We start from the raw sequence: 82,057 nt of genomic DNA on the forward strand, positions 1-82,057 counted from the left end.
TCTTTCCGTTGCGGCTCTGATCGAGGAGCGGCGGGAGGTAGCCGATCTCGAGCTCGAGCCCCGCGGCGACCAGCAGGTCGGCATGCGACAGCTTCAGGATGAACGACGGCTTGGCATCGACGAAGTGCGGGTCCTGGTATCCCTTCACGAGGGCGAACGTTTCGATGCGGTTTCCGCCCACGGCGTCGGCCAGGGAGGCAAGATCCTGAAGAGTCGTGACGACCTTCAACGCGGCGAAGGCCGATGTGCCAGGGATTCCAGCGAGAGCGAAGACGAGACCGGCGAGTACGAGCCTTGTTGGTTTCATCGATTGGACCTCAGAACGGATGGGCGCCATGGGCGCCGATGGCGAATTGAAGCTGAAGGAGCACCTCGTTGGCCGTCTCTCCGTCGGCGTACTCGCGCCGGCGAAGCTCGCCCCGGAGCTGGGAGAACTCGCTGGGCCAGAAGGTGAGAAGGACGGCCTTGCCGCGGTCGGTCTGCGCGGCGTCGTCGGCGTGCCCGGCCGCCTCGATGCGCGCCCCGGTGAACCAGCGCTTCGCGAGCTGGTACTCGCCGGAGAGGAACCAGCCGTCGGCCGTCTGGTCGCCGAGCGGATCCTCGCGGCGGCTGCGGATGAACTCGCCCCGGAACGAGGCGGAGCGGTACGTCGCCGTGCGCAGCGGTTTCCAGCGCAGCGTGGCGTCCACGCCCTCGAGACGCGTCTTCGAGCCCGCTGCCAGGCCGTTCGGTCCCTGACCGTACGAGAGACCGACCTCCAGGTTCGTCGCTTCGCTCAGATCCCCGAAGACGCGGTAGTGGCCGTTGTAGGCCAGGTCCCCCCTCTGGGGCGCCGCGAACAGCTCACCCGAATCACCGCGCAGGACCTGGACCGTCGCCTCGGAGAAGACATCGCCCAGCGGCAGGAGAAACGCGCCGGAGACACCGGTGCCGATCCAACCCTCCTCGCCGCCGAGAAGATTCACGATGGGCAGGGGCTCGTCGGGCCAGGGAAGGACGTGGAGGTGCAGAGGGTTGATCTTCCCGAAGGCGGTTCGCATCCGCCCGACCTTCGCGAGCGCTCCCCCCGGGAGTGACGTGAACGTGACGAACCCCTCCTCCACACCGACCCCCTCTTCGCCGAAAGACAGGAAGAAGTCGGCGCGGGCGTACGGGTCCACGACCGCCTGGAAGGAGACCTCGGACTCGCGCAGGCTCGAGCTCGGCAGGTTCTCGGTGCCGTTGCTCCCGCCGACCCCGAGGTAATTGCCGATCACGGAGACGCTCGGATTGAAGTAGTTGGACGTCTGGGATGACACGGCGGCGGGCGCGGGTGCAAGGATCGGCCCGGGTGGCGGTGCTGTCGGCTGCACGGGCGCGGGGCCCGCGCCCACCTGGTCCCGCAACGCCCGGATCTGGTTCTTCAAGTCTTCGATCTCCCGCCGCAGCGCCTCGATCTCCTCCTGCGTGGTGGAGGCCGGCATCACAGCCTGGGCAACCGGCGCCGCCGTGGGCTGCGCCCCCTGCTCCTCCGCCAAGACGGTGGCCGCCGGAAGGCCGACCGCCATAAGGACCGCCACCGCTCTGCATGACACTCTTGGTCTCATGATTCCTCCGCTGAAGCAAGGTCGCTCGATGTCCACGCGGTCGGCCCATCCGGTTCCGGGATGGGTGGCTCCAGCCCGGGACGGTATGCCGCACCGCGACGACTTCAGACGATTGGGGACCCCGGGGGGGCGCGGAGAGGGCTGAGGTAGCGCGCGGACTTGCAGAGCGGCGAATCGGGTGGGAGTACGGCGATCAGGGTCGGTGCTTCCGCCGGGCGGCCGATACTGCCGGAAACCTGGGCCACCCCGGGGGAGGTGAGCGCCTTGCAGGTGGCGCAGTCGCGCTGCGTCGCGTGATGCGGCGCCGCGACATGGAGCATGGAGAGGGCCAGGAGCGCCAGGAGGATCGCGGCGCACCACCGGGTCAAGCCCGCCCGAAACGAAGGCTGCATCTCCAGGTCCTTATTCAGAGGGGGAAGAATCGTACTGTACGATCCGGTGATTGTCAAAGAGGGGCGATCGGGATGACGAAGGGTGCCCCCGTCACCGGGTCGCGCTCGATTCGCGCCTCCGTCTCGTAGACCTCGCGGAGGAGGCGCGGGGTCAGGACTGTCTCCGGCGGTCCGTCGGCCGCCAGGTGCCCGTCGTCCAGGACCATGAGGCGCGAGCCATAGCGCGCCGCCAGGTTCAGGTCGTGGCTCGTGGTGACGACCGTGAGGCCCTTGTCCCGGTTCAGCCGCGCCAGGATCTCGTAGATCTGCAGACGGTGCCTCAGGTCGAGGAATGCGGTCGGCTCGTCCATCAGCACGACGCGCGGCTGCTGGGCCAGGGCGCGGGCGATGAGGGCGCGCTGTCTTTCGCCGCTCGACAGCTCCTGCAGCCGCTTCTCCTCCCGGCCGGCCAGATCCATCTCGTGCAGTGCGGCTCGTGCCGCCGCGAAGTCCTCGGGCCGCTCAAGACTGAAGGGACCGAGGTGCGGCGCGCGACCCATGAGAGCGATCTCCAGCACCGTGAAGTCGAACAGCATCCGGCTCTCCTGGAACACCACCGCCATCTGTCGCGCCCGCTCGCGGGGGGGGATCGATCGCACGGGACGCCCGTCCAGGCTCACCTCCCCCGCCTGCGGCGCGACGACACCGCTCAGGAGCATCAGGAGCGTGGTTTTTCCGGAGCCGTTCGGTCCGATGATCCCGGCGAATTCCCCCCGGGACACGGAAAGGGACAATCCTCGGAACAGGGGCGCCGGCGCGCTCGCGTGCGTGAAAACGAGCCCGTGCGCGGCCAGGATCGCGTCACTCAAAGTACCCTCCTCCCGCCCGCCGGCGGTACAGCCAGAGGAAGAACGGTCCGCCGCACAGGGCCGTGACCACGCCGACCGGGATCTCGGTCGGCGCCATCACGGTGCGCGCCACGGTGTCGGCCACGATGAGGAAGATGGCGCCGGTGACCGCCGAGGCGGGTACGAGGAGCCTGTGGTCCGGGCCGAACAGGAGGCGGGCCGCGTGCGGCACGATCAGACCGACGAAGCCGATCGGCCCGGCCACCGACACGACGGCGGCGGTGACGAGGGAGGCCAGCACGACGGTGACGATGCGCGTCCTCTCGACCGTGACCCCGAGCGATCGCGCCGCCTCCTCTCCCGCGGAGAGCAGGTTCAGGTCCCTGCCGTACAGGGCCAGGCCGACGATTCCCGCGACCAGGACGACGGACAGCCACAGGAGGAGCCCGTACTCCTCGATCGGGATCGTCCCGATCATCCAGAGCCGCACGCCGTGCAGCCGCGAGAACTCGACGACCGTCTCGATCAGAAGGATCAGCGCCAGGTAGACGGTATTCATGATGACGCCGATGAGCAGCATCGGGTAGGAGACGATCCGGCCGCGGGCGCTCGACAGGAGAAACAGGATCGCCACGGTGGCGATCGCCCCGAGGAAGGCGGCCGTCTCGCGCACCGGCAGGACGGGCGCCAGGGCGGGCAGGCCGAGGGCGGTCGCCGCGAAGGCCCCGAGAGCGGCACCGCCCGAGACCCCGAGGATGTAGGGGTCCGCGAGGGGGTTGCGCAGGACCGCCTGGAAGACCGCGCCGGCCGCGCCGAGCGCCGCCCCGGCGAGAGCCGCCATCAGGATGCGCGGCAGACGGACGCGCAGGATCATCGCGCGCGCGGTCTCCTGGTCCGCCTCGTGCCGCAGGAGATCGAGGAGGGTGTACCGGCTGCTTCCGAGACTGGAGCAGACCGCCGCCGACAGGGCGAAGGCCAAGAGGAGCAGGACGATCGACAACGACAGGCGCCTCGACGTGAGGGGCGCCATCAGGAGCCGAGATCGGAGCGGATTTTCAGGAGCCGCATCACGTCCCGGCGGCTCAGGATCCCGACGATGCGACCGTCGGCGACGACCGGCAGGCGGCCCACGTCGTCGCGCACCATCGCCTCGAGGGCCGCGGTGCATTGGTCGTCGGGTCCGAGCGGGCGCAGGCGCGCCGCCGGGGTCATGATCTGCCGGACCGGCGTGCGCACCCACTCGTCCCGCGGGACGCTCTTGAGCTGGTCCAGGGACACCATCCCCGCGAACTGTTCCCCCGTGACGACCGGAAAACTGCCGCGGGGGTGACGGAAGAAGTAGTCGCGCGCCAGCTCGTCCAGGCTGGCGTGCTCGGGGACCGCGATCACCGGCTGCGTCATGATCTGCCGGACGCGGCAGCCGGAGAGCGTGTCCCGCATGAGGAGGGACTCGTACGAGGCCGAGGCCGCCTGGTTGAGGAAGATCCCGATGACCATGAACCAGAGCCCTCCGAGATTTCCGCCCTTGACCAGCTCGATCAGTCCCAGGCCCATGAGCCCGAATCCGACCACCGACCCGGCGCGCCCCGCCTTGCGGGTCGCCGAGAGCAGGTTGCCGCTGCGCGCCCACAGCCAGGCGCGCAGGAGGCGGCCGCCGTCGAGCGGGAAGCCGGGAAGGAGGTTGAACAGCCCGAGAACGAGGTTCAGCGCCGACAGATACACCACCAGCTGCCGACCGCCCGGGACGATCGACGGGAGCCCCGACAGCAGAATCGCGTAGAAGACGAAGGCCAGCGCGAAACTGGTCAGGGGCCCGGCGGCGGCGATGCGCACCTCCGACCTCGGGTCGGGCGGCTCCGACGCCATCTCCGACACGCCGCCGAACAGGAAGAGTCGTATGCGCGGAACGGAGACCCCGGCGCGCTGGGCGACGAGGGCGTGCGACAGCTCGTGGACCAGCACCGAGCCGAACAGGAGAAGAGCGGCGGCGACGCCGAGGACCCAGGCGGCACGCCCCTCGATGGGCGGCCGGGCCTGGGGAAAGTAGCCGGTGGCCAGGCTCCAGACGAGCAGAAAGAAGATGATGAGCCAGCTCGGATCGATCATGATCCTGATGCCGGCGATTCTCATCACGTTGAAGCCGCGCATGGGGCCAGTCTAACCCAACGGAAGTCAGGAGAGGGCGTAGCGCTCTAGCAGAGGGTGGAACAGGTGATAACGACGGCTCCCGGCGAGATTGCGCCGGATCGATGCGACGGTGCGCGGGACGTAGTCGAGGTATTCGCACCGGCCCCGGGCGGCGGCCATGTAGCCGAAGGTGCCGAGGTCCTTGATGTTGCGCTGCAGGGCCATGAGGTCGAAATCGCGGCGGAATTCGTCGTCCGGAATGTCGAGAGAGCGGCCGAGATGGTCGATCATCCCGTCCACCAGGGTCTCTTCGAGATCGAGCGATGAGTCGCGCAACAGGGAGGCGGAATCGTAGGTGTAGGGTCCCATGCGGGCGTCCTGGAAATCGATGACGTGCAGCCGACCGCGATGGACCATGAGATTGCGCGACTGGAAGTCCCTGTGGCAGTACACGCGCGGCAGCCGGTCGCACGCCGAGGCCAGATCGGCGTAGAAGGCTCGCAACACCCTCTCGTCATCCGGTCCCGGGGTCATCTTTCTCTGGCCGATGATGTAGTGGCGGTGGAAGTGATCGAGCTCGAACAGGAAGCGGTCGCAGTCGAGTGCGCATGTCGCGGCGAAATCGTCCGGTCGGAGCGCGGCCTGCCCCTTTCTGTGGAGGAGGACGATGAGGTCGCAGGCCTCACGGTAGAGCCGTTCGGCCTCCCCGGAACGCCCCCGACGCCGCCCCGGATCGAGAAGATGCTTCTGCAGGGTGACGTCCCCGAGGTCCTCGGTCAGCACGAGCCCCAGGGACGGGTCGGATCCGAGTATGCGAGGAACGGGTGCTCCAATCGACGCGAGCACCCTGTGATTGCTGAACAGGGGTCCGGCCGGGTTCAAGGGCTCGGGATGGACGATCAGGACGGCGGTCTTCTTCCCGGACGAAACGCGAAAAAACCGCCTGGTGGAGGCGTCTCCGACGATCTCCGCCACCCTGAGCGGGGAGCCGAGGGACTTCTTGAGGAAGGCCAGGGCGGCAGGGGCGATCAGGGCAGGAGCCTGGCCTGTCGCACCCTTCACAAGTTGATCATCCAGCAGCCGCCCAGCCGCTCCATTCTCTGCTTCTTTCCCTGGTATCCCTCGGCCCGCAGGAAGATCTTGTTGGTCAGGCTGACGCCGGCGGGCACGAAGACCCCGGAGGTGACGATGCACTCCGACAGCCGGGATCCATCTCCGACCCGGGCCCCGTCCCAGACCAGGGTCGAGCGTACGGAGCACCCCTTGCCGATCGTCGCCTGCCGGCCGATGATGACTCCCCCCAGGAGGGAGCTCTCCGGGCCGATGCTCGCTCCGCGGGCGAGGAAAGCCGGCGGCTCGATGGCCACCTCCTTCGGGAGGGGGACCCGGTCCAGGTAGACCCCCTCCGAGACCTGGATCGCCGCGAGACCGGGGTCCTTGATGCCACTCAGGAGAGCGAGCGATCCCTCGAGATAGAGACGCGGGTTCCCCAGCTCCTTCCAGAAACCGGTGTGGACGAAACCCTTGATGACCCTCCCGGCGGTGATCAGCCGGGGATAGATATCGCTGTTGATCTCGGATTTCCCGGACGGGATCGCGGCGAAGATGTCCGGTTCAAGAACATGGATGCCTGCGAAGAAATACCTGCCGGTGCCCGGATCCGATGAGCCGGATGGATTCCCGGCGATTCGAACGATCCGGTCGCGCTCGTCCATCTCGACCGTGCTGTAGCCGGACTTCGGGTCCTGCGGTATGAGCACCATGGTCGCCAGCGCAGCCGACTCGCGGTGCTTCTTCAGGGCCGCGGAGAGGTCACAGTCGCCGATGCTGTCGCTGTTGATCATGAAGAAGGGGGCCGACTCCTTGAGGAAGGTCTCGGCCTTCTTCAGGCCGCCCGCCGTGCCGAGGATGACGGGCTCGTCGGAGTAATGGACCTTGACTCCATACTTCTTCCCGTCGCCGACCAGCCCCCTGATCGACTCGGGATGGTAGTGGAGGTTGATCATGGCTTCCTCGACACCGTGACGCGCCAGGTGCTCGAGGACATGGGCGATCATCGGACGATTGATCAATGGAAGGGAGGGCTTGGCACGTTCTTCGGTCAGGGGCCACATGCGCTCCCCCATGCCCGCTGCCAGTATCATCGCCTTCATGATGTTATTTCACCATAAGTCGGCGGCTCGACATTTTCTGAAAGCCGCGCGGGGCGGGCCTGTGGAAAATCAGGGTATGGAAAATTGACCTGATCAGAGTGGGGGTTTTCTTGAGATAAAGACAAGAAATCACCGCGAATAATGGCCACGGATCGTGATCAAATCATTGATCGCCCTGATCAAGATGCCTCGAACACCATGTCCTTCAGCGGCAGACCGCGCGACTTCAGATATTCCTGGTACAGGGCCAGGTAACTCTTCACGATGTAATCCGTTGCTTTATACCCAAGCCTAACGGCGACCTCGTCGATCAGGGGTTTTGCCCCCTCGAGCTCCAGGAAAACCCCGATAGGAGTCTCATCGATCGTGATGATGAGACCCGAGTACTGGTAGACGGCGCGATATTTCTGATAGCGGAACAACGGCCGCATGCCGAGGCGGGAAAGGATCATCGCCACCGTCTCACCCGACGAGATGACGACCTCCATCTCATCGCGCACCTTGGCCCCTCCTTCGACACGCGGGGCCTCCTTGTAGGTGAGGGTCGATTCGCGTTTCAGGATGCGCACGCGCAGCATCGACTGGTTCATCTTGAGAGAGAAGTTGGGAAAGTCGTAGAGCTGGTTGTCCTCGAGCTCGCGCGGGTGGACCTCCTTCGCCCCGATCTGCTTCAGGAGAGCCGGGACCTTCGCCGGATCCTCGACCCGCAGCTTGATCTCGACCTCGGTCTTCTTCATCGATGACCGTCCTCCTCGCCGCCCGTGTACCTTATCATAGGCATCCGTATGGGAAAGACCACCAAGGCGACCCTGGTGTTCCTGGTCCTGTTCATCGGGATCGTGGTCTACCTCAGCACGCGCGTCGCCCACCACGAATGCCGGGTCTGCGTCACCTTCAACGGCCAGACCCTCTGCCGCACAGCCGCCTCGGGTACGGACAAGGCGGCGATCGAGAGCGCCGTGACCAGCGCCTGCAGCGGCCTGGCCTCGGGGATGACCGAGTCGATCAAGTGCGAGAACACCCGGCCCGACAGCGTCGAGTGCGCGGAGCGCTGAGGGAGACGGAAAACGACCCAGGAGCGTAATCTCCCTTCTCAATCCTTGTCGTTAGGTTCGCGAAGAACAGTGTGCATCTATGCTGCAGCTGTTCTGATGTGGGCGCTCACTGCTGCTCGATGTGTCGACGTCAAATTAGAGACTGGGACGATGGTCGGGGCGAAGGCCTCCGCGGAGGAAGCGGTTAGGTTGTACCACCAGAGATTCAACGAGGAGAGATTTTCGGACATATTCGATAGTTCGGATGCTGCGTTTCGTACCGCCGCTTCCAGAGCCGATACGATCAATCGAATGAAAGAAGACCGGGTCCGCCTCGGAAGAATCGTGGAGACGGAAGTCGTTGGGGCGTCCTGCATACCCTTCCAGATTAGGTTGGTGATACATTCGAAGTATGAGAGATCCAATTTCACGGAGTTCTTCCTGTTTCGAATCAGGGGAGCGCGGGCGGACCTTCTGCGCTATGAACGGACCGAGGGTCTGATAATTCCAAGCTCGGATTCTTTACAAAAGTGTCCGTAACCGTTGTGAACGAGCACCCTGATCAAGTCTCCGCGGCCGAGATCGAGATGGTCCTCGTGGACCAAGTCCGCGACACGAGGTTCGAGGATCAGCAAGCCAGTGAGGCCCGCGCCCTAGCGGCCCCGATCTGGGAGGTGCTCCTCGTGCTCGAGAAGGAGAGGATCCTAAAACTCCTGGTCGAGCGGATCGAATACGACGGCAGGACGCTTGCGGTCAGGGTTCGGGTCCCGGCGCTCGTTGGCGAGGTCAGGAAGGCGTCATGAGCAGTTCGATCCAGACCGTGACCTACGAGCTTCGCAGATCCGACCTGTCTCAATCCCCCCCTCAAGGGCGCGGCTGGGTACTTCGGCAATGGAGACGCCGTGGAGCCTGAGACGTGGATGGAGCCGGACGGTCTGGGGCTGCTCGACGATCGTATGTTCGTGGCGCGCGCCGTCGGTCGGTCCATGGAGCCCGCCATCCACGACCGAGACTTCGTCGTGTTCCGGAGCAACCCGGTCGGGACGCGCCAGAACAAGATCGTGCTCGCGCAGTACCGGAGGCCGGCTGACCCCGAGACTGGAGGATCCTTCTCGGTGAAGAAGTACTCGTCGGGGAAGCGGCCCGATCCAGAGACGGACTGGCGCCACACCCGAATCATGTTGTCGCCGCTCAACCGCGAGTACCAACCGATCGTGATTCCGGGGAATCAGGCGGAGCATTTCCAGATCCTCGCAGAGCTTGTGGCCGTGCTCGGAAGATAGGAGACGACCACTGGTGAGCTTCGACCTGCCCAGCGCCATTTTGGACTCGACCACGGCGCAGCGGGTGGCGCGCGCGGCGACGTGTCGATCTACGACCTCCAGCTCCGAAGGACGCCCGGGAGCAGCGATCGGCGGCCCGGTGGGGGCTCGTCATGGAAGGAGTGCATCCTAGGTGACGTTTCCCGGTCGAGCGGACGAGATCGCGCTCCATGAGCGTGTTCTGGCCGGAGATCCCGTCGCCCCTGTCGATGTCTTCAAGGCTTGGATGGATCCGCTCGTGAATGCCCTGCGGGCGGATCTTCGTTGTTCAGACGACGAGGCCTACGACAGCGGCATCGATGCCGTGCTTGCGTATCTGGAGGAGCCCGGGAAGTACGATCGAGGCAAAGGTCGGCTGAGCAGCTATGTGATGGACATCGCAAAGAAAAGAGCCATAGATCGGCTGCGGACTCGCACGGCCGCCGAGCGCCGCGATGACGGGTATGCCGCAGCTGTCGACCTTCGCACGATGAATCCGAAGGATGTTCTAGAAGCGGAGGTCGAGGCGAGGGAGCTATGGCAGAAGGTCGAAAATGCAGTTCCAGACGAGCGCGACCGGCGGATGCTCAAGCTCATCCTCGAGGGCGAGCGCTCGACGGACGCCTTCGCCGAGGCGCTCGAACTGGGCGTCCTTTCGCCGCTCGCTCAGCGCCGTTTGGTCAAGCAGCATCGCGACCGGCTGATGAAGGTGCTCGAGCGCCTGGGAACGAGGTTGGGCCATGACGAAGACGCCTAGCTGGCTCGACCACGCGGCGCGCCACAGCAGCGAGCGCCCCTGGACGTTGGGAGCGGTGCTGGAAGAGTACAGCCGCGTGGAAGGTGTGACGCGCGCGGAGACCGCCTCGTTCCTCGGTTGTGACGTCGATTCACTCGCCTGGCTTTCGCTCTGTCGAAAGCCTGCACCCGATCAGTTTTTGGAGGACGTCTCGCGGATCGCCGAGCGATTTCAGATCGATGGGCTCAAGCTCGCGCAGCTCATTCGGCGCGTCGATGCCATCGTCGTCCTGCGCCGGACGACCACGGCAGAGGAGGAGACGTTGCTCCTTGCAGCGCGCGACCGCGACGAGGAGACGGAAGAGTGAGCCGCAACTGGCTAGACGAAGCCCTTCGGGCGGCTGGGCTTCGATCCGAATCCAGCTTCCCGCGGGATCTGATGGCCGACGTTGTGATGCAGCTGCCGGTGTCCATCGTCCCGCTGGCTGGCCTGTCGGCGCACGCTGTTCGTCGGTGGCTCGGGCAGCGCGGCATTCAGCACGAGGTCAACGACACGGACCGAGCCCTTCACGGATGCCTTGTTGCAAGAGCCGGCCAAGGGATCTTGTTCATTAACGCTGGCGACGAGGAGTCGGAGCGCAGGTTCACTCTCGCTCACGAGATCGCCCACTTCATCCTCGATCACCTTCTTCCACGCCTGAAAGTGCTCAAGGTCTTCGGCAACCACATCCGACCCGTACTCGATGGTGAGCGCCCCCCAACACGCGAGGAGATGCTCTCCGCTGTGCTCGATCGGGTGCGACTGGGCGTCCAAGTCCACCTGATGAGCCGGGGAGCCGATGGTGCTGTCTGCGCATGGGATGTCGAAGAGAGCGAGCAGCGCGCAGACCGTTTGGCGCTTGAGCTGCTGGCACCCGCGCATGCCGCAACAGCAGGTCTACGCCGCGTGATCGGCGAGACTGCGGAGCCGGCAGTGCAGCAGAAGCGCGCCGCTCAGAACCTGAGCGAGCGCTTCGGCCTTCCCGCCGACGTGGCCGACTCGTATGTACGACTCCTTCTCGATAGGCGGCGACGGCAGCCGTCCCTCAGTGAGGAGATCTTCGGGGGGAGAAAGTAGGCATGGCGGACCGGCACCCAGAGCCCAGCACGATTGGCGAGCGCGCGCAGGCACGCCCGGTTGCGCCCGCATTGGATGATGAGGAGCTCGAAGAACTCCTCGGCGACCAGGAGTACGAAACGGCGTTCGGCGAGGACCTTGAGCGGACCCTCGACGTTGATACCTGGGCTACTGGGCTCGACTGGGAAGGCGCGGTCGCCCGTCTCAAAACCGAGATCCGATCCGCCGTCGAGCGAGAAGATGCCCTACGGCGGCTCGTTCGCGATGAGCTCCTCCCCCGTATTGGCCAAGCGGCCAATGCGCCACCTGAGGCGGGCGTGTATCGGACAACGGCGGAGGAGATTGCGAAGGTACACGAGGGGCTTCTGTTTCCAGGTCGCGTCGAGGCGGTCGATGGGACCTCCGCGACCCACGAGACGCTGCCCCTTGGCATCACGCAGATTGGGGTCGCCATAGTCAGCTACGGGGGTGTCTCCGCCACCTTCGCGCAGCGCGTTTTCAGGAAAGAGATCGCTGGCAAGGCCGCAGACCCCGTGAAGACCGCGATGGAGATCATCGATCGACGCGACGGGCGAGCCGGCGTCGGACAGCCCGACGGGATGTCAGAGCTCGCTCGGCGTGGCATCATGACCTACGCTGAGCGCAAGATCCTCATCGACAAGGCCAGTGCTGAGTGGCGACTCGGCCACGGGGCTCCGATCCCGTACGAGCTGCTCACCGGGTCCGGAAGCATGCGGCTGCTCCAGGCCTCGCTCGCGGTCGTGGCCCGCCTGATCGAGCACGAGCGGTTCGTGTTCGTGCCGAGTGCCCCCGGAGAGCGAGGGCTGCTCACTCTGGGGAATGCGCTGGCGGCCGGCGAGTTCGCGATCCTGGGCACGATCGAACGAAGGATCGAAGCGGTCGTCGAACGAGGTCACTACGCCACCAAGAAGCACGACTACAAGGGCGAGGCGATGAGATTCGTGCGGCAGTATGGCCCCGAGGTTCTGTACGGCCTGTACTGCGCCTCGGAGCAATCACCCCCCTACTTGTTCTACGCCCATCGAAAGCACATCCACATGGCCGCGCGGATCGCCATCGCGGACAGCATCCTGCGCCCCGCGCGCGGCTTCCCGATGCTGATCGATGTTGCGGATGCCACGTGCAAGAGCGCATTTGGGGCGGCTGGCTTCGTCGGGCTGATTCACGATGCGTACAGCCAAGCAGGCGTACCGTTGAAGTACTTCGGCGAGCGTGACACGCGTCGGTAAGGGAGGAACATCGAGATGGAAACCAGGAACACCGATGGAGCCGAAGCCGTGAAGCCGGGAGCTGCCGATTTTCTGAAGCCGGCTCCCCCGGACGTACTCGCCGAGCTCGACGAGGTCGCTGCCGTCGGGCGTGCACGGCTTGCTTCGCTGGATCCGGAACTCGCGGACGCCGTGGGGTTCACGCACTTCGACACCTCGTCGAGCGAGGACAATCTCCTCACGGTGCTCTTGACCCGTGACGACCTAAACCGCCTCGCGTCCCAGACGCTCGTGCGGATCAAGTCGCGCGATGACAAGCGCTCCTACTTGGGGGTGGTCGTGAGAGGTCCGTTCTCGGAGCCCGATGCTGTGGCGCCCAACTCGACCATGGCCGTGGGCGTCATCGTGCAGGGCAAGAAGGTTCAGTACACGTTCGACTACCACGGGCGCGCCGAGGTGGAGATCCTCGGCGAGGAGAGCGGAGACAACCTCGTGCCGCCACGTTACCGGCCGCGGCCGAAGAGTCCCGTCTACGTCATCGACGAGGAGGAGAGCGCTCGCATCCTCGGGGTGGGCGGCGACCTCTGCCTCGGGCAGGTCGTCGGCTACCAGAGCATGGAGGCGAGGATCCCGTCGAAGGAGAAGTCGGTGCTACCGCGCCACACGGCCGTCATCGGCACGACGGGCGGCGGTAAATCGACGACGGTCGCGTCGCTCATCCACCGTGCGCAGGAGAGCGAGATCGCGACCGTCGTGTTCGACGTGGAGGGCGAGTACACGCACATTGACGAGCCGACCGACCACGCCCCAATGCTCGACGCGCTCAGGGGACGTGGGCTCAAGCCGCAGGGTGTGCGCGAGCTGCACATCCTCCACCTGACGGGGCGTGAGACTACGAACCCCACGCACAAGAACCGTCACCCGTTCGCCTTGAAGTTCTCAAGCCTCTCGCCGTACGCGATCGCTGAGATCTTGGAGATGTCCGACGCCCAGCAGGAGCGATTCCTGCGCGCCTACGACGTGACAAAACTACTCCTCGGTGACTTCCGCATCTTCCCGTCGAGCGATGCCGAGGCCCGCGAGGCCCTCGAGGTGGACGAGCTGACGACAGGCTACCCTCGGATGACCATCCATCACATCCTCGACGTGGTGAGCGCATATATCCATAGCCTCAGTGACGGGGGCAAGGCCGAGGCGAAGGGCGAATCAAAGGGGGGCGGCCCACGTCGGAGCGGCTCGGCCATGGAGGCCCTCGGCGCTGAGAGCGAGGAAGATGCCACGGCGGCCAGCAGCCTCCAGCTCTTCAGCGAGTTCAAGACGAATCCGTCGAAGGTGCGCCAGCGAGTCGCCGTGCAGCCCAGCAAGAGCGAGATCAGCTGGAAGGCCCTGGCGGGCAAACTCCACCGGTTACGGCGGCTGGGCATCTTCGACGCCCGCAACGTCGCCGGCGTTGAATACGCCGCGATGCTGACGTCCGGACGCGTGTCTGTGATCGACCTCTCGGACACAGACTCCCCGCAGCTCAACAACCTCGTGATCGCGGACATTCTGCGCGGTCTCCAGGATGCGCAGGAGGAGCGCTACAAGAAGGCGGCCGCGGCCGGGACACGCGTCGTGCCGACGCTGATCATCATCGAGGAGGCGCACGAGTTCCTATCGGCCAACCGAATCGCGCAGATGCCCGTGCTCTTCCAGCAGGTGGCCAGGATCGCCAAGCGTGGTCGCAAACGGTGGCTCGGCTTGGTCTTCGTCACGCAGCTGCCGCAGCACCTGCCCAACGAGGTGCTCGGCCTGGTCAACAACTTCATCATCCACAAGATCACCGACAGCATGGTCATCAGCCGCATGCAGAGGACGGTCGGGAGCATTGATCAGAGCCTCTGGAACCGGGTCCCTCGCCTCGCACCGGGGCAGGCGCTCGTCTCTTTCGCGAGCTTCGCGCGCCCGCTCATGGTCGCGATCGACCCCGCGCCGTGCAAGCGTCTGCTGGTGGAGTAGGTAGTGGACGCCGCTCTCAACACCAAGACCGCGTTTGTCGACCTTCCTGACCTTCCTTTCATCAGCGCAGGGAAGGAGACCGGCAAGATCCAGGTCCGCATCAGCTATCGCATTATCGAGCTCTTCTCGGAGGGCCTTTACTCCAGCCCGAATAAGGCAGTCGAGGAGCTCGTCTCGAATGCCTTCGACGCCGGCGCGACGAAAGTCCACGTGATTCTTTCCCCCGACCGTACCGTTCCTGACGCCGTTATCGCAGTGATCGATGACGGTACGGGAATGCAGCCCGACGACCTGCGCCGGCACTGGCTGATCGGCGTGAGCAACAAGCGGGAGCTCAAGAAGCCACCCAAAGGGCGAAAGCAGATCGGCAAGTTCGGGATCGGGAAGCTCGCGACCTTCGTGCTCTCGAGCCACCTGACCCACGTCTGTAAGGTCGATGGGAAGTTCTTCGCGACAACGATGAACTACTCACAGATCCCTCAGGGGCAGGGCAGAGGAATCCACGCCGAGGACATCGTCGAGTTGCCGCTGCGCGAGCTCACCGATGCGGAAGCGAAGGCGGCGCTGTCGCCGATCATCCAGGGCTCGAAGCTCGGCTACCGAGCTATCAAGCTTTTCGGCAAGGGGGCCGCGCCGACGTGGACCGTCGCCATCATGTCGGGCCTGAAGGACATGGCGCGAGAGATCAAAAAGGGCCGCCTGTCGTGGGTGCTCCGAACAGCGATGCCGCTCCGCGACGATTTCAAGCTGTACCTCGACGGCGACGAGCAGGCGCCGTCGAAGGCGGCGACACCCCCACTCAAGAAGTGGGTCCTCGGGAAGGATCTCAAGAGTTTACCCAAGCCCGCCCCAGAGGACCTCGAGGTCACGGTCGCCAAGAAGGTCCCACCCGAGCAGCACTACGGCCTCACGCACCCAAAGCTCGGTCGCATAACGGGATACGCGGAGGTTTACGAGGGGCTTCTCACTGAAGGCAAGTCGTCCGAGATCGATCGCAGCCACGGCTACTTCGTCTACGTCTGCGGAAGGCTCATCAACCTCGGCGACGAGCTATTCGGCATGGAAGCGCTGCGGCACGGGACGTTCGCGCGCTTCCGGATGGTCGTCCACATCGACAGACTGGACGATGAGCTCCGCTCGTCACGAGAGGCCCTCCGCGAAGGAACGCTCGTTAACGTCGCTCGGAACATTCTCCACGCGGTGTTCAACCATGCCCGGAAGTGGCTCGAGGAACACGACGCCAAGCAGGCGCCAGGCAGGCGCGCCACGGGGCAGATTGCCGATAGCCCGTGGAGTCTCACGCGTCGCCCCCTCATTGGGCTTCTCGCCGCGGCACTCGAGGGGAAGGTCGCGCCCCGCTACCTCAGGTATCCCACCAACCTCGGCAAGCCAGCGAGGCAGAAGCTGCTCGAGGTGCTTCAGCAACGAGCCGAGAGCGACGAAGGCCTCGTTCTCAAGACGGAGCTGGCGGAACTGTCTCAGGATCAGGGGTTCGCCGTCCTCGACATCGAAAGTGGGACACTCCAGATCAACACCTTGCATCCGTTCGTTGCCGCGCACCGGGAAGATTATGAACGCGGGAGAGAGACTCTGGGCTTGCTCGCGATGGCAGAGGTCCTCACCGAAGCTCATCTCCACGAAGTTGGCGTCGGACCAAGCATAGTGGCCGAGGTCATGAGCCGGCGTGATGAAATGCTCAGGCATTTCGCGCGATCTATGAAGCGCACTGCTTACATCGTCGCGCAGGCCGTCGAAGATGCCAGCACTGACGAGAACAAGCTCGAAGAAGAACTCGTCGCGGCGTTTGACAGCATTGGCTTCAATGCCGTGCGCATAGGTGGAAACGGGAAGCCCGATGGCAAGGCCGAGGCACCACTGGGTGCGGGAGGCGGCGGCAAGGAACGACGCTACGCGGTTTCCCTCGAAGCCAAGAGCAAGGAGATGCTCGGGAAGAAGGTGTCCGCAAAGACCGTGGGCGTTTCGACGGTGGCGCTTCACCGGGACGAGTACGGCTGCGACCACGCCATAGTTGTCGGTCCAGACTTTCCGACTGGCGAAGGCGAAGGCGCTTCGCTTGTGAAACAGCTGAAGGCGGACAGAGCGAAGACCGGCAAGACGATCACCGTCGTCAAGACCGTAGACCTGGCCCGTCTCGTTCGCCTCGTGCCTGTCAAAGGCGTTGGCCTCGACCGGCTTCGGGATCTCTTCCAGAACTGCGCAACCCCAGAAGAGGCCAAGAAGTGGATCGACGGCCTGCTGGCCGAAAAACCGAGCAAGCCGCCGTACAACGCGATTCTCGACACGATTTGGGCTCTCCAAGACGACGTTCCCGCGGAGGCCGTCGAATTCGCCGCCGTCACCACCGCCCTACGGAAGGACAAGCAGATCGAGATCAAGAAGGCGGAACTCATCGATCTCTGCAGGGCCATGTCTAGGATGAACCCCCACGTGGTAGTTCGCGACAATACGGTGGAGCTGACTCAACGCCCAGACCGCATCCTGGAGGCGGCCGGTGCCGTGCTTCGCCAGTTTCCTGAAGAGGAGCAGAAGAGCACCATCTTCAAGGCGGTCAAGAAATGACGCTTCTACGGCTTGACGAGATCGAGAAGAACTTCGGTCCGCAGCCTGTTCTGAAGCATTCGCCCCGAGCCGCGCGAGGATGGCGGCGGCAGGTACCTGCGGTTGGGAGGAAGCTTTCTGCGGCGCTGCCGCGCGATCTCAAAGCCATGACGCTCGCCAAGGCAGGTCAACGCGCCCGAGTTGCGAACGTACACGCCCCGCATCGTGCAGTCGCCCACGACCAAAACTGCACGCCCGCCTCGTACGAGAACCCGGCGCAACTCGCCCATCATCTTGTCCATGTCGGCCACGTATCGCCCCAGCAACTTCTTCTGACGGAGAGAAAGACGATCGAGATCGCCCATGCGGCCCATCGCTCGGTTGATCATAGTGTCTTCAATATCGGCACCCGCAGAGACCTCGGTTCCGATGTTCGCGGCCCTGACCCGGCGAAGGGCACCTACCGCGTGTCCCATCCACACGAGCGAGAACTTGTGACCACGAAGGTAGTCGATGGCGTTGAGGTAAGGCGGGGACGAGACCACAACATCGATCGTTGAAGCCTCCAGTGGAAGGCTCCGCGCGTCAGCCATTTTTACAATCGCGCGCGAGCCGACTTTTTCGACCGCGTTGAACGGCGTGGCGGCAAGTACAACTCGCACAGCCCGCAAGAAGTGGTCGAGGGGGCGGATGACGCTCTTGCCCAAAACCTTGTGCGGGCGGCTGTGCGCCACATCGAGCGCTAGAGAGGCACCGGCCTGCTTCGTGATGATCATCCGCGAGAACGCGCACCAGAGAACGTCCCGGAGCGGTTTGGTCGGGACGTCGGAGATCGCTTGTGCGAGAGCGGCGAGCTGGCGGCGGTTGGTCTCGTCGAACCAGTACCGGACGAACGCGCGAGTCTCTTCGTCGGCGCCGGCGGGATATGCATCCCGAAGCGACAGGCGGGGTGCCCGCTGCTTTGCGACGTCGTGCGCTCGCTCAGCCATGCGGAGGGTCGATGACTCGTTCGTGTCCCCGCACCAGACCCGAGCCAGCAGAACCGCGAGGGGATCTGTGTCGAAGCCGATCGATTCGTGCCCGAGAGTTCGGGCGACCACGAGGGTAGTACCCGACCCAGCCATCGGGTCGAGAACGCGAAGGGGTCGGCCGCTCGACCGGCGGAGTTCGTTCCAGGGGATGGATGCTGCCATCCTCGCGGGGAAGGGATGAATCGGGCGGGGGATCATTCCTCTGGTCTGCATCTGCACCTTTTCCTGGCCACGGAATCAAGCGCGCAGAGCAACGGGCCCTACCGTGAAATCAAGCGCCGTCCGAGATCCAAGTTGATAAGACGGTTAGATGAGCGCTTGAACGCTTATCCCGAAGGTCTTCGCGACGCTCGCCAACTGCTCATCGTCTTCAAGGTTGACCGTGTCGCCCTTCAGTGCCTTGCAGAGAAACCGTTCTGGCATCAGGAGGTCAGCGGCGAACTGATTAGCCTGCATTTCTTTGAGATCAGTCCCCTCGGCCTCAGCGCGCCCCGGCCAGAGAGCGCTGGTCGAGGTGCGTGCGGTTGCGGCCGGCCCCCTTGGCGCGGTAGAGGGCGTCGTCGGCGGCCTTGACCAGATCCTCGGGACGCTGGATCCGGTCGTTCAGGGGGAAGGTCGCGACGCCGGCCGAGACGGTGATCCGGATGATCGGCTCGGGGGCGTCGGCGCCGTGGAAGCGGTCCGCCTCGGTGACGCGACGGATCCGCTCGGCGAGACGCTGGCCATGCACCGCGGTCGTCTGGGGGAGGAGGGCGACGAACTCCTCCCCCCCGTAGCGGGCGATGATGTCGGTCTCGCGCGACGAGCGCACCATGATCTCGCCGAACCCCTTCAGGACGCGATCCCCCGCCGGGTGGCCGAAACGGTCGTTGACCTCCTTGAAATGGTCGATGTCGAACACCGCCAGGGTCAATCGGTTTGCGTAGCGCCTCGCCCGCTTGAACTCATCCGTCAGCCGCTCCATGAAGTGGCGGTAGTTGTAGAGGCCGGTCTTCTCGTCGAACTGGATGAGGTGGGCCATGCGCTCGTTGGCCCGCCTGAGCTCGTCGTTGGCCTGCTCCAGGGCGCGGAACACCTCGCGCTTCTTCAGCATCGTGCGGACGCGGGTCTCGACCTCCTCGTACTGGAACGGCTTCATGATGAGGTCGTCGGCGCCCGTGTCGTCGAAGATGGCGGAGCGGCGGGTGTCCTCGCGGCCGGTGAGGACGATGACGGGGACGGTGGGGTCCCCCCTCTTCAATTCGCGCGCCACGCTCAGGCCGTCGACTTCGGGCATCACCTTGTCGACGAGGACGAGATCGGGCGGGTCCTGGCGGGCGATGTCGAGCGCCTCGCGGCCGTCACGCGCGCAGCGCACGTAGTAGTCCTGGGCCGACAGCCACTCGCGCAGCAGGCCGAGGTTGTCTTCCCTGTCGTCCGCGATCAGGATCTTGTAGTGATTGCCGTCACCCATGTCAGTCCATCTGCTTCCTCAGGAACGTGGGCACGTCGAGCTCGTCCTGAAGCGACGCGTAGCCGGTGACCGCCCCCGCGTCGGCTGTGCGGGCGGTCGCCTGCGGGACGGGCGGGCGCCTGAGGAAGGTCGGCGAGTCGAGATCGCGCCCCGGGCGCGCCTGGGCGTCGGTCGCCATGGGGCGCGGGGAGTAGCCGCGCTGCGCCGCGGCCGTCGCCGCCGCGACCTGGACCTCGGCGGCCTGGCGGCCGTCGCGGTTGAAGCCGGTGGCGATCACGGTGATCTTCACTTCGTCGGTCATCGCCTTGTCGATCACCGTCCCGAAGATGATGTTCGCCTCGGGGTCGGCGGTGCGCTGCACCAGGCTCGAGGCCTCGGCCACCTCGTGCAGGGTCATGTCGGTGCCGCCGGTGATGTTGATCAGGATGCCGCGTGCGCCGTCGATGGTCGCGTCTTCGAGAAGCGGCGACGAGATGGCGCGCTGCGCCGCCTCGATGGCGCGGTTCGGTCCGGAGGCCACGCCGGTCCCCATGAGCGCCATCCCCATGCCGCTCATGATCGTCTTGACGTCGGCGAAGTCGAGGTTGATCTCGCCCGGGATGGTGATGAGGTCGGAGATCCCCTGCACCGCCTGGCGCAGGACGTCGTCGGCGAACAGGAACGCGGCGCCGAGCGGCATCGCCTTGTCGACCGAGTTCAGGAGCTTCTCGTTCGGGATGCAGATGACGGTGTCGACCGCCTCCTGCAGCTCGTGCAGCCCCTGGTCCGCCTGGTCGCGGCGCTTCTTCCCCTCGAAGCCGAACGGCTTGGTGACGACGGCGACCACGAGCGCCCCCAGCTCCGAGGACAGGCTGGCGATGATCGGGACGGCGCCGGTGCCGGTGCCGCCGCCCAGGCCCGAGGTGATGAACACCATGTCGGCCCCCTGCATCGCCTCGATGATCTTCTCCGAGTCCTCGAGAGCCGCCTGGCGCCCGATGTCGGGGTTGCTGCCGGCCCCCAGCCCCTTGGTGAGCTTGGCGCCGATCTGGATCTTCAGCGGGGCGCGCGAGCCCTTCAGCGCCTGGCAGTCGGTGTTGGCGACCATGAACTCCACCCCCTGCAGGTTGGTGGAGATCATGCGGTTGACGGCGTTGCTGCCGCCTCCGCCCACTCCGATTACCTTGATGTTGGCTCCGACGGCCTTGTTCTCGTCGAAGGACAGCCTCAACGCGGCCTTCGAGTGCTTGTCGTCCATCAGGATCATGCGGGTCTCCTCTAAAAGAGTTCGCTCAGCCAGCCTCTCACCATGTCGCCCATGCGGGAGAGGACGAAGGGATGGTGCAGTTTCTGCGGGACGCTCTGGCGCCGCCGCGCGCCGTACAGGGTCAGTCCGACCACCGTGCTGTGCTGCGGCGTCGCGACGGTGTCGGAGATGCCGCCGAGACCGGACGGCGAGCCGCGCCGCACCGGCACGTTCAGGCAGCGCTCGGCCATCTCCTGGATCCCCTCCAGCATCGAGCCCCCACCCGTCAGGACGACACCGGCGTGGATCGAGCGGTCGAAGTTGCTGCGCGCGAACTCCTCGGCGATGAGCGCGAAGATCTCCTCGACGCGCGGCTGGATGATCTCGCACAGGAGAGTGCGCGACAGCACGCGCGGCTTGCGGCCGCCGACGATCGGCACCTCGATCGTGTCCTCGTCCCCGACCAGAGAGGCGAGGGCGCAGCCCCGGTTCTTCTTGAGCCTCTCGGCCTCGGGGATCGGGGTGCGCAGGCCCACCGCGATGTCGTTGGTGACGTGCTCGCCGCCCGTCGGCAGCGCGGCGATGTGGCGGATGGCGCCGCGCTCGAAGATCACCAGATCGCTGGTGCCGGCGCCGATGTCGATGAGCGCCACCCCCATCTCCTTCTCGTCGGGGGTCAGCACGGCATCGGCCGCGGCGAGCTGCTCGAGCACGACCTCTTCAACTTCGACGCCGGCGCGGTTGACGCTGTTGACCAGGTTCTGCGCGGCGGTGACCGAGGCGGTCACGATGTGCACGTTCGCCTGCAGCTTGGAGCCGGTCATGCCGGCCGGGTCGTGGATGCCGTCCTGGTCGTCGACCATGAACTCCTGCGGCAACACGTGGAAGATCTCGCGCTCGGGCGGGATGTTCACGGCGCGCGCGGCGGCCAGGACGCGCTGCACGTCGTCGCGCGTGACCTCGTGGTCCCGTCCGGAGATGGCGACGACTCCGCGGCTGTTCAGCCCGCGGACGTGCGCCCCGGCGACGCCGACGAAGGCCCGGTCCACGGAGCAGCCGGCCATGAGCTCCGCCTCCTCCACCGCCTGCTTGATCGAAGAGACGCAGGCGTCGAGGTTCACCACGACCCCCTTGCGCATTCCGCGCGAGGGGGCCGAGCCGAAGCCGACGATGTCGATGGCGCCCGCGTCCCGGGGCTCGGCGATCAGGACGCAGACCTTGGTCTGGCCGATGTCCAGTCCCACGAGGTGGGTGCTGGGTCGTGGCATGTCAGTCTCCCTTCACGGCGACACGAGGTCGGAACGCGATGCGGTCCCGGAACCTCAGATCGACGTACGCGCCGTCGCCGAAGTCCGTGGCGAGGTAGTCGCGCAGCGTCAGATAGCGGTCGAGATTCGCTCCAAAATCGCTCGGATTGAGGCGCACCGACGGCCCCCCCTGGTTCAGCCGCAGCTCCAGGCGGTCGTCGCGCGACAGGTCGATCTCCGAGATGTTCTTCGCCAGGTCCCGCTGGTTCTCCTGCAGCCAGGCGACGAGCCGGACACCGCGCTGCATCTGCGCGCGCGCGCGGGCGGCGTTCCGGTCGTCCAGACCGACGAGAATCGGCCAGGAGTAGTCCTTCGTCTGGCCGCCGAAGGGATCGATGGCGACCCCCTCGTCGTCCACCAGCCACACCCGGTCGCGCAGCAGGGCGAGCCCTCCCGGCGCGCGCTCCTCGATGGCGCAGAAAATACCGTCGGGCAGGACGCGCTTGACGACGGCCCGCTTCACCCAGCGCCGCGCCTCGAGGTCCCGCCCCAGCCGCGCCGGATCCAGCCGGAACAGGTTCCGGCCCATGGCCCGCGACAGCGATCGGCGCAGCTCCCCCTCCGGCGCGTAGCGCGTCTCGGAGAACTCGATCCGCCGGAGCCGGAAGCGCTGGGAGTGGGTCAGGTAGTGCCGAGCGCCGTACGCCGACCCGCCGAGGAGCGCCGTGCCGAGGACCAGGGCCGTGAGGACGGCTCCGCCAAGGCCGCGGCGGCGCTTGCGGAGAGCGCCGCTCCGGTCGCGTCGGAGGATGCGCAGCGGCTCGGTGTCGGCGCCGGCGCGCGTCGCGTCGATCGATCCCGTGGCGGGACGAAGGCGCTTCATCTCCAGACGATCACCTCCGTCTCGAGCGTGATGCCGGTCTTCTTGCTCACTTCGTCGCGCACCCTGTCGATGAGGAGGAGGACGTCCCGGAACGTGGCCCCGCCCCGGTTGACGATGAAGTTGGCGTGCACGTCCGAGACGACGGCACGGCCGACGGCCGTCCCCTTCAGGCCGCTCTGGTCGATGAGACGCCCGGCGTGCCCCTCCTCCGGGTTCTTGAAGATGCAGCCGGCGTTCTTCGCACCGGTCGGCTGGGTCGACACACGGTGGTCGTGGTAGGCGCGCATCCGCTCGCGCACGCGCGCCGGGTCGTCGGGGAGGAGATGCAGGGTCGCGGCGGCGATGAAGCGGTCGCCGACTCCCGGGCTGCGGCGGTAGGCGAACGTTCCCGCTCCGGCCGCCAGCTCTTCGATACGCCCCTGGCGGGTGATCGCCGTGAGCGAGGCCACGGCGTTGCCGAACATCCCCTCGTGCCAGCCGGCGTTCATGCGCACGCAGCCGCCGACGCTCCCGGGGATCCCCTCGGCGAACTCGATCCCGGACAGACCGGCAGCGGCCGCCCGCTTGACCAGGCGCGGCACCGGGTAGCCGGCGCCCGCCAGGACCTTGTCACCCTCGATGCCCGGCTCCTCCTGGAGCGACTCCGACGAGATCACCACGAACGACGGCCCCTCGTCCGCCACCAGGAGGTTCGAGCCGGCGCCCAGGAAATCGAACGGCACCCCGGCCTGGAACAGACGCTCCATCACGGGCGCCAGCTCCTCCGGCCGGGCCGGCGCCAGCAGGAGAGGCGCCTCGCCGCCGACTCCGAGCGACGTGCGTGTCCTGAGCGGCACGTCGCGCAGCACGCGCACGGGCGACTCCCTGAGGATCGCCTCCGCCTCCGTCATCCAGTGCTTCACGGCCGTCATCGGCATCGTTCCCGGGCCTGCGCTCATCACTTCCGCAAGTGCCTGACGAACTCCTCGCCGGCCTTGTAGACGCTGCCGGCGCCCATCGTGATCACCATGTCCCCCTCGCGCGCGCGCTCCTTGAGCCAGTCCGGCACATCCTTCAGGCTCTTCACGAGCGTCACGTCCTTGTGGCCGTGGGTCTTGATCGCCTGCGCCACCGCCTCGACCGTGACGCCGGGGATCGGAGCCTCGCCGGCCGGGTAGATGTCGCACACCGCCAGGACGTCGGCGTCGTAGAAGGCGCGCGCGAACTCGTTCAGGAGCGCCTGCACGCGCGTGAAGCGGTGCGGCTGGAACACGACCACGGTGCGCCGGCCGAACCCCTTCTTGGCGGCCGCGAGGGTCGCCAGGATCTCCGAGGGGTGGTGCCCGTAGTCGTCGATGACCATGATCCCGCCGTGCTCCCCCTTCAGCTGGAAGCGGCGGTCGGCGCCGCTGAAGCGCGAGAGCTCGGCGGCAATCGTCTCGAACGGCACCTCGAGGTCGAGACCGCAGGCGATCGCCGCCAGCGAGTTGGCGATGCTGTGGCGCCCCGGCACGCGCAGCGTGATCCCCCCGATCTTCTTCCCCTGCAGCAGCACCGTGTACGCCGCCTTGAATCCCTGGAGCTCGATGTCGGACGCCGACAGGTCGGCCTGCGCCGTGAACCCGTAGGTCACGACGCGCCGCGACAGGCGGGGCAGGATCTCCTGCACGCGCGTGTCGTCGAGGCAGACGACGCCGACGCCGTAGAACGGCACCTTGTTCAGGAAATCGGCGAAGGCGGTCTGCAGACGCGACAGGTCGCCGTAATGGTCGAGGTGCTCGGCGTCGATGTTGGTCACCACGGCGATGGTCGGCGTGAGGCGCAGGAACGACCCGTCGCTCTCGTCCGCCTCGGCGACCAGCAGGTCGCCGCGCCCGAGCTTGGCGTTGCTGCCGAGGACGTTGAGCCGCCCGCCGATGATGATCGTCGGGTCGAGGCCGGCGCCCGACAGCACCTGCGCCACCATCGACGTGGTCGTGGTCTTGCCGTGCGAGCCGGCGATGGCGATGCCGTACTTGATCCGCATCAGCTCGGCCAGCATCTCGGCGCGCGGGATCACCGGGATCTGCCTGCGGCGCGCCTCCAGCACCTCCGGGTTGTCAGGTTTCACGGCCGAGGAGATGACGACGACGTCCGCGTCCCCGACGTTCAAGGCCGCGTGACCGCGGGTGATCCGGCCGCCCAGGGCCCTCAGCCCTTTGACCGTGGCCCCTTCCTCGAGGTCGCTCCCCGTCACCTGGTAGCCGAGGTTGATCAGGACCTCGGCGATGCCGCTCATGCCGATCCCTCCGATCCCGACGAAATGGATGCGGCGCGTCTTGCGGAGCATCACCATGCCTGCATCTCCGCGACCATGTCCACAATCCGGACGGCGGCGTCGGGGCGCGCCAGGAGAAGGGCCGAGCGCTCCATCGCGGACACCCGCCCCGGGTCGGAGCGCAGCCGCAGCAGGGCCTGCGCCAGCGCCTCACCGGTGAGGGACGACTCCTCCATCAGAAGCGACGCGCCCGCCTCCGCGAACTTGCGCGCGTTGTAGCGCTGGTGGTCGTGGGCCGAGGTGGGCAGGGGAACGAGGATCGACGCCTTCCCGCAGACGGCGATCTCCGACACGCTGCCGGCCCCGGCGCGCGCGAGCACGAGATCGGCCCACTCGTAAGCCCTCAGGATGTCCGTGATGTACGGCAGCACCTGGGCCTCGAAGCCCGCGGCCTGGTACGCGGCGGCGACCCGCCCGTGGTCGGCGGCCCCGGTGCCGTGCAGGAAGCGCAGGGCGGGCCGCTGCTCCTTCAAGTGGGGGAGCGCCTCGACGACCGCGCCGTTGATCGCCTTCGCCCCCTGGCTCCCTCCGAAGATCAGCACGTTGAACGTGTCGCCCCGCGCCTTGCGCTTCGCCTGACGGAACTCGGCGCGGATCGGGTTCCCGGTCACCACGCCGCGCCCGCCGAAATAGCGCCGGGTCTCCTCGAACGACACCGCCACACGGCGCACCCACGGCGCCAGCAGCCGGTTGGTCAGACCGGGGTAGTAGTTCTGCTCGTGGATCAGGCTCGGGACGCGCAGCATCACCGCCGCCAGGACCAGGGGCCCGGAGGCATAGCCGCCGACCCCGATCACCACTCTCGGTCTCTTGCGCATGAGCGTCCGGATCGACTGGGCGAAGCCGGCCATCGCCCGTCCGATCCCGCGTATCCTCCCGGTCAGCGACTTGCCCACGACACCGCCGCTCCGGATGGCGATCAGCCTGTACCCGTGCGGGGCCAGGATCGTCCGCTCCAGGCTCGTGCCCGCACCCGCGAACACGATCTCGACCCCCGGGCGCCGCGTCTCGATCTCCTGGGCGATCGAGATGCCGGGGTACAGGTGCCCTCCGGTTCCGCCTCCGGCGACGACGATCGTGTCGGCCACCGGAGAATCGCTAGGACGAATGCTGCGAGATGTTCAGCAGCACCCCGAGAGCGCACAGACTGACGACCAGGCTCGAGCCGCCGTACGACAGGAACGGCAGCGGGATGCCCTTCGTCGGCATCAGGCCGAGCGTCACCGCCATGTTCATCATCGCCTGCGCCACGAACCAGGTGGTAATCCCCATCCCGAGGTAGTACCCGCCCCGGTCCGGCGCCCCGGCCGCGGCCACGACGCCGCGCCAGAACAGCACGCCGAACGCGGCGATCACCGCCGCGGCGCCGATGAGACCCAGCTCCTCCGAAATCACCGAGAACACGAAATCGGTGTGCGGCTCGGGCAGGAAGAACAGCTTCTGGCGGCTCTCCCCGACGCCCTGGCCGTGCAGGCCGCCGCTGGCCACCGCCAGGATCGACTGGCGCACCTGGAAGCCGGCCCCCAGCGGGTCGTCGTCCGGATTCATGAACGAGAGGATGCGGCGCACGCGGTAAGGCGCCTGCAGGATCAGGAGACCGATCGCGACGGCGCAGGCGCCGCCCGAGACCAGCAGGTACTTCCAGCGCAGGCCGGCCAGGAACAGGAGGACGATCGTCAGGAGGATGTAGATCGCAGCGGTGCCGAGATCGGGCTGCAGGTAGACCAGGAGCGCCAGCTGCCCGACGACGACGGCGCAGGGGATGATCGTCCCGACCACGTCGTTCACCTGCGCCTCCTTGCGGGCCATCAGGTAGGCCAGGAACAGCACGAGCGCCAGCTTGCCGATCTCGGACGGCTGGAACTGCGCGGGTCCCAGGACGATCCAGCGGTGCACCTGGTGCGTGCGGTCGGAGGCCAGGGCGACGATCAGCAGCACAGTGCTCACGAGGATGCCGAAGTAGACGACCGGCCGTTTCAGGAGACGCCGGTAGTCGATGTGCATCGCGACCACCATCCCGCCGATGCCGACTGCCGCCGCGATCGCCTGCTTGACGAGAAACAGGTGGGCGTTGCCGAAGCGCTCCAGGGCGATCACGGCCGAGGCGCTGTAGATCATGACCAGGCCGAACAGCGTGAGCCCGATCCCGACTCCGAACAGCGTCCTGTCGAATGCCAGCTTGCGCGCCATCAGGACCTCGGCCCGAGGGCCTGGACGAGGCCGCGGAAGTCTTCGCCGCGCTCCTCGAATCCGCTGTACTGGTCGAACGAGGCGCACGCGGGCGCCAGGAGGACGACGCCGCCGGGACCGGCTTCCACCCGCGCCGCCTCGACGGCCTCCTTGAGGGTCGCGACCTTCGTCGTCGGGACGATCGACCCGAGCTGCGCCGCGATGACGTCGCGCGCCTTGCCCATGAGCACGAGGTGCGCCACGCGCTCGCGGATGAGCGGAACGAGCCGCGTGAAATCGCCCCCTTTGTCCTTGCCGCCGAGAATCAGCACGATCCCTCCCGCAAAGCTCTCCAGCGACTTCATCGTGGCCGCGACGTTGGTCGCCTTGGAGTCGTTGTACCAGGTCACTCCATCGAGCTCCCGCACCTTCTCGAGCCGGTGCGGCAGCCCCCGGAAATCGGCCAGCGCGCGCTCGGCCCGCGGCAGCGGCACGCCGCACAGATCGGCGACGAGGAGCGCCGTCATGACGTTCTCGACGTTGTGCGTTCCGAACAGCCGGATCGACGCAAGGGGGATCGCCCGGATGTCGCGTCCCTCCCGGCGGACCACGATGCGATCGTCCTTGAGACAGGCGCCGCCGTCGACGAGCGTCGTCCTGCTGAACGGGTGGACGCGCGCCCGGATCGTGCTCGCCAGGCCCCAGACCTCGGGATCGTCCCGGTTCAGGATGGCGTGGTCGGACGCCCCCTGATTCCTGAAGATGCGCGACTTGGCCTGGTAGTACGGGACCTCGGACTCGTAGCGGTCCTGGTGGTCGGGAGCGAGGTTCAAGAGGGCGGCGATCCAGGGACGGAACGAGTCGATCCCCTCGAGCTGGAAGGACGACAGCTCGATGACGTAGTAGTGGTCCGGCGAATCCTTGTCGATCAGGTCGGTCAGAGGCAGCCCGATGTTGCCGCAGGCCGTGGCCTTGAGCCCGGCGCGCGACAGGATGTGGGCGGTGAGGGCGGTCGTCGTGCTCTTGCCGTTGGTCCCGGTGATGCCGATCAGGAGCCCCTTCAGGAACCACGACGCCAGCTCGATCTCCCCCGCGACGCGCACCCCCTTCGCCTTCGCCCCGGCGATCGGTCCGATCGTGAGCGGCACGCCGGGACTCACGGCGACGAGATCGGCGGCCGCGAAGCTCGAGGCGTCGTGCCCGCCGAGCTCGAGCTTCGCCCCCGCGCGACCGAGAGCCGCGACCTCCGGGCCGAGGGCCGCGGCCGGTTTCGCGTCCGTCAGGACGACGGCGGCCTGACGCGACATGAGGAAGCGCGCCATGGCGACGCCGCTCTTCGAGGCCCCCACCACGACGACGCGGCTCCCGGCGAGTCGGGGAGGGGTCGGCGAATCAGGAAGCGCGTTCATGGGCCCCTCTACCGCAGCTTGAGCGTGGACAGCCCGAGGAGAGCGAAGATGATGGCGACGATCCAGAAGCGGATCACGACCCTCTGCTCCGGCCAGCCCCCGAGCTCGAAATGGTGGTGGATGGGCGCCATCCGGAAGATCCGCCTGCCCCGCAGCCGGAACGAGCCCACCTGCAGGATCACCGACAGAGCCTCGACGACGAACAAGCCGCCCACGAACACCAGCAGGATCTCCTGCTTGATCACGACCGCCACCGTCCCGAGCGTGGCGCCGATCGCCATCGAGCCGACGTCGCCCATGAACACTTCCGCCGGGTTGCAGTTGAACCACAGGAAGCCGAGCGACGCCCCCACCAGCGAACCGCAGATGATCGCAATCTCCCCGCCCCCCTTGACGTTCGGGACGTCGAGGTAGCCGGCGACCTTCGCGTGACCGGCGATGTAGGCGAGGATCGTATACGTCGCCGAAGCGATCATCGAGGAGCCGATCGCCAGGCCGTCGAGCCCGTCGGTGAGATTGACCGCGTTCGCCGCTCCGACGATCACCAGCATCGCCCAGGGGACGTAGAGAGCTCCCAGGTCGGGTGTCCACTTCTTGAAGAACGGAAACGAGAACTGCGTCGTGTAGCGCCCCTGATCGGCGAGCCACAGGAGCCACAGACCCAAGCACAGCGCCACGACAATCTGCAACGCGAATTTCTGCAGCGAAGTCAGCCCGAGGGACCTCTTCCGAGTGATTTTGAGGTAGTCGTCGGCGAAGCCGATGACCCCGTAGAGGAGCATGGATACGAGAACCATCCACACAAATGGGTTGGTGAGATCTGCCCAGAGGAGGGAGGGGAGCGCCACCGCAATTAAGATGAGAAGCCCCCCCATGGTGGGTGTTCCTTTTTTCGTTTGGTGGGAAAGAGGTCCCTCGGGTCTGATGTGCTGCCCAATCTGGAACTCCCGCAATCTTCGGATCAGCCCCGGTCCTAAGGCGAGACTGATCAGCAAAGCGGTCAACGTCGCGAGCGCGGTCCGGAAGGTGATGTACCGGACGACGTTCATGATCCTGATGTCGGGATAGAAAGAGAACAGCAGGTGATAGAGCATCAGGGGCGCCCTCCGGCGCCCGGCGCGCCCGCCTTCGAGAGGAGGGCCTCGACGACGCGCTCCATCCTCATGCCGCGCGATCCCTTCACCAGGACGAGATCGCCGGGGCGCGCGGCGGAGACGACGAACGGGGCCGCCGATTCCGAATCGGGAAAATGACGCACCTCGACGGCACCCGCGGCGCGCGCGGCGTCGGCGGCGCGCGCGCTCTGCGGGCCGACGGCGACGAACAGATCGATCCCGGCCTCGGCGGCGAGCTTCCCGAGACGGACGTGCGCCCTGCCCTCGTAGGGGCCGAGCTCGAGCATGTCGCCCGAGACCAGGACGCGCCGGCCGCTCGGCTCGGCGGCCGTGAGGGCCTCGATGGCCCGCTCCATCGCCGCCGGGTTGCTGTTGTAGGAATCGTCCAGCACGTCGATGCCGTTCGGCAGCCGGTGCAGGACACCGCGCATCCCGGCGGGGCGGGCGCTCTCGAGGCCGTGACGGATCTCCTCGTCGTCCAGCCCGCAGGCGACGCCGATCGAGGCGGCGGCGAGGGCGTTGTAGATGTTGTGCCGGCCCGGCAGGGAGAGACGCACGGGGACGCTCCCGCCGTCGTGGCGCAGGACGAACCGCGAGCCGCCCAGCCCCTCCACCTCGATGGCCTCGGCGCGGACGCGGGCCTGCCTCGCGCCGATGCCGTAGGAGATGCCCGGTCCCGCGAACGCCCGCCCCAGTCGGGTGACCAGACGATCGTCGGCGTTGTAGACGGCGACCGCGTCCTTCCGCATCCCCCGGAACAGCTCCCCCTTCGCCTCGGCGATCCTGTCCAGCGTGCCGAAGTGCTCGAGATGGACCCGCAGGACGTTCAGGATCGCCCCGACATCCGGGTCGGCGATCTCGACCAGACGCGCGATTTCGCCCTTGTAGCTCATCCCCATCTCCAGGACCGCCGTCTCGTGGTCCGCGCCCAGTCGCAGGAGCATCAGCGGCAGCCCGTAGGCGTTGTTCAGGTTCCCTTCCGACTTCAGGACGCTGAAGCGTCCTCCGAGCACGGCCGCGGTCATCTCCTTCGCCGTGGTCTTGCCGGCGCTGCCGGTGATCCCGACGACGCGGAGCGGGCGCGCCCGGCGCACGTGCGCGCCGAGATCCTGCAGCGCCCGCGTCGTGTCCTTGACCCGGACGAGCGCCGGCGCGTCCGGGTACTTCGCCTCCGTGCCCTTCGCCACAACCGCCACGGCCGCTCCCTTCGCGAGGGCGGCGTTCACGAAGTCGTGGCCGTCCATCCGCGGCCCGACGATGGCGAAGAACAGATCGCCCGGCCGCACCGTGCGCGAGTCGATGCTGTATCCATCGATCTCGCGCTCCGCTCCGCCCACCGGCGGCCTCCGGCCGAGGACCAGACGGCCGCCCACAGCCTTCGCGATCGCGGCCAGGCTCAGGCGGGCCATGACACGCGGGCCCCCGGCCGCCGGCGCCTCTCCATGGCCGCCCGGACCCTCACCCGGCGAGAGGCCCATGACGCGACGATCGCCGCGCCGACCTCAGAATGTCCCGCGCGACCTCGCGATCGTCGAACGGGATGGTCCGCTCGCCCAGGATCTGGTACGTCTCGTGCCCCTTGCCGGCGATCACGACGCAATCTCCCTCCTCGGCGAGGGACAGGGCGCGCCGGATCGCCTCCTTGCGATCCGGGATCACCAGGCAGCGCTCCTTCCCGCTCTGCCCGCCGGGATCGCCGGTGTGCGCGCGGCGTGTCCCCGGCAGGATCTCCTCGATGATCGCCATCGGATCCTCGCTCCGCGGGTTGTCCGACGTCACGACCACGATGTCGCTCCCGGCCGCCGCCGCGAACCCCATCAGCGGGCGCTTGCCCCTGTCCCGGTCGCCGCCGCAGCCGAACACCGTCACGATGCGCCGCGGCCTGAGATCGCGCACCGCCAGGAGGAGGTTCTTCAGGGCGTCGTCCGTGTGGGCGTAATCGACCAGGACGGTGAACGGCTGTCCCTCGTCGATCCGCTCGAAGCGCCCCGGGACGCCGGTCACCGATCCCAGGCCCCGGGCGACGGCGTCATGCCCGACACCGAGCGCCAGGGCGGCGGCTGCGGCAGCCGCCATGTTCAGGGCGTTCGGCCGGCCGAGGAGAGGCGAGCGGACCTCGAGGCGCCCGCCGGGCGTCGCGGCGGGGCCGGCCGCGATCTGAAGGATGATCCCTGTGCCGCTGACGGCGGCCTGCACGGACGACAGCCGGACGTCCGCCCCCTCCGACTCGCCGAAGGTGACGACGCGCGCCTTCGTCAGGGAGCGCAGGCGCCGGGCGTGCGGGTCGTCGGCGTTCAGGACCGCCACCGCGGCGCCGGACAGGTCCCGGAACAGGATTGCCTTCGCGCCGAAATACGCGTCCATCGTGCCGTGGAAGTCCAGGTGGTCCTGCGTCAGGTTCGTGAACACGGCGGCCTTGAAATCGACGCCGGCCACCCTCTCGAGCACCAGCGCGTGCGACGAGACCTCCATGGCGCAGGAGCGCGCCCCGGCGGTGGCGTATCGATCGAGGAGGCGGTACAGGTCGAGCGACTCCGGTGTCGTCCGCCCGGCCTTGGTCTCGTCGCGGTTGTACCGGTACATCACCGTCCCCAGAATGCACGGCTTGAGCCCGGCAACCCTCAGAATCGCCTCCAGGAGGAAACAGACCGTCGTCTTCCCGTTGGTGCCGGTGACGCCGATCATCAGCATCCGCTGGTCGGGCCTCCCGTAATAGTTGCGCGCCGCAAGGGCCAGCCCGCGCCGGTCGCTGTCGACCTGCACCCAGGCGACCTTCGCCCCGATGCGGTCCGGCGCGCGGCGCGACAGCACCGCGTTCGCCCCCCGGTCGATCGCCTGCTCGACGTAGTCGTTCCCGTCGCTTTTCTCGCCGTGCAGGGCGGCGAACAGGAACCCCGGCTCGACGGCGCGCGAGTCGTAGGCCAGCCCGCGAATCGGCGTCTTCGGATCGCCGCTGAGCCGCGCGTCCTGGATGCCTTCGAGAATCTGCCCGAGCTGCACGTGTCCTTCGCTTCGCCGCGCCCGTCGCATCGCGGGCGGGCCGCGGCGTTTCAGTAAATCACCACGCAGGGCGTGGCCGGAGTGACGGGTGTCCCGGGATCGGGATCCTGGCGCGTCACCCGGCCGCCCTTGACGTCATTGCGGCAGACCAGGCCCCGCGCCGCCAGGGACTCGTTCGCCTGGCGCAGGCTCATCCCGGCGAGGTCCGGCATGACGGCGCCGCCAGGAACGGGCTGTGCCGTCGGGTCGCCGAGGGCGGCGTGCACAACGGTGGCCGGCCCGAAGCCGCCGGTCGCCGCGACCGCCATCCCGCGATCCCGGAGCACGGCCTTGACCGCGAGCGCCGCGACACCGGGGCGATCGAATCTCCCCCTCCGCGCTTCGTCGTCGGCCGGGCCGGCGCCGCCGCCGGTCGACAGGGAGGCCCGCAGGGAGCGATCGAAGACCAGGGGATCCTCGTGGTCCGGCGGCACCTTGAGGTACATCAGCGTCGGCTGCGCGATGCGCGCGAACACGGGGGCGGCCACGTCCCCGCCGTGGAACTTCGCCCCCTTCGGCTCGTCGACCATGACCACGATCGCCAGGGCCGGCCGGCCCGCGGGCACGAATCCGGCGAACCACGAGACGTGCTTGCCGCGCGCGTAGTGCCCGCTCTGGTCGATCTTCTGCGCCGTGCCGGTCTTGCCTCCCACGGTGTAGCCGGGGATCGACGCGGCCTTCCCGGTCCCCTCGGTCGTCACCGACTGCAGCATGGCCCGCAGGACGCGCGCGGTCGTCTCGGAGATCACGCGCCGCGACTCGGGAACCCCCGCCCCCTTCCCAGGACCGCCGTCCGCGGCGGCGGGGGTGTCGGAGTCGGGGGCGCCGATGTCGGCCTGGGTCGGAGACGAGGCGCCTGGCGCCAGCGGAGAGCGCCCGCCCTGGGCCGGCAGGAGAGCCTGCACCAGCCGCGGTCGAACCCACACGCCATCGTTGGCGACGGCTCCCAGCATGGCCGCGAGCTGCAGCGTGGTGACTCCGATCTCCTGGCCCATCGCGATCGAGGCCTGGGACAGCCCCGACCAGTCGGAGACGTCGCGCAGGATGCCGGGACTCTCGGCGGGGAGATCGATGCCGGTCTTGTGGCCGAACCCGAAGCCCCGGATGTAGGAGATGAACTCGGAGGCCCGCAGTCTCTGCGCCACCTTGATGGCGCCGACGTTGCTGGACTTCGCGAGGACTTCGGTGAACGTCAGGTTGCCGTACGGCAGGCGGTCCTCCTTGAAGCGGTGCTTCGCCACGACGATCGAGCCGTTCTCGCACCAGATGACCTCGTTCGGATGGACCCGCCCGGAATCCAGGGCCGCTGCCGCGGTCACGACCTTGAAGGTCGATCCGGGCTCGTAGTAGTCGGTCGTGGCGCGGTTGCGCCGCGCCGACTCGCGCGCCTCGGAGTAGTCGTTCGGATCGAAGGTCGGCCGGCTGGCCAGCGCCAGGACCTCCCCCGTCTGGGGGCGGAGGACCGCCACGGTGGCCCCCTCGGCGGAGGTCTCCGCCATGACGTCGTCGAGCGCCCGCTCGACGGTGTACTGGATCACCTCGTCGACCGTCAGGGACAGGCCGTATCCCGGCGTCGGATCCTTCTGCTCGCGATCGAGCACTCGGCCGCCGCGACCGTCGCGCAGGGAGACGAGTCGTCCCGGGGCGCCGCGGATGGCGCCGTCGTACATGAACTCCAGGCCGTCCAGTCCCTGGTTGTCCATGCCGCAGGCGCCCACCAGGTGCGCCGCCAGAGTGCGTTTCGGGTAATAGCGGCGGCTCTCGCGCACGAAGCCGACGCCGCGGATCTTCAGGGATTCGATCCTCCTCCTCAGATCAGGCGTGATCTTTCTCTTGATCCACACGAAGCGCCGATCGCTCGACAGGCGTGCGTACAGCTCGGACGCGGGGACGCCCACCACGGACGCGAGCCTTCGGGCGGCGCCGGCCGGGTCGGCCACGTCGCCGGGCTCGGCGAACGCCGAGTCGACGTCGAGGCTGACGGCCAGCTCCCTGCCGTTGCGGTCGAGGATCGGCCCCCGCGGCGGGTCCAGCGTGATGGTCTTCTCCTGCTGCGAGCGCGCCTGGTCGAGGAGCTCGGGAGCGCGGACGACCTGCAGGTGGGCGCAGCGGCCGAGGATCGCCAGCAGGCCCGCGCCCACCGCGACGACGAGGAGGATGAGCCGGGCCCGCAGCGCCCGCGGTCTGTGCGTCCGCTCGTCACCACGCGCCCGGCGCCGTCCGAATCCGGTCCACTTCATCGCGCGATCCATCGTCCCTCCCAGAGCGCCCCCGTCAGGGCGTCTCTTCCGGTTGCTGACTTCGAGGCGTCGCAATGCCGACCAGGGGGAACATCCCGACGCCCGCCTCCACTGCGGTCTCGTCAGTCGTTCCGGCGCTCTTCGGTGGCGCCGGTCTCCGGCGCGGACGCCGGGCCTTCTTCGCCGCGGAGCCCGCCTGCGGCCTGGACGGAGCGCCGGCCGCCACAGCACCGTCCCCGCCGCCCGCGGCTTCGGCCTCTGTCCCCACCTCGTTGATCTTTCCGTCGATCACGGCGACGCGTCTCACGTCGGTGGGGGACGGATCGACGAGGCCGAGCTCCTTGCGCGCCAGACGCTCGATCCGGTCCGGCGACAGCAGGAACGAGCGCTCGACCGTGAGCTGCTTGCTCTGCTCCTGGAGCTGCTGGCGCTCCTTCTTGAGCGCCTCGACCTCGTAGGAAACGCGCAGGAACTCGACGCGCTGCCAGACATATACGAGAAGCGGCACCACGATGGCCGCTCCGCAGAGCAGGAGCCTGCGCAGCTCGCGCGCCCGGGCGCGATCCTTCTCCTTCACCAGACGGGCATTGATCTGCAGACGCATGCTCGAGGCGGCGTGGCTCACGCGGCGCTCTCCAGGCGCTCCGCGGCGCGCAGCCTCGCGCTGCGGCTGCGCGGGTTGTCCCGGACCTCCTCCGGCGAGGGGCGCAGGGCGCGGGGCGTGATCAGGCGCACGACACCCGGGCGGCCGCAGACACACACCGGCAGATCGCGCGGGCAGACGCAGCGACGCGTCAGGCTCCGCAGCGTCCGCTTGACGACGCGGTCCTCCAGGGAGTGGAAGGAGATCACCGCGATCCTGCCGCCCGGCTCGAGACAGGCCGTCGCATCGGCGAGCAGGTGGTCGAGACCCTCGAGCTCGCCGTTCGTGGCGATGCGCAGGGCCTGGAACGTGCGGGTCGCCGGGTGGATGCGGCCCGGCCCGGGAGACGCGGCGGCCACGATCGCGGCGAGCTCGCGCGTGGTCGCGATCGGCCCACGGTCGCGCGCCCGCGCGATCGCCCTGGCGATCCGCTTCGCCCTCCTCTCTTCACCGTGCTCCTTCAGGATCGCCGCGAGCCCCTCCTCCGGGAGCGTGTTGACAAGGTCCGCCGCCGTGCCGCTCTGCGAGCGATCGATCCTCATGTCCAGAGGCCCGTCCGCCTGGAACGAGAAGCCGCGCCCCGGATCGTCGAGCTGCAGGGACGAAATTCCGAGATCGAGCAGGAGTCCCGATACGGGGGGGGCATCGATCGCGTCGAGAAGCGCCGGGATCCGCCGGTAGTCGGCGTGCTGCACGATGACCCGCGCTCCGAACGGCCGAAGCCTGCGCCGGGCCGCCTCAGCCGCATCCGCGTCCCGGTCGCAGCCGAACAGGCGTCCGTCGGGTGCGCTGGCGCGCAGGATGGCCTCCGCGTGTCCGCCGGCGCCGACCGTCCCGTCCACCCAGAATCCGCCGGGGCGGCAGGCGAGCGCCGCGAGCACCTCCCGCAGGAGGACAGGCTCATGGGTTCGTCCGTCCATGTCGGTCCGCTTCGCGCGCTCTCATGAGATGCCGTGATCGGACAGGATCTTGAGCTCGTCGTCATCGAGAGGAGTGATCTGGGACTGGAACTTCTCGTGATTCCAGACGTCCAGGCAGGTCAGGTTGCCGATCACGATCACCCCGCCGCCGGTTTCGCTCTTCTGCCGCAACATGGGATGGATGAGGATCCGCCCCTGGTCGTCCATGGTCGCGGGCTGACCGTAGTAGTTCACGAAATTGCGGAACTTCGCGAGGGACGGGCCGAGGGAGGAGCTCGCGGCCAGCTTCTTCTCGATCTCGATCCAGACCGTCATCGGGTAGATCCGTACGAAGTCGCCGGTGTGGGTGGTCACGAAAAACTCCCGGCCGTACGCTTCCTCGATGTATCCTTTGAAGAGGGAGGGAATCTTGAGGCGCCCTTTGTCGTCGACCTTGGCGGGAGAGCTTCCCCTCAGCATTCCGTTCCTCGTCGGCGGTTCACGGACGTCGCAGCAATGTCCGCCGTCGCTGATTTGCTTTTCTTGAATTCTATGGGTGCGTGGCCACTTTAGACCACTTTACTCCACGGCGGCAATATAAAGACTCCTCACCGGCTTGTCAATGACAAACTTCTACATGGACAACCGGATAGCCCCGCCCATGCAATTCTCCAATATGTGGCGTGAGGTGACGGGGCACCCCACAACATCCTGTGCAAAAGTGGGTCCGATCCGTTTGCAGATAGTGAAATGAAGGGGGACCGTGTGGTAGCATCCGCAACAGTGCCGCGGAGGGTCTGCCGTGAAGCGGATCGCGCCTCTTGCCCGGTTCACAGTGCTCGTTTCGCTTCTCGTGCCGTTCTCCGCCATGGCGGCCAGCCAGCCGGGGGGCTATTCCTTCACCGCCAGCATCGGGGAGTCCGGCCCGAAGGGCGACAGCGCCTACCGTTCCGACCAGGCGATCAGTTTCGCCCTGCAGTACCAGAAGAGCGGCTACGCCGCCTATCGCGCCACGGCGGGCCTGCTTTCGATGAGCGGTCGGGAGAGCATCAGCCCGGCCGCCGGCACGCGTGACGCCGACGCCTTCTTCGTCACGGGGGATCTCGTCTTCACGCCGCGCTTCAGGGTCATGCATCCCTTCGCCGCCGCCGGTGTGGGCTTCTACGACCTGCGCCTGACCGACAGCCAGAACACCCAGAACGGCATCGAAATCGGCATCAACTGGGGCTTCGGTCTCGACGCCCAGATCCTGAGATGGTTCGCGGTGCACGGCGAAATCGCCTACCACTACCTCACCGGAGACATCTCCAGTCCGATCCAGATCATCGTGATCGGTGGGCGCTTCGACTTCTAGGAGCGCCGACAGGCAGGATACTGGTCGTTGTCGGCGGCCCGATCCCAACGTACACTTACGTCCCCATGAACCTGCTCCGGATTCGCGGGCGTGGCTACCTGCTGGTTCCGATCGCCGTTCTCCTGAGCGTGTCGGCTTCGAGCGCCGTTCACCCCGTGGGACCCGACGCGGGCACGGCCGCCACGGGTTGGGAGCGCAAGCTCGACCCGTTCCTGAGGCGGATCGCCTTCGGCACGCGAAGAGAGCAGGGACGGTTCATCGACGCCGTGCCCGGCCGGTCGGAGCAGGCGGTGCGCGCGCTTCCCTCCTTCGTGCTGGCGGAGAGATCCGGGACCCCTGTCGTGCGCGTCAAGGCGGGATATGCCGGGAGCGCCTCAGGCTCCCGCCGGGGCCGCGAGGCGCTGCGGCAGGCGCTGTCCGACATCGGCGTCGAGATCAGGGGACAGGTGGGGGACGTCCTGTCGTTGACCGTTCCGGCGGCGTCGATCGAGCCGCTGGCACGGCTGCCGGAGATCGCCTGGCTGAAGGCGTCGCATGCGTACCGCCTGCTCAACGAGGTCAGCACGGCGTCGGCGCAGGTCGCCTCGGATCAGGCGAACACCGCCTTCGACCGCGGCGCGGGGGTGATCGTCGCGGTCGTGGACACGGGTATCGAGTGGACCGATCATGACGTCAGGAAGGCCGACGGCACGACGCGTCTCCTGGGGATCTGGGACCAGACGCTGACCGATGCGGCCCACCCTCCGCCCGCCGGCTTCTCCTTCGGGGCCTTCTACCCGAAGGCCGACATCGACGCGGCGCTCGCCTCGGGCGGCTCGCTGCTGACCGGCGACGGCCACGGCCACGGGACGCACGTCTCCGGCACCGCCGCCGGGAACGGCCTGGAGACCGGCAACGGTGTCCCCGCCGGGACGTTCGCGGGTGTGGCGCCGGAGGCCGACCTGCTCATGGTGCGCGTGTTCGACAACACCGGCACCTTCTGCAACGCCTGCGATCTCACCGCGGCGGTGCAGTTCATCGCGAGCACGGCGGCGGCCGCCGGGAAGCCGTGGGCCGGCAACATGAGTCTGGGGACCGACCTCGGAGCGCACGACGGGACCGATCCGGACGAGATGACGATCGACGCCGCGACCGGCCCCGGCACGCGCGGAGCGGTGATGGCGATCGCCGCGGGGAACTCGGGCGGCCGCGACAACAGCGCGCATCCCATCCACTGGGGAGCGCCGTTACCGGCGGCCGGCGCTTCGATCAGCAACACGTTCAACCTGTCCTACACGCCGAGGAGCGGCGCCGACAACGACGACGTCTGGATCGATCTCTGGTACGAGGGGGCGGACTCCGTCACCCTCCAGATCGTCAGCCCCACATCGATCGTGGTCGGCGCTACGCGCGGCGCCGACTCCGGGATCGTCTGCACCGGCGACGGTGCGGTTCAGGTGGACGCCACGAACGCGCCGGACCCCGTCAACGGCGACAACGAGGTGTTCGTGCAGATCTGGGACAGCAGCGCCTGCAGCCCGACGGTCGCGCCGCGCAACGGAACCTGGACGATCCGGATCGCGACCAGCGCCCTGGCCTCCCCGGCACCGTCGTTCGACCTGTGGGACGAGTCCGACGCAGCGCCGACGGGGTTCGTGAGCCTGGCCGTGTCCAACCTCGGCAAGACCGTCGGCATTCCCGGGACGTCGCGCCGGGCGATCACGGCCGGCTCGTACGCCGACAAGGATCGCTTCATCAATGTGACCGGGATGCAGACGATCGCGTCCCTCAGCACCGTCTCCGGGGTCGGGAGCCTCTCCGGTTTCTCGTCGCTCGGACCGACGCGCGACGGGCGGATCAAGCCGGACATCGCGGCTCCGGGCGAGTGGATCGGCTCGTCGCTCGCCGGCGCCATCCAGTCGACGCGGGGGACGGCGTTCACCGAAAGGGATGGTGTGCACGGCGACATCCGGGGCACCAGCATGGCCACGCCGCACGTCGCCGGCACGGCCGCGCTCCTGCTCGGGATCAACCCGTCCCTCTCGGGACCCGAGATCAAGGCGGCGATGCAGCGCTCGGCCCGATCCGACTCGTTCACCGGCGTGCCGGGCCCGTTGCCGAACACGTTCTACGGATACGGCAAGCTGCGCGCCCTCGAGGCCGGATACCAGGCGGCCTCGATGGTCACCGACCTGGGGGCCACCTCGCCGACGACGTTCGGCGGGAGCGACAGCCTCTACGTCGACACGTACAACGTCTACCGTGGATCGATCCCCGGGCTCAGCGCCACCGTCTACGGCACGTGCCTCCAGAGCGGACTCCCGTCGCCCCTCTTCCTCGATCAAGCGACCCCCCCCCGCGGGCAGGCGTTCTTCTACCTGGTGACCGGCGTGCACGCCGGCGTCGAGGGGATCCTCGGCGTCGACGGCGGCGGCGGCATCGAGCCGAACAACTCTCCCTGCCTCTAGGACCCCGCCTCATGTATCCTGCGCCGGCCCGCGCCGCAGCCGCAGCGCGGGAGACCGCGTCGACCCGAAGCTCGACGACCGGGACGCGGAGGCCTGAGCAGGACGAATGACGATTCCACGCGAAGCGACAGGAACCCCTCCGGGAGGAACCGTCCGCAGTGAGGCTGGGGATCGCGGGCTCATCCGCGCTCTCGGGCTGTGGGACGCGACACTTCTGGTGATCGGGCTCGTGATCGGCTCGGCGGTGTTCCTGGTCACCGGGGGCCCGGGGGGCGTGGCGCACCTCCTTCCGTCGCCCGGTCTTCTCCTCGCCGGCTGGATCGCCGGTGGAGTCCTGTCATTCGCCGGCGCCCTGGTGTACGCCGAGCTGGGGGCCGCCCTGCCGCGCGCCGGGGGCCAGTACGTCTTCCTGCGCGAGGCGTACGGCGATCTCACCGGCTTCCTGTACGGCTGGACGCTCTTCGCCGTCATCCACACCGGAACGCTCGCCGCGCTGGCGGTCGGGTACGCGCGTTACTTCGGGCTCTTCGTCCCCGCGCTCGGCACCGACCGCACGCTCGCTTCGCTGCCGCTTCCCGGCCACACGCTCGCGATCTCGGCCGGCCAGCTCAACGCCGTCGCGGTGATCGTGTTCCTGTCGATCGTCAACTACTTCGGCGTGAAGGAAGGGAGCCTGTTCCAGGGGATCGTGACCGTCGTCAAGATCGCCTCCTTCGCCGGCTTCATGATCCTCGGGGTCGTCGTCGGCAGAGGGAGCTGGTCGCACTTCGTGCCGCTGTTCGGAGGGGCGGGCGCGGGAGGATTCGGCCTCGGCCCGTTCATCCTGTCGATGGTGGCGATGCTGTGGGCCTATGAGGGCTGGAACAACATCACCTTCACGGCGGGCGAGATCAAGGACCCGCAGCGCAACCTGCCGCTGTCTCTCATTCTGGGCATGAGCGCCATCACGCTGATCTACGTCGGCATGAACGTCGTCTATCTGTACGCCATGCCGGTGGGGGACATGATCTCGACCGGGACGATCGGCGAGGCAGCCGCGGGGCGGCTGTTCGGGCCGCTCGGGTCGAAACTGATGTCTCTGTCGGTCCTCGTCTCGGTGTTCGGCTGCATCTCCGCGACCGTCATCTCGGGCCCGCGCGTGTTCTACGCCATGGCGAACGACGGGTTGTTCTTCCGCGGGATCGCCGAAGTGCACCCGCGCCACCGCACGCCGGTGAAGGCGATCTTCTGGCAGTGCCTCTGGTCGAGCGCCCTCTGCCTGTCGGGCACGTACGACCAGCTCTACACGTTCGTGATCTTCGCGGCCGTCCTGTTCTACGCCCTCGCCGGCGCCTCGGTCATCGTGCTGCGCCGCCGCCACCCGGAGTGGCCGCGTCCTTACCGCACCTGGGGCTACCCAATGACGCCTATCGTCTACGTCGGGATCTGCGTCGTTGTCCTTGTCTACACCTTGGTCAACCAGCCGGTGGAGTCGGGATGGGGGCTGGCGATCCTCGCCTGCGGCCTGCCCGCCTACCTGTACTGGAAGCGGCGGAGGGACGGCGCCGCCGTGCGCGCGGCATGAGGAGCCACGCGATCGTCGGGTTCGTCGCCGCGCCGGCGCTCGCGGTCCTGGTGCTCGCGGCTGCGGGGCCGCGGCGCGACGCACCCCGCGCTCCGGCACCGGCGGGGACGGGCGCGGCGGGGATCTTCGGCTTCCACGCAGGGTCGCTGGCGCGCCAGAGGGAGATCGAAGCGCTCCTCCTCGGCCTGCCCGACGCGAAGCGCGTCGACGAGCACGCGCGCGTCCTCACCAAGGACCCGCACGTCGCCGGCACGCCGGAGAACGACGCCGTGGCGCGTTACATCTTCGAGCGTTTCAAGGAGGCCGGGCTCGAGACCACGATGAAGACCTACCAGGTGTACCTCGGGTACGTGAAGAGCGCCCTGCTCGAGCAGGTCGAGCCCGAGACGAAGCGCCTGACCCGTCCCGAGGAGGGGACGCCCGAGGACAAGGACGCGGCGGACCCGCGCGCGGCGCTCACCTGGAACGCCTACTCCCCGTCGTGCGACCTGACGCGCGAGGTGGTGTACGTGAACCACGCCCGCCCCGAGGATTTCGACGAGCTCGATCGCCTCGGGGTGTCGGTGAAGGACCGCCTGGTCCTGGCGCGCTACTTCGACGGATACCGCGGCGGCAAGGCGCAGGAGGCGGAGAAGCGCGGGGCGGCGGGCATCATCTTCTACAGCGACCCGATGGAGGACGGCTATTTCCGGGGCGACGTCTATCCGCGCGGACCGTGGGGCCCCGACGGCCACGTGCAGCGGGGGGCGGTGGTGTACGACTACATCGTCCCCGGCGACCCGCTGACACCGGGGTGGGCCTCGCTCCCCGGCGCGCGACGGATCAAGCCGGCCGAGTCGGAGATCCTGCCGCGCATCCCGGCCGTGCCGATCTCCGGACGGGACGCGCTGGTCGTCTTCAAGAGCCTGGCGGGGCCGGCGGTGCCGGAAGGCTGGCAGGGGGGCCTGCCGCTGACCTACCACGTCGGCCCCGGTCCGTCGCGCCTGCACCTCAAGATCGAAGCGTCGTTCGAGACGCGCGCCATCACCGACGTCATCGGCGTCCTGCGCGGCAGCGACGAGCCGGACCGGCAGATCATCCTCGGGAACCACCATGACGCGTGGGTGTACGGCGCGGTGGATCCGTCGAGCGGCACCGCGACGATGCTCGAGCTGGCGCGCGTCGCCGGCGAGCTCAAGAAGCGCGGCTACCCGCCCCGGCGCACGCTCGTGTTCGGCAATTGGGATGCCGAGGAATGGACGCTGACCGGCTCGACCGAGTGGGGCGAGGAGCGCCGCGACGACCTGGCGCGCAACGGTGTCGCCTGCCTCAACGTCGACTCATCGACCTCGGGTCCGACCTTCCAGGCGTCGGCGGTCCCGTCGATGCGGCGCCTGATCTCCGAGACGCTGCGCGACGTGCCCGATCCGCGGAGCGGCGCGGACCTCTACACCGCCACGCTGCGCGCCGCCGGCAGGGACAGCTTCAAGTCGACGTACAACGCCTCCTCGGTCGGGAAGCAGGAGCACGAGGTGACCTACGACATCCTGGGGAGCGGCTCGGACTACACCGTCTTCTTCAACCACATCGGCATCCCGTCGCTCGACGCCGGATTCGACGGCCCGTACGGCGTGTACCACTCGGTCCTGGACGATTACTTCTGGATGAGCCGCTTCGGCGATCCGGGATTCAAGTACCACACCGCGATGGTGCGGGTGTGGGGGCTCCTTGCCTACCGCCTCGCCAACGCCGACATCCTGCCGTTCGAGGAGTCACCCTACCCTGCGGACGTGGCGGCCTACCTGGACGACGTCGAGAAGGGGGCCCGCGCCGCGGCGCCGCGCGGCAAGGACGCGGCCGCATCCGGCGCGCTCCCCGACCTCGCGGACCTGCGAGCGGCGCTCGCCGAGTGGGATAAGGCGGCCGACGATCTCGACACGAGGGTCGCGGCGGCGCTCGGCGGGCCGTCGCGTCCCTCCCCCGAGGCGCTCACGCGCGTGAACACCGCGATCATGAAGACGGAGAGGGACCTCCTACGCGCGGACGGACTCCCGAAGCGACCCTGGTTCAAGCATCTCGTCTACGCACCCCTCCCGACCTACGCGGCGGAGACGCTTCCCGGATTGCGCGAGGCAGTCCACGACGGCGACGCCCACCGGGCACGCGAGCAGGCGCAGGCCCTGGCCGTCGCCATCCGTACGCGCGCGGCGACCATCGGAGAGGCTGCGAAAACGCTCGAACGCTGAACTTACGAGTGTGCCGGTGGAGAACTTCCCGTCTGTAGCGTAACGGCGCGGGATTCTTCCTCCAATAGCGCCGACAGCGATTGTTTCAGCGCGCTGTAATCCGCGACCGGAATTTCCCGCTTGGAGAACGTTATGGAGCGCTTCACCAGGAGCATGTCGCGCCCGTTGTCCCCCTTCACCTCGTAGCTGCTCGCCGCCGAGAATCCGGGCGCAGTGAGATTGCGCCCTTCAGGAAGCTTCCTGACGTGCTTGCCGGGAGGGAGGTAGAGACGCACTTCGGAGGTCTCGCTCGAGAGATTCTCGAAGAAGATCGGATGATGCCGACTGGATGGAGCGGCCATGCTCGCGACGTTGGGGAATCGAACGAGATGCAGTGAGAGAACATCAAGATTCCCAGCCCGTACGACGAATCGTGGGACTTTGAATCGGATGACCAGCTTCAATGAATCGTGAGCGTCCTTGGGCTGGATCACGTCGTGCCCCAGCAGCACCGCCCCGGGACAGATGCGGGCCATGAAGCGGGCCAGGGCGTCCTCTCTTTCGGTCGGCTTTGTGTCCGCGACGAAACCGGCGAACTCGGTCCTGTCCTGCCCGAACGCTTCGATGCTGTAGCTTCCCTCCAAGTCGCCGTTGTCGCCCAGTGACGCGGTCACCAGCCACTGGATCCGATTGTGATCCGCGGGGGACAACGGGGTCTGGATCATGTCCCCGGATCCATCCTCTTTCACCACCAGAGCGTTCGCGCCCTGGTCCCTCCAGGGCAGGTCGCCGAAAGGAGCGGTCTCCGAGGTAGGGTCCATGAGCAGATATCCGTCCGCCTCCGGCAGCGCGGCGATCACGTGGTTGAAGTCGGAAGATGGGTAATCCCGATCCGTGAGTCCCGATTCTCGTGTCCGTATCAGGACAGGGAAGGTCTGGACGCCCACGGCCTGCAGCATGGCGATGACGAGCGTCGCCTTATCCTTGCAGTCTCCATACCTGTTCTTGAAGACCGAGCCGTTGTCGTGGGGCTGCCAGCCTCCAATTCCCAGCTCGATCGCCACGTAGCTGATGCTCTTCTGGACGAACTCATAGACACGCTGCGCCTTGGCCACTGGATCCGAGAGCCCTGCCGTCAATTGCCGTGCTTTCGCGGCCACCTCTTCAGTAGGAATCTGCCTCTCGCGCGACAAGTCCCGCGTCCACCGGGCGATGCCGTTCCAATCCGTCGCGTCCACCCTGCTGTTGTCGTAGAGATAAGACCGTAGATAAATCCGCACGTGCGGAACAATGTCCCGATCCGGAGGCATCATCGTTTCGCTCTTGACGGCCTCCACGTCCTGTACCCGCCAACGGTGGGTCACCACACCGTCCTTTTCCTCGCTCCCGTATTCTGGCGAGCCCTGGACCGCGAAGCGCAACGGAAACGAGGAGTCGGCCCGCAGCGTAAAGGTTTTCGAGCGCACCGGAATCGTCTCTTGAAAGTCAAACCTGCTGTACCACTGCAGGTAGAACAGATTATGGAGATCCTGCTCGTACTGATATTCCAACGTGGCGCCTGGAACAAGCCCCGGAAATGTGACGGATCGATGCTTCGTGTCCCCATAGAGTTCGAACGATTCGAAGGCGGCTCCATCGAAAAACTGCTGTTTCTTGACCTCGGAGCGCTTCCCCTGCGGGGATATGACAGCGGCATGGAAATCGCGAACCGTGACGGAGGGGTTGTAATAGATCGAAGCAACGTCGAATTCATCGACTCCCTTGGCGGTCAGTATCTTGGTGCGATTGGAGTAATGGACGCGCGCCAGGGTTTCCGAGACGATCTCGATATCGAGGTGCTCCTCCAGGAGAACAGCATCCTGCCCGCTCTCGATGTCCGCGGCGCGTGGTGGAGAGGGACCCGGGGAGAAGGCAAGTGCAGAACAGGCGAGCCACACCCAGGCCACAATTCTTCGCGGCCCACTCACCCGACGGACACCGTGGCAGAAAATCGTCATGAACCGGATTGACAGTGTATGTGCTGCGAGTAGAATACCAGCAAACTTCTGTTCTGAATAGTCCCGAGATCGAAGGAGGCATCAATGACTGCAACCCTCCGCCGATGGCGCCACGCGTCGGTTCTTGCCTGCCTGGGCCTGATCTTGGCCATGCTCCCCGCGGATGGAAGTCACCTTGGGGCTCCGGCGCTGGCAGCCGACCGATCCGCGGAGGTCTGGCCCGAGATCTCCCCGGAGGAGCGGAGCCTCAAGCGCGTGGATCAGGATCCCGAGGCCGATGCGGTCGTGCTCCTGAACGAGCGCAATGGCAAGATCCTCAAGGAGGCTGACGAAATACTCAACGTGCTGGATTATCACCTGCGGTACAAGATTCTCACCGAGCGAGGGAAGCGCTACGGGGAGTTCGAGATTCCGGCCGGCAAATATTCACGCGTCAGCAACATCCGAGCGCGCACTGTGAAGCCTGACGGCACGGCGATCGTAGTTCCGTCCGATCAGATCTTCGAGAAAGTCGTCTTCCAGGTCGCTGACTACAAGGAGACCGCCTGGGTGTTCCATTTTCCCGCGGTCGAGCCGGGTGTCATCCTGGAGGTTCGATACGACCGCCATGACTACAGTCTCCTCTTCATCGACCCGTACTACTTCCCCCTGTCGGAATTCACCCTGAGGTCGCGCATGACGCAGGCGATTCCGGAGGACATGGGCTACACGGTTCTGTGCGATCTCTGCCCGAACAATCAACAGCCGACGGTGTCTCCCTGGCGCGAGGGCAAAGCGAAGGGCCAGATGTACACGATGGAGCTTCGCGATATTCCCGGCTACAAGTCCGAGGACCTGATGCCCCCGGAGAGGGACGCCAGCCCGAGGCTGGAGATGCTGCTGGCGCACTGGAAAAATCGCGCGATCTGGGGGCTCGGACGCCAGAATCAATTCTTCATCGACTGGCCGTCGGTGGCCCTGTATGCCTGGAGCTACTACCAGGATGCGATGAAGACAGGCCTGTCGGACATCAGGCCGGTCGTGGAGGGCTGGGTCCAGGGGATCAGCGACCCTCAGGAGAAGACGAAGGCGGTCTTCCGGCATGTCCAGCGAGACTTCCGCTATCGCCCCTTCGAGCGGGTCTTCGGTGCCTCGCACTCCATCGCCTGGATTCTCAAGAACAAGATGGCGGATAACGAAGACAAGGCGGTGTTGCTTATGACGGCTCTGAAGGCGATCGGCATCGATTCGCAGACTGCGCTCGTTTCCGGCAGGGACGGGGGATCGCTCAATCCGAACTTCTTCAGCTTCTCGCAGTTCACCCACACCGTGGTTGCCGTGCCCCAACAGGGAGGTTCTCCTCTGTGGCTTGATCCCACCGTCAGCTACTCGGCCTATGGCTTCGTTCCCTGGAAGGATTCGGGCGCAGACGCACTTCTGATCAAGGACGGCAAGGGTCAGATGCTCACGCTCCCGGTGAAAAATGAGCTGAGCGCCAGCAGGTACAAGGTGCTGGTGAAGCCGCGGAAGGACGGTCAGGCTGACGTTGACGTGGAGGCGGAATTCACCGGCGAAGACGCAGTTGACCTGCGCGAGGACTTGGTACCGGCCGCCGAGACGGCGCGCAAGACATACCTGGAGACCTGGGTTCAGAAGAAGCGCAACGGCGCCGTCCTGAGCTCCTACACGATCGAGGACATCGAGGATCAGGACAAGCCATTGCGTCTGAAGATGAGTCTGCAGATTCCCGGCCTGGTGACGAGCGCCGACGAGGTGGTGCTCGTTCGGGGGTGCGTGCTCACCTGCAAGGAGAGCAATCCAGTCTCCAGAGCACAGCGTCAATATCCCTTTTACGTCGATCGTGGTTGGAACGAGGACGAATCCGTCGTGATTCAGGCTCCCCAGGGTATGAAGCCATCCCAGGCACCGCCTCCTTTCAGCACCAGGTCGTCGGTTGCCACTCACACCTTCAGCTGCATGTCCCTGGAGGACAAGAGCATGAAATGCTCGCACGCGTTCGTCGCGCGGCGCAATCGCTGGCCGGCAAGCGAACAGACGAATGTGCGCGCCATGTTCGACAAGATCGTCGAGGCCGACCGCACGACCGTCGCCTTCGAGCGCTCCGATGCGACCTCGGCCGGAGGCCACTGAAGTCCCTTCGCGAGCAGGGAGGAACCGTGGATCACCAGGGCCTGCTGCGCAGTAAGTATGCGAGCGCGGTCATGGGCTTGCTGATATTCGCCGCATCAACCGACGCGATGTCCCTCCGCGCCGCGGTAAAGGACGAGGCAGTCCCCTGGCCGGAGATCTCGGAGCAGGAGCGCGCCCTGAAATCCGTCCAGCAGGATCCGGAGGCGGACGCGGTCATCCTGCGGCAGACGCGCCGGGGAAAGATCGTCGAGGAGAATCATTTCGTGACGAACTACCTCGACTATCACTGGCGCATGAAAATTCTCAATGAGAGGGGCAGGAAATACTCCGAAGTGCACATCCCCTCGCGCAAGTATTCCGAGGTCAGCGGAATCGAGGCGCGCACGATCAAGCCGGACGGCACGGTCCTGCCGGTTGCGCCGGACCAGATCTTCGAGAAGCTGGTCGAAAAGGGGCGGGGGTACAAGCTCACCGAATTCGTGTTCAATTTCCCCGGCGTGGAGCCGGGCGCCATCCTCGAGTATCGGTACAAACGGCACGTCAGCAGCATCATCTACATCGAGCCCTGGCTCTTCGCCGGTCCCGAGTTCACGCTCTACTCCCGGATGTCGCAGGCGGTCCACGAGGCCACCGCGTACAGGATCCTGTGCGACAAGTGTCCCAATCCGGAGCCCGAGTCGACGCCTTGGAAAGAAGGGAAGGTGAAGGGCAAGCTGCTGACGGTCGAGATGAAGGATGTCCCCGCCTACAGGGAGGAACGAATGATGCCGCCCGTGGCCGAGGTGAGTCCCCGCATCGAGATGGTGCTCAGGGCCCTCGAGGGGGCGCAGTGGGCGGCTCTCGGGCGGGAGGACAATCTCTTCACGGACTGGGATTCGGTAGCGAAATACACGCGCTTTTACTACGCGAAGGCCTACAAGCTCGACGAAGTCTCGATGAAACAGACGGTGAGCGGCTGGACCCAGGGGGTTGCGAGCCAGGACGAGAAGCTCAAGGCGATCTTCCGACACGTCACCGATGATTTCCGCTACGTGCCGTACGACGACGTGTACGCAAACACATCATCCGTCGGCGACATGCTCAAGAAGAAGTCGGCCGACAACGAGGAGAAGGCCGTCCTGCTCGTCGCCGCATTGCGGTCGATCGGAGTGCCGGCGAACATCGTCCTTGTGGTCGGGAAAGACAAGGGAACGCTGATCACGACCTACTATAGCCTCTCCCAGTTCAGCCACGTGATCGTCGCCGTGCCGCAGCCGGACAACACGGCGATCTGGCTCGATCCGACCGTCGCCTACCTCCCCTACGGCTTCATGCCCTGGCAGGACTCGGGGGCGGGGGCGCTGTACATCACCGAAACGGGTTCCGCGCTGATCAACCTGCCACAGAAGGACGAGATCAGCGGCACGCGCTACCAGATCACGGTCAAGCCGCGGGCGGAAGGCCCCGCGGAGCTCGACGTGGTAGCGGAGTTCCAGGGCGAGGACGCCATCGAGATGCGGCAGGAGCTCCTGCCGGCGTCCGAATCGGCGCGCACGGCTTATCTTCAGTCCTGGCTCAAGGAGAAGCGGCCCGGGGCGGCGCTGAAATCGTTCCAGGCCGAAGACCTGGAGGCGATCGACAAGCCGCTGCGTCTCAAGATGACCATCGAGGCGCCCGAGCTGGTGACGAAGGCCGAGTCGCTTCTGCTTGTTCGTGGCTGTGTCCTGGGCTGCGAAGACTCGAACCCGATCTCGCGCGCCGAGCGTTCCTATCCGTTCTACGTCGACCGGGGCGTGAACAGCGAGCAGACGGTGACCATCGTGCCGCCGGCGGGGATGAAGGCGGCGGCGCCGCCGAAGCCGGTGGCGTTGAAGTCGGTCCTCGGCAGCCTGACCGTCTCGTGCTCGTCGCAGGGAGACGGCTCGATGCGCTGCACCCGGCGCTTCACGGCGCCGCGCGGCCGCTGGCCCGCCGCCGAGCAGGACAACATCCGGAAGATGTTCGGCTCGATCGTCGAAGCGGATCGGACGATGGTGGCGTTCCAGGAAGGGTCCTAGGAGCGCAGCGAATTCTCCAGTTTCGCGAGAGCGCGGTCGAGGCGGGCGACGAGATCGTCCATCTCGGCGGGCGTGATGGTGAAGGGTGGCGCGACGATGACGTGGTCGCCGTCCTGCCCCTCGCGCGTGCCGGAGCCGGGATAGATCAGCAGCCCTTCGCCCAGGGAGTGCTCGTAGAGACGGCGCGACGCCCGGAGGGACGCGGGGAACGGCTCGCGGCTCTTGCGGTCCTTCACCATCTCGATCCCCCACATCATGCCGAGGCCGCGCACGTCGCCGACGATGCGGTGGCGGCGCAGGGCGAGGAGCTTCTCGCCCAGGACCTTCCCCATGCGGGCGGCGCGGGCGATGAGACGGTTCTTCCGCACGTAGTCGAGGACGGCGATGCCGACGGCGGCGGACAGAGGGTTGGCGCTGTAGGTGAAGCCGTGCTCGAAATAGCCGCGCCCGCGCTCGAGCGCCTCGGGGATGAAGTCGCGCGCGATGACCGCGCCGAGGGGAGCGTAGCCGCCGGACAGGCCCTTGCCGACGACGATCATGTCGGGGACGACGTCCCAATGATCGACGGCGAAGTTCCTGCCGGTGCGGCCGACGCCGGTCATCACCTCGTCGGCGATCAGAAGGACGTTGTGCTTCGTGCAGATCTCGCGCGCTCTCTTCCAGTAACCGTCGACGGCGGGCACCGCACCGAGAGTGGCGCCGACGATCGGCTCGGCGAGGAACGCCGCGACGCTTTCGGGGCCCTCCTGGTGGATCGCCGTCTCGAGCTCCTCGATGCAGGCGATGCCGCAGGACGGGTACTTGAGCCCGTACGGACAGCGGTAGCAGTAGCACGGCGGGATGTGCGGCATCGGCGCGAACATCGGCGCGTACAGCTCGCGGCGCGCCACGTTGCCCGTCACCGACAGGGCCCCCATGGTGCTGCCGTGGTACGACTGCCAGCGGGCGATGATCTTCGACTTGCCGGGATGACCGGTCTCGACGTGGTACTGCCGCGCCAGCTTGAGGGCGGTCTCGATCGCCTCGCTCCCCCCGGAGACGAGGTAGACGCGGCCGGTCTTCTTCATGTCACCCGGAGCCAGCGCGGCCACACGCTCGGCCAGACCCGCGGCTTCCCGGGTGATGAACTGCGAGGAATGCGCGAAGGCGAGGCGCTTCGCCTGCCGCGTCATCACCTCGGCGATCTCGGCCACGCCGTGGCCGATCGAGCAGACGACCGCGCCGCCGCAGCCGTCGAGGTACTTGCGACCGGCGCTGTCGTGGATCCAGATCCCCTCGGCGCGGACCGCGACGGGGTAGGCCGTCTTCAGATTCCGCGGGAAGAGGTGCGTCGCGCCGGCGGAGGCGCCTTCGGCGTCCGCCGCCGCGCCGGGGGACTCGGCGGCCGGGGCGATTGACCCGGCCTGCCCCTTGACGATTCCCGGCGAGGGACGCGAGCGCGGCCGCGAGCCGGCCTGGCGCTCGCGCAGGAACGACTCGTCCTCTTCGTCGTCGTGGGGCTCGGGGTCGTCCTCGTCATCAGGCTCGCCGAGGAGCATGCCGATCTGCTCCGCCTCCTTGAGCGCTTCCTCGACCAGGAGCGCCGGCTCTTCGATCAGAGTCTTGAGGGAGGCGGCCGCCTTGGCCGTCGCCCTGACGAGCGCCGGTCCTTCGAGGATCGGCTTGACCGCGCGCGTCTTCTTCGGGGCCGTCTTGCGCCGCGCGCCGCGCGTCGCCCGCTTGGCGCTCCTGCGTCTTTCCGCGTTTCGTTTCATCGTCTCGTCCCTGCCGGCCCTAGGAAGCCTTGGATCGAAGGAAGATTCCCTGAGGGTCGAGCTCCTCCCTGATGATCCGGATCTCCTCGGAGGTTGGCGGCGGGGTCTCCGTCAGGTCGTCCGCGACCTTCACGTCCCAGCCGATGTTGTCCTTGATCGTCGCGACGGTGACCCCGGGGTGGACCGACACGAGGACCATCTCACGTGTCGTGGGGTCGAACCGGTACACCCCCATGTCGGTGATCACCAGCTCGGGGCCGCCCTTGAGCCCGAGGGTTTCGCGCTCGCGGCCGCCGCGCAGGTAGCCCGGGCTGGTGACGAAGTCCACGCGCTCCGGCAGCGTGCGCTTCGAATTGCCGATCGTGATCACGACCCTCTTCGCAAGGGCGGCGATCTCGCAGGCGCCGCCGCTGCCGGGCAGGCGCACCTTCGGCTTCCGGTAGTCGCCGATGACCGTCGAGTTGATGTTCCCGAAGCGATCGACCTGCGCCCCGCCCAGGAAGCCGACGTCGATGAGACCGCGCTGAAGGTACAGGTTGAACACGTCGAGCATCGGCACGACGGCGAGCGACCCGGTCACGAGGCACGGGTCGCCGATCGAGATCGGCAGCCGCCTGGGCACGCAGCCGACGGCGCCCGACTCGTAGATCATGCAGATCCCGGACGCGTGCATGCGGTAGGCGAGGTTGACCGCCAGCGACGGGACGCCGATGCCGACGAAGACGACGTCGCCGTTCTTCAGCTCCTTGGCCGCCCGCGACACCATCAGCTCGGAGGTCGTGTAGTCCGGCATCGCCCCTGGACTCTCCTCAGAAACCGTAGTTGACCGGCGCGCACATCTGCCGATCGGCCTGGAGCCCGCCCACGCGCGCCCCCATCTTCCTGACGTACGCGGCGCGGTCGGGAAGGCCGTGCACCCACTCGTCGAGATACCCCTGGAACGACGCCTCGTCGCGCGACACGGCGTCCCATTTCATGTAGAAGTCGTTGTCGCGATCGTACGCCCCCTGCACGAACGACGGGTGCGCCCCGAACGGCTCGTGAACCACGGCGCTGACGATGATCCCCGGGATGAGCGTGCGGTTCGGATCCGAGCGGATGACCGACGGATCGACGACCTCCTCCACCGACACGATGACGCGCTTGCTGGCGAAGGCCGCCTCCTTCTGCACGCCGTACAGGCCCCAGACCTGCGTGTTGCCGTCGGCGTCGGCCCGCTGCGCATGCACGATCGTCACGTCCGGGTTCAGCGCCGGCACGCACCACAAATCCTCCTCGCCGTACGGCGAGCGCACCTTCTTGAACAGCGGGTTCGCCGCCGTCAGATCGGTCCCCGGGTAATTGCGCGTGGGCAGGAACGGCAGGTTCGACGCGCCCGCCATGAAGCGCAGCACCATCCCGAAGTGCGTGTACTCCTCGATCGCGAGCGGTCCCGGCTTCCCCTGCTCGACCGCGCGCCGGAAGGCGTGCAGCGGGCCGACACCGGGGTTGCCCGCCCACGAGAAGATCATCTTGCGGGCGCATCCCGCGAAGATGAGCTGGTCGTAGATCAGGTCCGGCGTCAGCCGGGCCAGGGTCAGGTCGCGCTTCCGCTGCCGGATGATCTCGTGCCCGGCGGCGAACGGGATGAGGTGGGTGAACCCTTCCATGACGACGAGATCGCCGTCGCGCACGAAGCTCGCGATCGCGTCCTTCATCGTCATGAGCTTGGCCATCGCGATCTCCGTCGTCCCGGCAGGAGGCGGCCCGAAGTGCCCCGTGGACAAGAGGTTTGGGTCTGCGCGGGGGCGGAATCATAGCACAGGTGTGGCGCGCGCCTAGGCGGCGCGGGGCGGCCTGAACACGCGTGAAGACACGCCGGGGAGGGGATGGACTCTGGCATAATGCCGGGCGTTGACCGGGGAGGAAGCGACGATGGCGGCACGCGATGCACTCCGAGGGGCGACGCGTTGCGCCGGCCTGGCGATGGCGCTCGTTGTCGCGGCGGCGTGCGGAGGTCGGACGCAGGAACAGCCGGCCGCGGCGACCCCGCTCGAACCGGTTCCGGCCCATGCGCCGTCGATGCCGGGACAACAGGGTAACGAGGCGACGCAGGAGGGGGCGCCGGCGGGCGGGGTGCGCTGGACCGCCCCGAAGGAGTGGATCGAGGTGACGCCGTCCTCTCAGATGCGCCGGGCGCAGTACCGTCTTCCCGCGGTGTCCACCGACAAGGAGGACGGCGAGTGCGTCGTCTACTACTTCGGGGCCGGACAGGGCGGCGACGCGCAGGCGAACATCCAGAGGTGGGTGGCGCAGTTCAGCGGATCCGGATCGGAATCGCCCCGCACCACCGAGATCAAGGTGGGCGACCTCGAGGTGAGCCGCGTCGAGGTCGGCGGGACCTACACGCCGTCGCCGATGTCGATGATGGGCGGCCCCCCGCCGCAGCCGAAGCCGGGCTCCATCCTGCTCGGGGCGATCGTGCCGGGACCGGACTCCAACTGGTTCTTCAAGTGCACCGGCCCCGAGAAGACCATGAAGGCCAACGAAGACCGCTTCGACTCGCTCCTGGGCTCGCTTCAAGTCAAGCGCTGAACCCAAAAGGCCTCACACGTTCCGAAGCGCCAGCACCTCGCGCGCCGGCGTCCGGTCGCCGGTGCACGAGATCCGGCGGGGCGCCTGCACGTACAGAAGCCTGAATCCGGCGGTCCCGTACAGACGTACGATTCGATCCGTCGCCTGGTTCGACAGCACCACCGGACCCCTGTGCGCGGAGAGCCTGTCGACGAGCCGGACCTGGTCGTCCCAGGAGAAGCCCTCCTTGGCGTACTGCGTGAACTCCACGTCGTAGGGCGGGTCGGCGTAGACGAAATCCCCCTTCTCGAACGGAACCTTCTCGAAGTCCACGCTGATGAAGTCCCAGCGCGCGAGGGTTCTCCGGTAGCGCGTGAAGTCGCGCGTGTACGTGATCCTGGCGTACCGGCCGAAGGGAACGTTGAAACTTCCCCGCCGGTTGAACCGGCACAGCCCGTTGTATCCCGTCCGGTTGAGGTAATAGAAGAGCCCCGCCGCCTCGCGACCCTCCTCCCTGCCGCGTGCCAGAAGCGCGTTGAATCGCGCGCGGCGCGCGTAGAACATCGTCTCGTCATTCTTCATCGACTGCTTGATCACCAGACCCTGCTTCAGGCTGCGATAGAAGGCGATGACATGCGGGTTGATGTCGTTGAGCAGCGCGCGCCCCGGGGCGAGGCCCAGGCTGACCGCGAGGCCGCCGCAGAAGGGCTCGACGAGGCGTCTTTGAGCGTGGGCCGCCCAGAGGGGACGCAGATGCGGCACCTGCCAGCGCTTCCCACCCGCCCACTTGAGCGGCGGCCGCGGCGGTACGATGGGCTCGGTGTCTGACGGACGGGCCGCCGGGTCCTTGCGCTCCGGAGTCTGGAGTGTCGGCACTAGGAGTGTGTCCGAGTAATGGCATGGGTCGCGTTCGTGGCGCCGCGGGGTCGGCCGCGAGGCGCCGCGACGACCGCGATGTGAGTCATCGCGGAGGAGCGGCAACAACGTGGACGGCCCCGCGCCGCCACGAACCCGTTGGGCACATAGGGATTGCGGCCCCATGCTTCGTTGCTCGTCGTCAACGATGCAACCAGCATCGTTTCCTCCTCAAGCCTCGCCTGGGACTCGCAAGCCCCATGTGCGCGGCCCATGCCATTACTCGGACACACTCCTGGGTCGCGCGCCGCCGCCGGCCGCGACGCCGCGCGAATCCGCCCCATCGGTGAGGCTGCGAAGGAACTCCGCCACGGCGGGCCGCTCGCGCCGGCGCAGGCGGACACAGTCGCTCACCTCGTCCGCGACCTTCTTCAGCTCGGTCTGGACGCCGGGCAGGTCGTGCGCCGGGTCGGAGAAGAAGTCGCGCGCCGCCTGCAGCCGCTCGTCCGAGCAGCCCGAGGCGTAGTGCACCAGGAAGATCCCGTAGTTGGCGGGGACGCGATCGACGATCGGCTTGAAGTTCTCCGTCACCCAGGTCCAGACCGCGGGGCGGTAGCCGGGGTCCTCGCTGACGTGGCTCGGGATGGTCAGGATCTCCTGCGTCCTGAGCGGACCGTGGAGCGTGTAGGCCAGCGCCGCGTCGACGACCTCCGGGGAGCGGAACGAGCCGAGGGCCGTGAGGTAACGGCCGCGATCCGCCGGCACGCGCGCCTTCTCGAACAGCCTGCGGTATCGCTTGAACAAGGCCATGTCGCCGCGGGTGGCCGACAGTTGGAGCGCCACGCCGGCGAGGGCCGGATCGATCGAGGACTCGTCCTTCAGGTACGCGCCCGCCAGGGAGTCGGCGTAGTCCAGGATCGCGGCGTCCTGCCCTTCGATCGCCAGCCCCTCGAGGAGGTCCGGGCGCAGCAGCGACACCGCCTCGTCCTCCCCCTCGGCTCGCGCCTTGCCGAAGCGCTGCAGGGCGGGCGACAGGACCGAGCGGACGTAGGCCACGAACGGCTCCTTCAGATCCTCGCCGGCGAAAGCCTCCTTGACCCTCCTGAGATGCTCGATGAGCGCGTCGATGACCTCCGGCTGCGGGTCGGTGGCGAAGCGGGACAGCAGACGGAGATCGTGGTCCCCCCCCAGCGCCCCTTCGTCGAGCAGGGCCTCGAGGTTGCCGATGTAGCCGATGCGCTCGCGGACGTTCATCTCCTTCGGCGCCGCGGCGGCGAGAACCGTGAGCGTCACGGGCGGCACCCTCCAGCGGTAGTAGCCGGTCTCGCCGGCGTTGGGGTGGGCCCAGACGAGGCCGGTGACGCCCTGGAGCGCGACGACGCGTGACGGCTCCTTGAGAAGAAGCGTACGGGTGCGCGTCGTTCTGCCGTCCGAGTACTTCAGGATCACCGGGATCTGCCAGGCGGCCCGCTGCGGAGCGGCGGCGCCCTCGTTGAGGAAGCGCTCCTGGCTCAGACGGACCTTGCCGCCGGGAAGCAGGTCGACCTTCACCAGCGGGACGCCGGGCTGGTCGAGAAAGGTCGACATCGGCCCCGCCACGTCCCGCCCCGCCGTCTTCGAGAGCGAGGCCCAGAGGTCCGAGGCGGTGGCGCTGCCCCACGCGTGGGTCTTCAAGTAGGCGACGACCCCCTTGCGGAATGTCTCGGGGCCGAGCCAGGCCTCGAACATGGTCAGCACCGCCTGTCCCTTGTCGTAGGTCAGCTCGTCGGCGAGCTGGTCGAGGTTCTCCACCCCCTCGATCGGCTGGCGCATGGCGCGGGTCGACAGGCGCGCGTCGGTCCGCATGGCCGACTGCATGCCGCTGACCTGGGCGATCTGAAGGCGGCCGCCGGGGAAGACCTGGTCGGAGATCCTGTCCCCCATCCACGAGGCGAACGACTCGTTCAGCCACAGGTCGTCCCACCAGCGCATGGTCACGAGATCGCCGAACCACATGTGCGCCAGCTCGTGGGCCGCGACCGCCACCAGCGTGCGCTTCTGCTCGCCGCTGGCGACGCGTGGATCGATGAGCAGGATGCGGTCGGCGAACGTGATGGCGCCGGCGTTTTCCATCGCCCCCGGCCAGAACTCCGGGACCGCGAGAAGATCGAGCTTGCGGTAGGGGTACGGGATGCCGAAATATTTTTCCAGCGCCGCGACCAGGGGGGGCGTGACGCGCGCCGCTTCGGCCGCCAGCCCCGACGCCCCCTTGATCGTCACGATCCGCCCGGGCACGCGCATCCCCTCGATCGGGACGGTCTCGAGCGGCCCGGTGGCGATCGCCAGCAGGTAGGCCGGGAGCGGCGGCGTCTTCTCGAACACGACCGTCTTCTGCCCGTCGGCGACCGCCTCGCTCTCGATCGGTGTATTGCCGATCGCCAGATGCGCTTCGGGCACGACCAGGGTGATCTGGAACGGAATCTTGAACCCGGGCTCGTCCCAGCACGGGAACGCGCCCCGCGCGTCGGTCGCCTCGAACTGGGTGAAGGAATACCAGTCGTCATCGACCTTGATCCGGTAGAGGCCCGCCGCCTGCATGTTGAACTTGGCCGTGAAGTCGATGTCGAGCGAGTAGGCGCCCGGTTCGAGGGGGTGCTGTGACTTGACCGTGACGACGTCCCCGTCGACAGCGTGCTCGACCGGGATGCGGCCGCCTCGTCCCTTGAGCATCAGCGCGCCGATGACGATGTCGCGGGCGTGGAAGGTGAACGAGTCCGCCCTGTCGATCCCCTTGAGCTCGACGTGGGCCGATCCCTGGTAGGAAGGGGCCGCGGGGTCGAGCGCCAGCCGGACCGACTCGAAGACCGGGACGACGGCGTGACCGAGACGCGCAGCCTGTCCGTCCGCCGCGGCCGTCGGCCGGGCGGCCAGCAGGACAACCCCTGTAAAGATGATAGCGGCCCGAAGACGGCTTCCGGACTGCTTCGAAACTTTCAGGCCCAATGTGGCTCCGGATGGCGCGAGATCCCGTCACGTTACCGCGACGGACGATCCCGGTCAAGCCGAGAGTCTAATTCTTTGGGCCAGGACCCAACCGTATCTCGATGGTCGGCGGGAGGCTGGACGAGATACTTCCGAACTCCGAGCCATCGATGTCGCACGCGGCGCCGAATTCCTGGGCCAGCTTGACCCTGAAGCCCAGGATGTGCCCCGCGAAGTCCTGTCCGCCACGCAGCCCGGTGCGGAAGATCTTGGTGATGTTGAATCTGAACGATTTCGTCGGGTCGTTCGCGTCGGTCTGGACGAGATCCCCCTCGTAGTAGGACAGTTCGTGCGTGTTCGGGGGCATTGGGAAAGACACGGTGCCGCGCGTTTCCGTGAGCACCAACGTCGCCTCCCGGACGTGTCCCGGCAGAGCGGGGACGATGAACTCCACGAAACCGCGCCTGGGGGGAACGGTGTGGCAGGTCGATTGGACATTGACTATTACCGGAAGCGGCTGGAGGGCCTCCAGCGACCCGGTGACCCGGGGGGAGCACGACCACGTCCTGTGCGAGGATGGCCGTGGGAAGAGAGGCCAGCACCACGAGAAGTCCCGTCCGCAACAATCGGCTCATGTGTTGCACCTCCATACCTGCTGCGCGGCAGCAGCGGACACACGACCCTCCGGCTCAAGTCGAGACGCTTCAACCCCTTGCCGCCCGCCGGCGAGAACCTATATTGGCTGCGTCGGGAGGCGCGCCCGCCGGGAGACCGATGGACTTCGATCCGAGTCAAATCCGCAAGGGGCTGATAGGGGCCGTCGTCCTTCTGGGGACCGCCCGGATCGCCTTCCCTCACCTCGCGCGGTCCACCGGCGAGCGCCTCATCTTCGACGCGCTCGCCGTTCTCGTAGGGGCGGGTCTCATCGTCTTCGGGTTCATCCTCCTGCGGCGCAAGCGCCTTCTCGAAAACGTCCCGACGTCCCGGATACGCTCGGTGGCGATGGGGTTCGCGGAGCTCCTCGGCAGCGCGAAGAACAGGACGCCGCTGGTCGCGCCGTACTCGGGGATCCCCTGCGTCTACTACCGCTGCCTCCTCGAAGAGGAGAGACAGCGCAGCCGGGGGGGCCGCGAGTGGGCGACCCTCGAGCAGGGGGAATCGTCCGACCCGTTCTACTTGCAGGACGAGACCGGCGCCCTCCTCGTCGATCCCGCGGGGGCCGAGACCGTGCTGGAGCGCAGCTACCGGCAGATCGAGCGGGGCGAGGGTTGGCTGGGGCGGCGCAAGCGCTACAGCGAATGGTGGATCGTCACGGGGCAGAAACTGTTCGTCGCCGGCACCGTGAGGCGTCTGCGGGACGCCGTCCTGGAGCGGCGCGCCGCGCTGGGGGACCGCCTGCGGACTCTCAAGCACGATCCGGAGCGGATGAAGACGTTCGACGCCGATCACGACGGTCAGATCAGCACGGAGGAGTGGGGGAACGCCGTGCGCTCGGTGCAGGACGACCTCGTCCGCGAGGACGCGGCGGCGCCCCAGGAGCCGACCGAGGACACGGTCGCCATCGGCAAGGGGAGCGACGAGACGACGTTCGTGATCGCCGCGCGCGGCGAGAAATCACTCCTGCTTCGTCTCCGACTCGAGGTGGCGGGGTCGCTCGTCGGAGGGGCCGTCGCCGTGGTGGTGTTCTCGATCTCGCTTCTGACGCGCGCCGGTCTCCTGCGGGGTGGGTTCGTCTTTCCCTGGTGAGCCGCTATTTCCCTGCGGCGCCCGCGGGAACCGGACGGGTGGCGAAGCGGAAGGTCTTGAGCGGAATCTCCGCCAGGTTCTGATCCCCTTCCGTGATCGTGAACGCCCGGTCCGGCGTCACGTCCTTGAAGGTCTGCACGATCCCCGAGGTCGGCCATGTCACCCGGATTTCCGCGATCGAGCGCGCGTCGCCCAGGCCGATCTCCTGGCGCAGGGGGTTGCCGCCGAAGGAGCCGCCGCTCGTGACCGACCGGTGGATCTCGCGCGGGCCGCCGGGGGTGTCGACCACGATCCGGATGCGGCAGCCTATGGCGGCGCGGTTCGTCTTCACGCCCACGAGCTTCAGCTTGACGAAGTGGTTGCCGTGCCCCGGGTTCTCGTACAGCACGTTCCTGAAATGATCCGCCTCGTACACGCCCCCCATCACCTCATAGATGTCCTGGTCGCCGTCGTCGTCGAAATCCGCGAACGACACGCCGTGTCCCTTCTGGAGGTGGCCGAACCCGCCCGATGTCGTCACCTCCTGGAAGAACCGCCCCTCCGCGTTGCGGAACATCCGGTTGGGGATGAGCGTCCCGAGGTTCGGGTCGCCGGTGCCGACGTAGAAATCGAGCCAGCCATCGTTGTCGAGGTCGCCGTAGTTCGATCCCATGGCGTGCAGGATCTTGTAGAGATGCGCGTCGCGCGTCATGTCCTTGAAGGTGCCGTCATGCTCGTTGTGGTACAGGCGGGCGCGCTCCGCGGTGTGCGGCAGCCCCATGTAGTCGGCCGTGAAATCCTTGACGTTGTCGATGTTGTACCCGGCCACGAAGAGGTCGAGCCAGCCGTCGTTGTCGTAGTCGAAGAACCAGGTCGGGAAGCTGTAGACCGGCTCGGTGACGCCGGCCGCCGCGGCGACCTCGGTGAAGGTCCACTCCGTCGGCCCCCGGCCCCCCGGCTTCGGGCCGTCGTTGCGGTACAGGCGGTTCGGCTCCTTGCGGCAGGAGGCGTAGAGGTCCGGGCGGCCATCGTTGTTGTAGTCGCCCGCGGTCACGCCCTTCACCATGCAATCGATGGTCAGGCCCGAAAGCGCGGCGCACTCGGTGAACGTGCCGTCGCGGTTGTTGTGGTACAGCTCGCTCCGGTTGGGATCGTCCTTGGTGCTCTCGTTGCCGATGACCACGTCCAGCCAGCCGTCGTTGTCGTAGTCGAACCAGGCGGCCGTCTGCGTCGGATGGAGCGACAGCATCCCGGCCTCCTCGGTCACGTCGTCGAACGTGCCGTCGCCGTTGTTGTGCAGGAGCGAGTTCGGCAGGTGCCCCGCCTTCCCGAGCCAGCCGCCGCGCAACATCAGGACGTCCGGGCGGCCGTCGTTGTCGTAGTCGGTCTGCACGATGTTCAGGGACTGGACCTCCCCCACGAGACCCGCCTCGACGGTGCGATCGCTGAAGGTGCCGTCGGCGTTGTTGTGGAAATAACGCAGCTGACCGTGCAGGCCGGTGGACGACGCCATGATGTCGAGGTAGCCGTCGCCGTCGAAGTCCTCGGCGATCGAGCCGCCGGCGTAGTCGTCCATGTCCAGACCCAGGCCGGGCGCGATGTCGTGGAAGCGCTTGATGTCGTAATCCGAGTCGAACGCCTTCGGCGGGATCAGCCACTGCTTCGGGACCCCGTCGGGATACTCGCCGAGGGTCATCGCGGCGATGTTCATCCACCAGCGGGCCGACTGATCGTCGGGGTTCTGCTTCATCTCCTCCAGCAGGACCGCCATCGCCTCGCGCGAGCCCTCGGGCCGGGCGTGGATTCCCCCGCCCATGATCGGCATGAGGCACGACTCGGTGTTGTGGTGCAGCTGGCAGTTCTCCTGCTCGCCGAGACGCAGGTACGCGATCGCCAGGTGGTGACGCAGGAAGGTGCTGTTCTTCGGGCTGAGCTCATTCGTGCCGCCGGCGGTCGAGAAGCGCTTCAGGTCCATGAGCGCCTGGATCGCCTCCCGGGTCTTGCCGGCGTTCAGGAGCTCCGTCGCGTAGCGCGGCATCAGCTCGAGATAGTCGCGCGGGGCGAGGGTCGTCTCGATCATGGGGTGCAGGTCCTCGGCCCTCTCGCTGTTGCGCCACGGATAGTCCTTCGGCTGCGTGGTGCGGGCGATGGTGTTGAGTCGATCGGCCATCCGGCGCACCCCGTCGCCGTGCTTCGCCGCAGTGGGCGCGAGGGGGCCCCTCGAGCAGGCGGCGACGAGGACGAGGCCGACCGCCGTGAATCCGGGACGAAATGGCCGCATGCCGCTACTATGCCGCGGGGGTGGGCCCCCGGGCAACTCCTACTTCGGCTCGAAGATGATCGGCAGGCCGTTGCGCGGGCTGCCGATCATGACCACCTTGGCGTTCGTGCTGGTCGCGACCTTCTCGGTCGCCTCGATCCCCTTCCACTCCAGAAGCGCCGGGCTGATCCCCTGCGCCACGATGCGCTGGAAGTCGGCGATCCCCTGCGCCTCGATCCGCTTGCGCTCCGCCTCCTGCTTCTCCTTCTGGAGAACGAACGTCATTCTGAGCGCGTCCTGCTCGGCCTGCTGTTTTCCTTCGATCGACTGCTTGAGCATCAGCGGGAGCTGGATGTCGCGCAGGAGCACGCTCTCGATGATGACGCCGCGCGGCCCCAGCCGCTCCTCCAGCTCCTTCTGCACCTGCTTGGCGACCTCCTCGCGCGCCCCCGTGTAAAGCGCGTTGGCGTTGTGGGCCGACGTGGCGGTGCGGATGGCCGAGCGCAACGTCGGCTCGACGACCACGTCCAGGTAGCCCGGGCCGACCTTCTTGTAGATCTCGGCCGCCATCACGGGGTCGAGCCGGAACAGAAGAGAGGTGTCGAGGGTGATGATCAGTCCCTCCTCGGACGGAACGCTGGCGGTCTCCTTCAGCTCCACCGTCCGGATCGCCATCCGGTTCACCGTCTTGAACGGAAAGATGAGATGCGTCCCTTCCGGAAGAACCTGGCCCGTCACCCGTCCGAAGAGCGTCACGACCCCGACGTGCCCCGCCGGCACGTAGGCGACGGACGCCAGGAGCGCGACCACGGCGAGCCCGCCCACGACCAGCGTGGCGACGGCGCGCGGCAGCCAGCTGTTCTTGCGTGACATGTAGATCTCGCGTGGATCGGCCATGGTGTCCTCCTGTCCTCTCTTCCTCTGTGAACGGCGCGGTGCTGGGGGGATTCTATCCGAGGGAGGAGCGGTGGGCCGCGCCCTGCCCCGCCGGGCACGGGTCCGGCTCGCTGCGCGACCCTCCCCTCTCTTCGCCTCGCGCCCTCCCACCGCGCACAAGCACGCGCGGTGGGTCCCGGGGCGCGAGGTCTCAGAAGGCCCGGCGCGGCAGGGCGCGGCCCACCGCTCCTCGGCACGGGTTGCGACCCGACTCGGCGCTGGAACGGCTCAGACGAGGGGTAGAATCGCGGTCGTTGTCGACGGGGTGGGATCGAGGGACAAAAACTATGGCTGGGTTGCTGTCTCGGGAGCGGATCGTTGCGCCGGCGGGGTTCAACCGGTGGCTGGTGCCGCCGGCTGCGCTGGCGATCCACCTTTGTATCGGGCAGGCGTATGCCATCAGCGTGTTCAACCTTCCGCTCAGCCGAGCGATCGGCATCACGCAGCCGGCCGCCTCGGACTGGAAGCTGACGACGCTCGGGTGGATCTACACGCTCGCCATCGTGTTCCTGGGGCTGTCGGCCGCGTTCGCCGGCACCTGGCTGGAGCGCGCCGGGCCGCGCAAGGTGGGGGTGGTCGCGGCCTGCTGCTGGGGCGGCGGGTTCCTGATCGCAGCGCTCGGAGTCCACCTGCACCGGATCGTCCTCATCTACCTGGGATACGGGGTCATCGGCGGATGCGGGCTGGGACTCGGCTACGTGTCGCCGGTCTCGACGCTCATCAAGTGGTTCCCCGACCGGCGCGGCATGGCGACCGGGATGGCGATCATGGGGTTCGGCGGCGGCGCCTTGATCGCCGCCCCCCTGTCCGACGCGCTCATGGGCCGCTTCGCATCCGCCTCATCGGTCGGCGTCGCCCCGACGTTCGTGGTGATGGGTCTCGTCTACTTCGTCGCGATGCTCGCGGGAGCGCTCGCCTTCCGCATCCCGCCGCCTCATTGGACGCCCGCCGGATGGACGCCCCCGGCGAGCCGTCAGGCGCACGTCGCGCGCGGCCACGTGCACGTGGACAAGGCGGTCAGGACGCCGCAGTTCGCGCTTTTGTGGGCCGTGCTCTGTCTCAACGTGACGGCCGGTATCGGGGTGCTGGGGCAGGCCTCGCCGATGATCCAGGAGATCTTCAAGGGAAGGGTCTCCGCTTCGGCCGCCGCCGGGTTCGTCGGGCTCCTCAGCCTGTTCAACATCGGAGGCCGGATCGTCTGGGCCTCGCTGTCCGACTTCCTCGGGCGCAGGCGGACCTATTTCATCTTCTTCGCGCTCGGCGCCGCGCTGTACGCCACCGTCCCGTTCACCGGGCGCGCCGGCAGCGTGCCGCTGTTCGTCGCCTGCGTCTGCCTGATCCTGACGATGTACGGAGGCGGCTTCGCCACCATCCCGGCCTACCTGGCCGACCTCTTCGGCACGCAGTTCGTGGGCGCCATCCACGGCCGCCTGCTGACCGCGTGGTCTGTGGCCGGTGTCCTCGGCCCGGTGCTCGTCAACTACATCAGGCAGCTCCAGATCGATCGCGGTGTTGTGAAGGCGGATGCTTACAACCTGACGATGTACATCATGACCGGAATCCTTCTCCTCGGCTTCCTGTGCAATTTCGCCATCCGGCGCGTCTCGGAGCACAACTACATGACGCCCCACGAGCTCGAGGCCGAGCAGAGCGTGCTGCGCCGATCGGCGGCCGGGGCGGCCGCCTCGGCGGTGCCTGTCGACGCCCCGACCGCGGGGACAATGGCACCGGCGCGCCTGCTCGTGGCGGCTCTCGCCTGGCTGCTCGTCGGCGCGCCGCTCGCCTGGGGGATCGGGTCGACGCTCCGCAAGGCCCTGCAGCTGTTCCGCTGAACCCCGCGCCGCGTCGATGCTACAATCCCCGGGCGCATGGGGAGGGAGCGATTGGCGAAGAAGTCCAGGGCGGCCAGGGCCGAACCGGCGAGGACCTCTCCCAAGGCGAAGGCAAAAGCCGGGAGCGGGAAGGCGCGCGGCAAGGTCGTCCAGATGGACCTGTTCCGCGAGGAGACCGCCCAGGCGGGATCCGCGAAGACCTCCGCCCGTCAGCCCAGGTCCCACGCCTCCCGATCGAAACCTGCCGCGAAGGCGATCCCGGCGCCGGATGCTGAGGTCGCGCAACCCTCCCCGGCGGTCGCCGCCTCGAAGACGCCCGCCGCTCCGGCCCGCAGGCGCGAGACCGCCGAGACGATGGGCCGGCGGCAGCGTGAGATCTCGGTCGCCGAGTTCTTCCAGAAGAACCGCCATCTCCTCGGCTTCGACAATCCGGCCAAGGCGCTTCTGACGGCGACCAAGGAGGCGGTCGACAACTCGCTCGACGCCTGCGAGGAGGCCGGTCTCCTGCCGGAGATCGATGTCGTCATCGAAGAGCTGGCCGAGGACCGCTTCCGCCTGTCGATCACCGACAACGGCCCGGGGATCGTGCGCAACCAGGTCGCCAAGGTGTTCGGGAAGCTCCTGTACGGATCGAAGTTCCACGTCCTGCGGCAGAGCCGCGGCCAGCAGGGGATCGGCATCTCGGCCGCCGGGATGTACGCCCAGCTCACCACCGGACAACCCGTGAAGATCACCTCGCGCACCGGGAAGGGGAAGCCGGCCCACTTCTTCGAGATCCAGATCGACACGACGCGCAACGAGCCGAAGGTGCTGACCGACAGAGAGGTCGAGTGGGACAAGGAGCACGGCACGCGCGTCGAGATGGACCTCGCGGGCACCTACAAGAAGGGACGCCGGTCGGTGGACGACTACGTCATGCAGTCGGCGCTGGCCAACCCGCACGCCACGGTGCATTACAAGCCGCCCAAGGGGGACGAGTTCCACCGTGAGCGGCTGACCAAGGAGCTGCCGCGCGAGCCTCTGGCGATCAAGCCGCACCCGTACGGTGTCGAGCTGGGGGTGCTCATCTCGATGCTGCGCGACACCAAGGGGCGCACGCTGAAGACGGCGTTGCAGACCGACTTCTCGCGCGTGTCCGCCAACGTGGCGGAGGAGATCTGCAAGGCCGCCGGTCTCAACCCCGGGATGAGGCCGCGCTCGCTGGGCGTCGATCAGGTCGAAGCGCTGTTCCGCGCCATCCCGAAGGTCAAGGTGATGGCGCCGCCGACCAACAGTATCGTGCCGATAGGCGAAGAGCTCATCCTCGAGGGGCTGAAGCAGGCGGTCAAGGCGGATTTCTACGCCTCGACCACCCGCCCGCCGGCGGTCTACCGCGGCAACCCGTTCGTCGTCGAGGCCGGCCTGGCTTACGGCGGCGACCTGCCCGGCGAGGAGCTCGTCGACCTGTGGCGCTTCGCCAACCGCGTCCCGCTGCAGTACCAGCAGTCGGCCTGCGCCATCACCCGCGGCGCCCTCACCACCGACTGGCGGAACTACGGCCTGCAGCAGGGGAAGGGGGCGCTGCCCGTCGGCCCGATGATCCTGTTCGTCCACGTCGCCAGCGTCTGGGTGCCGTTCACCTCCGAGAGCAAGGAGGCGATCGCCTCCTATCCCGAGATCATCCGCGAGCTGAAGCTCGGGCTTCAGGAGGTGGGGCGCCGCCTCGGCGGCTTCCTGCGTCACCGGCAGCGCCTGGCCGAGGCCGAGAAGAAGCGCTCGTACATCGAGTCGTACATCCCGCACATCGGCATCGCGCTCCGGGAGATCCTCGGCCTGTCGAAGGCGGAGGAGGACAAGATCGTCAGGACCCTCACCGACACGCTCGAGAAGAGCCGGATTCCATGACCGACACCAACGCGCGCTTCGTGGGATCGATTCCGGAGAACTACGACCGCCATCTCGGGCCGGTCCTGTTCGAGCCGTACGCGCGCGACCTGGCGCGCCGCCTCGAAGTGAAGGATGGGGCACGGGTCCTCGAGGTCGCCTGCGGCACCGGGATCGTCACGCGCCATCTGGCCGATCGCCTGCCGCCCCGGGGCCGCCTCGTGGCCACCGACCTCAACGAGCCGATGCTGGAGCACGCGCGCCGGAAAATCCCCGAGACGAAGCCGGTCGAGTGGCGCCAGGCGGACGCCTGCGCTCTGCCTTTTCCCGACGCGTCGTTCGAGGCGGTCGTCTGCCAGTTCGGATTGATGTTCGTGCCGGACAAGCCGAAAGCGGTCCGCGAGGCGCGGCGCGTGCTGGCGCAGGGGGGGCGCCTCCTGCTGAGCGTCTGGGACTCGCTCGACCGGAACCGCTTCGCCCGGCTGGCGCACGAGACGCTGCTGCGCTACTTTCCCAAGGATCCGCCGACGTTCTACGAGGTGCCGTTTTCGCTGCACGACCGCCCGGCGCTGCGGGCGCTCTTCTCGGACGACGACTGGAGCGAGACGCGTCTCGACGAGGTGGGGCTCGAGGGACAGAGCCCATCCTCGGTCGACCTGGCGACCGGTCTCATCGAGGGGAACCCGGTCGGCGCCGGGATCCGCGAGCGCGGCGGGGTCGACACGCGGACGATCATCGAGGCCGTCGCCGCCTCCCTGGCGCGCGAGTTCGGCGACCGTCCGGTGCGTCTGCCGCTGCACGCCCTGGTCGCGAGCGCGCGGGCGGGCACGGCCGCGAAGGCATAAAGGAGAAAGAAGCCGATGGCCTCAGCGACAGTCAAGAAGATCGAGAGCACCGCCGAGGAGGTCCGCAGGACCATCCTCAAGCGCCAGAAGCCGCGCCTGCGCTTTCCGCTCCGCAGCCTGTCGAACGTCAAGTACGATCCGAAGAAGGGATACTTCGAGATGCGCGGCCGCAAGAAGGAGCGGACGCTGACCGTCTCGACCGTGAAGACGTTCGCGCAGACCCTGCGCATGATGGCGCTTTCGAAGGAGCTGGTGGCGCAGGACGACATCGCCACCAAGAGGGAGGCGTACTACGTCTCCAAGAACTGGGAGGACGCGCGCTTCCTGGAGCAGACCGAGTCGGACGCCGTCATGGACGACGTCGAGGCCCTGTTCGAGGTCAACCGCGAGCAGATCGGCTTCGTGCCGGAGGAGAAGGGCGGAGAGATCTCCGGCAAGCTGTTCATCGTCGACAAGGACAGCGAGACCGGCAAGCCCCTGCGCATCGACTGCACCAAGTTCGGCTCCGGCGCCTACTCGATCCCGATCTCGGTCGAGCACCTGAAGTTCGAGACCGACGCCGAATTCATCCTGGTGATCGAGACCGCCGGCATGTTCCAGCGCCTGGTCAAGCACAAGTACTGGAAGACAGCGAACTGCGTCCTCGTGTCCATGGGAGGCGTGCCCACGCGGGCGTGCCGGAGGTTCATCCGCCGCCTGGCCGACTTCAAGAAGATCCCCGTCTACGTGTTCGTGGACGGCGACCCGTACGGCATCTCCAACATCTACAGGACGCTCAAGGTCGGCTCCGGCAACGCCGCGCACCTGAACGAATACTTCTGCGTCCCCCAGGCGCGCTACCTCGGGATCACGCCCCAGGACATCGTCGACTACAAGCTCCCCACCCACCCTCTCAAGGACGTGGACATCAAGCGCGCCCGCGACGCCATCAAGAACGACCCGTTCTTCCAGCACCACAAGGACTGGGTCGCCGCGGTGGAGCACCTTCTCAAGATGGGGGTGCGCGCCGAGCAGCAGGCTCTCGCCAAGTGGGGCCTGAACTACGTCATCGATACCTACCTGCCGGAGAAGCTGAAGAAGCCGGAGAAGTTCCTGCCGTAGACGGCGACTCTTTTCTCGAGTTCTCCCTGGCGCGCGCCACGAGCGCGTCGAAGGCCGGAGTGCCTCGCAGCGGCTTCAGGTCGGAGTCCTTCGCCATCACCTCCCAATGCGAGTACCCGTGCGCCACGGCCTGCCCGAGCCAGTCGAGGGCCGACGTGCGGTTGCCACGCAGGACGGACATGCACCCCAGGTTGTAGAGCGTGTTCGTCGTGTCGGGGTGGTTCTCCCCCAGCACGCGGCGTCCCCTCTCGAGCGACTCGCGGAACAGCGCCTCGGCCTCGGTGTAGCGGCCCTCGGACGAGTACACGTTCGCGAGATTGTTCATGCTCGTGAGCGTGCTCGGATGATCCTCGCCCAGGACCCGCCTCTCCCTCTCGAGGTTGTCGCGATAGAGCGGTTCGGCGTCGGCGTAGCGCCCCCGGTCGTCGAGCAGGACGGCGAGATCGTTCGTCGCCTTGAACGTCAGCGGATGGTCGTCGCCCAGGAGACGTCGCAGTCTTTCCCGGCTATCCCGATGCAGCGCTTCGGCCTCGGCGTACCGCCCCTGGCGCTCGTACACGTTGGCGAGGGAGGTGATGTTCCTGAGGGTGACGGAATTCTCCTCACCGAGGACCCGCCGGATTTTTTCGATCGCCGTGCGGTACAGCATCTCGGCGTCGGCGTAGCGCCGCTCCTCGTAATAAACGCCCGCCAGGTCGACCATGCTGTCGAGAGTGTCCGGATGATCCTCCCCCAGGACACGGCGACGCACCTCGAGCACCTGGCGTTCGAGCCTCTCTGCCTGCTCGAAGCGTCCCTGCAGCCGGTCGATCAAGGCGAGACCGGCCATGACGCACAGCGTCTCGGGGTGCTCTTCTCCCAGGAGGCGACGGCGCGTCTCGAGGATGCGGTCGTCGAGCTTCTCGGCCTCCGCGCGGCGGCCCAGGTTCACATAGAGCAGCGCGAGGTCGTACATCGCCGCGAGGGTGTCCGGATGCTCGTCCCCCAGGAGCCGCCGCCGCGTCGCAACCGATTGTTCCAGGATCGGCAGCGCTTTTGGATACAGGCCGAGGTTCGCGTACACCTTCCCCATGGTCTGCATCAGCCGCGCCTGGACCTCCGGCTCGTCCGCCAGCTCCTTGCCGATCTTCTCGAGCCCGCTGTCGAGAATCTCACGGACCTTGATCGAGTTCCCGCGGGTTTCATCGGGGTCCGACACCTTGAACAAGCCGGTCAGGAAGTCCGAGACCCGCTCCGCCGTCGTCGCCTCGCGATTCGCGCGGTCGCGCTCCGTGGCGATGCGGCGGGCCTGCAACGTCATCGCGATTGCGAATCCCACGAGCAGGACGAGGAGGGCTCCGGCGGCGGCGACGGGAATCTTGTGCCGTGCTACGAGCGTGCGGATCAGGTAGGCGGCGCTCGGGGGGCGGGCGAGGATCGGCCGGCCGTCGAGGTAGCGCGCGACGTCCTCATCGAGCGCGGCGACGCCCGGGTAGCGCCGGCCCGGCTCCTTCTCGAGCGCCTTGTTGACGATGACCGTGAGGTCGTGATCGAACCGCGCCCCACTGCCCGCGGCGGACCCGAGCGGGAGCGGCGCTTCCTCGCAAACGATCCGGGCCGCCTCGGTGATTTCCAGCCCCTCCAGATCGTAGGGCAACCGGCCTGTCAGCATGCGGTACAGGATGACGCCAAGGGCGTAGACATCGGAGCGCACGTCCACTTCGTCCCGCCGGCCCCGCACCTGCTCGGGGCTCATGTAGGGAAGCGTCCCCTGGACGCGGCCGAACGCCGTGACGGCGGTGGCGCCCTGGGCGTCGGGGTCGGTGATCCGGGCGAGACCGAAATCGAGCACTTTGATCTCGGGCACCTCACCCCCCGGCGCCTCGAGGACGAGGATGTTCGACGGCTTCAGGTCGAGATGGATGACGCCGCGCTGGTGGGCATAGGCCACAGCGGCGCAGATTTTCCGGAACAGGGCGAGACGGAGGCGAACGTCGGAGCGCGATCGCGCGGGGCCGCGCTCGTCCAGGTATTCGGACAGCGAACGCCCCTGCACCAGCTCCATGGCGAAGAAGTGCTGCCCTTCCCCTGTGGAGCCCGACTCGTAGATCGCGGCGATGGACGGATGCTTGAGACGCGCCAGGCTGTCGGTCTCGCGCCGGAACATGCGGACCGCCTCGGCGTCGACGTGCCGTCCACCCAGGATCACCTTGAGCGCGACCGGCCGCCGCGGGCTCTTCTGCTCGGCCTCGTACACAACCCCCATGCCGCCGCGGCCGATCTCGCGCACCACGCGGTAGGGGCCGATGGTCGAGCCGGACGCCGAGGGCGGATCGCCGCCCGCCCCATCGTCGTCCGGCACCGCGACGCCGGTGAGATCGACCGGGGCCCCTAGGAAGTCGCCGGCCCGCTCGTCCGCCCTCAGGAGCTCCTCGATCTCGCGGCGCAGCGCGGAGTCGCCGGCGCAGGCCCGGTCCAGGAATGGTGCGCGTTGTTCAGGGGGGAGGTCGAGCGCTTCCGCGAGGATCGGCGCGATGACCGGCCAGCGATCGGGGTCGGGCAGCGACGTCATGTCGCCTGCGCCCCGGACAGCTCGCGGTAGAGGAGAGCGCGGGCCGCGCGCCAGTCCCGGTTCACCGTCCGGGGGTCGAGCCCAAGTACTTCGGCGGTCTCCTCGACCGACAGCCCGGCGAAGAAGCGCAGCTCGACCATCTTCACCATGCGCTCGCTGAGGGCGCCGAGGCGGGACAGCGCCAGGTCGAGGGCCAGGATCTCCTCGGCTCGCGGCGCCACGCCCGGGCCCTCGTCGTCGAGGACCGCGGGCCGGACGCCGCCCCCGCGCTTGCGGGCCGAGTGCCGCCGGGCGTGGTCCACGACGATCTGCCGCATCGCCGTGGCCGCCACGGCGAAGAAGTGGGTGCGGTCGCGCCACTGGGCCTGCGTCTGATCCACCAGCTTCAAGTAGGCCTCGTGCACCAGGGCGGTCGTGTCGAGCGTCGACCCGGGACGGCGTCCGGCGAGCCGGGCGTGGGCCATCCCCCGCAGCCGCTCGTAGACTATCGGTACGAGCTGATTGAGGGCGTCCTTGTCCCCGGCCCGCAGGGCCAGCAGCCGTTCGGTGATCTCTCCCACGGAGCCCATGGTCGTTTGTACTCGGCGTCCCACGCCGGTTTTTCAGCAAGTTAGCCTCTTTCGAACTGCAATTCAAGAGGGAAAACCAGGAAGGGACGGATTCCATGTCGTGTTTCCTTGGGGGAATGCGTTTATGGGATGAGAAGAAGGACTGTCACAAAGGAGAAGGGACAATGCGCAGGGCGGGGGCTGTGCTGGCGGGGATGGCGGCGATCTTCGTGCTGGAGGGGATCGGGGTCACGGCGGTCCGTGCGGACGACGGGACTCTGACGGTGAAGATCCACGAGGCGATCGCCTACAAGAAGGACAACGACGATCCGTTCGGGCCGCAGCAGGACTTCTACGCGGTCGCCGGGATCGACTCCGGGCCGCCTCTGATCTCGGCCGAGGTCGGCAACCACGACCACGCGAGCTGGAACCCGCCGCTGAGCCTGTCCAAGCTCGTCCCCGGCAAGAACCAGCGGTTCTTCGATCTCTACTTCGAGCTGTGGGACAACGACGACACCAGCGACGACGATGACTTCGACATCAGCCCGCAGAACGGGCCGCCCCCGCCGTCGCCGCTCGTCCCGTACCGTCCTTCGATCCCGACCGGCGGGTTCCCGCACGTCATCTACGACGTCTGCACCGGCAACATGTCCGTCGCCGGCGTGCTGGGCTCGAATCCGATCGCCGTCGGCAGCAACGCGGTCGAGCTGAATGGCTACGGGACGACGAACGGCACCGCCGGCAACTGGGCGGCGATGCGCATCGAGGTGGTGAGGACGCCGGCCAACTGGCTGCCGGACGACGTGTCGATCGACAAGGTCGAGATCGTACAGTCGGTGTACCACACCTCGAAGGCGGTGGCGGACAAGGAGACGGCGCTGCACGTCGTCATCGCCAGCACGTATCCGTTCGCGATCAGCGCCCCCGTGCACGGGACCCTGACCGACGGCATCAGCACGGTGAACGACCTGCGCGTGGTCACGATCGCGGGAGGGAGCCCCAGCGTCCCCGGGATCACCGAGATCGCCCTGTTCGACGGGACCAGCGCTCCGCCGTTCAAGCCGCAGAAGTCGTTCGTCGCCGGGACGGGGAAGGTGAGCGGCTCGGCCACCGTGGACTACACGGAGTCGATCTCGCCGAACGCCCCGCCACAACTGATGGACTGCGCCAACCTCGACAACACGGGGAAGGCCACCGACCTGCCGCTCATGCACACGAACGATCTGATCACCGTGTACCAGCCGTTCGACTACGAGGAAGATCTCAACTTCATCAGCTCGCCGCAGCTGCAAGCGATGTCCACGCGCGACGAGACGCTGCGGCTCTCCTCCTGGCCCCTGGCGAGCCTGAACACGTCGAACACCTACAACCAGGAGTGGCGCGATCACGGCTCGGTGGCCCCCTACTTCGAGCCGCTCACGACCCTTCTGGTCGAAAACGTCAAGGCGGCGATCTCCGGTATCGACCGGCTGGTCCTGTCGGTGCGCAACGGCTGGTTCAAGGACAACGCCTTCCGGCACCAGTTCTGCCCGTCGACCGCCATCGGCCTGTCCCTGGGAGCGTTCGCGCCGCGGGCCGTCCTCGCCGAGGACGGGTTCTTCGGCGTGTCGACACACGAGCTCGGGCACACCTATAATCTGAGCCAGCACGCGTGCAGCAACCAGAGCCCGCCGTTCGGCCCCGGCTGCGCCGACGAGTACACGCACCAGCCGCAGGACGGCCGCATGTACGAGGCCGAGGGGTTCGACGTGAAGGGGACGGTCTTTCCGAGCGGACTGCACATCCAGCCGGACGCGACGAAGTTTCCGGGACTCGACTGCCCGGCGACACCGGCCTGGGGGCGCGACATCTGCGCCGTCAACCTCATGGACGTCAATTTCGCGACCGGCTACAAGAACTGGCTCGACACCTTCACGTTCCATTACCTGCTGGAGAACACGATCCCGCACTCCGACCCGCCCGTCATCAACGCCACCGGGATGATCGACCTGCCGAACGGCCAGGGGGACGGCACGACGCCTCCGTTCATCACCGGGACGATGCCCTTCTTCAGCTACCAGTTCATGGGGGTGCAGGACATGGCGGACGCCCCGCTGTCCCCGGCGGGAGAGGTCTTCTCCGGTCTCGGGGCCTTCCGCATCCGCCTGGTCACGCCCGCGGGGGTGCACGACTACCGGTTCAATCCCCGCTTCTTCGCCAACGGTCCGGGCCCGGAGCTTGGGGCGGGATTCTCGATCAACGTCCCCTGGGACCCGACGACCACCGCCGTCCAGCTCATCGGTCCGAGCGACGGCCGCCGCATCGACTGCCAGAACATGTACTGCCGCGGCGACGGCGTCGTGCTCGACCAGAAGACGCTGACACCCAGGGCGCCCTCGGTCTCGGACCTGCGCGCCGGGCGCGACGCGGCGGCCCCGCCCACGCCCCCCGGCTCCACGCCTGCGGTGCCGACGATCGGCCCCGGCCACGACGCCGTGGTGAGCTGGACCTCGTTCGACCCGGATTCCCCGGAGACGCGCGGGGCGCTCATCCTGGTCATGATGGGCGGCCCCGCCGGCGGACCGTCGGGGCCGCCGGTCCCCGTGGGGCTGGACGTCCCGGGGGGCACGCTCCGCATCCCGCACGACCGCATGACGGACGCGCCGGGGACGTACACCGGCCGCCTGCTCGTCTCCGACGGCGTGAACACGACCGAGATGCAGGGCGGCGCGCTGTTCACCATCTGCAATCTCAGCAACGGCGGCCTCGAGATCTGCAACGGCATCGACGACGACTGCAACGGCACGACGGACGACGCCCCGCTGCCGGGTCCGATCAGCGTCCAGCTCAACCCGCAGCCGTTCCCGCCCGACGGGAGCCCGTCCTTGTCGTGGCTCTCGGACCCGCTGTCCCAGACCCACGACGTCGTGTACGGCGACCCCTCCGTCCTGCGCGCGACCGGCGGCGACTTCAGCCGGGCCACGCTCGGCTGCCTGGGGGACAACCTGACGACGAATTCCATCGGCCTGCCCCCGGTCCCGAGGGTCGGCCAGGCCTTCTGGTTCGACGTCCGCGGGAACGACTGCTCGGGGCCCGGCACCTACAATTCCGGCGACGCCGGGCAGGTCGGGTCGCGCGACGCGGGGATCAACGCGTCGCCGGCCGCCTGCCGGCCGTAAGCGACCGGCTTCTCGCGATCGGCAAAGGGGGCCAGGAGGCCCCCCCCGGCGCCGTTCACGTCTCCGGCAACTCCCAACGAAAGACGAAGCGCTCGGTTTGCGGCGGTGAAATCGATCGCGCAGGTGTGCCGGGGGGATTACGGTTTTGTAGGGGAGGGAAAGGCCCCGGAGCGAGTTTGTCCATCGGGACTGGGCGACCTATATTGCCGCGGAGGAGGGAGCCCATGGGGATCGTCGTCCTGATCGTGTTTGCCCTGGCGGTCGTGATCGCCGTGGGGTACGTCGTCGGCATCTACAACCAGCTCGTCCAGGTGAAGGTCAACGTGGACAAGTCGTGGGCCAACATTGACGTCCTGGAGAAGCAGCGCTACGACGAGATCCCGAAGCTGGTGCAGGTGTGCGAGGGGTACATGCAGTACGAGCGCGACACTCTGCAGAAGGTCATCGAGGCGCGCACCAAGTACCTGCAGGCGCAGGGACCGGGCGAGAAGGGGGCTGCCAGCTCGCAGATGGCAGGCGCCCTGAAGTCGCTGTTCGCCCTGGCCGAGAGCTACCCCGACCTGAAGGCGAACCAGAACTTCGCGCAGCTGCAGACTCGCATCACCGCGCTCGAGAACGAGATCGCCGACCGGCGCGAGTTCTACAACGACTCCGTGACCATCAACAACACGCGCATCCAGCAGATCCCGTACGCCTTTTTCGCGCCGATGCTGAGCATGAAGGAGCGGGAGATGTACAAGGTCAGCGCCGCCGAGAAGGCCTCCCCCGAGATCAAGTTCGCCTACCCGCGCTAGCGCAGCCGGCCGCGCTTCCAGTCGCGCAGGATCTCCCCGGCCGCGTTGCGGCCGGCGGCGCCCATGACCCCGCCCCCCGGATGCGTGCAGGCGCCGCACAGGTAGAGACCGCGCACGGGGGTGCGGTAGTCGGCGTACCCCGGCACCGGGCGCATGAAGAAGAGCTGGTCGAGCGTCATGTCCCCCTGGAAGATGTTGCCGTGCGTCAGCGAGAAGTCGCGCTCGAGATCGAGCGGGCTGACCACCTGCCGGTGCAGGACGGAACTCCTGAAGTTGGGGGCGTAGCGCGTGAAGATCTCCGTCACCCGGTCGCCGAACTTCTCCTTCTCGGTGTCCCAGGTTCCCTCCTTCAGCTCGTACGGCCCGAACTGGCAGAACACCGACATGATGTGCTTTCCCTTCGGGGCGATCGAGTCGTCGTACACCGTCGGGATGACCGCCTCGAGGAACGGCTGCGACGACCAGCGCCCGTACTTCGCCTCGTCGTAGGCGCGCTCCATGTAGTCGAGCGTCGGGCAGATGTCGATCGTGCCGCGGTGCTGCGGACCGGCGGTCTTCCCCGGCAGCGCGGTGAAGTCGGGGAGCTCGGCGAGTGCGTAGTTGACCTTCACCGACGAGCCGCTCGCCCGGAAGCGCTCGACAGCGCGCGTGAACTCGGGCGGCAGATCGCGCTTCGCGTCGAGCAGCCGCAGGAAGGTCACCTTGGGGTCGGCGTTCGACACCACCGCCCGCGCCCGCACCTCTTCGCCCCCCTGCAGGACGACACCCACCGCGCGATTGTCCTTCACCAGGATCCGCTCGACCGGTGCCGCGCAGCGGATGACCACACCGCGCTCGCGCGCCGCCTTCGCGATGCACTCCGACACCTGACCCATGCCGCCGCGCACCACCCCCCAGCAGCCGCGCATCCCGTCCACCTCCCCCATGACGTGGTGGAACAGGACGTAGGCGGTCCCGGGAGTGCGCGGCCCGGCGAACGTGCCGATGACCGCCTGGCCGCACAGAAGCGCCTTCAGCTCCTCCGACTCGAACCACGAGTCGAGGAAATCCTTCGCGCTCCCGACCAGGATCTCGATCTCGCTGAACAGGTCCTTCTTGAGAGCGCGCGCCAGACGCGCCGCCTTCAACAGGCCGAGGAGATCGCGGGCGCGCGACGACGTCGGGTCGGGGGGCGTCATCAGGAGCAGAGGCTCGACGAACTCCGCCAGCCGGTTGAGCGTCGCCTCGTACGTCTCGTACACCTCCGCGTCGCGCGCCGAGAACTTCCTGATCTCCTCGCGCGTCTTCGCGTAGTCGTTCCAGAGCATCAGGTGGCGCCCGTCGGGATACGGCTGGAAGTACGGCGGGTCCTGGGGATAGACGACGAGCCCGTGGCGCTTCAGCTCGAGCTCGCGCGCGACCTCGGGGCGCAGCAGGCTGATGACGTAGGCCGCGGTCGAGACCTTGTATCCGGGCCACGGCTCCTCGGTCACCGAGGCCCCGCCGACGTACGGCCGGCGCTCGACGACCAGCACCGAAAGGCCGCGCCGCGCCAGGTACGCCGACGTCACGAGCCCGTTGTGCCCACCGCCGATGACGACGATGTCGTACGCCGCGGACACGCGCTCACCCCTGGCGCGACCGCGCCGCTCTTGACCAGGGCGGAGCGAGCCGCAGGACCTTGGCGTACACCGGGCAGCTCTTCACGTGCGCACCGGGAAGGTAGCCGGTGCTGGTCAGGAACTCCCCCGTGATCTCCCCGCCGGTAAACCGGAACGTCGTCTTGAAAAGCCTCACCCACTCCGCCTTCTCCAGGGGATGGTGCGCGTCGAGCCAGGCCGCGAACGACCCGTGCCCGTCGCGCAGCGCCCTGATCCGCCGGGCGTTCTCGATCGCCGCGTCGACCTTGAGGCGGTTGCGGATGATCCCCGCGTCGCGCAGGAGCCGCGCCCGCTCGCGCTTGCCGTAGCGCGCCACTCGGCCGATGTCGAACCGGTCGTACGCCTCCCGGAAGGCCGCGCGCTTCTTGAGGATGGTCAGCCAGGACAGCCCCGCCTGGTTGATCTCGAGGACCAGCCGCTCGAACAGCGAGTCGTCGTCGCGCAGCGGAAATCCGTACTCGGTCTCGTGGTACGGACCGTGGAAGGGATGACCGGGCGCGACATCGCAGTAGCTCACGGCGCCTCCGCCGCCGCGCTGCCCGCGGCACCCCCCGCCGAGTCGCCGCTCCCCGGCCGCGCCCCCGGCTCGCCGCCAAGCCGCCCGTACTTCTTCATGATCGCGACCAGCCGGTCGAGCGGCATCGCGTAGGCCGTGTTGCCGTCGCGCCCCACCGTGGTCGTCGCCATGGTCAGCGCGTTCAGGATCGCCTCCTCGGTCGCCTCCTCCGCGGCGCGGAAGATCGGATCGAGATGATCGTCGGCGACGACCGCCAGGGTGTAGGTGAGCGGTTTCGGATAGTGCGGCACACGGTTGCCGGTCGAGAACGCCAGAAAGATGTCGCCGCTGCCGTGACTCGAGATCGTCCCCGTGCGCGCCAACCCCAGGCCGGCCTTCGAGGCGAGCCGCTTCAACTTGAGATGATCGAGCGGCGCGTCGGTCGCAACGACGATGATGATCGAGCCCTCCAGCATCTCCTTCGGCATCAGGTCGGAGATCTCCCGCCCGACCGGCACGCCGTCGACGACCAGGTCGCTCCGCCGCCCCATGTTCGCGTTGACCAGGACGCCGACCGTGAATCCCCCGTCCTCCTTCGGCACGACCCGCGACGCCGTCCCGATACCCCCCTTGAACTGGTACGACATCATCCCCGTCCCGGCCCCGACCGCCCCTTCCGCGACCGGCCCCTCGCGGGCCTCTTCGATGGCGCGGACCGTGTCCTCGGCCGAGACGTGCAGACCGCGCGCGTCGTTCAGCGTCGAGTCGTCGCACTCCGCCACCGTCGGCGCCACCACGTCGTCGCCGATGCCGATGTCCGGGTACCGCTTCAGCATGTATTGAACAACGCCATCCATCACACGCCCGATGTTCATCGTGTTGGTCAGCAGGATCGGCACCTCGAGCGCCCCCTGCGTGTCGATCCAGATGCTGCCGGTCATCTCCCCCGTCCCGTTCATCACCCAGGTCGCCGCCGGAACTTTCTCACGCCAGAGATCGCCGCCGTGCGGCAGGATCGCCGTCACTCCCGTGCGCACCGGCCCCTTCCCCGGCACCAGCTTGCCGTCGCCGCGATTCAGCGTCACCTGCCCGACGCGCACCCCCTTCACGTCCGTGATCGCGTTGAGCGGCCCCGGCGCCAGCCGCCCGATGACGATCCCGAGGTCGCGCACGCGCCGGCGCGGCGCCTCGGAGCTCGCCCCCGCGGACTCCGCGACACAGGTGGCCGCCAGGACAGCCCATACAAAGATGATGCGGACGCCGTCGCTCCCTCCGCCCCGCACCTTGCGAACCTCCCCCCGCATGAGCGCATCTCCCGTGTCGAAGGCCGGGCCGAAGCCGGTAGCCTCATCCCGATCGCCGTTCGGAGTCAAGCGCGTCCCGCGCACGGAAACAGGACTACAATCCTCGCCGCGCCAGCGCCTCGTACGAGGGGCGTCATCCCGCGGCGACTGCACCCACCGTGGAGACCGTCATGCTCACGCCACCGAAGCCAGCGCCCGCACGGCCCATCACGACGCTCCTCGCCGCCGCGGCGCTCGTCGCCGGCATCGCGACCGCGCCGGCGTCGAGGGCCGCGCTCGCGTCGACCCCCGCAGCCACGCTCGACTCCAGGACCGCCGCCGACGGCCTCAAGGAGGCGCTCGGAGTCGGCACCAGCCGGTCGGTCGACCTCCTGGGCCGCCCGGACGGCTACCTGAAGAACCTGGATGTGAAGATTCCCATGCCCGAGAAGCTGCACGTGATCGACAAGGGGCTGCGGACCATCGGCAGGGGAAATCTCGTCGACGAGTTCGTGACCAGCATGAACCGCGCCGCCGAGGCGGCCGCCCCGCTCGCCCGCAGCGTCTTCCTCGATACGATCAAGCAGATGAGCTTCCAGGACGCCGTGACGATCGTGCGCGGCAAGGACCACGAGGCGACCGACTACCTGCGCACGAACGCCGGCCCCAGACTCGACACCCTGTTCCGCCCGATCGTCGGTCAGCAGCTCGACAAGGTCGGCGCCACCCGCTCGTTCGACGCCATGATGGGGCGCGCCTCCACGCTCCCCTTCGTAGGAAAGAGCGCCTTCGACCTGAACGCCTACGTGACCGGCAAGGCGCTCGACGGCCTGTTCCTCATGATCGGGCGCGAGGAGGAGAAGATCCGCAAGGACCCCGTTGCGCGCACGACCGACCTCCTCAAGAGGGTGTTCGGCGTCTCCGGCGAATCCGGCAGGAAGAAGACCCCCTGGTGGAAGAAGGCGGTCTCCGGCGGCACGCAGGGCACCTGATCCGGGGACTCTCCAGCCGCGTCTTCCAGCCCGCACATGGGCCCCCGGCGGCGGTTGCTCCCTCCCGTCGTTCGGCGTATAGTCGGGACACCGAGTCGCCCCGCGCTCTGAACACCGCGCCCCCGAAGGGAGACGGCGCATGAACGAACCGGCAGTCGGCGAGCCACCACCGCCATCGGCGGACGGCCGGCCGCCGAAGCTCCTCGAGCGGGTCCGTCACGAACTCCGCCGCCGGCACTTCAGCCCGCGAACCGAGGAAGCGTACGCCGGGTGGGTCCGCCGCTACATTCTCCACCACGGGAAGCGTCACCCCGCCGACATGGGAGAGCGCGAAGTCAGCGAGTTCCTCACGAGCCTCGCAACCGTGCGCCGCGTCGGCCCCTCGACCCAGAACCAGGCGCTCGCGGCCCTGCTGTTCCTCTACCACGAAGTGCTGAGCATCAGACTCCCGTGGCTCGAAAAGGTCGTCCGGGCGAAGCGCCCGCCGAAGCTTCCCGTCGTCCTGACACGCGCCGAAGTGAGCGCCATCATGGAGGCCCTCTCGGGCACACCCCGCATCATGGCCTCCCTCATGTACGGGGCCGGCCTCAGGCTCATGGAATGCTGCCGCCTGCGCGTGAAGGATCTCGAACTCGCGCGCGGCGAAGTCATCGTGCGCGACGGCAAGGGATGGAAGGACCGCGTCACTGTGCTCCCGGCCACGCTGCGCGAGCCGCTCGCCGTGCACCTGCGCACCGCCCAGCACCTGCACCAGGAGGACCTCCGGCGAGGCTGGGGCCACGTCGAGCTCCCCGGCGCCCTCGGGATCAAGTACCCGAACGCATCGCGCGAGTGGGCCTGGCAGTGGGTCTTCCCCGCCACGCGCCGCTACCACGACGCCCCGACCGGCCAGTGGCGTCGCCACCATTTGCACGAGTCCGTCCTGCAGCGACTCGTGAAGGAAGCCGTCCGCAAGACCGGGATCGCCAAGCCCGCGACCTGCCACAGCCTCCGCCACTCGTTCGCGACGCACCTGCTCGAGGAGGGCTACGACATCCGCACGATCCAGGAGCTCCTCGGCCACAGCGACGTGGCGACGACGATGATCTACACCCACGTCCTCAACCGCGGCGGCCGCGGCGTCCGCAGCCCCCTCGACAACGTGTTCCACGAGAAGGGGCGCGCATGATCAGGCGCCACACAGGACTCAGGAGGCCTCGTGTCGCGCTTCTGGTCACGCTCACTATGTTTCGTTGCTTAGGCTGCAGAGCGAGCCCTCGCTATGTTTAGTGGATTAGGCCGACGGGATCGCATTTTGCTAGTCTTTTCATAAGTCTTCTGCAGTCCAATTAGCGTTAGCCGGATTTAGCGTCGTCGCGCAAATGCGAGCAAAGATGATGACCGCAATCTTCAATCGCAACCACTTTTTCGATGCCAGCGCGATCGTGAAGATGGTCGTTACTGAGCCGGGTTCACGCAAAGTGATGGGCCT

65 protein-coding genes (1 of these 65 only partly in view) are annotated in these 82,057 nt (G+C 67.5%); 25 read left to right on the forward strand and 40 right to left on the reverse strand.

The genetic code is table 11. From position 1 onward, the window contains the following. From VEW47_03770 to cyaB, 9 genes are all read right to left on the reverse strand, one after another. Positions 1-307, reverse strand: partial view of a metal ABC transporter substrate-binding protein gene (locus VEW47_03770; GenBank protein HYS04289.1) — the beginning only. Its footprint begins 620 nt before the window's first position; 307 of the gene's 927 nt are visible here — the first part of the coding sequence; it begins with the start codon at positions 305-307; its stop codon lies beyond the left edge, outside the window. A gap of 10 nt (positions 308-317) precedes the next feature. Next, positions 318-1,586, reverse strand: a complete 1,269-nt coding sequence (locus VEW47_03775; protein HYS04290.1) for a hypothetical protein — start codon at positions 1,584-1,586, stop codon at positions 318-320. A gap of 104 nt (positions 1,587-1,690) precedes the next feature. Continuing rightward, a complete protein-coding gene (locus VEW47_03780; protein HYS04291.1) occupies positions 1,691-1,978 on the reverse strand; it encodes a hypothetical protein in 288 nt (95 codons plus the stop codon). A gap of 53 nt (positions 1,979-2,031) precedes the next feature. Continuing rightward, a complete protein-coding gene (locus VEW47_03785) occupies positions 2,032-2,826 on the reverse strand; it encodes an ABC transporter ATP-binding protein (GenBank protein HYS04292.1) in 795 nt (264 codons plus the stop codon). Continuing rightward, the gene (locus tag VEW47_03790; protein HYS04293.1) at positions 2,819-3,835 is read right to left on the reverse strand and encodes an iron ABC transporter permease; all 1,017 of its coding nucleotides are present in this window, start codon (positions 3,833-3,835) and stop codon (positions 2,819-2,821) included. Before VEW47_03790 ends, VEW47_03785 begins: the two co-directional genes overlap by 8 nt. Continuing rightward, positions 3,835-4,953: a site-2 protease family protein gene (locus VEW47_03795; protein ID HYS04294.1), complete on the reverse strand. Its 1,119-nt coding sequence runs from the start codon at positions 4,951-4,953 to the stop codon at positions 3,835-3,837. Before VEW47_03795 ends, VEW47_03790 begins: the two co-directional genes overlap by 1 nt. A 24-nt stretch (positions 4,954-4,977) precedes the next feature. Further along, positions 4,978-5,994 carry a phosphotransferase gene (locus tag VEW47_03800; protein HYS04295.1) on the reverse strand — a complete coding sequence of 339 codons (1,017 nt, stop codon included), beginning with the start codon at positions 5,992-5,994 and terminating at the stop codon, positions 4,978-4,980. Next, entirely contained in the window at positions 5,991-7,085 is a 1,095-nt protein-coding gene (locus VEW47_03805; protein ID HYS04296.1) for an NDP-sugar synthase, read from the reverse strand. Before VEW47_03805 ends, VEW47_03800 begins: the two co-directional genes overlap by 4 nt. Before the next feature lie 179 nt (positions 7,086-7,264). After that, positions 7,265-7,822: a class IV adenylate cyclase gene (gene cyaB, locus VEW47_03810; GenBank protein ID HYS04297.1), complete on the reverse strand. Its 558-nt coding sequence runs from the start codon at positions 7,820-7,822 to the stop codon at positions 7,265-7,267. Positions 7,823-7,870: 48 nt separating this feature from the next. Between cyaB and VEW47_03815 the strand changes: the two genes are divergently transcribed. The 9 genes from VEW47_03815 to VEW47_03855 all read left to right on the forward strand — a co-directional run bounded on the left by VEW47_03815 (position 7,871) and on the right by VEW47_03855 (position 17,079). Next, the gene (locus VEW47_03815; protein HYS04298.1) at positions 7,871-8,140 is read left to right on the forward strand and encodes a hypothetical protein; all 270 of its coding nucleotides are present in this window, start codon (positions 7,871-7,873) and stop codon (positions 8,138-8,140) included. 509 nt (positions 8,141-8,649) lie between these two features. After that, positions 8,650-8,922 carry a hypothetical protein gene (locus VEW47_03820; protein ID HYS04299.1) on the forward strand — a complete coding sequence of 91 codons (273 nt, stop codon included), beginning with the start codon at positions 8,650-8,652 and terminating at the stop codon, positions 8,920-8,922. Positions 8,923-9,021: 99 nt separating this feature from the next. Further along, a complete protein-coding gene (locus VEW47_03825) occupies positions 9,022-9,402 on the forward strand; it encodes a S24 family peptidase (protein HYS04300.1) in 381 nt (126 codons plus the stop codon). A gap of 172 nt (positions 9,403-9,574) precedes the next feature. Continuing rightward, positions 9,575-10,177, forward strand: coding sequence for a hypothetical protein (locus tag VEW47_03830; GenBank protein ID HYS04301.1), 603 nt, complete (start codon positions 9,575-9,577; stop codon positions 10,175-10,177). Then, on the forward strand, positions 10,161-10,523 hold the full coding sequence (locus VEW47_03835) for a hypothetical protein (GenBank protein HYS04302.1): 363 nt from the start codon (positions 10,161-10,163) through the stop codon (positions 10,521-10,523). Before VEW47_03830 ends, VEW47_03835 begins: the two co-directional genes overlap by 17 nt. Beyond that, a complete protein-coding gene (locus VEW47_03840) occupies positions 10,520-11,272 on the forward strand; it encodes an ImmA/IrrE family metallo-endopeptidase (protein ID HYS04303.1) in 753 nt (250 codons plus the stop codon). Before VEW47_03835 ends, VEW47_03840 begins: the two co-directional genes overlap by 4 nt. Before the next feature lie 2 nt (positions 11,273-11,274). Then, the gene (locus VEW47_03845) at positions 11,275-12,522 is read left to right on the forward strand and encodes a hypothetical protein (GenBank protein HYS04304.1); all 1,248 of its coding nucleotides are present in this window, start codon (positions 11,275-11,277) and stop codon (positions 12,520-12,522) included. A gap of 15 nt (positions 12,523-12,537) precedes the next feature. Beyond that, complete coding sequence (locus VEW47_03850; GenBank protein HYS04305.1) at positions 12,538-14,499, forward strand: ATP-binding protein; 1,962 nt, start codon at positions 12,538-12,540, stop codon at positions 14,497-14,499. Between the two features lie 3 nt (positions 14,500-14,502). Beyond that, positions 14,503-17,079: an ATP-binding protein gene (locus VEW47_03855; protein HYS04306.1), complete on the forward strand. Its 2,577-nt coding sequence runs from the start codon at positions 14,503-14,505 to the stop codon at positions 17,077-17,079. Between the two features lie 5 nt (positions 17,080-17,084). Here the strand turns inward: VEW47_03855 and VEW47_03860 are convergent, their stop codons facing one another. From VEW47_03860 to VEW47_03940, 17 genes are all read right to left on the reverse strand, one after another. Continuing rightward, positions 17,085-18,047: a hypothetical protein gene (locus VEW47_03860; GenBank protein HYS04307.1), complete on the reverse strand. Its 963-nt coding sequence runs from the start codon at positions 18,045-18,047 to the stop codon at positions 17,085-17,087. Between the two features lie 523 nt (positions 18,048-18,570). After that, positions 18,571-19,542: a diguanylate cyclase gene (locus VEW47_03865; GenBank protein HYS04308.1), complete on the reverse strand. Its 972-nt coding sequence runs from the start codon at positions 19,540-19,542 to the stop codon at positions 18,571-18,573. A gap of 1 nt (position 19,543) precedes the next feature. Beyond that, entirely contained in the window at positions 19,544-20,779 is a 1,236-nt protein-coding gene (ftsZ, locus tag VEW47_03870) for a cell division protein FtsZ (protein ID HYS04309.1), read from the reverse strand. A 20-nt stretch (positions 20,780-20,799) separates the two neighbouring features. Then, on the reverse strand, positions 20,800-22,035 hold the full coding sequence (gene ftsA / locus VEW47_03875; protein ID HYS04310.1) for a cell division protein FtsA: 1,236 nt from the start codon (positions 22,033-22,035) through the stop codon (positions 20,800-20,802). Between the two features lies 1 nt (position 22,036). Next, a complete protein-coding gene (locus VEW47_03880) occupies positions 22,037-22,897 on the reverse strand; it encodes an FtsQ-type POTRA domain-containing protein (GenBank protein ID HYS04311.1) in 861 nt (286 codons plus the stop codon). Further along, on the reverse strand, positions 22,894-23,808 hold the full coding sequence (gene murB, locus VEW47_03885) for a UDP-N-acetylmuramate dehydrogenase (GenBank protein ID HYS04312.1): 915 nt from the start codon (positions 23,806-23,808) through the stop codon (positions 22,894-22,896). Before murB ends, VEW47_03880 begins: the two co-directional genes overlap by 4 nt. 26 nt (positions 23,809-23,834) lie before the next feature. Continuing rightward, on the reverse strand, positions 23,835-25,205 hold the full coding sequence (gene murC, locus VEW47_03890) for a UDP-N-acetylmuramate--L-alanine ligase (protein ID HYS04313.1): 1,371 nt from the start codon (positions 25,203-25,205) through the stop codon (positions 23,835-23,837). Next, positions 25,205-26,281, reverse strand: coding sequence for an undecaprenyldiphospho-muramoylpentapeptide beta-N-acetylglucosaminyltransferase (murG, locus tag VEW47_03895; protein ID HYS04314.1), 1,077 nt, complete (start codon positions 26,279-26,281; stop codon positions 25,205-25,207). The genes murC and murG overlap by 1 nt, the downstream gene beginning before the upstream one ends. Before the next feature lie 10 nt (positions 26,282-26,291). Then, a complete protein-coding gene (gene ftsW, locus VEW47_03900; protein ID HYS04315.1) occupies positions 26,292-27,383 on the reverse strand; it encodes a putative lipid II flippase FtsW in 1,092 nt (363 codons plus the stop codon). Continuing rightward, positions 27,383-28,771: a UDP-N-acetylmuramoyl-L-alanine--D-glutamate ligase gene (gene murD / locus VEW47_03905; GenBank protein HYS04316.1), complete on the reverse strand. Its 1,389-nt coding sequence runs from the start codon at positions 28,769-28,771 to the stop codon at positions 27,383-27,385. Before murD ends, ftsW begins: the two co-directional genes overlap by 1 nt. Before the next feature lie 8 nt (positions 28,772-28,779). Beyond that, a complete protein-coding gene (mraY, locus tag VEW47_03910; protein HYS04317.1) occupies positions 28,780-29,865 on the reverse strand; it encodes a phospho-N-acetylmuramoyl-pentapeptide-transferase in 1,086 nt (361 codons plus the stop codon). After that, on the reverse strand, positions 29,865-31,295 hold the full coding sequence (murF, locus tag VEW47_03915; GenBank protein HYS04318.1) for a UDP-N-acetylmuramoyl-tripeptide--D-alanyl-D-alanine ligase: 1,431 nt from the start codon (positions 31,293-31,295) through the stop codon (positions 29,865-29,867). Before murF ends, mraY begins: the two co-directional genes overlap by 1 nt. 49 nt (positions 31,296-31,344) lie before the next feature. After that, complete coding sequence (locus tag VEW47_03920) at positions 31,345-32,886, reverse strand: UDP-N-acetylmuramoyl-L-alanyl-D-glutamate--2,6-diaminopimelate ligase (GenBank protein ID HYS04319.1); 1,542 nt, start codon at positions 32,884-32,886, stop codon at positions 31,345-31,347. A 50-nt stretch (positions 32,887-32,936) separates the two neighbouring features. Further along, positions 32,937-35,177, reverse strand: coding sequence for a penicillin-binding transpeptidase domain-containing protein (locus VEW47_03925; protein HYS04320.1), 2,241 nt, complete (start codon positions 35,175-35,177; stop codon positions 32,937-32,939). Positions 35,178-35,199: 22 nt separating this feature from the next. Beyond that, entirely contained in the window at positions 35,200-35,790 is a 591-nt protein-coding gene (locus tag VEW47_03930; protein ID HYS04321.1) for a septum formation initiator family protein, read from the reverse strand. After that, positions 35,787-36,728 (reverse strand): 16S rRNA (cytosine(1402)-N(4))-methyltransferase RsmH, encoded by a 942-nt coding sequence (rsmH, locus tag VEW47_03935; GenBank protein HYS04322.1) that lies wholly within the window; start codon positions 36,726-36,728, stop codon positions 35,787-35,789. Before rsmH ends, VEW47_03930 begins: the two co-directional genes overlap by 4 nt. A gap of 21 nt (positions 36,729-36,749) precedes the next feature. Further along, positions 36,750-37,187, reverse strand: coding sequence for a division/cell wall cluster transcriptional repressor MraZ (locus VEW47_03940; protein HYS04323.1), 438 nt, complete (start codon positions 37,185-37,187; stop codon positions 36,750-36,752). Between the two features lie 322 nt (positions 37,188-37,509). On the opposite strand from VEW47_03940, the gene VEW47_03945 reads away from it, so the two are divergent. The 4 genes from VEW47_03945 (at position 37,510) to VEW47_03960 (ending at position 44,297) form a co-directional block, all read left to right on the forward strand. Continuing rightward, on the forward strand, positions 37,510-38,061 hold the full coding sequence (locus VEW47_03945; protein HYS04324.1) for an outer membrane beta-barrel protein: 552 nt from the start codon (positions 37,510-37,512) through the stop codon (positions 38,059-38,061). Positions 38,062-38,126: 65 nt separating this feature from the next. After that, entirely contained in the window at positions 38,127-40,508 is a 2,382-nt protein-coding gene (locus VEW47_03950) for a S8 family serine peptidase (protein HYS04325.1), read from the forward strand. Between the two features lie 106 nt (positions 40,509-40,614). Beyond that, positions 40,615-42,072 carry an amino acid permease gene (locus VEW47_03955; GenBank protein ID HYS04326.1) on the forward strand — a complete coding sequence of 486 codons (1,458 nt, stop codon included), beginning with the start codon at positions 40,615-40,617 and terminating at the stop codon, positions 42,070-42,072. Then, positions 42,069-44,297 (forward strand): M28 family metallopeptidase, encoded by a 2,229-nt coding sequence (locus VEW47_03960; GenBank protein HYS04327.1) that lies wholly within the window; start codon positions 42,069-42,071, stop codon positions 44,295-44,297. Before VEW47_03955 ends, VEW47_03960 begins: the two co-directional genes overlap by 4 nt. Before the next feature lie 2 nt (positions 44,298-44,299). On the opposite strand, the gene VEW47_03965 is transcribed toward VEW47_03960, so the two are convergent. Beyond that, positions 44,300-46,222 carry a DUF3857 domain-containing protein gene (locus VEW47_03965; GenBank protein ID HYS04328.1) on the reverse strand — a complete coding sequence of 641 codons (1,923 nt, stop codon included), beginning with the start codon at positions 46,220-46,222 and terminating at the stop codon, positions 44,300-44,302. A 135-nt stretch (positions 46,223-46,357) separates the two neighbouring features. Between VEW47_03965 and VEW47_03970 the strand changes: the two genes are divergently transcribed. Both VEW47_03970 and VEW47_03975 read left to right on the forward strand, forming a co-directional pair. Next, the gene (locus VEW47_03970; protein ID HYS04329.1) at positions 46,358-48,403 is read left to right on the forward strand and encodes a DUF3857 domain-containing protein; all 2,046 of its coding nucleotides are present in this window, start codon (positions 46,358-46,360) and stop codon (positions 48,401-48,403) included. Positions 48,404-48,474: 71 nt separating this feature from the next. After that, on the forward strand, positions 48,475-50,439 hold the full coding sequence (locus VEW47_03975) for a DUF3857 domain-containing protein (GenBank protein ID HYS04330.1): 1,965 nt from the start codon (positions 48,475-48,477) through the stop codon (positions 50,437-50,439). Here VEW47_03975 and VEW47_03980 read toward each other — a convergent pair. The 3 genes from VEW47_03980 to VEW47_03990 are packed head-to-tail and all read right to left on the reverse strand — an operon-like array spanning position 50,436 to position 53,908. Then, entirely contained in the window at positions 50,436-52,193 is a 1,758-nt protein-coding gene (locus VEW47_03980; GenBank protein HYS04331.1) for an aspartate aminotransferase family protein, read from the reverse strand. The genes VEW47_03975 and VEW47_03980 overlap by 4 nt on opposite strands. Before the next feature lie 19 nt (positions 52,194-52,212). Continuing rightward, on the reverse strand, positions 52,213-52,986 hold the full coding sequence (locus VEW47_03985) for a CoA-transferase (protein HYS04332.1): 774 nt from the start codon (positions 52,984-52,986) through the stop codon (positions 52,213-52,215). A 16-nt stretch (positions 52,987-53,002) separates the two neighbouring features. Further along, positions 53,003-53,908 carry a CoA-transferase gene (locus tag VEW47_03990; GenBank protein HYS04333.1) on the reverse strand — a complete coding sequence of 302 codons (906 nt, stop codon included), beginning with the start codon at positions 53,906-53,908 and terminating at the stop codon, positions 53,003-53,005. A 199-nt stretch (positions 53,909-54,107) separates the two neighbouring features. On the opposite strand from VEW47_03990, the gene VEW47_03995 reads away from it, so the two are divergent. Beyond that, complete coding sequence (locus tag VEW47_03995; protein ID HYS04334.1) at positions 54,108-54,767, forward strand: hypothetical protein; 660 nt, start codon at positions 54,108-54,110, stop codon at positions 54,765-54,767. Between the two features lie 12 nt (positions 54,768-54,779). Here VEW47_03995 and VEW47_04000 read toward each other — a convergent pair whose 3' ends face one another. The 3 genes from VEW47_04000 to VEW47_04010 all read right to left on the reverse strand — a co-directional run bounded on the left by VEW47_04000 (position 54,780) and on the right by VEW47_04010 (position 59,016). After that, positions 54,780-55,622, reverse strand: coding sequence for a Dam family site-specific DNA-(adenine-N6)-methyltransferase (locus tag VEW47_04000; GenBank protein HYS04335.1), 843 nt, complete (start codon positions 55,620-55,622; stop codon positions 54,780-54,782). Positions 55,623-55,880: 258 nt separating this feature from the next. Continuing rightward, positions 55,881-58,583, reverse strand: coding sequence for a M1 family metallopeptidase (locus VEW47_04005; GenBank protein ID HYS04336.1), 2,703 nt, complete (start codon positions 58,581-58,583; stop codon positions 55,881-55,883). Positions 58,584-58,650: 67 nt separating this feature from the next. Continuing rightward, positions 58,651-59,016, reverse strand: a complete 366-nt coding sequence (locus VEW47_04010; GenBank protein ID HYS04337.1) for a hypothetical protein — start codon at positions 59,014-59,016, stop codon at positions 58,651-58,653. Between the two features lie 320 nt (positions 59,017-59,336). On the opposite strand from VEW47_04010, the gene VEW47_04015 reads away from it, so the two are divergent. Next, positions 59,337-60,308: a GIDE domain-containing protein gene (locus VEW47_04015; protein HYS04338.1), complete on the forward strand. Its 972-nt coding sequence runs from the start codon at positions 59,337-59,339 to the stop codon at positions 60,306-60,308. A 4-nt stretch (positions 60,309-60,312) separates the two neighbouring features. Here the strand turns inward: VEW47_04015 and VEW47_04020 are convergent, their stop codons facing one another. Both VEW47_04020 and VEW47_04025 read right to left on the reverse strand, forming a co-directional pair. Then, a complete protein-coding gene (locus tag VEW47_04020) occupies positions 60,313-62,568 on the reverse strand; it encodes a CRTAC1 family protein (GenBank protein HYS04339.1) in 2,256 nt (751 codons plus the stop codon). A 39-nt stretch (positions 62,569-62,607) separates the two neighbouring features. Then, on the reverse strand, positions 62,608-63,444 hold the full coding sequence (locus VEW47_04025) for a prohibitin family protein (GenBank protein HYS04340.1): 837 nt from the start codon (positions 63,442-63,444) through the stop codon (positions 62,608-62,610). 326 nt (positions 63,445-63,770) lie between these two features. On the opposite strand from VEW47_04025, the gene VEW47_04030 reads away from it, so the two are divergent. The 4 genes from VEW47_04030 to VEW47_04045 are packed head-to-tail and all read left to right on the forward strand — an operon-like array spanning position 63,771 to position 69,124. Beyond that, positions 63,771-65,315 carry an OFA family MFS transporter gene (locus tag VEW47_04030; GenBank protein HYS04341.1) on the forward strand — a complete coding sequence of 515 codons (1,545 nt, stop codon included), beginning with the start codon at positions 63,771-63,773 and terminating at the stop codon, positions 65,313-65,315. A 51-nt stretch (positions 65,316-65,366) separates the two neighbouring features. After that, positions 65,367-67,199: a DNA topoisomerase VI subunit B gene (locus VEW47_04035; protein HYS04342.1), complete on the forward strand. Its 1,833-nt coding sequence runs from the start codon at positions 65,367-65,369 to the stop codon at positions 67,197-67,199. Then, positions 67,196-68,023: a methyltransferase domain-containing protein gene (locus tag VEW47_04040; GenBank protein ID HYS04343.1), complete on the forward strand. Its 828-nt coding sequence runs from the start codon at positions 67,196-67,198 to the stop codon at positions 68,021-68,023. The genes VEW47_04035 and VEW47_04040 overlap by 4 nt, the downstream gene beginning before the upstream one ends. A gap of 15 nt (positions 68,024-68,038) precedes the next feature. Further along, a complete protein-coding gene (locus tag VEW47_04045; protein HYS04344.1) occupies positions 68,039-69,124 on the forward strand; it encodes a DNA topoisomerase IV subunit A in 1,086 nt (361 codons plus the stop codon). On the opposite strand, the gene VEW47_04050 is transcribed toward VEW47_04045, so the two are convergent. Continuing rightward, entirely contained in the window at positions 69,069-71,675 is a 2,607-nt protein-coding gene (locus VEW47_04050) for a serine/threonine-protein kinase (protein HYS04345.1), read from the reverse strand. The two genes, VEW47_04045 and VEW47_04050, sit on opposite strands and share 56 nt — an antisense overlap. Then, complete coding sequence (locus tag VEW47_04055; protein HYS04346.1) at positions 71,672-72,244, reverse strand: sigma-70 family RNA polymerase sigma factor; 573 nt, start codon at positions 72,242-72,244, stop codon at positions 71,672-71,674. Before VEW47_04055 ends, VEW47_04050 begins: the two co-directional genes overlap by 4 nt. 164 nt (positions 72,245-72,408) lie before the next feature. Here VEW47_04055 and VEW47_04060 point away from each other — a divergent pair, with 164 nt between their 5' ends. Further along, complete coding sequence (locus VEW47_04060) at positions 72,409-75,381, forward strand: putative metal-binding motif-containing protein (GenBank protein HYS04347.1); 2,973 nt, start codon at positions 72,409-72,411, stop codon at positions 75,379-75,381. A gap of 224 nt (positions 75,382-75,605) precedes the next feature. Continuing rightward, entirely contained in the window at positions 75,606-76,175 is a 570-nt protein-coding gene (locus VEW47_04065) for a LemA family protein (GenBank protein HYS04348.1), read from the forward strand. On the opposite strand, the gene VEW47_04070 is transcribed toward VEW47_04065, so the two are convergent. Genes VEW47_04070 through VEW47_04080 form a run of 3 tightly spaced genes read right to left on the reverse strand, consistent with a single transcriptional unit; the run spans position 76,172 to position 79,615 of the window. Then, complete coding sequence (locus tag VEW47_04070) at positions 76,172-77,776, reverse strand: NAD(P)/FAD-dependent oxidoreductase (protein HYS04349.1); 1,605 nt, start codon at positions 77,774-77,776, stop codon at positions 76,172-76,174. The two genes, VEW47_04065 and VEW47_04070, sit on opposite strands and share 4 nt — an antisense overlap. A 4-nt stretch (positions 77,777-77,780) precedes the next feature. After that, entirely contained in the window at positions 77,781-78,332 is a 552-nt protein-coding gene (locus VEW47_04075; GenBank protein HYS04350.1) for a DNA-3-methyladenine glycosylase I, read from the reverse strand. Next, positions 78,329-79,615, reverse strand: a complete 1,287-nt coding sequence (locus VEW47_04080; protein ID HYS04351.1) for a P1 family peptidase — start codon at positions 79,613-79,615, stop codon at positions 78,329-78,331. Before VEW47_04080 ends, VEW47_04075 begins: the two co-directional genes overlap by 4 nt. Positions 79,616-79,785: 170 nt before the next feature. Between VEW47_04080 and VEW47_04085 the strand changes: the two genes are divergently transcribed. Both VEW47_04085 and VEW47_04090 read left to right on the forward strand, forming a co-directional pair. Beyond that, on the forward strand, positions 79,786-80,586 hold the full coding sequence (locus VEW47_04085; GenBank protein HYS04352.1) for a DUF4197 domain-containing protein: 801 nt from the start codon (positions 79,786-79,788) through the stop codon (positions 80,584-80,586). Positions 80,587-80,725: 139 nt separating this feature from the next. Continuing rightward, entirely contained in the window at positions 80,726-81,754 is a 1,029-nt protein-coding gene (locus VEW47_04090; protein ID HYS04353.1) for an integron integrase, read from the forward strand. Positions 81,755-82,057: the final 303 nt, after the last annotated feature.

The organism is Candidatus Dormiibacterota bacterium, from assembly GCA_035635555.1.
Lineage (GTDB): Bacteria > Acidobacteriota > Polarisedimenticolia > Gp22-AA2 > Gp22-AA2 > Gp22-AA3.

Coding starts and splice junctions, on each gene's coding strand:
- VEW47_03775 (HYS04290.1), bottom strand. CDS start 1,586: ATGAGACCAAGAGTGTCATGCAGAGCGGTGGCGGTCCTTATGGCGGTC.
- VEW47_03780 (HYS04291.1), bottom strand. CDS start 1,978: ATGCAGCCTTCGTTTCGGGCGGGCTTGACCCGGTGGTGCGCCGCGATC.
- VEW47_03790 (HYS04293.1), bottom strand. CDS start 3,835: ATGGCGCCCCTCACGTCGAGGCGCCTGTCGTTGTCGATCGTCCTGCTC.
- VEW47_03795 (HYS04294.1), bottom strand. CDS start 4,953: ATGCGCGGCTTCAACGTGATGAGAATCGCCGGCATCAGGATCATGATC.
- VEW47_03805 (HYS04296.1), bottom strand. CDS start 7,085: ATGAAGGCGATGATACTGGCAGCGGGCATGGGGGAGCGCATGTGGCCC.
- cyaB (HYS04297.1), bottom strand. CDS start 7,822: ATGAAGAAGACCGAGGTCGAGATCAAGCTGCGGGTCGAGGATCCGGCG.
- VEW47_03815 (HYS04298.1), top strand. CDS start 7,871: ATGGGAAAGACCACCAAGGCGACCCTGGTGTTCCTGGTCCTGTTCATC.
- VEW47_03835 (HYS04302.1), top strand. CDS start 10,161: ATGACGAAGACGCCTAGCTGGCTCGACCACGCGGCGCGCCACAGCAGC.
- VEW47_03845 (HYS04304.1), top strand. CDS start 11,275: ATGGCGGACCGGCACCCAGAGCCCAGCACGATTGGCGAGCGCGCGCAG.
- VEW47_03850 (HYS04305.1), top strand. CDS start 12,538: ATGGAAACCAGGAACACCGATGGAGCCGAAGCCGTGAAGCCGGGAGCT.
- VEW47_03860 (HYS04307.1), bottom strand. CDS start 18,047: ATGGCTGAGCGAGCGCACGACGTCGCAAAGCAGCGGGCACCCCGCCTG.
- VEW47_03865 (HYS04308.1), bottom strand. CDS start 19,542: ATGGGTGACGGCAATCACTACAAGATCCTGATCGCGGACGACAGGGAA.
- ftsZ (HYS04309.1), bottom strand. CDS start 20,779: ATGGACGACAAGCACTCGAAGGCCGCGTTGAGGCTGTCCTTCGACGAG.
- ftsA (HYS04310.1), bottom strand. CDS start 22,035: ATGCCACGACCCAGCACCCACCTCGTGGGACTGGACATCGGCCAGACC.
- VEW47_03880 (HYS04311.1), bottom strand. CDS start 22,897: ATGAAGCGCCTTCGTCCCGCCACGGGATCGATCGACGCGACGCGCGCC.
- murB (HYS04312.1), bottom strand. CDS start 23,808: ATGACGGCCGTGAAGCACTGGATGACGGAGGCGGAGGCGATCCTCAGG.
- murC (HYS04313.1), bottom strand. CDS start 25,205: ATGCTCCGCAAGACGCGCCGCATCCATTTCGTCGGGATCGGAGGGATC.
- ftsW (HYS04315.1), bottom strand. CDS start 27,383: ATGGCGCGCAAGCTGGCATTCGACAGGACGCTGTTCGGAGTCGGGATC.
- murD (HYS04316.1), bottom strand. CDS start 28,771: ATGAACGCGCTTCCTGATTCGCCGACCCCTCCCCGACTCGCCGGGAGC.
- mraY (HYS04317.1), bottom strand. CDS start 29,865: ATGCTCTATCACCTGCTGTTCTCTTTCTATCCCGACATCAGGATCATG.
- murF (HYS04318.1), bottom strand. CDS start 31,295: ATGGCCCGCCTGAGCCTGGCCGCGATCGCGAAGGCTGTGGGCGGCCGT.
- VEW47_03925 (HYS04320.1), bottom strand. CDS start 35,177: ATGGATCGCGCGATGAAGTGGACCGGATTCGGACGGCGCCGGGCGCGT.
- rsmH (HYS04322.1), bottom strand. CDS start 36,728: ATGGACGGACGAACCCATGAGCCTGTCCTCCTGCGGGAGGTGCTCGCG.
- VEW47_03940 (HYS04323.1), bottom strand. CDS start 37,187: ATGCTGAGGGGAAGCTCTCCCGCCAAGGTCGACGACAAAGGGCGCCTC.
- VEW47_03950 (HYS04325.1), top strand. CDS start 38,127: ATGAACCTGCTCCGGATTCGCGGGCGTGGCTACCTGCTGGTTCCGATC.
- VEW47_03955 (HYS04326.1), top strand. CDS start 40,615: ATGACGATTCCACGCGAAGCGACAGGAACCCCTCCGGGAGGAACCGTC.
- VEW47_03960 (HYS04327.1), top strand. CDS start 42,069: ATGAGGAGCCACGCGATCGTCGGGTTCGTCGCCGCGCCGGCGCTCGCG.
- VEW47_03970 (HYS04329.1), top strand. CDS start 46,358: ATGACTGCAACCCTCCGCCGATGGCGCCACGCGTCGGTTCTTGCCTGC.
- VEW47_03975 (HYS04330.1), top strand. CDS start 48,475: ATGGGCTTGCTGATATTCGCCGCATCAACCGACGCGATGTCCCTCCGC.
- VEW47_03980 (HYS04331.1), bottom strand. CDS start 52,193: ATGAAACGAAACGCGGAAAGACGCAGGAGCGCCAAGCGGGCGACGCGC.
- VEW47_03985 (HYS04332.1), bottom strand. CDS start 52,986: ATGCCGGACTACACGACCTCCGAGCTGATGGTGTCGCGGGCGGCCAAG.
- VEW47_03990 (HYS04333.1), bottom strand. CDS start 53,908: ATGGCCAAGCTCATGACGATGAAGGACGCGATCGCGAGCTTCGTGCGC.
- VEW47_03995 (HYS04334.1), top strand. CDS start 54,108: ATGGCGGCACGCGATGCACTCCGAGGGGCGACGCGTTGCGCCGGCCTG.
- VEW47_04015 (HYS04338.1), top strand. CDS start 59,337: ATGGACTTCGATCCGAGTCAAATCCGCAAGGGGCTGATAGGGGCCGTC.
- VEW47_04020 (HYS04339.1), bottom strand. CDS start 62,568: ATGCGGCCATTTCGTCCCGGATTCACGGCGGTCGGCCTCGTCCTCGTC.
- VEW47_04025 (HYS04340.1), bottom strand. CDS start 63,444: ATGGCCGATCCACGCGAGATCTACATGTCACGCAAGAACAGCTGGCTG.
- VEW47_04030 (HYS04341.1), top strand. CDS start 63,771: ATGGCTGGGTTGCTGTCTCGGGAGCGGATCGTTGCGCCGGCGGGGTTC.
- VEW47_04040 (HYS04343.1), top strand. CDS start 67,196: ATGACCGACACCAACGCGCGCTTCGTGGGATCGATTCCGGAGAACTAC.
- VEW47_04045 (HYS04344.1), top strand. CDS start 68,039: ATGGCCTCAGCGACAGTCAAGAAGATCGAGAGCACCGCCGAGGAGGTC.
- VEW47_04050 (HYS04345.1), bottom strand. CDS start 71,675: ATGACGTCGCTGCCCGACCCCGATCGCTGGCCGGTCATCGCGCCGATC.
- VEW47_04055 (HYS04346.1), bottom strand. CDS start 72,244: ATGGGCTCCGTGGGAGAGATCACCGAACGGCTGCTGGCCCTGCGGGCC.
- VEW47_04060 (HYS04347.1), top strand. CDS start 72,409: ATGCGCAGGGCGGGGGCTGTGCTGGCGGGGATGGCGGCGATCTTCGTG.
- VEW47_04065 (HYS04348.1), top strand. CDS start 75,606: ATGGGGATCGTCGTCCTGATCGTGTTTGCCCTGGCGGTCGTGATCGCC.
- VEW47_04080 (HYS04351.1), bottom strand. CDS start 79,615: ATGCGGGGGGAGGTTCGCAAGGTGCGGGGCGGAGGGAGCGACGGCGTC.
- VEW47_04085 (HYS04352.1), top strand. CDS start 79,786: ATGCTCACGCCACCGAAGCCAGCGCCCGCACGGCCCATCACGACGCTC.
- VEW47_04090 (HYS04353.1), top strand. CDS start 80,726: ATGAACGAACCGGCAGTCGGCGAGCCACCACCGCCATCGGCGGACGGC.